Origin of the sequence: Exiguobacterium sp. s78, from assembly GCF_018618985.1 — a bacterium.
Taxonomy (GTDB): Bacteria; Bacillota; Bacilli; order Exiguobacteriales; family Exiguobacteriaceae; genus Exiguobacterium_A; species Exiguobacterium_A abrahamii.
Window position 1 is genome coordinate 1,769,991 of the sequence record NZ_JACSNB010000001.1, and the last position, 115,343, is coordinate 1,885,333.

The 115,343-nt window shown below is 48.7% G+C and carries 117 protein-coding genes and 1 other annotated feature (2 of these 118 cut by a window edge); of the genes, 26 read left to right on the plus strand and 91 right to left on the minus strand.

The window, feature by feature from the left end; translation table 11 throughout:
- Nucleotides 1-645, minus strand: partial view of a dihydroxyacetone kinase subunit DhaK gene (dhaK, locus tag KNQ18_RS09235; RefSeq protein WP_023467763.1) — the 5' portion only. It extends 324 nt beyond the left edge of the window; the window shows 645 of its 969 coding nt (coding positions 1-645); it begins with the start codon at nt 643-645; its stop codon lies off the left edge, out of view.
- 154 nt (nt 646-799) lie between these two features.
- On the opposite strand from dhaK, the gene KNQ18_RS09240 reads away from it, so the two are divergent.
- From KNQ18_RS09240 to KNQ18_RS09250, 3 genes are all read left to right on the plus strand, one after another.
- Nucleotides 800-1,501, plus strand: a complete 702-nt coding sequence (locus KNQ18_RS09240) for an AzlC family ABC transporter permease (protein ID WP_214804478.1) — start codon at nt 800-802, stop codon at nt 1,499-1,501.
- The gene (locus tag KNQ18_RS09245; protein WP_064300204.1) at nt 1,480-1,806 is read left to right on the plus strand and encodes an AzlD domain-containing protein; all 327 of its coding nucleotides are present in this window, start codon (nt 1,480-1,482) and stop codon (nt 1,804-1,806) included. The genes KNQ18_RS09240 and KNQ18_RS09245 overlap by 22 nt, the downstream gene beginning before the upstream one ends.
- Nucleotides 1,807-1,893: 87 nt before the next feature.
- The gene (locus KNQ18_RS09250; protein ID WP_215084613.1) at nt 1,894-2,070 is read left to right on the plus strand and encodes a hypothetical protein; all 177 of its coding nucleotides are present in this window, start codon (nt 1,894-1,896) and stop codon (nt 2,068-2,070) included.
- Between the two features lie 49 nt (nt 2,071-2,119).
- Here KNQ18_RS09250 and KNQ18_RS09255 read toward each other — a convergent pair whose 3' ends face one another.
- The 6 genes from KNQ18_RS09255 to hflX form a co-directional block, all read right to left on the minus strand.
- A complete protein-coding gene (locus KNQ18_RS09255; RefSeq protein WP_149427043.1) occupies nt 2,120-2,395 on the minus strand; it encodes a GNAT family N-acetyltransferase in 276 nt (91 codons plus the stop codon).
- A complete protein-coding gene (locus tag KNQ18_RS09260; protein ID WP_058713286.1) occupies nt 2,370-2,606 on the minus strand; it encodes a (4Fe-4S)-binding protein in 237 nt (78 codons plus the stop codon). Before KNQ18_RS09260 ends, KNQ18_RS09255 begins: the two co-directional genes overlap by 26 nt.
- Nucleotides 2,607-2,722: 116 nt before the next feature.
- On the minus strand, nt 2,723-4,069 hold the full coding sequence (gene glnA, locus KNQ18_RS09265) for a type I glutamate--ammonia ligase (protein WP_023467759.1): 1,347 nt from the start codon (nt 4,067-4,069) through the stop codon (nt 2,723-2,725).
- A gap of 45 nt (nt 4,070-4,114) precedes the next feature.
- Nucleotides 4,115-4,513: a MerR family transcriptional regulator gene (locus tag KNQ18_RS09270; protein WP_023467758.1), complete on the minus strand. Its 399-nt coding sequence runs from the start codon at nt 4,511-4,513 to the stop codon at nt 4,115-4,117.
- 140 nt (nt 4,514-4,653) lie between these two features.
- Nucleotides 4,654-5,931 carry a methionine gamma-lyase family protein gene (locus KNQ18_RS09275; protein WP_029341241.1) on the minus strand — a complete coding sequence of 426 codons (1,278 nt, stop codon included), beginning with the start codon at nt 5,929-5,931 and terminating at the stop codon, nt 4,654-4,656.
- 2 nt (nt 5,932-5,933) lie between these two features.
- Nucleotides 5,934-7,175, minus strand: a complete 1,242-nt coding sequence (gene hflX / locus KNQ18_RS09280; RefSeq protein ID WP_034785946.1) for a GTPase HflX — start codon at nt 7,173-7,175, stop codon at nt 5,934-5,936.
- 138 nt (nt 7,176-7,313) lie between these two features.
- Here hflX and KNQ18_RS09285 point away from each other — a divergent pair, with 138 nt between their 5' ends.
- Both KNQ18_RS09285 and KNQ18_RS09290 read left to right on the plus strand, forming a co-directional pair.
- Nucleotides 7,314-8,285 (plus strand): site-specific integrase, encoded by a 972-nt coding sequence (locus KNQ18_RS09285; RefSeq protein ID WP_047391156.1) that lies wholly within the window; start codon nt 7,314-7,316, stop codon nt 8,283-8,285.
- A 29-nt stretch (nt 8,286-8,314) separates the two neighbouring features.
- On the plus strand, nt 8,315-8,719 hold the full coding sequence (locus tag KNQ18_RS09290) for a DUF2283 domain-containing protein (protein WP_149427041.1): 405 nt from the start codon (nt 8,315-8,317) through the stop codon (nt 8,717-8,719).
- A 43-nt stretch (nt 8,720-8,762) separates the two neighbouring features.
- Here KNQ18_RS09290 and hfq read toward each other — a convergent pair whose 3' ends face one another.
- On the minus strand, nt 8,763-9,011 hold the full coding sequence (hfq, locus tag KNQ18_RS09295) for an RNA chaperone Hfq (RefSeq protein ID WP_023467753.1): 249 nt from the start codon (nt 9,009-9,011) through the stop codon (nt 8,763-8,765).
- Between the two features lie 48 nt (nt 9,012-9,059).
- Entirely contained in the window at nt 9,060-9,986 is a 927-nt protein-coding gene (gene miaA / locus KNQ18_RS09300) for a tRNA (adenosine(37)-N6)-dimethylallyltransferase MiaA (protein WP_029341237.1), read from the minus strand.
- Nucleotides 9,987-10,492: 506 nt separating this feature from the next.
- On the opposite strand from miaA, the gene KNQ18_RS09305 reads away from it, so the two are divergent.
- Nucleotides 10,493-11,014, plus strand: coding sequence for a P-loop NTPase family protein (locus KNQ18_RS09305; protein WP_149427040.1), 522 nt, complete (start codon nt 10,493-10,495; stop codon nt 11,012-11,014).
- Between the two features lie 188 nt (nt 11,015-11,202).
- Here the strand turns inward: KNQ18_RS09305 and KNQ18_RS09310 are convergent, their stop codons facing one another.
- The 3 genes from KNQ18_RS09310 to KNQ18_RS09320 all read right to left on the minus strand — a co-directional run bounded on the left by KNQ18_RS09310 (nt 11,203) and on the right by KNQ18_RS09320 (nt 14,173).
- A complete protein-coding gene (locus KNQ18_RS09310) occupies nt 11,203-11,898 on the minus strand; it encodes a MerR family transcriptional regulator (protein ID WP_214769211.1) in 696 nt (231 codons plus the stop codon).
- A gap of 363 nt (nt 11,899-12,261) precedes the next feature.
- On the minus strand, nt 12,262-13,260 hold the full coding sequence (locus tag KNQ18_RS09315) for an ABC transporter permease (RefSeq protein WP_023467749.1): 999 nt from the start codon (nt 13,258-13,260) through the stop codon (nt 12,262-12,264).
- Complete coding sequence (locus KNQ18_RS09320; protein ID WP_029341234.1) at nt 13,253-14,173, minus strand: ABC transporter ATP-binding protein; 921 nt, start codon at nt 14,171-14,173, stop codon at nt 13,253-13,255. Before KNQ18_RS09320 ends, KNQ18_RS09315 begins: the two co-directional genes overlap by 8 nt.
- Before the next feature lie 126 nt (nt 14,174-14,299).
- Between KNQ18_RS09320 and KNQ18_RS09325 the strand changes: the two genes are divergently transcribed.
- The gene (locus KNQ18_RS09325; RefSeq protein ID WP_023467747.1) at nt 14,300-15,064 is read left to right on the plus strand and encodes an SGNH/GDSL hydrolase family protein; all 765 of its coding nucleotides are present in this window, start codon (nt 14,300-14,302) and stop codon (nt 15,062-15,064) included.
- A 38-nt stretch (nt 15,065-15,102) separates the two neighbouring features.
- Here KNQ18_RS09325 and KNQ18_RS09330 read toward each other — a convergent pair whose 3' ends face one another.
- On the minus strand, nt 15,103-15,453 hold the full coding sequence (locus KNQ18_RS09330; protein ID WP_029341233.1) for a DoxX family protein: 351 nt from the start codon (nt 15,451-15,453) through the stop codon (nt 15,103-15,105).
- Nucleotides 15,454-15,660: 207 nt separating this feature from the next.
- Here KNQ18_RS09330 and KNQ18_RS09335 point away from each other — a divergent pair, with 207 nt between their 5' ends.
- Both KNQ18_RS09335 and KNQ18_RS09340 read left to right on the plus strand, forming a co-directional pair.
- Nucleotides 15,661-16,791 (plus strand): S1C family serine protease, encoded by a 1,131-nt coding sequence (locus tag KNQ18_RS09335; RefSeq protein ID WP_214724554.1) that lies wholly within the window; start codon nt 15,661-15,663, stop codon nt 16,789-16,791.
- A 77-nt stretch (nt 16,792-16,868) separates the two neighbouring features.
- Nucleotides 16,869-18,116, plus strand: coding sequence for a lysine N(6)-hydroxylase/L-ornithine N(5)-oxygenase family protein (locus tag KNQ18_RS09340; protein WP_047391148.1), 1,248 nt, complete (start codon nt 16,869-16,871; stop codon nt 18,114-18,116).
- A gap of 57 nt (nt 18,117-18,173) precedes the next feature.
- On the opposite strand, the gene KNQ18_RS09345 is transcribed toward KNQ18_RS09340, so the two are convergent.
- Together KNQ18_RS09345 and KNQ18_RS09350 are read right to left on the minus strand one after the other, a co-directional pair.
- Complete coding sequence (locus KNQ18_RS09345; protein ID WP_064300209.1) at nt 18,174-19,034, minus strand: DUF4003 family protein; 861 nt, start codon at nt 19,032-19,034, stop codon at nt 18,174-18,176.
- A 124-nt stretch (nt 19,035-19,158) separates the two neighbouring features.
- Nucleotides 19,159-20,871, minus strand: a complete 1,713-nt coding sequence (locus KNQ18_RS09350; RefSeq protein WP_215084615.1) for an ABC transporter ATP-binding protein — start codon at nt 20,869-20,871, stop codon at nt 19,159-19,161.
- 195 nt (nt 20,872-21,066) lie between these two features.
- On the opposite strand from KNQ18_RS09350, the gene KNQ18_RS09355 reads away from it, so the two are divergent.
- Nucleotides 21,067-22,500 (plus strand): C40 family peptidase, encoded by a 1,434-nt coding sequence (locus KNQ18_RS09355; RefSeq protein WP_215084617.1) that lies wholly within the window; start codon nt 21,067-21,069, stop codon nt 22,498-22,500.
- 89 nt (nt 22,501-22,589) lie between these two features.
- The gene (locus KNQ18_RS09360) at nt 22,590-22,769 is read left to right on the plus strand and encodes a hypothetical protein (RefSeq protein ID WP_214769206.1); all 180 of its coding nucleotides are present in this window, start codon (nt 22,590-22,592) and stop codon (nt 22,767-22,769) included.
- Between the two features lie 29 nt (nt 22,770-22,798).
- Here the strand turns inward: KNQ18_RS09360 and KNQ18_RS09365 are convergent, their stop codons facing one another.
- On the minus strand, nt 22,799-23,989 hold the full coding sequence (locus KNQ18_RS09365) for a helix-turn-helix domain-containing protein (protein ID WP_215084619.1): 1,191 nt from the start codon (nt 23,987-23,989) through the stop codon (nt 22,799-22,801).
- A gap of 120 nt (nt 23,990-24,109) precedes the next feature.
- On the opposite strand from KNQ18_RS09365, the gene KNQ18_RS09370 reads away from it, so the two are divergent.
- Nucleotides 24,110-25,378: an MFS transporter gene (locus KNQ18_RS09370; RefSeq protein WP_149427037.1), complete on the plus strand. Its 1,269-nt coding sequence runs from the start codon at nt 24,110-24,112 to the stop codon at nt 25,376-25,378.
- 19 nt (nt 25,379-25,397) lie between these two features.
- Here the strand turns inward: KNQ18_RS09370 and KNQ18_RS09375 are convergent, their stop codons facing one another.
- Nucleotides 25,398-26,408, minus strand: a complete 1,011-nt coding sequence (locus KNQ18_RS09375; RefSeq protein ID WP_023467737.1) for an LLM class flavin-dependent oxidoreductase — start codon at nt 26,406-26,408, stop codon at nt 25,398-25,400.
- 163 nt (nt 26,409-26,571) lie between these two features.
- Here KNQ18_RS09375 and KNQ18_RS09380 point away from each other — a divergent pair, with 163 nt between their 5' ends.
- From KNQ18_RS09380 to KNQ18_RS09390, 3 genes are all read left to right on the plus strand, one after another.
- Entirely contained in the window at nt 26,572-27,057 is a 486-nt protein-coding gene (locus KNQ18_RS09380) for a pyridoxamine 5'-phosphate oxidase family protein (protein ID WP_058265183.1), read from the plus strand.
- Nucleotides 27,058-27,174: 117 nt separating this feature from the next.
- Nucleotides 27,175-28,143 (plus strand): cation diffusion facilitator family transporter, encoded by a 969-nt coding sequence (locus KNQ18_RS09385; RefSeq protein WP_149427035.1) that lies wholly within the window; start codon nt 27,175-27,177, stop codon nt 28,141-28,143.
- A complete protein-coding gene (locus KNQ18_RS09390; protein WP_149427034.1) occupies nt 28,140-28,436 on the plus strand; it encodes an MGMT family protein in 297 nt (98 codons plus the stop codon). Before KNQ18_RS09385 ends, KNQ18_RS09390 begins: the two co-directional genes overlap by 4 nt.
- A 63-nt stretch (nt 28,437-28,499) precedes the next feature.
- On the opposite strand, the gene KNQ18_RS09395 is transcribed toward KNQ18_RS09390, so the two are convergent.
- From KNQ18_RS09395 to KNQ18_RS09435, 9 genes are all read right to left on the minus strand, one after another.
- A complete protein-coding gene (locus tag KNQ18_RS09395; RefSeq protein WP_064300216.1) occupies nt 28,500-29,021 on the minus strand; it encodes a pyrophosphohydrolase domain-containing protein in 522 nt (173 codons plus the stop codon).
- Nucleotides 29,022-29,082: 61 nt separating this feature from the next.
- Nucleotides 29,083-30,732 (minus strand): aromatic amino acid hydroxylase, encoded by a 1,650-nt coding sequence (locus KNQ18_RS09400; protein WP_214724546.1) that lies wholly within the window; start codon nt 30,730-30,732, stop codon nt 29,083-29,085.
- 60 nt (nt 30,733-30,792) lie between these two features.
- Nucleotides 30,793-30,997 (minus strand) — a binding site (T-box leader).
- Nucleotides 30,998-31,067: 70 nt separating this feature from the next.
- Nucleotides 31,068-32,213, minus strand: a complete 1,146-nt coding sequence (locus KNQ18_RS09405) for an FUSC family protein (RefSeq protein WP_023467731.1) — start codon at nt 32,211-32,213, stop codon at nt 31,068-31,070.
- 105 nt (nt 32,214-32,318) lie between these two features.
- Nucleotides 32,319-34,253, minus strand: a complete 1,935-nt coding sequence (locus tag KNQ18_RS09410) for a PTS fructose transporter subunit IIABC (RefSeq protein WP_215084621.1) — start codon at nt 34,251-34,253, stop codon at nt 32,319-32,321.
- A gap of 17 nt (nt 34,254-34,270) precedes the next feature.
- The gene (gene pfkB, locus KNQ18_RS09415; RefSeq protein ID WP_035408794.1) at nt 34,271-35,191 is read right to left on the minus strand and encodes a 1-phosphofructokinase; all 921 of its coding nucleotides are present in this window, start codon (nt 35,189-35,191) and stop codon (nt 34,271-34,273) included.
- The gene (locus KNQ18_RS09420) at nt 35,188-35,934 is read right to left on the minus strand and encodes a DeoR/GlpR family DNA-binding transcription regulator (protein WP_023467728.1); all 747 of its coding nucleotides are present in this window, start codon (nt 35,932-35,934) and stop codon (nt 35,188-35,190) included. Before KNQ18_RS09420 ends, pfkB begins: the two co-directional genes overlap by 4 nt.
- A gap of 287 nt (nt 35,935-36,221) precedes the next feature.
- Entirely contained in the window at nt 36,222-37,046 is an 825-nt protein-coding gene (locus KNQ18_RS09425; RefSeq protein WP_215084623.1) for a fumarylacetoacetate hydrolase family protein, read from the minus strand.
- Nucleotides 37,047-37,178: 132 nt separating this feature from the next.
- Nucleotides 37,179-38,621 carry a SulP family inorganic anion transporter gene (locus KNQ18_RS09430; RefSeq protein WP_214769192.1) on the minus strand — a complete coding sequence of 481 codons (1,443 nt, stop codon included), beginning with the start codon at nt 38,619-38,621 and terminating at the stop codon, nt 37,179-37,181.
- 72 nt (nt 38,622-38,693) lie between these two features.
- Nucleotides 38,694-39,602: a TetR/AcrR family transcriptional regulator gene (locus KNQ18_RS09435; RefSeq protein WP_035398167.1), complete on the minus strand. Its 909-nt coding sequence runs from the start codon at nt 39,600-39,602 to the stop codon at nt 38,694-38,696.
- A 169-nt stretch (nt 39,603-39,771) separates the two neighbouring features.
- On the opposite strand from KNQ18_RS09435, the gene KNQ18_RS09440 reads away from it, so the two are divergent.
- On the plus strand, nt 39,772-41,244 hold the full coding sequence (locus tag KNQ18_RS09440) for a DHA2 family efflux MFS transporter permease subunit (RefSeq protein ID WP_029341214.1): 1,473 nt from the start codon (nt 39,772-39,774) through the stop codon (nt 41,242-41,244).
- On the opposite strand, the gene KNQ18_RS09445 is transcribed toward KNQ18_RS09440, so the two are convergent.
- The 38 genes from KNQ18_RS09445 to KNQ18_RS09630 all read right to left on the minus strand — a co-directional run bounded on the left by KNQ18_RS09445 (nt 41,223) and on the right by KNQ18_RS09630 (nt 83,601).
- The gene (locus KNQ18_RS09445) at nt 41,223-41,753 is read right to left on the minus strand and encodes a 4Fe-4S single cluster domain-containing protein (RefSeq protein ID WP_064300221.1); all 531 of its coding nucleotides are present in this window, start codon (nt 41,751-41,753) and stop codon (nt 41,223-41,225) included. The genes KNQ18_RS09440 and KNQ18_RS09445 overlap by 22 nt on opposite strands.
- On the minus strand, nt 41,725-43,554 hold the full coding sequence (locus tag KNQ18_RS09450) for an anaerobic ribonucleoside triphosphate reductase (protein WP_215084625.1): 1,830 nt from the start codon (nt 43,552-43,554) through the stop codon (nt 41,725-41,727). Before KNQ18_RS09450 ends, KNQ18_RS09445 begins: the two co-directional genes overlap by 29 nt.
- 240 nt (nt 43,555-43,794) lie before the next feature.
- On the minus strand, nt 43,795-45,834 hold the full coding sequence (locus tag KNQ18_RS09455; RefSeq protein ID WP_215084627.1) for an ATP-binding protein: 2,040 nt from the start codon (nt 45,832-45,834) through the stop codon (nt 43,795-43,797).
- Nucleotides 45,835-45,935: 101 nt separating this feature from the next.
- A complete protein-coding gene (locus KNQ18_RS09460) occupies nt 45,936-46,460 on the minus strand; it encodes an AAA family ATPase (protein ID WP_215084629.1) in 525 nt (174 codons plus the stop codon).
- Between the two features lie 101 nt (nt 46,461-46,561).
- A complete protein-coding gene (locus tag KNQ18_RS09465; protein WP_214769186.1) occupies nt 46,562-47,245 on the minus strand; it encodes an LrgB family protein in 684 nt (227 codons plus the stop codon).
- Complete coding sequence (locus tag KNQ18_RS09470) at nt 47,238-47,627, minus strand: CidA/LrgA family protein (RefSeq protein WP_052017178.1); 390 nt, start codon at nt 47,625-47,627, stop codon at nt 47,238-47,240. Before KNQ18_RS09470 ends, KNQ18_RS09465 begins: the two co-directional genes overlap by 8 nt.
- A gap of 260 nt (nt 47,628-47,887) precedes the next feature.
- The gene (gene mutL, locus KNQ18_RS09475; RefSeq protein WP_214769184.1) at nt 47,888-49,720 is read right to left on the minus strand and encodes a DNA mismatch repair endonuclease MutL; all 1,833 of its coding nucleotides are present in this window, start codon (nt 49,718-49,720) and stop codon (nt 47,888-47,890) included.
- 10 nt (nt 49,721-49,730) lie between these two features.
- The gene (gene mutS, locus KNQ18_RS09480) at nt 49,731-52,262 is read right to left on the minus strand and encodes a DNA mismatch repair protein MutS (RefSeq protein WP_215084631.1); all 2,532 of its coding nucleotides are present in this window, start codon (nt 52,260-52,262) and stop codon (nt 49,731-49,733) included.
- A 62-nt stretch (nt 52,263-52,324) separates the two neighbouring features.
- Complete coding sequence (locus KNQ18_RS09485) at nt 52,325-52,762, minus strand: YlbF/YmcA family competence regulator (protein ID WP_023467714.1); 438 nt, start codon at nt 52,760-52,762, stop codon at nt 52,325-52,327.
- 111 nt (nt 52,763-52,873) lie between these two features.
- Entirely contained in the window at nt 52,874-53,701 is an 828-nt protein-coding gene (locus KNQ18_RS09490; RefSeq protein WP_215084633.1) for a DNA-3-methyladenine glycosylase family protein, read from the minus strand.
- A complete protein-coding gene (locus KNQ18_RS09495; protein ID WP_353049770.1) occupies nt 53,698-54,966 on the minus strand; it encodes a DUF445 domain-containing protein in 1,269 nt (422 codons plus the stop codon). The genes KNQ18_RS09490 and KNQ18_RS09495 overlap by 4 nt, the downstream gene beginning before the upstream one ends.
- A 105-nt stretch (nt 54,967-55,071) precedes the next feature.
- A complete protein-coding gene (locus KNQ18_RS09500; protein ID WP_029341204.1) occupies nt 55,072-55,359 on the minus strand; it encodes a hypothetical protein in 288 nt (95 codons plus the stop codon).
- A 124-nt stretch (nt 55,360-55,483) separates the two neighbouring features.
- Entirely contained in the window at nt 55,484-56,938 is a 1,455-nt protein-coding gene (locus KNQ18_RS09505; RefSeq protein ID WP_215084635.1) for a phytoene desaturase family protein, read from the minus strand.
- Nucleotides 56,935-58,551: an alpha/beta hydrolase gene (locus tag KNQ18_RS09510; RefSeq protein ID WP_215084851.1), complete on the minus strand. Its 1,617-nt coding sequence runs from the start codon at nt 58,549-58,551 to the stop codon at nt 56,935-56,937. Before KNQ18_RS09510 ends, KNQ18_RS09505 begins: the two co-directional genes overlap by 4 nt.
- Before the next feature lie 145 nt (nt 58,552-58,696).
- Entirely contained in the window at nt 58,697-59,872 is a 1,176-nt protein-coding gene (locus tag KNQ18_RS09515; protein WP_215084638.1) for a glycine C-acetyltransferase, read from the minus strand.
- Nucleotides 59,872-60,960 (minus strand): L-threonine 3-dehydrogenase, encoded by a 1,089-nt coding sequence (gene tdh / locus KNQ18_RS09520; protein WP_215084640.1) that lies wholly within the window; start codon nt 60,958-60,960, stop codon nt 59,872-59,874. The genes KNQ18_RS09515 and tdh overlap by 1 nt, the downstream gene beginning before the upstream one ends.
- Nucleotides 60,961-61,060: 100 nt before the next feature.
- Nucleotides 61,061-61,927 (minus strand): 2-oxoacid:ferredoxin oxidoreductase subunit beta, encoded by an 867-nt coding sequence (locus tag KNQ18_RS09525; protein ID WP_023467707.1) that lies wholly within the window; start codon nt 61,925-61,927, stop codon nt 61,061-61,063.
- Nucleotides 61,914-63,662, minus strand: a complete 1,749-nt coding sequence (locus KNQ18_RS09530; RefSeq protein WP_035398188.1) for a 2-oxoacid:acceptor oxidoreductase subunit alpha — start codon at nt 63,660-63,662, stop codon at nt 61,914-61,916. The genes KNQ18_RS09525 and KNQ18_RS09530 overlap by 14 nt, the downstream gene beginning before the upstream one ends.
- A 189-nt stretch (nt 63,663-63,851) precedes the next feature.
- Complete coding sequence (locus KNQ18_RS09535) at nt 63,852-64,112, minus strand: stage V sporulation protein S (protein ID WP_023467705.1); 261 nt, start codon at nt 64,110-64,112, stop codon at nt 63,852-63,854.
- Between the two features lie 29 nt (nt 64,113-64,141).
- Complete coding sequence (locus KNQ18_RS09540; protein WP_023467704.1) at nt 64,142-64,936, minus strand: TIGR00282 family metallophosphoesterase; 795 nt, start codon at nt 64,934-64,936, stop codon at nt 64,142-64,144.
- A gap of 49 nt (nt 64,937-64,985) precedes the next feature.
- Nucleotides 64,986-66,548: a ribonuclease Y gene (gene rny, locus KNQ18_RS09545; RefSeq protein WP_023467703.1), complete on the minus strand. Its 1,563-nt coding sequence runs from the start codon at nt 66,546-66,548 to the stop codon at nt 64,986-64,988.
- Nucleotides 66,549-66,742: 194 nt separating this feature from the next.
- On the minus strand, nt 66,743-67,786 hold the full coding sequence (gene recA, locus KNQ18_RS09550; protein WP_023467702.1) for a recombinase RecA: 1,044 nt from the start codon (nt 67,784-67,786) through the stop codon (nt 66,743-66,745).
- A 111-nt stretch (nt 67,787-67,897) separates the two neighbouring features.
- Nucleotides 67,898-69,130 (minus strand): competence/damage-inducible protein A, encoded by a 1,233-nt coding sequence (locus KNQ18_RS09555; protein WP_215084642.1) that lies wholly within the window; start codon nt 69,128-69,130, stop codon nt 67,898-67,900.
- 71 nt (nt 69,131-69,201) lie between these two features.
- The gene (gene pgsA / locus KNQ18_RS09560) at nt 69,202-69,780 is read right to left on the minus strand and encodes a CDP-diacylglycerol--glycerol-3-phosphate 3-phosphatidyltransferase (RefSeq protein ID WP_023467700.1); all 579 of its coding nucleotides are present in this window, start codon (nt 69,778-69,780) and stop codon (nt 69,202-69,204) included.
- Between the two features lie 63 nt (nt 69,781-69,843).
- Nucleotides 69,844-70,743, minus strand: a complete 900-nt coding sequence (locus tag KNQ18_RS09565; protein WP_050678534.1) for a helix-turn-helix domain-containing protein — start codon at nt 70,741-70,743, stop codon at nt 69,844-69,846.
- Between the two features lie 27 nt (nt 70,744-70,770).
- Nucleotides 70,771-71,553: a DUF3388 domain-containing protein gene (locus KNQ18_RS09570; protein WP_023467698.1), complete on the minus strand. Its 783-nt coding sequence runs from the start codon at nt 71,551-71,553 to the stop codon at nt 70,771-70,773.
- A gap of 94 nt (nt 71,554-71,647) precedes the next feature.
- Complete coding sequence (gene ymfI / locus KNQ18_RS09575) at nt 71,648-72,352, minus strand: elongation factor P 5-aminopentanone reductase (RefSeq protein ID WP_215084644.1); 705 nt, start codon at nt 72,350-72,352, stop codon at nt 71,648-71,650.
- Nucleotides 72,352-73,623: an EF-P 5-aminopentanol modification-associated protein YfmH gene (gene yfmH, locus KNQ18_RS09580; protein WP_235147631.1), complete on the minus strand. Its 1,272-nt coding sequence runs from the start codon at nt 73,621-73,623 to the stop codon at nt 72,352-72,354. The genes ymfI and yfmH overlap by 1 nt, the downstream gene beginning before the upstream one ends.
- Complete coding sequence (gene yfmF / locus KNQ18_RS09585) at nt 73,620-74,873, minus strand: EF-P 5-aminopentanol modification-associated protein YfmF (protein WP_023467695.1); 1,254 nt, start codon at nt 74,871-74,873, stop codon at nt 73,620-73,622. Before yfmF ends, yfmH begins: the two co-directional genes overlap by 4 nt.
- Nucleotides 74,870-75,421: a cob(I)yrinic acid a,c-diamide adenosyltransferase gene (locus tag KNQ18_RS09590; RefSeq protein ID WP_029341191.1), complete on the minus strand. Its 552-nt coding sequence runs from the start codon at nt 75,419-75,421 to the stop codon at nt 74,870-74,872. The genes yfmF and KNQ18_RS09590 overlap by 4 nt, the downstream gene beginning before the upstream one ends.
- Before the next feature lie 33 nt (nt 75,422-75,454).
- Entirely contained in the window at nt 75,455-77,182 is a 1,728-nt protein-coding gene (locus tag KNQ18_RS09595; protein WP_023467693.1) for an ATP-binding protein, read from the minus strand.
- A gap of 2 nt (nt 77,183-77,184) precedes the next feature.
- Nucleotides 77,185-77,901, minus strand: coding sequence for a response regulator transcription factor (locus KNQ18_RS09600; RefSeq protein ID WP_023467692.1), 717 nt, complete (start codon nt 77,899-77,901; stop codon nt 77,185-77,187).
- A gap of 171 nt (nt 77,902-78,072) precedes the next feature.
- The gene (gene ccsB, locus KNQ18_RS09605; RefSeq protein WP_029341189.1) at nt 78,073-79,239 is read right to left on the minus strand and encodes a c-type cytochrome biogenesis protein CcsB; all 1,167 of its coding nucleotides are present in this window, start codon (nt 79,237-79,239) and stop codon (nt 78,073-78,075) included.
- The gene (gene resB, locus KNQ18_RS09610) at nt 79,236-80,783 is read right to left on the minus strand and encodes a cytochrome c biogenesis protein ResB (RefSeq protein WP_149427015.1); all 1,548 of its coding nucleotides are present in this window, start codon (nt 80,781-80,783) and stop codon (nt 79,236-79,238) included. The genes ccsB and resB overlap by 4 nt, the downstream gene beginning before the upstream one ends.
- A 22-nt stretch (nt 80,784-80,805) precedes the next feature.
- Nucleotides 80,806-81,396 carry a thiol-disulfide oxidoreductase ResA gene (gene resA, locus KNQ18_RS09615; protein WP_023467689.1) on the minus strand — a complete coding sequence of 197 codons (591 nt, stop codon included), beginning with the start codon at nt 81,394-81,396 and terminating at the stop codon, nt 80,806-80,808.
- 126 nt (nt 81,397-81,522) lie between these two features.
- Nucleotides 81,523-82,284, minus strand: coding sequence for a pseudouridine synthase (locus KNQ18_RS09620; RefSeq protein ID WP_023467688.1), 762 nt, complete (start codon nt 82,282-82,284; stop codon nt 81,523-81,525).
- Nucleotides 82,284-82,856 (minus strand): SMC-Scp complex subunit ScpB, encoded by a 573-nt coding sequence (gene scpB / locus KNQ18_RS09625; RefSeq protein WP_023467687.1) that lies wholly within the window; start codon nt 82,854-82,856, stop codon nt 82,284-82,286. Before scpB ends, KNQ18_RS09620 begins: the two co-directional genes overlap by 1 nt.
- Nucleotides 82,846-83,601, minus strand: coding sequence for a segregation/condensation protein A (locus tag KNQ18_RS09630; protein ID WP_023467686.1), 756 nt, complete (start codon nt 83,599-83,601; stop codon nt 82,846-82,848). Before KNQ18_RS09630 ends, scpB begins: the two co-directional genes overlap by 11 nt.
- 92 nt (nt 83,602-83,693) lie before the next feature.
- Here KNQ18_RS09630 and KNQ18_RS09635 point away from each other — a divergent pair, with 92 nt between their 5' ends.
- Nucleotides 83,694-84,158: a DUF309 domain-containing protein gene (locus tag KNQ18_RS09635; RefSeq protein ID WP_133208018.1), complete on the plus strand. Its 465-nt coding sequence runs from the start codon at nt 83,694-83,696 to the stop codon at nt 84,156-84,158.
- Between the two features lie 17 nt (nt 84,159-84,175).
- Here KNQ18_RS09635 and KNQ18_RS09640 read toward each other — a convergent pair whose 3' ends face one another.
- From KNQ18_RS09640 to KNQ18_RS09690, 11 genes are all read right to left on the minus strand, one after another.
- On the minus strand, nt 84,176-84,523 hold the full coding sequence (locus KNQ18_RS09640) for a GNAT family N-acetyltransferase (RefSeq protein ID WP_023467684.1): 348 nt from the start codon (nt 84,521-84,523) through the stop codon (nt 84,176-84,178).
- 151 nt (nt 84,524-84,674) lie between these two features.
- The gene (locus KNQ18_RS09645; protein ID WP_035398198.1) at nt 84,675-85,202 is read right to left on the minus strand and encodes a type 1 glutamine amidotransferase domain-containing protein; all 528 of its coding nucleotides are present in this window, start codon (nt 85,200-85,202) and stop codon (nt 84,675-84,677) included.
- 97 nt (nt 85,203-85,299) lie between these two features.
- A complete protein-coding gene (locus KNQ18_RS09650) occupies nt 85,300-85,737 on the minus strand; it encodes a peptidylprolyl isomerase (protein ID WP_149427014.1) in 438 nt (145 codons plus the stop codon).
- Nucleotides 85,738-85,840: 103 nt separating this feature from the next.
- The gene (locus tag KNQ18_RS09655; protein ID WP_149427013.1) at nt 85,841-86,845 is read right to left on the minus strand and encodes a S66 family peptidase; all 1,005 of its coding nucleotides are present in this window, start codon (nt 86,843-86,845) and stop codon (nt 85,841-85,843) included.
- Between the two features lie 83 nt (nt 86,846-86,928).
- The gene (locus KNQ18_RS09660; protein WP_215084645.1) at nt 86,929-87,573 is read right to left on the minus strand and encodes a hypothetical protein; all 645 of its coding nucleotides are present in this window, start codon (nt 87,571-87,573) and stop codon (nt 86,929-86,931) included.
- 93 nt (nt 87,574-87,666) lie between these two features.
- Nucleotides 87,667-88,968 (minus strand): pyrimidine-nucleoside phosphorylase, encoded by a 1,302-nt coding sequence (locus KNQ18_RS09665; RefSeq protein WP_055967087.1) that lies wholly within the window; start codon nt 88,966-88,968, stop codon nt 87,667-87,669.
- Nucleotides 88,969-89,015: 47 nt separating this feature from the next.
- The gene (locus KNQ18_RS09670) at nt 89,016-89,828 is read right to left on the minus strand and encodes a purine-nucleoside phosphorylase (protein WP_029341181.1); all 813 of its coding nucleotides are present in this window, start codon (nt 89,826-89,828) and stop codon (nt 89,016-89,018) included.
- A gap of 18 nt (nt 89,829-89,846) precedes the next feature.
- Nucleotides 89,847-91,019, minus strand: a complete 1,173-nt coding sequence (gene deoB / locus KNQ18_RS09675; RefSeq protein WP_055967084.1) for a phosphopentomutase — start codon at nt 91,017-91,019, stop codon at nt 89,847-89,849.
- Between the two features lie 118 nt (nt 91,020-91,137).
- A complete protein-coding gene (gene xerD / locus KNQ18_RS09680) occupies nt 91,138-92,022 on the minus strand; it encodes a site-specific tyrosine recombinase XerD (protein ID WP_149427012.1) in 885 nt (294 codons plus the stop codon).
- A 125-nt stretch (nt 92,023-92,147) separates the two neighbouring features.
- The gene (fur, locus tag KNQ18_RS09685; protein WP_023467675.1) at nt 92,148-92,630 is read right to left on the minus strand and encodes a ferric iron uptake transcriptional regulator; all 483 of its coding nucleotides are present in this window, start codon (nt 92,628-92,630) and stop codon (nt 92,148-92,150) included.
- Nucleotides 92,631-92,731: 101 nt separating this feature from the next.
- Complete coding sequence (locus KNQ18_RS09690; protein WP_149427011.1) at nt 92,732-93,262, minus strand: NUDIX domain-containing protein; 531 nt, start codon at nt 93,260-93,262, stop codon at nt 92,732-92,734.
- Between the two features lie 168 nt (nt 93,263-93,430).
- Here KNQ18_RS09690 and KNQ18_RS09695 point away from each other — a divergent pair, with 168 nt between their 5' ends.
- Nucleotides 93,431-94,285 carry an aldo/keto reductase gene (locus KNQ18_RS09695; RefSeq protein ID WP_023467673.1) on the plus strand — a complete coding sequence of 285 codons (855 nt, stop codon included), beginning with the start codon at nt 93,431-93,433 and terminating at the stop codon, nt 94,283-94,285.
- A gap of 67 nt (nt 94,286-94,352) precedes the next feature.
- Nucleotides 94,353-95,012, plus strand: a complete 660-nt coding sequence (locus KNQ18_RS09700) for a type 1 glutamine amidotransferase domain-containing protein (protein ID WP_023467672.1) — start codon at nt 94,353-94,355, stop codon at nt 95,010-95,012.
- Between the two features lie 66 nt (nt 95,013-95,078).
- Here the strand turns inward: KNQ18_RS09700 and KNQ18_RS09705 are convergent, their stop codons facing one another.
- The 11 genes from KNQ18_RS09705 to KNQ18_RS09755 form a co-directional block, all read right to left on the minus strand.
- Nucleotides 95,079-95,696: a hypothetical protein gene (locus KNQ18_RS09705; RefSeq protein WP_050678495.1), complete on the minus strand. Its 618-nt coding sequence runs from the start codon at nt 95,694-95,696 to the stop codon at nt 95,079-95,081.
- 80 nt (nt 95,697-95,776) lie between these two features.
- Entirely contained in the window at nt 95,777-96,313 is a 537-nt protein-coding gene (locus KNQ18_RS09710) for a PadR family transcriptional regulator (RefSeq protein WP_023467670.1), read from the minus strand.
- 163 nt (nt 96,314-96,476) lie between these two features.
- A complete protein-coding gene (locus KNQ18_RS09715; RefSeq protein ID WP_251133335.1) occupies nt 96,477-97,046 on the minus strand; it encodes an NUDIX hydrolase in 570 nt (189 codons plus the stop codon).
- Between the two features lie 11 nt (nt 97,047-97,057).
- Nucleotides 97,058-97,639, minus strand: a complete 582-nt coding sequence (locus tag KNQ18_RS09720; RefSeq protein ID WP_023467668.1) for a CDP-alcohol phosphatidyltransferase family protein — start codon at nt 97,637-97,639, stop codon at nt 97,058-97,060.
- Nucleotide 97,640: 1 nt separating this feature from the next.
- Nucleotides 97,641-98,528 (minus strand): ABC transporter ATP-binding protein, encoded by an 888-nt coding sequence (locus KNQ18_RS09725; RefSeq protein WP_064300242.1) that lies wholly within the window; start codon nt 98,526-98,528, stop codon nt 97,641-97,643.
- A complete protein-coding gene (locus KNQ18_RS09730) occupies nt 98,500-99,249 on the minus strand; it encodes an ABC transporter permease subunit (RefSeq protein ID WP_251133336.1) in 750 nt (249 codons plus the stop codon). The genes KNQ18_RS09725 and KNQ18_RS09730 overlap by 29 nt, the downstream gene beginning before the upstream one ends.
- Nucleotides 99,246-100,004, minus strand: coding sequence for an ABC transporter permease (locus tag KNQ18_RS09735; protein WP_215084647.1), 759 nt, complete (start codon nt 100,002-100,004; stop codon nt 99,246-99,248). Before KNQ18_RS09735 ends, KNQ18_RS09730 begins: the two co-directional genes overlap by 4 nt.
- Complete coding sequence (locus KNQ18_RS09740; protein ID WP_215084648.1) at nt 99,991-101,187, minus strand: ABC transporter substrate-binding protein; 1,197 nt, start codon at nt 101,185-101,187, stop codon at nt 99,991-99,993. Before KNQ18_RS09740 ends, KNQ18_RS09735 begins: the two co-directional genes overlap by 14 nt.
- Before the next feature lie 19 nt (nt 101,188-101,206).
- Nucleotides 101,207-101,965 carry an SDR family NAD(P)-dependent oxidoreductase gene (locus KNQ18_RS09745; protein ID WP_075642049.1) on the minus strand — a complete coding sequence of 253 codons (759 nt, stop codon included), beginning with the start codon at nt 101,963-101,965 and terminating at the stop codon, nt 101,207-101,209.
- Nucleotides 101,965-102,936: an MBL fold metallo-hydrolase gene (locus tag KNQ18_RS09750; RefSeq protein WP_149427006.1), complete on the minus strand. Its 972-nt coding sequence runs from the start codon at nt 102,934-102,936 to the stop codon at nt 101,965-101,967. The genes KNQ18_RS09745 and KNQ18_RS09750 overlap by 1 nt, the downstream gene beginning before the upstream one ends.
- A gap of 173 nt (nt 102,937-103,109) precedes the next feature.
- Nucleotides 103,110-104,549, minus strand: coding sequence for an NADP-dependent glyceraldehyde-3-phosphate dehydrogenase (locus tag KNQ18_RS09755; RefSeq protein ID WP_050678501.1), 1,440 nt, complete (start codon nt 104,547-104,549; stop codon nt 103,110-103,112).
- 218 nt (nt 104,550-104,767) lie between these two features.
- On the opposite strand from KNQ18_RS09755, the gene KNQ18_RS09760 reads away from it, so the two are divergent.
- Entirely contained in the window at nt 104,768-105,646 is an 879-nt protein-coding gene (locus KNQ18_RS09760; RefSeq protein WP_023467660.1) for a chemotaxis protein CheV, read from the plus strand.
- A 46-nt stretch (nt 105,647-105,692) separates the two neighbouring features.
- On the opposite strand, the gene KNQ18_RS09765 is transcribed toward KNQ18_RS09760, so the two are convergent.
- On the minus strand, nt 105,693-106,061 hold the full coding sequence (locus KNQ18_RS09765) for an Hpt domain-containing protein (RefSeq protein ID WP_023467659.1): 369 nt from the start codon (nt 106,059-106,061) through the stop codon (nt 105,693-105,695).
- Nucleotides 106,062-106,183: 122 nt separating this feature from the next.
- Between KNQ18_RS09765 and KNQ18_RS09770 the strand changes: the two genes are divergently transcribed.
- Nucleotides 106,184-107,119 (plus strand): magnesium transporter CorA family protein, encoded by a 936-nt coding sequence (locus KNQ18_RS09770; protein WP_023467658.1) that lies wholly within the window; start codon nt 106,184-106,186, stop codon nt 107,117-107,119.
- Between the two features lie 80 nt (nt 107,120-107,199).
- Here the strand turns inward: KNQ18_RS09770 and KNQ18_RS09775 are convergent, their stop codons facing one another.
- The gene (locus KNQ18_RS09775; protein ID WP_035408959.1) at nt 107,200-108,303 is read right to left on the minus strand and encodes a PP2C family protein-serine/threonine phosphatase; all 1,104 of its coding nucleotides are present in this window, start codon (nt 108,301-108,303) and stop codon (nt 107,200-107,202) included.
- Between the two features lie 126 nt (nt 108,304-108,429).
- Here KNQ18_RS09775 and ytzI point away from each other — a divergent pair, with 126 nt between their 5' ends.
- A complete protein-coding gene (ytzI, locus tag KNQ18_RS09780) occupies nt 108,430-108,603 on the plus strand; it encodes a YtzI protein (protein WP_023467656.1) in 174 nt (57 codons plus the stop codon).
- A 134-nt stretch (nt 108,604-108,737) separates the two neighbouring features.
- A complete protein-coding gene (locus KNQ18_RS09785; RefSeq protein ID WP_023467655.1) occupies nt 108,738-109,289 on the plus strand; it encodes a hypothetical protein in 552 nt (183 codons plus the stop codon).
- Nucleotides 109,290-109,341: 52 nt separating this feature from the next.
- Here the strand turns inward: KNQ18_RS09785 and KNQ18_RS09790 are convergent, their stop codons facing one another.
- Together KNQ18_RS09790 and KNQ18_RS09795 are read right to left on the minus strand one after the other, a co-directional pair.
- Complete coding sequence (locus tag KNQ18_RS09790) at nt 109,342-109,926, minus strand: YdcF family protein (protein ID WP_023467654.1); 585 nt, start codon at nt 109,924-109,926, stop codon at nt 109,342-109,344.
- A gap of 360 nt (nt 109,927-110,286) precedes the next feature.
- The gene (locus KNQ18_RS09795) at nt 110,287-111,111 is read right to left on the minus strand and encodes an endonuclease I family protein (RefSeq protein WP_215084650.1); all 825 of its coding nucleotides are present in this window, start codon (nt 111,109-111,111) and stop codon (nt 110,287-110,289) included.
- A gap of 337 nt (nt 111,112-111,448) precedes the next feature.
- Here KNQ18_RS09795 and amyS point away from each other — a divergent pair, with 337 nt between their 5' ends.
- Complete coding sequence (amyS, locus tag KNQ18_RS09800; protein ID WP_058712913.1) at nt 111,449-112,990, plus strand: alpha-amylase; 1,542 nt, start codon at nt 111,449-111,451, stop codon at nt 112,988-112,990.
- 260 nt (nt 112,991-113,250) lie between these two features.
- On the opposite strand, the gene KNQ18_RS09805 is transcribed toward amyS, so the two are convergent.
- The gene (locus KNQ18_RS09805) at nt 113,251-113,865 is read right to left on the minus strand and encodes an NAD(P)-dependent oxidoreductase (RefSeq protein WP_215084652.1); all 615 of its coding nucleotides are present in this window, start codon (nt 113,863-113,865) and stop codon (nt 113,251-113,253) included.
- A 181-nt stretch (nt 113,866-114,046) separates the two neighbouring features.
- Here KNQ18_RS09805 and KNQ18_RS09810 point away from each other — a divergent pair, with 181 nt between their 5' ends.
- Nucleotides 114,047-114,742, plus strand: coding sequence for a hypothetical protein (locus KNQ18_RS09810; RefSeq protein WP_214769148.1), 696 nt, complete (start codon nt 114,047-114,049; stop codon nt 114,740-114,742).
- Between the two features lie 17 nt (nt 114,743-114,759).
- On the plus strand, nt 114,760-115,343 hold the 5' portion of the coding sequence (locus KNQ18_RS09815; protein ID WP_029341157.1) for an AAA family ATPase. The gene runs 340 nt beyond the window's last position; 584 of the gene's 924 nt are visible here — the first part of the coding sequence; its start codon is at nt 114,760-114,762; its stop codon lies beyond the right edge, outside the window.

The following is a 115,343-nucleotide window of genomic DNA, read 5'->3' on the forward strand; positions in this document are numbered from 1 at the left end:
ATGGATGCCGATTCCGATTTCCATCTCGTCGTCATGCAACTCAAAGCCTGGTTTGCCACTCTCTGGCATGTAACATGGTGAGAGTGCCATTCCGATCGAACGAACGCCCTGGATGACTTTTTCCGCAACTGCTTTGACTTCACTCAGTGATTTCCCTTCTGCAGCCGCAGCTCCGGCAATCTTATGGACGAAGACCGTTCCCGCAACCCCACGACGATCCTCTTCCTTTTTGATCGCGATGTCATCATTGACGACGACCGTGTCGACTTCGATGTCCTCGAGTTCAGCGAGTTCCTTTGCCATATCGAAGTTCATGACATCACCCGAGTAGTTCTTGACGACGAGTAAGACACCTTTTCCACCATGAGCTGCCTTGATGCCTTCGAGCACCATGTCCGGTGTCGGTGACGTGAAGACTTCCCCACAAACAGCCGCAGCAAGCATACCATCCCCAACGAATCCAGCATGTGCGGGTTCATGCCCACTTCCCCCACCAGAAACGAGTCCGACTTTTCCATCAAGCGGCACTTTCCGTGCGACGACATTAACACCTTCGACCTTTTTATACAAATCAGGGTGAGCTAGTACGAGTCCGTCGACCATGTCTGAAACGAACCGGTTTGAATCTTTCATTAATTTGTGCATGAAAAACGCTCCTTTACCTAACTGATTTTGCCGTACCACTTAGTCTTTACCACCAAATCAAGTCGAATATGTCGAAAAAAATGATGAAAATATTGACCAGTTGGTGACGTTATTCCGCATGAGTGCTATGCTCTTAAAAAAGAGGAGGAATCGAATGTCATCAGCCTTTCAAGCAGGTGTCCGTGCCTGTCTACCCACTGTCCTCGGATATATCGGCATCGGCTTCTCAGCTGGGATCGTCGGTCGTGCCTCCGGCTTATCCCCTCTTGAAGTCGGATTCATGTCCGTCTTCATCTATGCCGGCGCCGCTCAGTTTATCATCACGAGTCTCTTACTATTAAATAGTCCTGCTTCTGCCATCATTCTGACGACGTTCATCGTCAATCTCAGGCACTTGTTAATGAGTCTGACGCTTGCGCCACATGTTGAGACACGTCATCTCCGCGACCGCCTCGGTACCGGAACGCTACTAACGGATGAGTCGTTCGCTGTCGCGATGAACACTGCGCAAAAAGGGAAGCTCTCCCCGTCCTTCATGCATGGCTTGAATCTGACTGCTTACTTCAGCTGGATCGTCGCAACCGTTCTCGGCGCCCTTGTCGGCAGCTGGTTTCCTGATCCTGAGCGCTTCGGTCTCGATTTTGCCCTGACAGCGATGTTCATCGGCTTATTGTACTTACAGTTTGAAGGGGAACGTTCCCGTATTGCCGTGAATAGTTGCCTTTTACTGATTGTCTTACTATTGCTTTACATAACCATGCGCTACTTTTCTCCAGAAGTCGCCGTTCTTTGCGCGACGCTCGGTGGCGCAAGTATAGGAGTCGTGATCACACGATGGAAATCCGCCCAGAATTAATTGCTCTTTTTTTAGCTTGTGGACTCGTCACATGGATTCCACGCGTCTTACCGTTTCTCGTCCTTCATGGACTGACGTTACCGCGCCTCGTAACAGAATGGCTCTCGTTCATTCCGGTCTGCCTGCTTGGAGCCCTCTTTTTTCAGAATCTCCTCATCGCTCAAGATGAGGCGTTTCCGACGGTTTCGACGCTTCATGTCTTCGCTGCCCTCCCGACCATGGCGGTCGCGATTTTCAGTAAAAGTTTATCCTGGACGGTCGTGACTGGTGTTATCACGATGGCGTTTCTACGATTGTATCTATAAGCAAGTCATTCATCTTTAGCCTATTTCGATGCATCTCTTGTGTTATCCTTATAATAGAAATAAATGGATAGTGAAGGAGGTCCTGATATGCCAAATAAGCAGTTCATACCCTATTTGATATTGCTGTGCGCCATTTTTCTAATCGCGAGTCAAATGGATCTACCTTATATGCTAAAACAAGGACTGGTCGTGCTGTACGTCGTCGCCTATTTCGGTACGATGATTGTTTCTCGCAAAATGAAGGTCAGGGATCATAAACAATGACTCGAAAAAATCCCCTCTGGTCTTAAGAGACTAGAGGAGATTTTTGTGTTCACGTATTTGCTTGTACGTCCTGATAATCCGATTGATGTTCAAACTCTTTTTTCGCAAACGGACATAACGGTAACAGCTTGACGTTTGCTTCTCGTGCCCAGTTGACGATCTCGGCAACGAGTTGTTCCCCAATCTGTTGATTGCGGTGCGCGGGATCGACGTATGTGTGATCAATGATCCACATGCCGTTGTTCGTGTCGCTATAAGTGATTTCCCCAATCACTTCACCTTCCTGATGGACTTCGATTTTACGTTCCGCTCGTTTCAGCTCCATTTGCTTCCCTCCGTTCGTAAGATAAGGCGCCGCTCGGACAACCGTCGACGACCCGCATGACGTCTTCGACCGGCGCCCCGTCCGCTTCAATCCACGGACGCCGCTTGACATCAAAGACAGTTGGTAGACTTTGTACACAATGACCAGAGTGAATGCAGACTTCCGAATCAAAATAGACCGTAATCTCTTTGCCTTCATATCCTTTTTTCATGATGTATCGTCTCCCTTTCTTTGTACTCTTGTATCTTTCCACATCCTTGACTCAATCCCTGTCGACGCTATGAAAAAAGCACTTCCGGACAGAAGTCCAGAAGTGCTTGAGTTGGATTAGAACAAGACCATGTACTGATCGCGTTCCCATTCCGTGACTTGCGTCCGGAACATATCCCATTCGATTTCTTTCAATTCAACGAAGTGTTCTGCGATGTGATCGCCGAGAGCGTGCATGACGACGTCATCCGCTTTCAAGACTTCGAGTGCGTGGCTGAGTGTTGATGGAAGATCATCAATTCCGTTTGCAACACGTTCCGGTTTGTCCATGACGTAGATGTTACGGTCGATTGGAGCCGGTGCTTTCAAGTTGTTCTTGATTCCGTCAAGACCTGAAGCGAGCAATGTCGCAAGCGCAAGGTACGGGTTCGCTGCTGGGTCGACTGAACGAACTTCGATCCGAGTCGAGAGTCCACGTGCTGCAGGAACACGGACGAGTGGTGAACGGTTACGTGCTGACCATGCGACGTAGCAAGGTGCTTCGTAGCCAGGAACAAGACGTTTGTATGAGTTGACTGTCGGGTTACAAACCGCCGTGAACGCACGAGCGTGTTTGAGGATACCTGCCGTGAAGGCACGTGCATCATCCGACAATTGCATGTCTTCGTTGCCTTCATCGAAGAAGACATTCTCGTTGCCTTTGAAGAGCGACATGTTCGCGTGCATTCCTGATCCATTGACACCGAAGAGTGGTTTTGGCATGAATGTCGCGTGCAAGTTGTGCTTCGCAGCGATCGTCTTGACGACGAGTTTGAACGTTTGGATGTTATCCGCTGTCGTGATCGCATCCGCATATTTGAAGTCGATTTCGTGTTGACCTGGAGCAACTTCATGGTGTGATGCTTCGATTTCAAAGCCCATGTTCTCGAGCTCGATGACGATCTCTTTACGGCAGTTTTCGCCGAGGTCGACTGGTGCGAGGTCGAAGTATCCACCTTGGTCGTTCAATTCAAGTGTCGGACGACCTTTTTCATCTTTCTTGAAGAGGAAGAATTCTGGCTCTGGTCCAACGTTGAATGATGAGAAACCGAGCTCTTCCATCTCTTTAAGTACCCGTTTGAGCTGACCACGTGGGTCTCCTGCGAACGGCGTGCCATCCGGATTGTGGATGTCACAGATTAAACGTGCAACTTTCCCTGTTCCATCTTCTGTCCATGGGAAGACGACCCATGTGTTCAAGTCTGGGAAGAGATACATATCTGATTCTTCGATCCGGACGAATCCTTCGATCGATGAACCATCGAACATCATTTTGTTATCAAGTGCTTTTTCCAATTGGCTTACTGGAATCTCAACGTTCTTGATCGTTCCGAGGATATCTGTGAACTGTAAGCGAATAAAGCGTACATCCTCAGCTTTAGCGATTTTCAAAATGTCTTCTCGTGTAATGTTGCGACGTGTCATGTGACAAATCCCCTCTCCGATTCGTTTTTATATGGTTACAGGTCCTTACTTGAAGAAACGCCCGAGCTCACCTTGGATGAGCGACGTCTTTCCATGTCGTCCTGCTTCCTTCAATTCATTTTTCAGGAGTTTATACAATTCGCCGTCAGATAGTTCCGGGCGCGTCTCGACGACGCTCTCCGCAACGCGTTCGCGTTTGACGAGATCGTTTTCAAAAATCAATTTGATCCCTGCGATATTCAGTCCCTGATCCAGGTATTCCTTGATCGACAACAAGCGATCGACATCGTTGAACGAATAGAGGCGACGCTTCGTCTCTGTCCGCTCCGGTTTGATCAGTCCTTGTTCTTCGTAGTATCGGATCTGGCGGGCAGATAACGCGGTCAACTCTTGAACGACTCCGATGGGAAATAGTGGCTTGGACTGGCGTGATGAGTCTGCCATGTGGTTCCTCCTTTTTCCTTACTCCATGAGAATAAACCTCTGTCAGGCAACTTGTCAAGCGATGTAAGAAAAGTTAACACAACTTTTTTAATCACTTTACATGAAGTCGTTCAGAGGTCTTTTCACGAGATATTCTAGTATTAAACGTTTTTTTCTGGAATTAATTGTTTTTCCATCAAGTGATTGACGGCTGAGATGATGGCAATCTTAACGTGGCTATACGTCAAACCACCTTGGACGTACGCGGTATAGGGCGCACGGATCGGACCATCCGCTGACAACTCAATCGATGATCCTTGTACGAATGTTCCTGCTGCCATGATGACATCGTCCGCATATCCCGGCATATAATCCGGAATCGGTAACGCATGTGCATTGACGGGTGAAGCAGCTTGAATCGCTTGACAGAAGGCAATCATCGGCTCCGGCGCATGGAACGAAACCGATTGAATCAAATCCGTCCGTTCTGCCGTATGATGCGGTGCCGTATCAAAGCCGAACTGACCGAGCATGCTCGACGTGAACATCGCGCCCATCAACGCTTGGCTCACCGTATGTGGTGCCATATAGAAACCTTGATACATATCCGGAAGTGCCGATAACGATGGACCGGCTTCGGCGCCAATCCCTGGCGTCGTCATCCGGAACGATGCCCGTTCGATCAAGTCCGTTCGACCGACGAGATAACCGCCAGTCTTCGCAAGACCACCACCCGGATTCTTAATCAACGACCCTGCCATCAAGTCTGCCCCGACGTGCGTCGGTTCGATTGTCTCGACGAATTCACCGTAGCAGTTATCGACGAAGATCAGTACGTGCGGATGGACAGCTTTGATGGTGGCGATCGCTTCTCCGATCTCGTTGACCGGCAGACTACGTCGCGTCGCATAGCCTTTTGAACGCTGAATCCCGACGACCTTCGTCTGCGGTGTGATCCGTTCGAGAACGGCCGGTACGTCGATCGTCTCGGCGTTTTTCATCTCGACGACATCATACTGGACGCCCAGTTCCTTTAATGAACCGCGTCCGTCACCACGAATTCCGACGATCTCTTCAAGCGTATCGTATGGTTTTCCTGTGATATAGAGCAATTCGTCTCCTGGCAATAACAAACCGAACAACGCGATACCGATCGCATGGGTTCCGCTAATGATTTGCGGACGACAAAGACCGGCTTCCGCACCGAAGACATCGGCATAGATCCGTTCGAGCGTATCGCGTCCTTCATCGTTGTAGCCGTAACCTGTTGACGGCATGAAGTGAAAATCACTGACCTTGTGACGTCGGAACGCATCGAGGACACGGAATTGATTGTATTCCGCGACCTCTTGCGCTTTCTTGACGTACGGGGCGATTTGTTCCTCCGCCCGGTCAATGAGCGGACGGAGCGTTTCGTAATGGGTTAATTCTGAAAACATGTTTACACCTCGTATTGTTTCAATGTCGCGTATAGACGCGTATCTTTACGCAAGTAACCTTTTAGAATGACGGAACCATCTTCTTCGAACGATTCCTTCAAATTCATCATGACTTCTTTCGCCGGATTGTAATGGGCAAATCCGTCAACTGGAATGCGAATCTCGAGATACTCGAGGATTTCGCTGATCGAACGTTCGATCTCTTCGATCAAGCGCTCGATATCCTGCGGGTCAAGCGCAGAAATCAGCAGTTTTCCACCTGTGAACAAGCGGTTCAATTGATCCTTCTTGTTGTAGACTTCCAGTTGCGGAATGTCACCGGCACCGAGTTCATCGAGGACATCGTTCGTCGTCTGCATCTGATTCAAGTAATGCTCACTCGACGCATCAACGACATGGAGGATCAAGTCGGCTTCCAGCACTTCCTCGAGTGTCGAACGAAACGCCGCGATCAACTTCGTCGGGAGATCTTGAATGAAACCGACCGTATCCGTCAGGAGGATTTGACCACCTTCCGGCAAATCGACTTGACGTGTCAACGGATCAAGCGTCGCGAACAACTCATCCTTCTCGTATGTGTCGGCTTGTGTCAACCGGTTGAAGATCGTTGATTTGCCGGCATTCGTATAACCGACGAGCGCGATTTGGAATGTCTGGTTCTCTTTGCGACGTTCCCGGTAACGGGCACGGTGCGCGACGGATGTCTCGAGTTGTTTCGAGATCTCATCGACCCGACGCCGGATATGACGGCGGTCCGTCTCGAGTTTCGATTCACCTGGTCCACGCGTCCCGATTCCGCCACCAAGACGTGACAGTTGTGTTCCCTGCCCGGCAAGACGTGGTAAGAGATAACTCATCTGTGCCAGTTCGACCTGCAATTTCCCTTCGCGTGACTGGGCTCGACCAGCGAAGATATCGAGGATCAACTGCGTCCGGTCAATCAATTTGATGGCTTCCGGGTCCGACAAGGCGATCCGGATATTCTTCATCTGACCGGGCGTGACCTCGGCATTGAATATGATTAAATCAGGTTCAAGTTCGTCTGCTAAAGCAACGAGTTCTTCAACCTTTCCTTTTCCGATGAACGTACGGCGATCAATCGCTTGTCGTTTTTGATCCAGACGACCGACGACGACACCATGCGCAGTCGTTACGAGTGCTTCGAGCTCCGCGACCGATTCTTCATAGACATGGTCCGGGACACCGGGGAGCTGGCAACCAACGACGATGACGCGTTCTGACATAATATCATTCCTTTCACGAGTAAAGACGTACTGCGCCCTTTATCATACCACAGGCACCGGTTCGTCTGAACTTTTTTGGACAGGAAACATCCGTTCGGTTTATGATGGAAGAAAGATTACGATAAGGGGAGGAAAACCATGGCACGCGAACAGTCGTATACGCTTCCAGAGTTCATTGAACGCTATTTGTTTTATCTAACGACAAGTGGACGGCAACTTTCGACCGTCCGCCGCTATCGCTATGATTTAATCGAAGTCCATCGCTACATGACCGATGTCGACCAACCACTCGAGACGATCGACGATTTCAAGGCGATTTCGATCGAGACGTGGAAGACGTTCATCAATGAATACTTGATCGAAGAGAAACTCTACCAGCAAGCAACGGTTGCCCGGATCGTCACCGTCATCAATCAAGTCAATTATCAGATTCGACAAACGAAGGCGAAGCTGATTGAATACGCACAACCGACGCACGAATTGACGGCAAAACACGTCGCTTCCTTCAAGGAATATGAACAATTGGTCCGGACGAATCAATCCGATCGCGGCTTGACGGAACATCAATTGAAGGCACGTCCGTATTTGATCGATCGAAACGAATTGATTCTCCGTCTGTTTTATCGTTACGGTCTACGTGTCCATCACATCATTGGTTTGAAGATGCACGATCTCAATTTCGCTCAGCAAGAGATGACCGTTCATGACCGACTCGGCAACCGTTACCTGCTTCACCTCGAGCGGGAAGATCAAGACATCATGTTGCGTTACTTGAAGACGATTCCGGAGCCGGTCCGCCCCCGTTATAACAGTACCGACCCCTTTTTCGTCGCCTTCGACTTCGCTCGGATGACATTCCGCTGGGTCTACAGCAAAAATGCACCGAAGCAACTATCGATCGTCATGATCACGAAGATGATGCGTCAGCTGAATGAACGGTCCGATAACAAGCGGATCTTGACGCCGTCGATGTTACGCAACAGTTTCATCTTAAAAACGTATCAGGACGAGATGACGAAGGAAGAACGTCTGCAGAAGACATGCCTCTATAAGGATGTCTCGCTCCGACGTTATGAAGAGGCGGTCGAGGAACTGACACCGTTGTTGTAAAAAAATCATTAGGCTTGGATGTGACATAGATGACGATTCGAATGACTTATGATCAAGAAGCAGAAATGGGATATCTATATCTCTTCCCAGAAACATTTACTCCCGCGATTGAAGAAACTGACGAGCTAGAAGAAAATGAATTCCTCAACGTAGACGTTGATCAAGAGGGACGCATCGTCGGAATCGAATTTTTCAATGAAGAAGCGAATGTGATCCGCGCCGTCCATTCACAAGCATTCTTATACGCAGAACATACAGATCGTTTCTCGCTCCGATTGCAAAACACGATTCCGAAAAGTTCGTGTCACCTCCAAGGAGTTACGTTCTACTTTGCTGAAACCGATCATACCGGATTCATCGGACTTGATATCCTTGACTTAGAACGATATCTTGTCGACGTTCTTCGTACGCTTGCTCAGCCAGCGTATAAATAATGAAGTGAACAAAAAAAGACGACCCCCCGGTCGTCTTTTTTACTTAGCGAGAGACTTCTTGTGTCTCTTCTTGCTCATATAACGTCACGTTGCGCGCTGGTGCGAACGTCGAGATCGCGTGCTTGTAGATCAACTGCTGTTTGCCTTCGGACTCCAAGATGACCGTGAAGTTATCGAATGACTTGATCAGCCCCCGTAATTGATACCCGCTGATTAAGAAAACCGTTGTCGGGACTGCATCTTTCCGTAATTGATTTAAAAAGACGTCCTGAATGTTGTATGTCGCTTTCATGATTCCCCGTGCCCCCTCTTTTTATCTGTTTCTGTCTTCGGGCAACTCTTATTTAACCGCTTTCAGAAACTCTACAGTTCTATCATAGATAATTTTGAACGTTTCTTCAAATGAAAACTTTCCCATATCCACCCAAACGCCATCAAATTGGTGACGGAACCACGTCAATTGACGTTTAGCGAAGCGTCGCGTGTTCCGTTTCAGCATATCGACGGCAGGATCGAGTGGTGCCCCGTCAAGGACCGGTAACATCTCTTTATAACCAATCGCTTGCAACGCCTTCGTCTGACGGTACCCGGCAGCATCAAGACGCGCCACTTCCTCAAGAAGCCCACTTTCGACCATCATATCTACTCGCTGATCGATCCGATCATACAAGCGATCCCGGTCTTCCATGTGTAGGACGAACAGTAGACTCTCGTAAAGTGCAGGCTTACTACCGGTCGTTTGTGTCTGACCCGTCCGCGCGACCTCGATTGCCCGCACGACCCGCTGAATGTTATTCGGATGAATCGCTTCGGCACGCACCGGATCAAGTTCCTTCAACTGATCATGTAGCGCGTTCGCTCCATGTGTCGCTGCATACGCTTCGAGTTCAGCTCGTAAGGCTGGATCTTCTGCCTGCTCGGTGAACTGATAATCATATAAAATCGAACGGATATAAAGCCCTGTTCCACCGACGATGATCGGTAACTTCCCCCGACTTGCGATCTCATCGATCGTCGCTCGGGCAACCGTCTGGAAACGCGCTACACTCATCTCATCATCCGGTGTAACGAGATCAAGCAGATGATGCGGCACTCCTTCCATCTCTTCGGTCGTCACTTTTGCCGATCCGATATCCATCCCTTGATAGACTTGGACCGAATCTCCGGATAACACCTCTCCGTTTAGTCGTTTGGCTAGTTCAATGCCCGTCTTCGTTTTTCCGACTGCCGTCGGTCCGACGATGACGATGACTGGTTGTTTCTTCATTTTTCTTCACCCATTCTCTATCTTTTCATTCTGATTCGAGTGTACCACAGCCACTTACTCGGATTAAAAAAATCAACAAAAAAACCGCCCTCCTTGGACGGTTCATGTTTGCTCGTCTTATACGCGACGGATGAAATCGTCATAGATGGCACTAAAGATGCACCACCCACAAATGACGACGCCTGTCAGCATGATGCCCCAATCTGCCATGGTCGTTCCTCCTCTAGTCATCGTTATTCTCTCTTTTGACGGTTTGAACGGTTTGTAAACCCTTTCGAGCAGGTTTGACACCAATTCTTGGAATCAGTATGATAAAAGTACGATTGGTACGTAGCGCGGAGGCTGACCTGCATCGGCTTCCTATTAGAGGCACTGCCTCTCGATTCCATGTCTTGTGCTTGCACGAGACGACATAGGGAGAATTCGTTCTTCCAAGCGACAGGTCCGGCATCATGCCCGGGCCTGTTCTGCGTACCAGTATATTATTTCGAAAGGAGCCGATTGTCGTGCGTATTCAAATCATTGGTGGATCAGGCACCGGAAAAAGTACACTGGGCGCCTTCATCGGGCAAGCTGAACAGATTCCCTGGATTGATACAGACCATTATCTTTGGAAAGATACGACGTTCACTGAAAAGCGAGACGTCTCCGAGCGATTTTCCATGTATGAAGCAGATCTTATGTCTTACAACGATTACATCGTCTCCGGTTCTGTCTTCGCCTGGCATCCGGACGGTTTCATCAATCGGGACTTGCTTGTCTTCCTGTCGCTCGACGAATCGGTTCGGATGGAACGTCTCATCGCACGCGAAGCAGCACGATACCCAGATTTTACAGGCTCCAATGAATTCCTTGACTGGTGCCGGACGTATCACACGGCGACGGATCCCACGATGATCGGTACATTTGCGGAACACCAGTATCAGATGGATCAATCGATTTCCCCGATTCTCATAGTAGATGCTTCGTTGCCGACACAATTTCAGTATCAAAAAATAATCGAGACATACGATCGATTGTCGCTTTAGAAAAAAACAGCCTCATCTGTTCAAGCGAGCTAATTGTTTCTCGATACTGAGGTATCCATTTTTTAAATTTAAGGCAGTACACGTAAGCATTACTTACATTAAAAAAATCTCCCAGTCCATGAGATCGGAGGCGAGGAACAAAAGATTACCCGAAGTTCAATCACTTGTGTATGAATGAGAACTTTTGTCTATTCGATGGGCATCCATATTTCGATAAGATCATCCGCTCCGCCCTGCCCATGGATATAGCGTTCAAAGTCGACCGCATCCCGTAGCGTTACACCTGGAACACGTACCAACTGTTCATACGTAGATGAAATCATCGAGATCCCTCCATCGACTATGGCAACGATATAATTCCCTTTCGTTAGTTCGACACGGCACGTATCTTCCTCCGCTAACAAATCCGTCATCCCAGCGACATAACCGTTTTCCTGTGTGAGACAGACGCCATAGGACTCATCCGTCGTCAGATTTGGTTGAAGCTTCGTCCACAAATGTGGAATTTCTTCTAAAGTTCCTGCATATCCGTAGACTGGAATTGCTTCATTCAATGTTTCATATCGAACTTTCATGTCGTTCCCTCCTGATTGCATTAGTCTAATCTGTTTCTCGATTCGATGAAGCTGTTCAATTTCTGATTGAACTTCATCTAATCTTGTTTCAAGTAACATTTCGACCGGTAGACCGGACTGAATTTGTTCTAAACTGAGTCCAATCTGACGCAAGCGTTTGATTTCGCTCAAACGTCGGATATCTTCCATCCCGTACATCCGATATTGATTACCGGACCGTATGGGGTGGACCAACCCACGTTCTTCATAAAATTTGATCGCTTTTACCGACAAACCGGTTACATGTGCGACTCTTCCAATTGGAATCATCTTTTCCCCACCTCCTCCTTTCACTGTACAGTCGTACCTGAGAGGCAGGTCAAGCCTTACTTTTCTGGAACTTGAATACCGACATATATAGTGGTTGTCGTCTTGCATCGATCCCCCTCTACTTCATAGAGAACAATACCCGGTTTAACTCTGCCGAAATAAGTTCCGTAATTTTTAGCTCGATGAACCGCTCGACGTCGTTTGTTCTACATCACGGACCACGTCAATTCGGTCTTTTGGTTTGACAAAGATCCGTTGAAGATCATTTACTTCCGGTAGTTCAAAATAGGCACATCTCTTTTGACTGCCTCTCCTCATGTCAATTTTCATAAAAAAAGACCCACTTTCGTGAGTCTTAGAGTCTTAATACATATCTTTTTGTGTGAAGTTCCAGAACGCAACGATTAGCGCTGCGACTGTCCAACAGCCAAGGACAGCGAGTGAGAACGGAAGCGTCATCCCCTCGATTGGTGGCGCTTGTCCATCGAGGTAATTGATCAGTCCGAAGTTGACGTTGACGAGATATTTCGAGCTCGTCCAACTTGAACCGAGCGTCGTCAGTAACGTACCGGAAATCAAGACTGCCATCATGATCCCGATCCCTGTCGCTGTGTTTTTAACGAGAACAGAGACCATCAAGGCGATCGTTCCGACGACAGCTGTGACGATCCACGCTAGACCGACTGCCATCAAGAGGTACTCCCACATCGGTAACGTATGCACGAACTCGGTCGAGAACGTACCGCTCGGTGAGGCTTGGAACCCGGTCAAGATCGGTGCGGTCCATCCGTCATAGCCGAGGACGATCCCGGATATCGCATAACAGACGGCGACGGTCAATGCCATCAGCATCGACGTATAGAGTAACACCGTCAACCATTTCGCCATCAGGATCTTCCAGCGCCGGACTGGTCGCGACAGTAATGTCTTGATCGTTCCGTCATTTTGCTCCCCACTGACGATATCCGCCATGATGACAATGATGAACAGCGGTAAGATCAGCGTCAATCCTTGCGAGAAGAAGATTCGGATGAACGTCGGGGCTCCCGGATAGTTCGGGTTGATGTCATTATCAAGATAGTATTGATTCTGTTTTAGGTCAAACTCAAGGAACTGACGGAACTCATCTTGAATACTGCTAGAAGCAAGACGGTTCTGCGTGTCGACGATGTCTTGTTGTAACTCAACCCGCCAATCGAGCGTTCCCTGCTTTTTGATTTGTTCCTGGATGTCTCGGTACTGTGCGTACGTAAACATCGAGACGAGGACGACGAGAATGATCGCAACGACAGCAAAACGACGTTTTGAAGCAATTTTCGTCACTTCATTTCGTACGAGACCGATCATGTTCGGATTACGCAATGTGATCGCCTCCCGTTAACGTGATAAACAGATCTTCGAGCGTTTGGACTTTCCGTTCAATCGTCCAGACTTCGACACCTGCTTCGAGCAGCTGCTTATTGAGCGCTGGTGTCTTGCTTGCATCCATCAAAGTATGAACCGTATTGGCATCGACGACTTCGGACACTTGGACTTGATCCGATGCTGATAAAATCTCATTTGCTTTAAAGGCATCATCGACACGCCAGTCAACGCCTGGTGCGAGCGACTCGACCAGTTCCTTGACCGTTCCGACTTGAACGATTTTGCCATAACTCATGATCGCAACTCGATCGGCAAGCATTTCGATCTCAGCCAAGATATGACTCGAGACGAGGACCGACAGTCCCGTTTCCTCGACGAGCCGGCGGATGAATTGACGTAAATCCCGAATCCCCATCGGATCGAGACCATTCGTCGGTTCGTCGAGAATCAAGACGCTTGGTCGTCCGAGTAATGCTTGTGCGATGCCGAGACGCTGCCGCATCCCGAGCGAGTATGTCCGGACTTGATCATCAACACGCGCCGTCAAATCGACGAGATCGATGACTTCCTGAATCCGGGCATCATCGACATTCGGTAACATCCGGGCAAAGACTTGTAGATTTTCGCGACCCGTCAAATACTTATACAACTCTGGATTTTCAACGATCGAGCCAATCCGCTCCATCGCTTGGACGAACTGTTTGCGGACGTCGAAGTCACAGACCGTGATTTTACCGGACGTCGGTTTGATCAAGCCGACAAGCATCCGGATCGTCGTCGTTTTTCCTGCCCCGTTCGGTCCAAGGAAGCCAAAGACTTCACCTGGTTGGATCTCAAACGAGATATTATCAATGATCGTCTTTTTTCCGATCACCTTTGTTACACCTTCTAATTTCACTGTTGGTTTCACGTCTCTCACCTCTTATTGTCTATTCTAGCGGAATAATGAATCATTTGACTTGTCAGAACACTTCATTTCCGCACATTCTTTCAACTTTTGCTACAATCAGGTTAGAACCTAGAAGGAGGAACGTTCATGAAGCGATTACGCTGGCCCCTGTTTTTAACCGTCTCACTCGTTTTGACGGCAATCTTTGGATACGGCTTCGTCAGTGCCTATAGTGACGTCGTCAACCCACCAAAACGTGCCGTCCTGACACCTACGAAGGAAGAGCCTGTCAAAAAAGGCGGGACGTACGTCGCGCTTGGTGATTCCTTGACACGTGGTGTCGGAGCATCAAACGGCAATAGTTACGCCGCGATCGTCGGACGCGATCTTGTCAAAGATAACACTGTCGAGCGCTTCCAGAATCTTGCCGTCAGTGGTGCCCGGACGGAAGATTTACTGAAACAACTAGAACAAAAAGAAGTCTTACGTTCAATCAAACAAGCAAAAGTCATCTCGGTGACGATTGGCGGAAATGACTTATTCAACCGTGGTGAAGGCGTCGCGAACTTCAATGCGAAGAAGACAGCCGAAACCGTCACGACGGCACAAGCGAACTTGAAAAAGACGTTCAGTATCCTACGAGAACAAAATCCGGATGCTGTCATTTTCTACGTCGGGCTCTATAATCCTTTCCGCGCGACGGAAAACGGTGAAGCATTCGATGCCATCGTACAAGATTGGAACGCAAAATCACGGACGCTCGGTATCGAGTACGACGTCGAGATCATCGACACATTCAATCTCGTGCGTGACGTCAAACGCGATTTGTCGAGTGACCAATTCCACCCGAACGATTCTACCTACGAAGAGATTGCAAAAGCTTCCTTACTTGCTGTCAACAAACGTTTCTAACAATAAAAGCCGCCATTTAGGCGGCTTTTTGTTCCGATTCATTTCAGACGTTTCGCAAGAGAGACGAGCCCCCATTGGAGCGGCAACCGTGTCCAAAGCAACCAAGACGGAAGACGTTTCCCATTAATCGGCTTTGGATTGACTGCCATGTTGACGTTTGCGGGTAAGACAGCATATAAGAAGGCAGGAAGAGTCTTACGAACGAGGTGCACCCCTTTTCCTGTCAACAACATGACACCGTAAGCGATTTCGATGACCCCTGTCACTTGGACAAAGAAGCGCTTGAACGGAATGAACGACGGCATGATGCTGACGAACCCTTTTTCATTGCGGAAATGACCAACTCCCGCAAACAGTAATCCTGCTCCATAGACTAGACGCAATAGCATTATGTTCCACACTCTCTTTCTGTTAATGAAATATATGTTCGAGACAGCTTCAGTGTATCGAAATGACCTGATTATCTCAACTTTTAGAAATTGTCGTCGAATTATGGGGAATGATGAGTCATTTCGGAATGTCTCCCGTAATCAGAGAAGAGGTTGCTTCATTTGCTATGATGAAGTCAGAAATCATACAGAGAGGAATGATGACTTATGGCTGGAAAAACGAAAGCACTTTTACCTGGATTGACTGGAGGCATCATCGGCGCGGTCTTGACGGCTACGGTTGCCTTTCCGATCCTACTCGATCAAGAACAACAGGTCGCTGATACACCACTTTCAAATGGTATGCCAAAACAAGTCTCAACGACGACGAATGATCCGGTGACGAACGCAGTCGCCACGGCTCAAAAATCAGTCGTGACCGTAACGAACTATCAAACGGGCAACTCAATGTCGCAACAAGAAGCAGCGGCTGGTTCAGGGTCCGGTGTCATCTATAAGAAAGAGGACGGCAAAGCATACATCATTACGAACCATCACGTCGTCGACGGGGCATCAAAACTCGATGTAACGTTGAATGACGGCAAGACGCTCTCGGCTAAACTGCTTGGTAGCGACGAAACCTATGACTTAGCAGTGCTTGAAGTTGACGCAAGCGATGTTCCGGGCGTCATCACACTTGGGAAATCAGCGGACTTAAAAGCCGGACAAACGGTCCTTGCAATCGGTAACCCGCTCGGTGAGTTCCAAAACTCCGTCACACGCGGAATCGTCAGTTCGAAAGACCGGACCGTACCGGTCGATACGAACAGTGATGGACAAGACGATTTCAATACGACAGTCATTCAAACGGACGCTGCCATCAACCCAGGGAACTCGGGTGGTGCCTTGATCAATGAACAAGGACAACTCGTCGGAATCAACTCGATGAAAATCGCTGAGTCTGGTGTCGAAGGTGTCGGCTTCAGTATCCCGATCGATGATGCATTACCAATCCTCAAACAGCTTGAAACAAACGGTAAAGTCGAGCATCCGACGCTCGGTGTGTCCTTACAAGACGTCGCGGCGTTCCCTGCCGGTTATCTTAAAGATCAAGTCAAACTACCAGACAGTCAAAAAACAGGTGTCGTCGTCATGTCAGTCGAACCGAACAGTCCAGCTGCTGCGGCTAAACTGAAAACAGGTGATGTCATCACGAAAATCAATGACTCCGAAATCAAAGCATTCGTTGACATCAAAACGGCACTGATCAAATCAGATGGACCGCTCTCCTTGACGATCATCCGTGATGGGAAAACGATGACGGTCGAAACCAAAACAACGACGACCGACCAGCTGTAAAGCTTCAGCCTGACGTTTCGTCCGCCTTCCTTTTCGGGTATTGTTTTAGAACAATATCGAATTGGGAGGCTTTTTCTATGTATGACTTAATCGGCATTGGCATTGGTCCGATGAATTTAGGATTGAGCGCACTTGCGCATCCGACAGATTTAAAGACGTTATTTTTTGACGAAAGCGAACAATTTTCCTGGCATCCCGGCATGATGATCCAGGACTCGATGATGCAGACGAGCTTCATCTCCGATCTCGTCACACTCGCCGATCCGACAAGTTCGTTTTCCTATCTCAATTACTTACGATCGATTCACCGTCTCCACACGTTTTACTTCTATGAAAAACTTCTGATTTCAAGACAAGGTTACAACGATTACTTACGTTGGGTCGCAACACAACTTGAAGATCTCCGCTTTTCGACACGTGTCATCGACGTGCAAGACACCGGTGATAGTTTTGAAGTCCTCGTCGAAGATGTCTCGACCGGTAAACGCGAAACGTTCGAAGCACGAAACGTCGTCATCGGCACTGGTTCAAAACCCGCCATCCCAGATACGTTTGACGAACGCGTCATCCACAATACGCAATATGTCATGAACAAGGCAGATTTACTTCAGCGCAACAAAATCAGCATCGTCGGCTCCGGTCAAAGTGCCGCCGAGATTTTCCTTGATCTCTTGACGACGCCTGCTCCAGAGCGTCCTGAACTCGAGTGGATCGCGCGTTCGACACTGTTTGAGACACTTGAGACCGGCAAACTCGGAGAAGAAATTTTTTCACCGAGCTACGTCACGTATTTCAACCAACTTCCACTCGAAGTACGACAAGAGTCGGTCAAGAAGTTTGCCCGCTCTCAGAACGGTATCAGTCCGGAGACACTTCAATCAATCTATGCCCATCTCTATGATTTGACGGAAGAGGAACAACGACAGGTCGCGATCCGCGCGAATCTCGAAGTAAAAGAAATCACCTATGATGAGCGGTTCACGATTGCGATGCAACATCAAGAACTTGAGGACGAGCGCTCGTCTGTAACAGATGCCGTCATTGCGGCAACTGGTTTTTCGCCATCCCTTCCGAGCTTCATCGACCGACTTGATATTGTATTCGAAGCACCGAATGCCTGGAAAGTCGATGCCGACTACCAAATCGTGCGTTCGGTCGAGACAGCCCATCATCTTTACGCAACTGCTAATTTAGAGCTGTCACACGGTCCGGCTGCGGATAATCTCGGGATGTCCGTCTCGCGGAACCAGTTGATCTTGAACGCTGTCGCCGGTACGGAACTGTATCCGGTCGAACGACATGCGACGTTTACGACGTTCGATTGAGTCACTAAACCAAACGAACGAGGAATGGCGCGCGCCACTCCTCGTTCGTTTTTCGTTTTACGGTTTTTTCGTCAACTCTAGTGCAGCCAGCAATAGCAACGTGGCTTGAACTCGTGTCACACCTGTTTTAGCGAGCAACAAATGAAAGGCAATCAACCAGTTGACCTCGTCTGAAAATCGATTCCGTGCCCGCTCCCGGTCGACGATCCGGGTCACGTAAATCCAGTCGACACGTTCCATTGTAGGCAGTAACGCAAGAATCGGCATTAAACGATCCCAGATGATGATTTCTCTTCGCTCTAACAGTTCCCGCCACGCAATGATTCGTTCCTGTTGCGCTGAAGGATCTGGATGCGCCGCTAAGATTTGCGCCGTAATGACACGTTCACTCGTCCGTTCCATATATTGCGCGAGCCATTCTTCCGATGTATCGACACGCTCTAAAAATTCCTCTGGTAATGGCTGCTGTTCAAGCAAGGTCGATGTCACGACGTACTGTTTCGCGGCATTCAAATGAGGTCGTGTCGCATGTAATCGTTCCATATAAGGGAACGCATCAATTCCTTGTCGACGGTTCAGCACTTCGTTGAGTGCAAAAAATGGGCGAACTCCTTTATCACGAATCAAGCGATGTTTAATCTTCTTTTCCGCAACGATGATTTCTTCGATGAGAACATCGGGATCTGTGCTATTTAATTGAACATGGGCAACGAGCAACGGTGTATAGCGGCTCCGAAGTGCTGAAAAACGCGACGTCTTATGTTTGATCGTCCGCATCAGCCGTTCGTAGACAGTTTGTTCAAAAACGGTATCATGAATCGTGTAGGACAGTGCAAAAAAACGATGGAAATCATGTGACGATTCCTCCCGCAAGACGGGATAACTCTCATCATAGTTCTCACAGAATTGACCGTACATCCTTCCACCTCGCCTTCTTTTCTATAAATCGTTTTCCCTAAAATTGGCTTGTACAACCTTATTTTTAGACGAACAAAAAAAGGCGACAGAACATGTCCGTCGCCTCTCATTCTTTCAATTCGATTCAAACTCGTTGTCTCTCTAACAGACGGGAGAAGTAACCACCTTGATCCATTAGTTCATCATGTGAGCCTTCTTCGACGATGCCGTCCTTCGTGACGACAAAAATCTTATCGGCATTTCGAATCGTTGCTAAACGGTGGGCGATAACGAGCGTCGTCCGGTTCTCAGACAGCTCGGCAAGCGACTCTTGAATCAGTGCTTCCGTTTCTGTATCAAGCGCAGACGTCGCTTCATCAAGAATCAGAATCGGCGGGTTCTTGAGGAACATCCGCGCAATCGCGAGTCGTTGCTTTTGCCCACCCGACAATTTGAGTCCCCGTTCGCCGATTTGTGTCGCGTAGCCATCAGGTAGATCCGCGACCATCGGACCGAGATGGGCACGTTCTGCCGCTTGCACGATGTCTTCTTGCGTCGCATTCAGATCACCGTAGGCGATGTTTTCAGCAATCGTTCCTGAGAATAAAAAGACATCCTGCTGGACGATCCCGATTTGTTGTCGCAGAGACTCCTTCGTCATCTGCCGAATATCGATTCCGTCAATCGTGATTGCGCCATCTAGAACATCGTAAAAACGTGGAATCAATGAACAGATCGTCGTCTTCCCTGCCCCTGATGTTCCGACGAACGCAACGGTCTGACCCGGTTCGACCGTCAGATTGATATTCTCTAGAATGAGACGATCGGCTTCATAACCGAACGCGACATCCTTGAATGTGATGCCACCGTTCAACCGATCAACGACGAGTGCGTCTGGCGCATCCGGAATTGATGCATCCTCATCAATCATCGAGAGGAAGCGTTTGAAGCCAGCCATCCCTTTTGGATACATCTCAAGTAATGCGGTGATTTTGTCGATCGGCTTCAGCAGGATGTTCATATAAAGAATGAATCCAACGAGCTCTCCGGCCGTTAAAGCTTCGCGATACGTCAAGTACGCACCGACGACTAAGACGGCGAGCGTCATCAAACGGGTCGTCAAGTAAATGCCGGATAGACTCTTACTCATGACCTTGTACGCATTGATTTTCGACTGCCGGAACGTCGCGTTGTCTTTTTCAAAACGCTTGATTTCGTAAGCTTCGTTTGTGAATGACTGAACGACACGGACACCAGAGACACTGTCCTCGACGCGTGAATTGACTTCCGCGATGTTACCATACATCCGGTCCCACGATTTATTCATCCGGACGTTCGCATAGCTGATCAGCCAGATCAGGAATGGTACAGCGATGATTGTCACGAGCGCGAGTGGTACGTTGATCGTCAACATGATCGAGAATGCACCAAGCAATGTCATGACGGCAATGAAGGCATCTTCCGGACCGTGATGGGCAAGTTCCCCGATATCAAACAAATCATTCGTGATCCGACTCATGATATGCCCCGTCTTCGTATTGTCGAAGAAACGGAACGACTGTTTCTGCACATGGCTGAACAGTTGACGACGCATATCGGTCTCGATATTGATCCCGAGCTTATGCCCAAAATAGTTGACGACGAACTGCATCAACGTACTGATGATGTAGAGCGCTAATAGTCCGACGCTGACGAGGATGATCCAGTTCATCTCACCGTTTGGCAACAAGGAGTCGATGAACCACTGGACAGCGAGTGGAAAAGCAAGTTCTAAAACCCCGACGAATAAAGCAGATATGAAATCGAGCCAGAATAATCGTTTGTGCGGGATATAATACTGATAAAAACGGCGTAACATGTGTAGCCTCCTTCCGAGTACTTCTAGTGTACTTGAACTTTTTTGAAAATACTCATTCTACCTATTCGTTTTTTTGAAAAACGGTATTACAGTTTTCCAGACAAAAATTATATTTTTAAATCAGGGGAATCAGCGCTTTTTATGACAAAATGGTAACAACGATTTTTACCTATCTATTGGAAGGAGCTATGTCACGTGAAAAAGACTGTTCTCGCCCTCACGACGCTCGCTTTGATCGGTACCACGGTTCCGGTTTCAGCCGCGTCAACGACACTGACTTTGACGGATAACGTCAACATTCGCACGGCTGCCTCGACTTCCGCGAAGGTCATCACGACGCTAAAAAAAGGTACGAAGCTGACAGCTGTCAAGAAAGTCAACAGCTGGTATGAAATCCGCTATCAGTCGAAACCAGCATTCATCACTTCAGCATATGTCAAAGCGACGACGGAAAAGGCTCCAACAACTACGACTTACATAACGAACACCGATGCCGTCAACATTCGCCAAAAAGCAACAACGAGTTCGAAATCACTCGGAAAACTGGCAAAGAACACAATCGTATCTGTTAAGAAAAAAACAGGAGATTGGTACCAAATCACGTATAAAAAGCAAACGGCTTATGTCCATGCGACGTTAGTCAGCAAAAAGACCTCGAACGTCACGACGGATTCAAAACCACCCGCAACGACTCCCGTCAAAAAAGTCGTTAAAGCGGTTGATCGATCGAAAGTCTACACGGTCAATGCGAAGGAAGGCTTGAACGCACGGACTGCTGCAGCGACGAACGCAAAAATCTACAAGACATTACCGCATCAGACGGTGCTCGATGTCACAGGTGCGGTTGATTCGTGGTACCAAGTCAAGCTTGACGGAAAAGAAGCATATGTCGCTTCGACCTATGTCAAAGCTTCAACAAAAGCATCACCACCAACAACACCAACGACGCCCGGAGTCTCTTTGACGCCAGTTGATGCCTCGAAGACGTATCGCGTCAATGCCCCAACCGGTCTGAATGTCCGTACGTTGCCTTCGACGTCGTCTAAAGTCTTCACACAAGTCGGACACGGTTCGACAGTCAATGTCACAGGTGAAACGACAGGTAAAGATAGCGGCTGGTACCAGATCAAGATCGGAACGGGTCTCTACTATGTCGCGAAGAGTTACATCACGACGGGATCCGTCACGACGACGCCTCCGGTCACTCCAACAACACCTCCTGTGACAACCGTTCCTGGTTCAACATTGATGGAACGTGCGATCTCGATTGGTCAACAATATCTCGGTACACCATACGTCTGGGGATCAAGCAGCCCCGTTAATGGTGGATTCGACTGCTCTGGATTCGTTAACTATACGTTGAATGCCGCTGGCTATGCAGTCGGACGAACGAACGTCAACGGCTACTGGAACGATGATCGGTACCTCGGAGCGAAGTTATCAAAATTACGTCAACCGAAGCGCGGCGATATCATCTTCTTCGAAAACACATATGCTGCTGGTCCGACGCATATCGGGATCATGCTGAACAACGATCAGTTCATTCATGCCAACACACCGGCACTCGGCATCAGCCGTGTATCGGAACGTTACTGGACACAAAAACTATTAGGATTTAAATCACTTTAATCATCTCCTTATCCATCCCTCGGGGTGGATATTTTTTTGTCTTAACACCTCTCTTTAGGATATACTGGATATGGAAAGGATGTGTCCGCATGTCTTACAAAACACTTTATGTCCGACTTCTCTTTCTTGCCTTATTGATTTTTGGTGGCTCGATGCTCTTGCATTATATCCAGACGGGAGACGTCTATATCGGTCACTTGATCGTTTCCGTCCTTGCATGCGTCTTATTGATTTTCAGAAGAACGACATCCTCACACGAACAGGCATGAAGCGCACTCGCTTCATGCCTGTTTTTTCGTCATTGAACATTAATCAATGCTTTTATCTCTCGCTCAAGATCGTCTTTGAGTCGTTCACTTTGAAGGTCATCCTTCAATCGCAAGACATCCTCCAGTCGTTCCTGACCAACCCCGTGCCGCATCGCCAGTACGAGCGTCTGTAACATCATCGCTTGGTCGAACCCACTCGCCGCAAGCCAGGCATCTTGCATCTCCCATATCTTATCGACGCTCTGCTGAAGCGTCTGATTCGGTAATTCGATGCCATTGACAAGGAGATGGACTTCGAGTTGTCCGATGTAATGCTTCGCGTCATCGATCGCCACAGTGACGAGTTTTTCCCACGCCATTTGCATGCCGTCCGTATCGTTTTCAAAAATCGCGATGAGTCCTTTCGTCAAATCGACTTCGATTCGTCCGACGGCAGTCGTTTCACTAAATGCAAAAAACTGCTCCAGTCGATCAAACTCTTGTCGTGATTGTTCGATTTCCCCTTCTAGATATAAAAACAATCCGAGGAAACGTTGAAACGAAATGACATGATAATAGACATCTTGCTCCCGCATATACTGAACCCCTTCACGCAATAAGGCGATCGCTTCTGTGTAGTGATCATCGAACAAACTTGCTCGGAGCGCACGCAGGATTTGAAGCTTTAAATAGGTTTTCGGTGCAAGTGGAATCTCACGAGGTATATCCATTGCTTCGATCAGTTCATACGCTTCCTTCGTCCGTTTAAGATTAAATAAGAAATAGACTTTTGCGATCTGAACGAGCAACTGTTCATCTTGACGACCGAGCTGTTGAAAAACCCGCTCTGCTTTCTCGAAATAAATCAAACCGAGCTCTGGATCTGTCATTCGAAGGGCATCCCCATATTCCTGAAAGGTCTGTCCTTGCCAGTAAGAGTTTGTCTCTGGCACTAAATACGGGCGCAGAATTTCCTGAACTTTTTCATCCGAATGATACGGGGTATCCCGCGAACGGATTGTTTCGAGGAGTTCCCGCATCTGAACATCCCGCGGATCGAGCATTAATTCTTCGACTGTCACCTGTAATCGCCTAGCAATCGCCTGTAATGCGGGTACAGACGGTGTCGCTTTCCCGTTCTCGACCATACTGAGCATTGACTTCGTGATGATACCAGTCGCAACATCCGTTTGCGTCATTTTTTTCTGTTTTCGGATCTGTTTGATACGTTCCCCTAACACACTGGTCACTCCTTTTATCACAAAAGTTAAATTTTATTGAACTTTACCTTTACATTTTTCTTCCACTCCTTTATTCTACACTAAAGTTCAATAAAATTTAACTATGAAGGAGTGAACAGGATGTCATTTAATTTAAAGCGTGTCTTATTCGGAAAGTTTTGTTCATTATTCGCAGCTAGTCTCTTTACGTTCGTCGCCGGATTAACCGTCTTACGGGAAACATCGTCTGGTTTTCAGTTTGCGCTCGTCCTGCTTGCAGGATCAGTGCCACGGATTTTGCTCTCACCGGTTGCTGGTGTCCTCGCTGATCGTTGGAACCGGAAACGAATCATCGTCATGACCGAAAGCTTAAGTGCACTCGTCTTGTTTGGACTTTTGTTCTATTCGCTACTAGCCCCTCTACATACCGTTCATTACATCGTTGCTAGTGTCCTCTTGACGAGCCTGTCGACGTTCCTGTCCGTTACCTTATCAAGCTCGTTACCGCGACTCGTAGAAGAAGAGGAGTTACAACGCGGGAACGCACTCTTCTCGACGATTCAATCGACCTCAACGATCACTGCTCCACTCGTTGCGGGATTGCTCATCGCCACTGTCTCCATCACGCAATTCTTGATCTTACCGTTTCTCTTGTTTGCCTCTGCTGCCTGGTGGAATAGCCGCCTCCGATTTCTTGCAGTGGATACCTCTCCTCTGGCTACTACAGATACTCCGTCTTTCGTCTCGGCGTTTAAAGAAGGCTACCGCTATCTGTTCCGTCAACCAGTCTTGACGACACTCGTCCTGATGGCGATCGTCCTGAACTTCTTTTTTGTCGCTTTCGAAATCTTGTTACCGATCATCTTGCTCGATCGACTGCAATTCACACCATTTCGGTTTGGAATGGTCGAGTCCGCACTAGGTGCCGGTCTTCTTGTCGCTTCGTTGCTTCTTGCTTTACCTCGCTTTACGGTGAAACGTTCGTTACGCACGATATTCGAGTCGCTCTTTTTAATCGCCTCTTGTTATGCGCTTCCTGCACTTGCTCTACTCGGCTATGTTCCATCTGCTCTACTACTACCTTTTTTCATGATTCTATTATTCATCGACGGCATGCTCGTCTTACGGATGAACATTCCACTACAGCTCATCGTTCAAAAACAGACCGATCCGGCTTACCTCGGACGTGTCATCGGTGTGCTGGAATCGATTGCAATGGCGATGATGCCGATCGGTACCCTATTGTTTGGTTTACTCAGTGATCATGTATCTATCATCGTGCTACTTGGAGTCGGTACAGTCGGCTTATTCGGTGCAGCATCATTCGGATTCCTCCGACTTCGTAAAGACATCTTATCCGAGAGCATTCCTGTAGCAGAAGCAAAAAACACGTCCTCCCTCACTTCGTGAGAAAGGACGTGCGTATCGGTCAGACCGTCGCTTTGACGGCATCCATGATTAATTTCAATGATTGTTGTTTTGCTTCCTTGTCAGCGATCATCGAAGCGATCATTACTTCGTCTGTGCCATAGGAATCAGCGAGCTCTTGCAATTGTTTTGCAACGGATTCCGGGTTACCAACGATCATCCGCTTCCGGTTTTCAGCGATCCGGAATTGGTCTTGGAACGTATACGGATACGCCGCTGCCTCTTCTGGAGTTGGCGTTCCTGTCGACGAGACCCCTTTTTCAAGTAGGAGGAGTGACAGATCCAGGCTTGAAGCTAACCGTTCTGCTTCTTCCGTCGTTTCAGCACACGTCACGAAGATCGAGACGAGCGTTTGTGGTGTCTCATTGAACGACGTCGCCATGAAGTTATGACGGTAGTAGTCCATCACTTCTTGTCCACCTTGTCCATTGATGAAGTGAGCAAAGGCAAATCCGAATCCGCGTTGTGCGGCGTTCAAGGCACTACCACCACTTGATCCAAGCAACCAGCCTTCTGGTGTCGTATCGACTTCTGGTGTTGCGACGAGTCCCGCGAACCGGTGTCCGGCAGGCGCTCCGTCTTTCAAGTAATCGACGAGATCATCGAGTTGTTCGCCGTAATCGGCTCCACCAAAACGTGGCGACGATCCTTCTTGCAACGCACGTGTAGCAAGCGGCATACCGCCCGGTGCCCGACCGAGGCCAAGGTCGATCCGGTTTGGTGCAAGCCCTTCAAGGACACGGAAGTTCTCTGCGACTTTATAGGCACTGTAATGCGGCAACATAACACCCCCTGAACCGAGGCGAATCTGTTTCGTCACTGCCGCCATGTAGGCGATCAAGACTTCCGGGCTTGAACCAGCCAGTGTTTTAGCGAAGTGGTGCTCAGATACCCACAAGCGATGATAGCCGAGTTCGTCCGCGATTTTCGCGAGCTCGACCGTTTCGTGTAAGGCATCAGATGGGGATTGTCCTTTAGAGACCGGGGATTGGTCTAAAATACTAAGTTTCATGTATGTCTCTCCTTTTTCTTTCGAATGCGTACCTACACTGTACGCCTCCTCGTTGTACGGTGCAACGAAACTGCTTCTTTCTGTCATGGGGACGTTTTCATTTTGAAATTCAGGGAACAATGCCTAAGTGAGCATAAAAATCTAACGAATGAGGTGGAGTTACATGTCAACCCATACTACAAATCAAGAAGCAGTCGAAACGGTCAAGAAACTGATTGATAAAATCGAAACAGCGATGCTGACGACGATTTCAACAGAAGGGCTCGTATCGCGTCCGATGCAAACGCAGGATATCGAATTTGATGGCGACCTCTGGTTCCTCACTTCAAAAGAAACAGACAAGTATCAAGAACTACTTAAGAATCCGAGTGTTAACGTCGCGTACGTCGACAAATCATACGTCTCGATCCGTGGGACAGCAGAACTCGTCGAAGACATCGAACGAAAAAAAGAGCTCTGGAGCCCACGCTACGAAGCATACCTTGGAACGACATACGAAGATCCGAAAGTCGTCTTGATCAAGGTCAACACGGAAGCTGCTGAATACTGGGAAACGGGAAACACGACGAAGTCCGTCAAACAAGTCTTGAAGAAAGTCGTCGGCAAAGACGATGAGAACGAAATCAATAAAACAGTCGACTTGTCTTGACGAGTTAAACCCGCGCAGCTTGCGTGGGTTTTTTCGTATGAAGATAGTCGTTTTTCTCAAAATGATGTAACATAATAAAGTGAACTAATACGTAACTTAACTAAAAGGAGTACAATCATGGGAGAATTTTTTACATTATTACGCCGGGGAAACCGGTCGGCGCTGACGGCAGGCATCGTTAACTCCGTCATCGCTATCATCAAGGCAATTGCCTACGTCCTGACGGGAAATGTCGCGATGTTCGCGGAGATGATGCATACGCTCGGGGACGCTGCCAACCAATTTTTTGTCTTCATCGGTTCTGCCCTCAGTAAAAAGGCACCGACGAAACGATTCCCGAACGGCTTCGGTCGTCTCGTCAATCTCGTCTTGCTCGGTGCCATCCTCTTCGTCGGTATCATGGCGTACGAGACAATTCATGAAGGGATCGCACACATCATCGAACCGACGGAATCAACTGGCTTTTGGATCACGTTGTCTGTCTTGTTCGTCGGTGTCGTCTTAGAGAGTGGCGTTTTCGTGAAAGCGATGCAAGAGATCGCACACGATGCGAAGTTAGACTCGAAAGGACCACGCTTGATTCTTGACAGCTTCCGCTCACTCAAACAAGCAAAACCCGCCACACGCCTTGTGTTTCTGGAAGATTTGGTCGCAACGGCCGGTGGCATCGTCGCAATGATTGCCGTCATCATCTCGCATGTAACACCGTTTCATCAGGCAGAAGGAATTGCTTCGATCCTCATCGGACTGATGATGTTTTACGTCGTCGGGAATGTCTTCCTGCAAAACGCAGCTGGTGCACTAGGTGAAGCCGATGAGACGATGGCAGCACGTCTCGGTGGACTAATCATGAAGGACCCTGACGTCAAGGACATCAGTAAACTCGAAGTCATTAAGGAAGGCGATCATTTCCACGTCGAAGTCGAGATTGAAGTCGACCCGACGTTGACAATCGCACAAGCGGACGACATCAAGGACCGTCTCGAACTCCAGATTCGCCTGCAACAAGGTATCATCGATGTGACGATTGGATTTGATGAAGACGATAAGATTCAACAGTATGTCGTTGCTACGGACGAAACATGACACCATTCACGCAAGATGTCCTGATTATCATTCGTTCGATCCCTGCTGGTCGGGTCATGACGTACGGGCAAGTCGCTCGACTCGCCGGTCATCCGCGTAGCGCCCGACAAGTAGCGCGGATTCTTCACAGTATGAGTAAGACGGAACGTCTACCGTGGCACCGCGTGCTTGCTGCTGGCGGAAAACTATCGCTTGAAGGCGATGAACAGCGACTGGCACTTGAAGCAGAGGGGGTCGAGTTCCTGACCGCCCGTCAACTCGATTTATCGCGTTATCAAGTCAAAAGTGAATAGATACAACAAGAGAGGGATGACCGGTTCGCAGACCAGTCATCCCTCTCTTTTTATCGTCATGAATCACGCTTTCGACGTACTCGAAGCTACAGCGATTTGCCGACGTACTTCTGCTTCTAATTGTGGTTCCGGTGGTTGCCAGCCTTCCGGTTTCATGACCTTTTGGTCCGATTCCCGGAAGATTGGTTTTCCGTCCGGTCCAAGCTTCGCCATGTTCGCACGCTGGACGATCTCGAACAATGGAGCCGGATCAAGCCCGATCTCAACGAAGCTTCCCATGATGAAGTAGAGGGCGTCCGTCAAGGCATCCCCTTGTCCGACGAGCCGTTCGACATCTGTTTCGGGTTGTTTCATCTGAAGCGATTTTTCGACCGCTGTATCAAGTCCTGACTTGAAACGTTCGATCGCTTCGAGAAATTCTGCTTCACTCGTCGCCGATTGATGTAGGAACTCAACGACCGCTTCTTCTGCCGTCCAGGTCGAGCGTTTGATTCCACGATCGACCGTCATAGGTGTTGGCGTCGTTGCGCCAGGGTGTGAAAACACACGGTGGAATTCCTTTACGTCTTGATAATAATTTGTCATAACCGATCATCCCCTTTTACCGAATGTCTCCATTCTAACAGGTTCAGAACCGGAGTTCGACTCATTGATGAACGACGTCGAGTAAGGCCATCCCACGCGTGATCAATTCATCTCGCTGCTCAGATGTCGCTTTTAAGCGCTCGAGATCTGCAATCAGACGTGGTTGATCGACTTCATCCGCTAACTCAAGTAATTCAAGACGGAGTAACCAAGCGTCCGGTAACTGGACGAGTGTCTGATCGATCAGTTGCGGTAACCGTTCTCGTCCGGCACGACCTTCGCGAATCTCGCGGACGACTTCGAAGATCGGATCAGCCGCTGTCAACGGACGTTCGATTCGTTCGAACTCGACCGTTTCCGGAATCGGCTTCAGTGCTTCAACTTCCGTTCCCGGGAATGCTGACGTGATGTCACCGACGATCAATTCCATCCGGTCCATCGTCATCGTTTTCCCGTCGTTTGCAAGCGTCGCTGCTTCTAAGACGACGAGCGCCCGATTTCCATTGACGTTTTGAATCGCTGTGATGTCTCCTGTGACATGAACATTTCCTTCCGCCCAGTCGAGACGTTCACCGACTTTGACTTGCATCAATACTTCGTTCAATTCCTTGCCGTGAAGGAGTGTAAAGCCTTCCGGATGATCTGCAAGTCCTTGACCTGTCAACACTTCACCGTTCGCAGCAAGCGCTGTCGGTCCAGTTAGTTTGACGAGATGCAGCGAATCGTGAATCTCTTGCGTTTCAGGAACACCGACAAGCGAGAGACCACTGTCGAAGACGAGCGTCGATAGGTTACCTGATTCGACCGCTTTCGTCAGTCCGTGGATACCACCGCGGATGTAAGACATCGACTGTGCGAATTCTTCGAGTGCATCGCGGAGCTGTTCGAACGATTCACAGACGAAGAGTTCTTTTTGCATGCTCGTCACGTCATGTTTCGTCGCAAGTGCTTTCTCAAGCGAGAATGGATGTTTAACGACCGCGTCCGTCAAACAGTGGCGACTTTCACCGACGGATGATAAAAGACCTGCCCCGTAGATTTGTGGGTTGTCGATATCACCAATCAGACCGAATTCAACCGTCCACCAGAACAGACGTGAGATTTCGTTCGCTTCCGAAATCCCTTTGACGTGTGTCCGTGTCTCCGCGAGTTCGACTTCAGCTTGCTCGATATCGGCTGGCGTCGAGAACGGGCTCTCTTTGACGATCGTCAATTTCTTTAGTGCCTTGAACACGTCATGCTCGGCTTTATGGTTAAAGGCATGTGCTCCGATCTCACCGAAGCGTCGAACGAATTCCGCGTAGACCGGATTCATCAAGATTGGCGCATGCCCTGCTGCTTCATGCAAGATATCTGGCGCTGGTGTGTAAAGGATGTTATCGACCTTCCGAATGTCGGTCGCAATCGGCAAGAGACCGTGCCCTTGAAAATCGAAGAAGGCGACACCAGGAATGAGACCATCAACAGCGACTGTTCCCCAGCCACCACGGCTTAGGTTCGCTGTCATTTCACGTACATCTGGAATCCGTTCCGGGCTGATGCCCGATGCAGCAAGCCCTTCGAGGTATGCCGGATGTGCTGTATCTTGTAATGTATTTAAATTCAGTCGCATGACGTATCTCCAAACGGCATGATCCGTTGGTGTGTAGTCTTCGTAGTGCTGTGGTGCGACGTGTGGACGTAAATGACTTGGAATGATTGGTGTAGACATATGAGTTCCCCCTTGAATGAATGATAGATAACAAAAAAGCCCCTGCCGAACATATTGTTCGACAGGGGCGACGAAAGCCGCGGTACCACCCTGATTACCCAGTCATCGACTGAGTCACTCATGATCGGGATAACGGTTTGCTCCGCTCGCTTACGCAAGAAGCTCAGAAACTGTAATTCAACACCATCTGTGTACACGTTCGCAGCGCCACGTGCTCTCTGAAACAGGGAGATGGTCTTTACTTCGGTTTCATCATCGCTTAATCTTTCGTTCTGTTATGCTGTTATACTGTTATGCTTTTAGCAAGTAAAGTATCGTTAATGAGGACTATACGCTTACTTTTTACTTTCGTCAATGGCTTTTTTACGTTTAAATCGATTAAATGTTTTATCGCGGACTGATTTTTGTTCGATCGTCAGTGATGTGATATGACGACGAAGCGCACCGTTGAGCCGTTTTTCGAATGCTTCAAGCTCTTGGATCCACTCATTCATCGAGACGACGATCGGTAAGATTTCCATGATGACTTCTTCCTCGAGTTCATCGCGGTCAAGGAAAGAGTGCTTGACGAAGGCGATGTTCTCTTTGACGAGATCCTCCATCGCGAGTGGTTCTTCCGTCAACAAGAGATCATATGTCAGCAAGACCTTCTCTTGTCGCTGTGCGATATGCATCAAGTGATAAAACAATTCACTCCGAAGATCGTCCGCAATCGAGTCAAGGGCCTTCTCTCGCTCTCTGAATCGCTCTGCCGTCGCGACACCACGTTCGAGGCACGATTGCATATGTTTGAGAATCAACAGGTTCCGTAAGAGCGAGGCGTGCTTCTGACGCGTTCCTCGAATCTCTTCCTTGTGTAGGTTGAACAAGTTTTGTGTCTCAAGGAGCGAATTTGACATTTTATCAATCGCTGCCCGGTATGGAGCAACTTTTCCTTCGAAGGCAATCGCTCGCGTGACGACGAGCAGCTTTTCGAAGAGTTTCGTCGCTTTTTGATAGTAGACATTGCCATAGCGCGGCGGGAAGATCAGCGCATTGATGCCAAGCGCACAGCCGATCCCGAGCATGACGAGCAAGTAACGGATCAAGACGACTTGCCAAAGTGGCTCGGTCGCTGTCGCCACACTTTCGAGAATGACGATGATCATCAAAACGACGTGTGGAATCGTCCGCCCGAAACCAAAGGCTAGCAAGATCGAGATCGCTGCCATGATGACGATTCCGATCGCGAGCGGATTCGCTGGATTATCCCCTAAAATCCAAAGTGCGAGTAAAGTCAAAAAGGCACCAATCAAGTTGGCTTCTGCTTCCTCGAGAAATTGTTTCCATGTCTGATAGACCGAAGGCAGGAGTGTCGTCGCTGCCGAGATTGCAGGCAGGATCGGGCTGAGGTTGAACAGATTACTGATCAACAGCGCCAAGATGACCGCAAGACCTGTCTTGATGGTCCGTGGTCCGATTTGTAAGGATTGTCCACCCATGTCCATCCCTCCTTCTTATTCAGTATGCCCTCTATTCTTCACCGTTAGCCGTCAAAATTCAACAAAAAATCCCCTCCGCTTGAAAACGGAGAGGATTTAGATGAATTATGATGCTTTCGTACCTGTTCCTTCTGTCATTTCCGCTTTCGCGACCGATTGGTCAACAAGCGGTTTTTTAAGGAAGGATAGGATTGCCGCACCGACGAGTGAACCGATGAGGATCGCACCCGCGTAACCGACGATCGCCATGACCGTACCTGATGGACCATCAAGTAACGGGAAGACGAAGATACCGCCGTGTGGTGCCGGGAGCAAGACGCCGAAGACGATCGTCAACGCACCAGCGATCGCTGAACCAATGACACTTGACGGAATGACACGGAGTGGATCGGCTGCTGCGAATGGAATCGCACCTTCTGTGACGAACGATGCACCCATTGCGTAAGCAGCGATACCTGCTTCACGTTCTTGCGGCGTGAATTTCTTACGTGCGAACAATGTTGATGAGAAGGCCACGATGAGTGGTGGAACCATCCCACCTGCCATGACGGCTGCCATGACTTCCGTGTTACCTGCTGTAAGAGCAGCTGTACCGAATACATACGCTGTTTTGTTGATTGGACCACCCATGTCGATTGCCATCATACCTGCGACGAGCATACCGAGGAGGATTGCGTTCCCACCACTGAGTCCGTTCAGTGAATCCGTGAGCCATGTCATGAACTTCGCGATCGGCTCATTGATGACGAGTAACATGATCATCCCTGTGATGAATGAACCAAACAGTGGATAGAGCAAGACTGGTTTGATTCCTTCAAGAGCTGCCGGGAGACCTTTGAAGACTTTAACGAGTAAGAGCACAACGTAACCAGCAAGGAAACCGGCAATCAATCCACCGAGGAAACCAGCATTACCGTTGCTTGCAAGGAAACCAGCGATCAGACCAGGAGCAAGACCTGGTTTATCAGCGATCGACATCGCGATGAATCCGGCGAGAATCGGAATCAAGAGACCAAACGCTGCTTTCCCGATTGTCATCAACTGAGCTGCAAACTCATTGTATGACGGATCTTTCGGGTCAGCGGAGTTGATTCCCCAGAAGAAGCTGATCGCAATCAAGAGACCACCAGCGACGACGAGTGGCAACATCGCGGATACCCCACTCATCAAGTGTTTGTAGAATCCACCACGCGCTGGTTTTGAGCTTTCGCTTGAACCGCTCGCTTTATAGACAGGTGCGTCTTGTTTGACGGCACGGTTGATCAATTCTTGTGGTTTACGAATCCCTTGCGCTACCGGTACTTCAACGACGTGTTTCCCGTTGAAGCGATCCATCTCAACTGCTTTATCCGCAGCGACGATGATCGCTGTCGCATCGTTGATGTCTTGTTGTGTCAAACCGTTCTTGACACCTGTCGATCCGTTCGTTTCGACTTTAATACGAACACCCATCTCTTCCGCTTTTTGACGAAGCGCATCAGCTGCCATATACGTGTGCGCGATTCCTGTTGGACAAGCTGTGACAGCGAGGATGTACGGTGCGTCTTGGTCAACGTTGTCGCTTGAGACGTCAACTGGACCTTCTTCTTCACGTTCCTTCGCTTCGATTGCTGCGATGACTTCGTCTTTCGTTTTAGCCGCAAGGATCGTATCGCGGAAGTTCATATCCATCAAATAAACGGATAGTTTCGAAAGTGTTTCAAGGTGCGCATTATCAGCGTTCTCACCCGCTGCGATCATGAAGAACAACCGACTTGGTTGACCATCGAGTGCTTCGTAGTCAACACCTGCCGAACGACCGAAAGCGATCGCTGGTGTTTTGACTGCTGCTGTTTTTGCGTGTGGAATGGCAATGCCTTCCCCTAAACCTGTCGTACTTTGCGCTTCCCGTGCGAGAATCGCTTCTTTATATGCCGAGCGATCGTTCAGTTTTCCTGCCCGATCGAGGACGTTGACGAGTTCGTCGATGACAGCGGCTTTAGATGACGCTTGTAAATCGAGCTGAATCGTATCACGTGTCAAGAGATCAGTAATTTTCATGAGTAGTCACACTCCTTTTAGGATTGAATGAGTTCAACGACGTTGACGTCTACGAGGAGACGATCGATATCTTCCTTTGTACAAAGACCAAAGGAATAAGCAGACGCGCTACCAGTCGTCACCGCATAACGGAACGCTTCTTCTGGTGATTTACCGAGCGCGTGGCTGGCGACGAATCCAGCGACGAGTGAATCTCCGGCACCGACGGAATTGACGAGCTTCCCTGCCGGTGTGTTTGCCGTATAGGCACCTTGACGATTGACAAGTAGTGCTCCGTCTCCTGCAAATGAGATGACGACGTTCTCGGCACCACGCTCGACGAGCTGCTGGGCGTATGGAACGGCCATCTCCTTCGACGTAATCTCGACGTCGAAGATTTCACCGAGTTCATGGTGATTCGGCTTGATTAAAAATGGACCGAGCGGTAAGACTTCAAGCATCGCTTCCTTCGTCGTATCGACAGCGAAGCGGACGTTCCGTTCATTCAGGATCGTCGCGATATGACGATAGAGATCATGCGGCAGACTGCTTGGGATACTACCTGCGAAGACGACGATGTCACCGGCTTGCATCGTCTTGAATCGGGATAATAAATGCTCCAGCTCTTCCGGTTGAATCTTCGGTCCCGCTGCATTCAACTCAGATTCTTGATCGGCGCGAATCTTTACGTTGATCCGCGTCTCATCTTGAATCGGTGTGAAGTCCGTCAACACGCCTCGTTTCTCGAGTTCCGTCCGGATGAATTGTCCGGTACTTCCTCCAAGGAATCCGAGTGCTTGTGTTTCCACCTCATAGTTTTTTAGGACGAGAGAGACGTTGATCCCTTTCCCTCCGGCCACTTTTTCCGCCTGTTCGACACGATTGACTTGTCCTGCCTCAAATACCGGTAACGTGACATAATAGTCGATTGATGGGTTGAGTGTCAGTGTATAAATCATTTCGCGTTCACCACCTCTGTGTATTGACTGTATTTCGCTTCTTGCTCACTGGATGTCGTCGTGATGATCGTCGCCGCTTGCAAGGACGCCACACGACTGAAACTGATCGCATCCAGCTTCGTCTCATCGACGAGTACATACGATTGTTTTGCTAATTCGATCGCTGTCTTCTTTACGAGTGCCTCTTCCGGATCTGGTGTCGTGAAGCCTTGTGCCGGATGAACACCGTTCATCCCAAGGAACGCGACATCAAAATGGTAAATCAACATTCCTTCACGTGCGTTGTAACCGACGAGTGCTTGCGTTGAATGCTTGAGTTGCCCTCCGACGACGAACGTCGGGATACGGTGATAGAGTAACGTGTTCGCTAGAGGAAGACTGTTCGTTACGACCGTAATCGCCTTCTCTTCGAGATACGGAACGATGGCAAGCGTCGTCGTTCCGGCATCGAGATAGACATACATCCCGTCTTCGATCAGATCGGCAGCCGCTCGCGCGATCCGTTCCTTCTCTTCGACGTGTTGGTCACTCTTCTCGAAATAACTCGGTTCTTCAATTTGCAAATGGTTCGCTGTCGCGCCCCCGTGCACCCGACGCAGATGACCTGCTGTCTCGAGTTGTGATAAATCCCGACGAATCGTGGATTCACTCGCACCGGTTTGTTCGACGATCTTTTGCATCTTGACGACTTCTTCTCGGGCTAAAAGCTCAAGGATGAGTTGATGGCGTTTTTTGGTTAACATAAGGTTTCCCTCCGCATCTTTAATATAAAGCGTTTACATCTAAAAATCAATCAAAAACGTTCAAAATTTATATAAATTCTTTATAAAACGTTCAAAATACGACTTTTTTCGACATGAAACCGTTCTTATAGTTTCATTATACATCAAAAACGGTCATTTTATGACTGTTTTATTGGTTAGAATCAATCATTTTTTAAATTTTTGATGATTTTCACAAAATAAAAAACCACTTTCCAAAGCAACTTGGAAAGTGGTGAATGAAAATCGGTCATTTCAGTCATCTTCGTTCACTGGACTTCATTTTGCAAGCGACCGATTCCTTCAATCGATACTTCGACGACATCCCCTGTCTGAAGGTAGACCGGTGGTTTCATGCCGTGACCCACACCAGCCGGAGTGCCTGTCGCAATGATGTCCCCTGCTTCAAGTGTCATCCCGCGTGACACTTCAACTAAAATCGTTACGACATCACGCAACATCAAGGCCGTTGATCCCGATTGACGGAGTTCCCCGTTCACACGCGTCTCGACGAGGGCGTCACGCGGATCAAAGCTGTCCGCTGAGACGATGACCGGTCCGAACGGACAGAACCCATCGAGTGATTTGCCACGGAAGAACTGGACGTGTTCTTTTTGTAAGTCCCGCGCTGTCACATCATTGACGATACTGTAGCCAAACACGTGATCAAGTGCATTCTCAGGTGTCAGATCACGCCCCGTCGTGCCGATGATGATGGCGAGTTCACCTTCATAATCCAGTTGCTGTGTCAAATCCGCATGCCGCTCAATCGATTCGAACGGACCAACGATCGATGTCGGTGCTTTCGTGAACAAGACGAATTTCCCCGCTCCCGCCGTATCCATCTCCTTGATATGATCGGCGTAGTTCTTGCCGACACAGATGACGTTTCGTGCCGGAATATACGGTGCCAGTTTTCGAACATCCCCTTTAAGTTGTTGCGCGATATCTAAATCAAGATCAACATCGAACTCACGTGAAATCACTTCAAACAATGAATCCGTATAGACTTGTGCCGTCACATCATATGTAGAGCCATCCCGTTCAACCCCGATCCCTACTTTTCCTTCTTGCTCAAATCGAAACCATTTCATCTTAACTGCCCCCTTTTGTTTTTAGTATAGCGAAACCAATCAACGGACGCACTTCTCATCGTCAATCTGAAGGAAACAAAAAAAGCGGTCGACATCGTGTCGACCGCTTCTTCCTATCCTCTTCCTTTTTCCTCATGCGATTCGCTGCGCTAATCGATCGACGAGCGCTTGCGACTCTTCGTTCAATCCAACGAGTTCAACTTTTTTGCCAAGTCGTTCGTATTTCAAGACGACGTTTTCGATTGCTTCGATAGCGGAATCATCAAACAAGTGACACGCTGAGAAATCGAGCGTGATGACAGACGATGGATCAGTTTCGAGCTGGAACTGTTCTGCAAATGCTGTCGTCGATGCGAAGAACAACGGTCCACGAATCGTATAACGGACTCGATCTGTTTGCTCCTTGCGCTCGACTTGAATACGAGAAATTTTTGACGCAAATAATAACGCAGCAAGCAAGATTCCGACAAGAACGCCCATTGATAAATCGTTCGTCAATACGGTGACGAGAACGGTTGCGAGCATGACAGCAGAATCACTCTTCGGTGACGTCTTGAGCATCTTGAATGATCCCCAGTCAAACGTCGCATACGAGACGAAGAACATGACGCCGACGAGTGCTCCCATTGGAATCGTCATCAATAGATCGTTCATCGTAAACATCAACAGCATCAGGAACACACCCGCTGTCAACGTCGACAATCGACCACGCCCACCGGACGTGACATTGATGACCGATTGACCGATCATCGCACAGCCCGGCATGCCACCGAACATACCAGCGATGATGTTCGCAATTCCTTGTCCGCGTGATTCTATTGCTTTGTTTGACGTCGTATCCGTCATCTCATCGACGATTCGTGCTGTCAGCAACGATTCGATCAACCCGACGAATGCAAGTGACAATGCATACGGGAAGATGATTTGGAGCGTCTCAAGCGAGAACGGAACATCCGGCAAGAAGAAGCTTGGTAACGCCGCTTCGATTTGCCCCATGTCCCCGATGACTCGTGTATCGAGTGAGAAGACGACCGTCAACACTGTCATGATCGTGATCGCAACGAGTGGTGCCGGGATCGCTTTCGTCACGCGTGGGAATAACAAGATGATGGCGAGTGATGCGGCGACCATTGCGTACATGATCCAGTTCTGTCCTTCGAATTGCGGCAGTTGTGCCGAGAAAATCAAAATCGCTAAAGCATTGACGAATCCGACCATGACGGATCGAGGAATGAACCGTAATAACTTAGCAATTCCTAAAAATCCGAACGCGATTTGTAGAATTCCGGCAAGGATACCGGCAGCTAGTAAATAATCGACACCATGGTCCTTGACGAGCTGGACGACGACGAGTGCCATCGCACCGGTCGCAGCTGAAATCATTCCGGGACGACCGCCGGCAATCGAGATGACGATCGCAATGATGACGGAAGCGTATAAACCGACCATCGGATTAACGCCAGCGATCAGCGAAAACGCGATTGCTTCCGGAACGAGTGCCAAGGCAACGACGATTCCGGATAGCAAATCCGCTTTTGGTTGCAGGAACCACTCTTTTTTCCATTGAGTAAACATATGATGATTGAGACCCCTTTTCTAACATGAATGGTCTCAGTGTAATCCGATTAGTTTCAAAAAGCAACCTTTTTAGGAAGTTTTGGTCCGCACACGGGCAATCTCATCGACCATCGCCTTATAGGTCGCCATGATTTCCTGACCCGCAAAGACCGGATCTTCGTCCATCGTCTCGAGTGCACGGCGTAGAAGATGAATTTTCGGTTTCTTCCGTTCGAGTAGTTCTTCATAGATGAAATCAAGAACCTCTTCATGGGCTTCCTTCGATTCATCGGAAATCGATGACAAGGTAATCAAGCGCTTCATATGCGCACTCGTCTTCTCGAACAAATCCTTCCGAATGACGACTTCATCTTGTGGACGATCGAGCCAAACGGATAGGAAACGCGGGGGAATCAACTGTTCTTCTGTCCGACTGACGTCTTCGACGAGATGCGTCAATCGATTGAATACGTAACGGACGACCCGTTCCGGTTGTGTGTTCGGTTCGGATTGACGGAAGAAGTACATCGCATATTGCAACATCCCTGTATAAATGACCGCTAAATCTAGAAGATACGGTTCCTTCGTCTGACCGAATAAATCACGTAATCGTTCGAACGTCCATTCGATCTCGAGAAGACGGTTATTCTCCATGAACGTCTTCAGTTCTTTTTCATTCGAAGCAATCGCCTCTTCGAACAACGTATACAATTTATATTTTTGCATCAGTTCCAAGTAACAGTTACCTTGTTGGATGAACGTCTCATAATCCGAAACATCTCGTCCGACGAGAATTTCTTTGCGTGCCGTCCGCATCTTTTCAAAGACGGTATTAAATACATCAATGAATAATTCATTTTTAGAGGAGAAGTAGTTATAGAACGTTCCCTTGGAAACGTTACTGTGCTCAAGAATGTCCTGGATGGACGTCGATTGATAACCTTTTTCGACGAATAGCTGATAGGCAGCATCTAGTAGTTGTTTCTTTTTTGGATTCATGGTCTTGTCCTTTTCTGTTCAAATGATTGCAATGGTTTAACAATCACTTATTTTAGTGTATGAAGCAAATAATTTGAATTCATTCGACTTAGCCTGGTAAGATAGCCAAGTTAGTCATAGAATTCAAGTCTAACATTTTAGACTCGTAGTACAAAAGGAGCATAACGAAATGCAATCAAGCAAGCAATCATCACGACTTTATTTAATTTTAACTGTCCTTATGGCAGGTGCGTTCGTTGCGGTCCTGAACTCAACGTTACTTAATATCGCCTTACCGTCGATCATGGGATCCTTCGGTATTCAGGCAAGCACCGCCCAGTGGTTGACGACGGGCTATATGCTCGTCAACGGAATCATGATTCCGACGTCAGCCTTCCTTGTCCAGAAGTTCTCGACACGTCAACTGTTCTTGACGGCGATGACGCTGTTCTCACTCGGTACAATCATCGCTGGACAAGCACACGTCTTCCCGCTTCTACTCGGTGCGCGGATGATGCAGGCATCTGGTTCTGCGATCATGATGCCACTATTAATGAACGTTCTTTTGACCGGTTTCCCGATCGAGAAACGCGGACAAGCAATGGGCATCTTCGGACTTGTCATCACGTTCGCCCCAGCCATCGGACCTACATTGTCCGGCTGGATTCTTGAACATTATGAATGGCGGATGTTGTTCCATCTCGTTACACCGATCGCATTACTCGTACTGTTCACGGGTGCCTTCTTATTGAAGAAAGAGACGGTTCGTAGCACACTCAAACTCGATTTATTTTCACTCGTTCTCTCAAGCTTTGGTTTCGGTGGTTTGCTGTATGGATTTAGTTCCGCTGGTTCTGCCGGATGGGGATCTTGGACGGTCATCGGATCATTGATCATCGGTGTGATTAGTCTGACTTCCTTTATTATACGTCAATTCATGCTCGAAGAACCGATGCTTGAGTTCGGGATTTTCCGTTATCCGATGTTCGCCTTATCGCAAGGAATTTCGATGGTCTTGAACATGTCGATGTTCTCCGCAATGATCTTGATGCCGATCTATATCCAGACGATTCGCGGTATCTCACCGTTTCACTCCGGTCTCTTGATGTTACCGGGTGCGATCGTCATGGCGATCATGTCACCAATCACAGGTCGTCTGTTCGATCGATTCGGTGCTCGGATCCTTGCGATCATCGGCTTATCACTGACGGTCTTAACGACGTTCTCGTTTAGTCAGCTAGCTGCGGATACGTCATACGCGTTCCTCGTCATCATGTATACGCTACGTTTCCTTGGAATCTCGATGGTCATGATGCCCGTCATGACGAACGGATTGAACCATATTCCGCAACACTTGACGCCACACGGTACGGCATTGAACAATACGTTGTCACAAGTATCGGGTGCGATCGGTTCAGGTCTGCTCGTGACGATCATGACGTCGCGGACGAAACATCACGTTCCGGAACTCGCTTCACAACCTGAAGCCGCTAATCCGGAATGGTTGCAAATGCAGGCGATGATCGAAGGAATCAACGATACGTTCTTCATCGCAACGTTACTTGCACTCGCGGCACTGATTTTATCGTTTTTCATCAAAAAACGACGGACGACGACACTCGCAGTCGTCGAATCCGTCGATCAAGAACAAAAATATGCATGATCTGATTCTCCCCTGTCTGATGAGACGGGGGAGTTTTTGTTTTTGTGTAACACTCTTTTTTGCAGTTGCTGTCGATCATAAATTCGTTGATTCGTGCTGCCCCGAAAACGTGTCGTTCGGTCGAGTTTCGACAGGATGAACGGACCATCGATGAGTCCGTCTAGTCGCAGTATTAGTGGATGCCACCGTCGACGCTGTAAGATTTCCTCTAGTACATAGCCAGTATATAAAATGACGTCATAATCTGGTCCAAGTTGTTCGAGAAGTTGCACAAGTGCTGCCGCTTGAAGCATCGGCTCGCCGCCGGATAATGTCAAACGACGATTTCCGATCGCCTGAATCCGTTCCACTGTTTCTTTAATCGTCCAATCCACTCCACCTGCCGGATCCCAGGAGGACGGATTATGACAGCCGACACAGTGGTGTGGACAACCGGCAAGAAACAGGACCGTTCGCAAACCGGGTCCATCAACGACAGAATCAGGATGAAGGGAAAGAACGCGTAACATCGTGCTTCACCCGATTCTGCTCTTCAGCCCGTTTGGCTTCATTCCAGCGGTCCAGCGTACCGACGAGATATCCTGTAATCCGTCGAATCCGTTCGATGGACTTACTCCCGCAAACCGGACACTGATCCTCAATCGTCTGCTCCGTTCGACAATCAAGACAACGATCGACGGGATGATTGATTGACCCATAGCCGATTCCAGCTTCCGCCATCAAACGAACGATGTCTTCAATCGCTTGTGGATTTCCGGCAAGGGCGCCATCTGTCTCGACATAGGTGATATGTCCACCATTACATAATGCATGAAACGGTGCTTCGAGTTGAATCTTTTCACGGATCGTTACGGGCGCATCGACAGGGATATGAAAGGAATTCGTGTAATACGGCTGATCGGTCACTCCTTTGATTTCACCGAAGTCACTAGCATCACGACGTGTGAACTTACCCGACAACCCTTCAGCTGGAGTTGCCAGCAAACTAAAGTTCAATCCCGTCATCTCGCCATAGTTGTCGACGACCGTTCGCATCGCTTGAATCAAGGCAAGACCAATCCGGTGCGCCAGTTCGGAATACCCATGATGACTCCCCGTCAGGACGGTCAAACATTCCGCGAGACCGATGAAGCCGATCGCTAACGTCCCATGCTTGAGGACTGGACCCACCTGATCCGTACTTTTTAGCGTCTCACCGTCTTTCCAGACATGTTGATATAAAAATGGAAACGCGTCAGCCGTTCGACTTGCCTGGAACTCATAACGCGCGATGAGTTGCCGGCATGCAAGTCTTGTCGTCTCTTGGACAGCTTCGAACATTTGATCGACGGTTTTACTTTGGAGTGCCAAACGGACGAGATTGATGCTCGTAAACGATAAGTTCCCTCGTCCTGTGACGGACGGGATATCTCCACGATCTTCAAACACACGGGTCCGGCATCCCATGTACGCGACTTCGGCTCCCCCCGGTTGCTCCTGACGGTTGAATGATGCATCAAGAAACGCAAAGTTCGGAAACAGTCGTTTTCCTGTCACGCGGGTGGCAAGTTGAAACAAATCGTAGTTCGGGTCTGTCGGTGACAGGTTGATGCCTTGTTTGACTTTAAAGATTTGAATTGGAAAGATCGGCGTCTCCCCTCTTCCTAATCCACGTTCCGTCGCCGTCAGCAAGGCGCGCTGGAAGAGCCGACCTGCCTGCGTCGTATTCGTTCCATAATTGACGGATAAAAACGGTACCTGTCCCCCACCGCGTGAATGCATCGAATTCGTATTATGGATGAACGCTTCGCACGCCTGAAACGTCTTTTCATACGTCTCCTGCCATGCGCGCCGCTCCCGCTTGCGTCGCTTCCAATGCGGCACGAGGTCATTTAGTTTGGTCCATTCGCGTTGGTAGGTCTTTTCGACGAATGGTGCTACATCATCGTCAAAGGTTGCGAAGGCTTGTCCGCCATGCTGCATGTTTTGATTCGCCTGGACGATGATTGCTGCAAGGGCGAGGGCGGAACGGATATCTTGCGCTGGTCGGATTGAACCGTGTGTCGTCTGAAATCCGTTTGAGAGTAGCTGACCGAGCGGAATCTGGGCACAAGTCGTCGTACCCGTCACGTAGTAATCGGCGTCGTGGATATACAAGATGTTGTCGTCAAGCGCCTGCAAGACATCTGCTTCGAGGTGTTGTCGCATCATCTGTCGCGCTGCTTCTCCAGCAATCCGCTGTAATTTCGCAAGCGGTGTTTTGCCATCAATGTTTGCATTCTCTTGTTCGATATCTTGCGGTGGTGTGAGTAACGCTTCTAAGCTCTCCATGATTCTTCTTCCTCTCACGCTTTTTTGTAATCACTATAGCGAGAGTACAGAAACGTTCGCAATCCCTGCACAATTTACGATTTTTTCAACTGTTTCAGCCGTTCTGTCATCAATCTGTCCGATTTATCGTTCAAATGTCTGCATCTTACTCGTTTTAGCCAAACGCATGAATTTGGACGAATCTCACACGTGAAACGACAAAAAAGAAGAGGCGCATGATATCGCCTCTTCTTCGTCTCTTCATTCTGCTTCGAGTAACGCGTCTGTCGCACTCGGCAATTTGACCCGGAAGACCGTTCCTTCTCCAAGGATCGATTCGACTTCGATATTGCCATCATGTGCGCGAACGATTTCCTTACAGATCGATAATCCAAGACCTGTCCCGCCAATCTTTCGGCTGTCTGAGTTGTCGACCCGGTAAAACTTACTGAATAAATGCGGCATCGAATGGCTTGGAATCCCGATCCCGAAATCACGAACGCTGAGTTCGATCTGATTGTGCTGGTGGGTCATCGTCACGACGACATCCCCGCCGTCCGGTGAGTACTTCACCGCGTTATTCAAGAGATTACCGAGTAACTGTTTCATGCTGTTCGCATCTGCCTCGACCATGAAGTCCTGTTCATCATTCAAATCAAGCTGCAGACTGTGTTGCTCCGTCGCTGCTTGATAGAACTGAATTTGTTCCTTGACGATTTCTTTCAGGTCAAAGATTTGTTTGTCATACTCTTGCTTTCCTGACTCCATCCGCTGAACGTTCAAGAAGTCACTGACGAGATCGGTCAGACGTTTTGATTCATCGTGAATCGTCTGCAAGTATCGCTTGTTCCGCTCAGGATCCAAATCCCGTTTCAACATGAGCTCTGTAAAGCCATAAATTGAAGAGAGCGGTGTTCGAAGTTCATGAGAGACCGTTGAGACGAGTTCCGACTTCACGCGGTCGACTTCTGTCTCAGCCGTGACGTCACGAAAGACGAGAATCGTTCCTTTTGAATGTCCCCCGTGCGCAATGGCTTCGGCATAGACTTGAATGAAGTATTCCCCTTGGTCGATCGACAAGGAGAACATGCCCTCCGGAATCTCACCCGATAAGACTTCTTCGAAGTATGCTTCAAACGCTTCCTTTTGGTCCATCTGCTCGAACATCGTTTCCGGTCGGACTTCGAGGAAGGTCATCGAATCGTTGTCTTCTTCGACTTGTAACGACTGGAAGATATCGAATAACGCCTGATTTCCTAAGATCGTCTTCTCTTCGTGTTTGATGTAGAGAATCGCTTCCCGAACGGAATTCAACAGTTGTGCCGTCTCTTTTCGTTCGTATTCCATCTGTTCGTAGAGTGACATTCGCATCAATGAGATCGCGATTTGTTTCGAGAACGATTCCAGTTCCGCTAGATCCTGTTGGTTGAATGGTGCGTCAAACCGTGCTAGATAGAGACAGGCAATCAATTCTTCTTTTGCCGGATCCATGATTGGAATGACACCTTCATAGACGTGATACGGATACTTGATGAGATCGTCGTTCGCGACCTTTTTTGAAGAATGTGCGGTTTCCTTTGAAATCATGACTCGCTTTAGTAGTAACGACTCCGTCTTCAGACTCTCTTGTTGTTCTTCTGTCATTTCTTTTGGAACGACTTGCGCGATTTCATTATTCTTGATCAATAACAATGCCCCGAACTCTGTCTTCGTCAACCGGACAATCGTACTGATGACAGACGAGTAATCGAATAAACTCTCCTTTGAAGCAAGCGTTTCGATCAGTTCATTCCGATCCTGCAAATGGAGTTCATTCGTCCGCGTCACTTCAAGAGCACGCTCAAGCTCATTCTGTTTTTGCTTCAATACTTCCTGATTGTGTTCCATTTCTTGATTCTTTGTTGACAATTCCGCATGTTGGGATGAGATCGACCGTGCCATCTGGTAAAACGATGCCGTCAATTGACCGACTTCATTATGGCTGTCGACATCATGTTCGAGCGAAATCGACTTGCCTTCTGCAAGGCGACGACTCTTGACGTTTAATTCGCGGAGTTGTGACGTCACCCGATGTATCAACGGACGGACGATGAACAATAGACAAAATAAAAAAATCATCAAGTTCAAGAACCAGAACCATTGTGTCTTTTGTAACTGGTCAAGTACTTGCTCCTTCGTCCGACCGTCTGCATTATCCACGTATAAATAACTGGCAACCGATGTGATGACACTTAGTGCAAAGACACTATAAAAAATCGCCATCAACTGTCTGCCCAATTTCTCAGTCATCCAGTGTTTCATGTTCATAAATCCTCCTAGCAGTAAGTTGCCCTTCGTTCAAGATTGTTTCCTCCTCATCTATTATCATCTAATGATTCCCGGAAACATCTCTCTTGAATCCTTTACGGTCGGGCAGGCGAGAGTCCGATCCCGGTCACGAGAGCAATCGCATCAATGACTTGCCCTTTCGTCAGATCATCCGTCTCGATCTGTTGACTGAACAGCGGATCGGATAATTGCCGTAGTCGTTGTTCCGCTTGTTGACCGCCCCACGAGTTTGGACGCTCAAAGCGGCTGATCAGGCGGCGTTTGACAGTCGTCTCCTTCGCCATCAGGGCGATATGACGGACATCATGTCCAGTCTCGCGTAACGTTCCGATAATTTCCTGAAAGTACGCTGGATTCGTCAAGGTCATCGGTACGATGATCCGCGCATCTTCCGTATCGAGCTGTTCGAGGAGCTGTCGATTAAACGTGCGCCACAACGGCTCATCCTGAAAATCGTCTTTGTTTTCCGGCAGTTGTGCCCGTAAGAAATAGCCTGTCTCTTCCGGGTCAAAAATGTATGATCCGCTCCAACGCTTTTGTAACCCTTTTGCTGCTGTCGTCTTCCCGACGCCAAACGTACCGTTAATCCAAATGATCATCCTCTTCTCCTCCACCCTGTTTTCTGTTGTACTATACTGCAAAAGTGGTCGACAAGTTTCAATCGGTTACAAAAAAACACTCCGTTGAAAAAACAGAGTGTTTAGCCATATAACCATGTGATTAAAAACGGTGCGAGAATGCTGGCACAGACAGCCGTCAAGACCATCGTCAACAGACCTACCGCCCCTTCGCGCTGATCAAGACTCATCGATTTCGTCGCGCCCATGACGTGGGCAATCGATGCCAAGCCTACTCCACGGCTGACGAAGTGCCGAATTTTCAAGCCCGTCATTAATTTTGGTCCGACGATTGATCCCGTCAATCCGGTCAATAAAACGAAGGCAGCCGTCAACGTCGTCGTCCCGCCTGCTTTTTGTGAGATCGCTAAGGCAACGGGTAACGTGACCGATTTCGGTAACAAGGCAAGGTTCGTCGTCCGCTCGAGATGAAGCAGCAGACCGAGTAACAAATCTGAACTCATCGCAATACAGGTTCCAAGCAACACACCGAGTCCGATTTCCGGTAAAAAACGGCGGACGTGATGCCGGACCCGATAGAGTGGAATCGCAAATGCCGTGATCGCTGGACCGAGCATCTTCGACAAGTATTGTCCCCCTTGCATGTATTCTGCATGTGAGACGCCGCTATAGACGAGAATCACGATCAGGCCAGCCGTCACCGTCAGGATCGGTAACGTCCAGACACGAGGATGACGTTGATAAAGGAACATCGCGCCACTGAATAAAAGAATGGTTAGGATGATCCAGAACAGTGTCTCACTCATGTGGGTTCACCGCCTCTTTCCGGTGTGCCAAGCGATCGACGATATACGCTGATCCGACTAACGTCAGCAGGCTGCTGACGACAACGATCAACACGACTTGAAGACCAGATGTTCGAAGGAATGCCGTATAATCCATGATTCCGGACAGTGCTGGGACAAAAAATAACGGCATGACGAACAGTAGAAAGGTTCCGCCCCGTTCAACAGCGACGAGAGGAAGCAGTCGACTTTTTAACGTCACGTACAGCAGAATCAAGCCGATGATGTTACCAGGTAATGGTAACTGGAAAGTTTCGCTCACCCAGTCCCCACTGAGTGAAAAACAAAAAATAAGTGCGATTTGAGCAATGATTTGAATGATACGCATAACGCGTGACAACATGATAAAGGTCCCCTTGTTAACAGTTTCGGGTCTTATTATCCGCCTCTTTCCTTCAACAATCAATGAAATCTAGTTAATCAACTGAAGTAACCGTTCTCATGAAAATTCTCACCTTTTTTTGTATTAGCACAAACAAAAACCAGTCAGTCGTGTATCAGTACAAAAAATGATTCGAGACGAACAAAAAGGAAACTGACTTTTGAATCAGCTCCCTTTTTAATCTGAGACGACACCTGAATGGAATCGTCTCCTCATCTTGATCACATGACCCGTTTGAATAACTTCTCAAGTTCATACGTCGTCCATTCGATGATGACCGGACGTCCGTGCGGACACGTGAACGGCATTTCCGTTTTCGCTAGATCGTCAATCAACCGGCGCATCATCTCATCGTTCAACGGATGATTCGCCTTGATCGATTTCTTACACGCCATCATGATGGCGGCATCTTCCCGATACGTCTCGAGATCGATTTTTCGCTTCATCAATGCTTCATCGAGTAATTCCTGAATCGTCTCTTCCTGCCGATGTGACGGGAACCACGTCGGAACTTCTCGGACGATGAAGCTTTGTGGACCGAATGCTTCGAACTCGATGCCAACGTCTTTTAGCAACGGAAGGACTTCCTCCATCCGTTTCATGTCATCCGACGAGATTTCAAACGTATACGGTAAGAGCAATTGCTGTCGTTGTTCCGGTGGTCGACCGAACATGACCTTATACGTCTCGTATTTGATCCGTTCCTGTGCTGCATGTTGATCAATCATATACATCCCGTCTTCCCCGGCACAGACGATATAGGATGAATGGAGTTGACCGATGACGTCGAGATGCGGAAAGCGCGGACGCGCGGGTGGCTCCTCAATCGGTTCAGTAAACTCCTGCTTGACTGGTGCGATGGGCTCGAACAGATCATCCTCGTTGCTAAACGGTAATGATTGCACTTCAGATGGTCGATCGTCCTCTTGCGGCTTTTTCGGAATCGGATAATTCCAGACCGCTCGCGATGACGTCTCTTCGACTGGTTCCGCGACGTAAGAAAAATCGAGTTTTTCTTGGCTACTCGGATCTTTTTTTGGTTTCGGTGGCGTCACTTTCGGAATCAGTGTCTCCCGGCTGAGCGTCATCTTGATCGTCTCCTGAATCAACTGGCAGAGCTCCATCTCTTTTGAAAGACGGACTTCTCGTTTCGCCGGGTGAACGTTGACATCGATCAGGAGTGGATCCATCGTCACCTCGATGACTGCAATCGGATACCGCCCGATCGGCAAGAGTGTATGGTAACCGTTCAAGACCGCTTGCGTCAGGGCGAAGTTTTTGACCGAACGTCCATTGAGAATCAACGTAATGTAATTCTTCGAGGCACGGGTCACTTCCGGTTTGACGAGATGACACGTCAATTGATAATCGGCATTCGCGCCCTTGGCGACCAACGTTCCTTGAATCGTTTGATGACCGTAGACACTCGCCAGCGCTTGCCGGACGTCTCCTGATCCGTTCGTCTGGATCAACGTCTTTCCTTCATGGGTAGCCCGAAGTTTGACGTCTGGATGAGCAAACGCCATCCGGTTCAGCACGTCCGTGATCGCAGCTAGTTCCGTATGCGTCGTCTTCAAATACTTCAGCCGTGCTGGTGTGTTGAAGAAGAGATGCTCGACCGTCAATTCCGTTCCCCGGTTCATTGCTGCTGGTGTCCGTTCAACGACCGTCCCGTACTCAAGCGTCACTTGAATCCCTTCCGCGTCCTCACGTTTCGTCTTCAACGTCACTTTACTGACGGACGCGATCGAGGCAAGTGCCTCTCCGCGAAAACCAAGTGTCTTGATTCGGAATAAGTCATGCTCATCCTTAATCTTACTCGTCGCGTGACGGACGAAAGCCAGTTCAGCGTCATCCGGGTAAAACCCGTGTCCGTTGTCGCGGATCGTCATCCGTTTCATTCCAGCTTCTTCGAGTTCGACATCGATTTGTGTCGCACCGGCATCAAGTGCGTTCTCGACCAGTTCCTTGACGACCGATGCTGGTCGTTCGACGACTTCTCCCGCCGCGATCCGGTTCGCTAAACTATCGGATAATTCACGAATGATTCCCACTGCATTCTCCTCACTTTCTCGCTTCGGCTTGTAGGCGGTACAGCGTATTCAATGCCTCGAGTGGCGTCATGTTGATCAAATCAAGACTCGCCATCGTCTCACGCAGCGGATCCGCTTCTGAGAACAGACTGAGTTGATCAACCGGCTCCTCCTGAACAGGAGCTTTGACAGGTGCTGCGACCGGAACAGGCTCTGCCTGCTCGAACTCAGACAAGAGGACTTGCGCCCGCTCAATCAAGCTGTCTGGTAAATCAGCTAACCGCGCGACGTGGATCCCGTACGATTGGTCGGCTTTTCCGTCGCGTACTTCATGCAAGAAGACGACACGCCCATCTTGTTCAACGGCACGGACGTGAACGTTCGCTAATCGATCAATCGATTCTTCGAGCACCGTCAGTTCATGATAATGGGTCGAAAATAGCGTCTTCGCCCCAACGTGCCGGGCGATGTGTTCAACGATCGCTTGTGCGAGTGCCATCCCGTCGTACGTCGAGGTCCCGCGACCGATTTCATCTAGCAGGATCAACGACCGGTCCGTTGCACGCGTCAACGCTTCTTGTGTCTCGACCATCTCGACCATGAATGTCGACTGTCCACTGACGAGGTCATCTGCCGCCCCGATTCGCGTGAAGATTTGATCGAAGATCGGCAGTTCCGCTTGAGCAGCTGGTACGAACGAGCCGATTTGATGCAATAAGGCGATCAAGGCGAACTGTCGCATATAGGTCGATTTACCGGACATGTTCGGTCCAGTGATCAACAGCATCTCGCGTCCTTCGTTTAAGGTGATCCCATTCGCGACGTATTCACCGCGCGGTAAGACTGTTTCGATGACCGGGTGACGTCCTTGCTGAATATCAACCGTTCGCCCCGTCGTCGTGATTGGTCGGACATAGTCGTGCGTCTCGGCAATCTCAGCCAGTGCGACGAGGACGTCGAGCTCCGCGATCCGGCGACTGACCCGTTGTAAGCTTTCGATGTGTCCTTTGACTTCATCGCGCACTCCACAGAAGAGATCGTACTCGAGCGTGACACTCTTCTCTTCCGCACCAAGGATCAAAGCTTCTTTTTCCTTCAGTTCCGGTGTGATATAACGCTCAGCATTGGCAAGTGTCTGCTTCCGTTCATACCGTCCTTCCGGCAACAGCTTGGCATTGGCACGTGAGACCTCGATGTAATAACCGAAGACGCGATTGTAGCCGATCTTCAACGTCTTGATACCGGTTGCTGCCCGTTCACTGGCTTCAAGTGTCGCAAGCCATGTCTTGCCGTCTTTTGAGGCGACGAGTAACTCGTCGAGGTCTGGGGAATAACCAGCCTTAATCATTCCGCCCTCTTTCGTTGAGATCGGTGGGGCTTCGACGAAAGCACGATCGAGTAGATCGCTCAACTCATCGTGCGGATCAAGTCCGAGACTGAGTTGACCGAGACGTTCACTCATCATCTCCTCAAGCGCTGATTGAATGCGGGGAATCAATCGCAACGTCGACTTCAATTGAACGAGGTCGCGCGCAGACGCTGTTCCATACCCGACTTTCGCGACAAGTCGCTCGAGATCATAGACTTCGCGTAACGTATCTTTTAGTTGTTGACGCTCGAAATAGTGTTGCAACAATTCCTCGACAGCGTCGAGCCGTTCCGTGATGACACGTTCCGATAACAACGGTTTTTCTAACCAGCGTTTCAGCATCCGTCCGCCCATCGCTGTACCTGTCACGTCAAGTAAACCAAGCAACGAACCTTTCTTGTCTCCTGTCCGTGCCGACCGGACGAGCTCAAGATTCTTGACCGTATTCGGTTCAAGTTGCATGAAATCGCTCGCCTCATAAACGACAGCGGGTTGTAGATGTGTCAACGCTCGTTTTTGTGTATCGTGCATGTAGGCATAGAGGACCGCAAAGGCTTCCGCTTGAGCTGTATCAATCGCACGATCACCGTGCGGATGCGTCTCGCGCCGTGAACTGCGTGTCAGCGGAATCCGTAAGTGTGCGAGCGCCGTCTCATGTTCCTCTGTCGTGACGATGATTTCCCGTGGCAAAATGATGCTCAGTTCTTTGACTACACCGTCGAGTGTCGCAACGCTTGTCAAGGCACTCTCACCTGTTGAGACATCACCGCGAGCAATCCCAAAACGACCGTCCTGTTCGACGACCGCGACTAAGTACCGATTCTCTTTTTCCGTCAACGCGGACATCAACGTTCCCGGTGTGATGACTTGGATGACTTCGCGTTTGACGAGTCCTTTCGTCAACTTCGGATCCTCGACTTGATCACAAAGCGCCACTTTATAACCACGCTCGATCAACTGTTCGATGTAGCCGTTCGCTGCGTGATGGGGCACGCCACACATCGGAATCGGATGTTCCGCGTTCTTGCCGTTTTTCGCCGTCAGCGTCAACTCCAGCTCATGGGCGACTTTCTTGGCATCCTCAAAGAATAATTCGTAAAAATCACCGAGTCGATAAAACAAAAAGGCATCCGGATAATCCGCCTTGATTGAGAAGTATTGTTTCATCATCGGAGTGTTGTGTACTGCTTCCATTCTTCCACCTCATTCGTAGAAAAAGCCGACGGATGTCCGTCGGCTTTTCGTTCATTTCGTGATTAGTAGCCGCAACCGCCGCTTTTGTTTTCTGCTTCCATGCCGCTACCTGTCTTACCAGCGAGAACATCTCCGTCCGTCGCTTCGATGATTTGATCCGTAATCCCGTTCGAAATCGTCACCGTGATGTATTGGAGAAGTCCGTTGACTTCTTCTTGTGTTTCTTGGAACTGTTGGACGACAGGCATCTCATCGAGCTCAGCGAACAATTTATCGAGCTTCGCTTCGACACGTGCGAGTGCTTCTGTTTTGCCGTAATGTTGGCAGTTGACTGCCTCTTTTTGAAGGAACTTGATTTGTTTCATCATCTTTTGGACTTTTTCATTTCCATTGATGTTGGCTTCTGCCGCTTTAAATCGTTCTACTTCCGGTGTCTCTGAAATCATTTTAGCGATTTCATTGGCTTTTTCGATGATTTGTTCATCTGTATACATCCACATTCGTCCCCTCTATCGTTAGCGAACACGTCGCTTCCCTTAGCATTCTGAACGATTCCTCGTTCTGTCGCATTCATTATACCGTTCTCGCGATAGAGTGACAAGAATAGTTCCTTATTCAATCGAACGCCATAATAGATAGGCGGCGTGACTGCGGACAGGGGCAAATTCCTCTGCCAGTCGCGTCGCTTCTTCCACCGTCGGTCGGTAACCGAGTAACCGTTCGAAAGCCCGTAATATCCCGATGTCTGATGCCGGAAAAAGGTCCGGACGACCGTACCCGAACATCAGGACGTTTTGGACCGTCCATGGTCCGACGCCTTTCAGTGCAATCAACGTCTCGGCGATTTCTGCATCGTCGGCTGACGTCAATGCATCATAATCAATCGCTGCTGTCGCTACACCAAGCAGATAATCGACTTTACGTCCTGATAGTTGCAGAGCAAGCAAGTCCTCGCGACGCGCCGTTGCTAATTGACGCGGTGTCGGCGGAAGAATGATTCCGTCCTTGACCGTTCCGAATGTTCGAAAGACACGTTCCGTCAACGTATGGGCAAATGACAGATTGATTTGTTGATGAATGATCGAGCGAATCAAGGCCGTGAACGGTGAATGATCAAGCACGAGTCGTTCGTCACCGAACTGTTCGACGATCGCGTGTAACGACGTCGCCTTGAGACGCTGCGCAGGATTCGGCTCATTGAGTCGAAAGCGTCGATTGAGTTGCGTCAGCACCGCTGTTTGCGGTCCTGAACCGTCAATCCGTAACGTGTAACCATCGATGGCTTCCATCGTCGTGATGTATGCCTGATCGTTGATGAAGATCGGAACGACGAGTCGCCCATCCTGTTCGATTTGTAACGGGTCTCCCGTCAAACGAGACACGACTCCTTTAAAATCAAATGCTTCCGACAACGTCACATCATATGTCCACCGGCTCATCCGACGAACACCTTGATTGCACCGAGAATCAAACCGATGATGAATCCACACAATGCCCCGTTGACCCGAATCCATTGCAAGTCACTGCCGACCTTATCCTCGATCATATGAATCAGTGTCTCCGTATCGAACCGGTTTAAGTTCTCGCGGACGAGTCCACCGATTTTTTGATGATTTTGTTCGACGAAACGAACGAGTTGCTCCTTCATCCATTGATCACTGCTATCTTTGAACGTCGGATGCTGTTCCCAGTCGTCTAAAGCGCGCGAAAGCATTGGCATCGCCCGTTCCGTCCAGAAGGCATCTGACGTCAAGTAGCGTTCGAGTTCGATCAAACCAGCATCATACGCGCGTTCAATGACCGGAACGAAGTCAAACCGGTCGACCTCGCTTGCCTTCCAAGCATCGATTTTCGCTAGACGCTCTTCATCAATCGATAACTGTGCCAGATTACGACGCAAATGATCAAGAATCGCTAAACGATTCGGGTGATGGACGTGTCGCATATCTTGAATGACCGTCAACAAGACACCTTGAATGACTAGACTGAGTTTTTCTTCTGAATAGACTTTTTGGACGGTTCGCGCCGTCACCCGCAAGAACGTATTCTTTTCTTGATCGATCATCGCCGTATAAGCAAGGCGCCCAATCTGATCGCGGATGACGGGGTCTTCGAGCAGACGTTGCCCATAATCGAGTAACTGGTCCATCAGCCACTCGTCGAGACGACGTTCATCGTTCAATTGCATCGCTCGGACAGCTAGCCGTTTTGACGGATACGCTTTGATCGTCTCCGTCACCCGTGTATTCGCAAACTCAAGAATCGCCTCTTTCGGTAGTTTCCGAATTAAACCAATCAACAGCTCGGTGACGGTCGCTCGAAAAGCAGGTAGAACGAGAATCGAACGTAAGATTTTGATGACACGATCTGCGAGCGTCATATGCTGGAGTTTCGCGACGATACTCTCTTTATTGAGCAAGTCCGTCTCGAGCATATGAACGATTGATTCGATGACCCGTTCCCGATTTTTCGGCAACAGGTTCGTATGGGGAATCTTTAAGCCGAGCGGATGGCGAAACAATGCCGTGATCGCGAACCAGTCGGCAATCCCACCGACGAGTCCGGCTTCAAAACCACTCTGGAGCCAAAAGACCCACGCATTTTCTTTAAATGGCAATGAGACGACGAATCCGACCGCCATGAAAATCAACGAGACGGTCGCAAGCCGCCGTGTCGATGTTTTAGGTTGTTCAAGTGATGACACATCGTTTCCTCCTTCAACTGAGTCACTTATCTACCTTACGAACGGGACAAGGATTAGGTTTCGACACGAAAGAGCCCCAGTCATCGACTGGGACTCCCTATGTACTTAAAACGTGTATTCACCAAAACGGTCGCCATCCCATGTCGCGGTTGCCGTTGAGACAAAATAGACCAGTCCGTTGCCGAATGTATTTTCCATTAATGAAACGAGTTGTTGACCATTCGTCTGCTCGACGAACGCTAATCGGACTTCTTCTTTCCCTTGATAAATCCGTTCGTAGACACTTAAACCGCGTGCATTGAGAAACGTACGCGCCGACTCGAATTGAATCGGACCGACTTCAGGTCGTCGTTCCTGAATGAACGACTGACATTTTTGTTCGAATGTCTCCATGGTTCTTCACTCCTTCTCTCTTTCTGTTCATGGATATCATGTTCCCGACTCTTCCTCATCATAATCCTCAAATGTGAAAAAAGCGACAGATGCGTCGCTTCTTTCATCATTTTACGACGATTTCTCATAATCTGACGTCAAACTGTCGGGCAACATGAATCGCAGACGTCGTCGCCCCAATCGTCCCGGCACCCGGAAAGATCGTGTCCCCGATTGCAAAGAAGTGATCGATGCCCGTACGGAACGGCGCTGCGAACAAGAGACTTGTACTCGGACGTTGCGGATATCCCCCGACTCCACCATCCGGACGGAACGTATAGCGTACCCACGCACCGGGTCCACCCGGATGGCGTTCGATCGCCTGTTGCACGAAGCCAGGAAACTGTTGTTCAAGAATAGCTTCGAAGATCGCCGACATCACCTCGACCTGTTCGTCGTAGCGTTTCCGGTCCGTCTTATCAAACGTACCAATCGGAACATGACATGACATCGTCAGCGTCCGCTGACCGGCTGGTGCACGTAACCGGTCGTCCGGACGGGAGAGGGAGATGAAGGCATGACCTGAAGGTAAGGACGGATCATGAACTTGCCGGAATGCTTCGTCAGACAAAATGATCGACTCCGGAATCGCCGCATAATACGTAAACGTCGCCCATTGCTGTAGCTTTTCTTGTCGCTGATACGTCCGTCGTAACGTTCGTCGCATATCCGAACTGACGACTTCCCTGATGCCTTCAAGCGGAACTGCGCAGATGACAGCATCAGCAAGCATCAAGCGTCCGCGACGATCCTCGATCAAGAAACCATCCGGTGTCTTTCGAATCGACGTGACTTTTCGCCCAAGGAGACAGGTTGCCCCGCTCGCCTCGGCTATCTCTTTCAATTGCTCGGCCAGTCGGTATAATCCACCCGGGACATAATAAGCACCTTCATGGTAAATCGATAAGGCGACGGCTCCTAGTAAAGCTGACGCCTCCTGTCCTGTCTGCATGCTGTCGAGTAAGATCCCGTCGATCACTTGTGCGAACAGCGTATCCGCTAGTCGATGTTTGCGTAACAGATGACCAATCGTCAGCGGAAAATATGGTAAGAGGACGACACTTCTCGTGTGACGGACTAACCGCCGGACGTCGGCTAAATCTTGAAGTGGCAATGCCGGCAGTTCTGCCATCAGTGGTCGAATCGCCTCGTGTATCTGCTCGATTTCAGCAAAGAATGCCCGAATCGACGATGCTTGCTCCGGAAAATGTGACGTCAATTCGGTTAGAAACACATCGCGATTTTGATAATAATGAATCAATCGTCCTTCGATGCGAATCGTCATGACGACGTCGAGTGGCTTGACCTGGTGCGTCACTCCGAGATGATCGAGCACACGGGCATGAATGCCACCCGGTTCAAATCCCATCCCAAGGGTCGCTCCAACTGGATACGTCAAGTCCCGGCGCGTGAACTTCCCGGCTGATCCTCCCCATTCACGGCTTCCCTCAAGTACCGTGACGGCATGTCCTTCTTGTGCAATCAATGCCGCAGCCGTTAGACCGGCAATTCCTCCGCCGACGATGACGACCTGTTTCATGATGGTTCCTCCTCCGTGACTCGATTTTCTTTAAACAGGAAATTGCGGATTTCGCGGAAGACCGGCTCCCGGCGATGAATCGTGAAGTGATCATACTTATAGGATTTCGTCTGGATGTTATCCGTGTAGTTCTCGAGTGCAAACGAACTCTTCAACGAAATCAGATTGAAGTCGCCTCCTTTGGCACCAAACGAATAGACGAGTACGTCGCGTGGCCACGTCTCAAGCCGTTGGGTCAGATTGTTCATCGCTGGAGAACCTTTCGCAAGATCACGTATGGCAGGACTGTTCGTATTCGTGCCGAGTGGCGCAAGTGTCAAGCCGAGCTTCGCGTAATCCGAACCAGCGATCGGTGAGTCGAGCGTCACGACTTTTCGGACGTGATACGGCATCTCCTCTTGGACCGTGTAGGCGACGACATCGACACCACCCATGCTGTGCCCAACGAGCTGAATATCGGCAAAGGTCGCTTTTTGTTTCGCATCGTAAGCTGCAATCGCCGCATTCAACCACTTTTGCTGATCGACAAGGCTTGCCTCATCATCTGCGAAGACGATTCGGACAAGTGGGTAGCCGGTCGATGATGGTTTGACGCTACAGGTCGCTTTCCCGGAACGGGTCACGTCACATCGACCGCCATCATCGGCGACTTTTTTATTCGTGAAGTTTTGAATCATCGGCACGAACGTCCGCTCCGTCCCGAATAACCCGTGGACGAGGAACGTCGGCACGATTTCACTCTTCCCTTGTGTGACGATTTGACGCGTTGGTGGCGGCGCACTCGACGTATCTTCCGCGAACACCCACCACGCGCCTCCCCCGACAATCAAACAGACGAGGAGCGAGATACTGATCGTCTTCAACTGTTGCCGGCGCAAGCGACGGACACGGTGAAAGACCCAGTAAAGGAATAATCCGACACCGATTAATAACACGATACCGGTAATGATCCAACCTGTCGGATTCGGTACATACGCAATCAACTGTAGCTGGTTGGCTTTCGTTCCGTATAATTTCCATGACACATCATGGTAATTCGACCAGTCGATCTTTTCTCCATTTTGGAGACCAATGACTTTTGGACCGTGGAGCTTGATCTCAATATCGGCTTGACGGATATACCGATCGGCGAGTTTCTTGACTTGTCCTGTCGGTTGATAGCCTTTGATATTCAAACGATCGATACTGAGATCGATGTTCGTATCAAGTCGATACGTATCAAACCAAAAACCATCCGATTTTTTCATGTCGAACTTCGTATCGGGTGGAATGAGAATTCCGCCAATCCCAGTCTTCCATTCGTCCTTGATCGATGTCATGTCCTTGAAGTTCGCGAATGTCTTCTGCATCCGAATCCCTTCGTAGTCATCCTTCGTCTTGAACGCCTTCGCTGCATAGCCGTTCTTTTCTGCCTGTTTGACATAACTATTCCAATTCGGATTTAGGTTCAGTAAACGCGCAACCGGATGTTCCTTCGCGGCATATGTCGTCTTTAAGGTAATACTCTGATCGGTATGGATCGTCGCATCGTACTGGATGCGAATACAACCCCCAAGGAGCAGCGTCAGCATCAAAAATGAGAGCAAAATCCCTTTCTTCTTCGTACTCATCAGGTCACATCCTTTCCTCATCTGTTATTCCCTATCTCGCAAAAGTAAAAACGGTCGACGTTGATTCTTTCGTCATGACGCACTTCAGGCAGCGGATCGCTGATCCGCTGCCTGAAAGTATGCGGACGCATTTCGTCCGTGATCGATATCAACCGATCAAGTTTAATTCACGACCGACTTTTTCGAAAGCTGCAAGCGCCGTCGTTAAATCTTCACGCGTATGTTCCGCCGTCACGATCGTCCGGACACGTGCTTTTCCTTTTGCAACCGTCGGGAAGGCGATGCCTTGAGCAAAGACACCTTCTTGACGTAAGCGGTCCGACAACTCGTGGCAACGTGCTTCATCCCCAACGATGACAGGTGTGATCGGCGTCGTCGACGTTCCGATGTCGAATCCAAGATCCCGGAGTCCTTGTTTAAAGAATTCCGTGTTTTCCCACAGACGATCGAAGAGTTCCGTCTCTTCCTCCATGACACGGAGCGCTTCCCGGTTCGCTTCGACGACTGCTGGTGGATGTGATGTCGAGAACAAGAACGGACGTCCTTTATGGATCAGGTAATCTTTGACGTGCTGTTCACACGCGACGTATCCCCCGAGGACACCGATGGCTTTTGAGAGCGTACCGACTTGCAGGGCAACACGTCCGTCAAGACCGAAGTGATTGACCGTACCGCGTCCCGCTCTCCCAAGCACACCTGACGCATGGGCATCATCGACCATGACGAGTGCGTCATATCGCTCGGCTAATTCAACGATTTCCGGAAGTGGTGCGATGTTTCCGTCCATCGAGAAGACACCGTCCGTGACGATAAGGCGCGTCCGCGCGTCTTGCGTTTCTTGTAAGGCCGCTTCAAGATCCGCCAAGTCGACGTGTTTATAGATCCGGCGTTTCGCTTTCGTCAGACGAATCCCATCGATGATCGAAGCGTGGTTCAACTCATCCGAAATGACGACGTCTTCCGGACCGAGCAGTGCCGATAAGACACCGAGATTCGTTGCGAATCCCGACTGGAAGACGAGTGCTGCTTCCGTATGTTTGAATGTCGCAAGTTCCCGTTCGAATGCTTGGTGCATCTCGAGTGTTCCGGCAATCGTCCGAACGGATCCTGTTCCAGCACCGAACGTGCGCGCTGCTTCCGCAGCTTGTTCAGCGAGACGTGGATGTGCTGCGAGTCCGAGGTAGTTGTTCGACGACAGTTGAATGAGTTCCTTCCCGTCGATCGTCACGCGGTTATGTTGCGCGCTCTCAAGTGCTACGAGGTTGCGGAACGTGCCCGCCTGTTTCATCTCTTCTAGTTCTGTCCGTAAGTGTTCAAATCCCATTAATTCGTCCCCCTTGGTTGTAATACGACTTTCCCGCATTTCCCTTGACGCATCAATTCAAATCCTTCTTCGAACCGCTCAAGCGGCAACGTGTGTGTGATCAACGGTCGGACATCGACTTTTCCGCTCGATAAGAAAGCAGAAACCTGGCTCCATGTCTCGTACATCTTCCGACCGGTGATCCCTTGGACCCGGACACCTTTAAAGACGACGTGGTTCGTCAAATCGATTTCGACCGGTTTGATCGGCAGACTGAGGATGTTGACGTCTCCACCTGCTGTCACCATCTCGAATGCTTGACGAATCGCAACCGGATGACCACTCATCTCACAGACGACATCAATCCCGTCGCCGTCCGTCATGCGTTCAATTCGCTCTAACACATCGTCATGACGTGAATCAATGACGACATCCGCCCCCATCGTACGCGCGAGTTCAAGACGATACGGATTGACGTCGATTGCGACGACTTCCGCCGCACCAGCTGCTTTAGCGACGGAGACCGCCATCAGACCGATCGGACCACAACCGACGATCGCGACCGTTTTCGCACTGACATCACTCGCAAGAACCGTATGGACAGCATTGCCCATCGGCTCTTGGATCGAGGCAATCCCTGCTGGCATATCTTCCGGGTTGACCCAGAGGTTTTCTTCCGGCATGACGACGTATTCTGCAAAACAGCCTTGTGTATCGACACCGATGATCTTCGTATTCTTACAGATGTGATATTGCCCACGAAGACACTGTTTACATTGATGACAGACGATATGTGTCTCCGCCGAGACACGGTCACCGAGTTTCAAGCGTTTCGTGCCTTCTCCGAGCTCGACGACTTCGCCCGAGAACTCGTGACCGAAGACATACGGCGGATTGACACGCGAGGCTGCCCACGCGTCCCACTCATAGATATGCACGTCCGTCCCACAGATCGATGTTGCCTCGACTCGAATCAAGACTTCTCCACGACTCGGTACGGGTACCGGTACTTCTTTGAGTGCCGCACCGAACCCGCGCTCTTCTTTGACGAGTGCACGCATCGTTTTCGTCGTTGTCGTCTCTTCTACCGTCGTTACTAATTTCGTCATCTTTCCCCGACTCCTTCGCGGAAGTTCACGTTTATTTATATGTGGCGAACTTCCAAATGTTTAGCATCCCCAAAAAAACCAAACACATCTTTCCTCTATCTTACATGAATTCCGCTGCCAGTTTACCGAATGTTTCTTCGTTTAGCTCAAGATCCGCGTACGCGAGACCAGATTCTTGATACCCATCGATTTGTGACTGGTAATCAGGACGTGTTTCATCCTGATAGATCAATCCCATGACGAGTCCGTCGTGAGCATGAACGGTCTGTTTCGCAAGATCCAAGTTCGACGGATCGTATCCTTCGATATCGGACAGCTTCGTCAAGTTCTGTTTGAACCAATCGTACGTATTGACCTTGTTGAACGTGACACATGGACTGAAGACGTTGATGAAGGCAAATCCTTTATGTGCCGTCGCTTGCTCGATCAATTGCGTCAAGCCCTTCAAATCATTCGAGAAGCTTTGAGCAACGAACGTCGCACCAGCCGTCAAGGCGAGTTCAACGGGTGAAACACTCTTTTCGATCGACCCTTTTGGCGTCGATTTCGTCTTGAATCCAGGTGCAGAAGTGGGTGATGTCTGTCCCTTCGTCAAGCCGTAAATCTGATTGTCCATGACGATGTACGTCATGTCGACATTGCGCTTGAATGCATGGATCGTATGTCCCATGCCGATTGCAAATCCATCACCGTCGCCACCAGACGCGATGACCGTCAATTCGCGGTTCGCCATCTTGACACCTTGGGCGATCGGAAGGGACCGTCCATGAACGCCGTGGAAGCCATACGTATTGATATAACCGGAAATCCGACCAGAACAGCCAATCCCGGAAATCAATGCCAACTCTTCTGGTTCGAGACCGACGTTCGCGACAGCACGCTGAATCGCTGCTTGAATCGAGAAGTCTCCACACCCTGGACACCAGTTTGGTTTGACATCGTTTCTAAAATCTTTAAAGGTTGCCATGATATACCCCTCCTACGACCTGCTCGACGACCTCTGCTGGGTAGAACGGGTCGCCATTGAATTTCAGGATATGCTCGATCTTCGATGCATGTCCACAGTTCATCTGGATCAGCTTCGCTAGTTGTCCCGTTGCATTGTACTCGACGACGATGACTCGTTTTGCCCGCTCTAAGTGCGGCGTGACGAGCTCACTTGGGAACGGATGGACTTGACGGATATGCAAGTGATCAACCTTGATTCCTTGTGCTTCGAGTCGTGGCATGATCTCTTCGATCGTTCCACGTGTCGAGTTGAAACCGACGAATAAGATATCCGGTTCTGCATGATGCTCCGTTACGAGAACGGCATCCTGTAAGCGGAACGTGTTCAGCTTCCGAAGTCGCTTCGTCATCTGATCGACTCGGTTCTTCGTCGCTTCCGACGGACGCCCTTCCTCATTGTGTTCAACACCCGTTACATGATGAATCCCGTGCTTGACGCCTGGAATGACACGTGGGCTGATCCCATCTTCCGTCACTTCGTAGCGTTTGAAGTACGCTTTTCCTTCAAGTTCCGGTAAGTCTTCCTGAATCAACTTCCCGCGACGGATCTCAACGCGTGACATATCCGGTGGCTCAACCGATTGTTTTCCGAGCGACAGCATCAAATCCGTCAATAGAATGACAGGACATTGGTATTCCTCTGCGATATTGAATGCCTCTGCTGCATCGTAGAACGCTTCCTCGACCGTTGACGGTGCCAAAACGACCTTCGGAATTTCACCATGCGTGCTGTAGATCATCGCCATCAAGTCAGACTGTTCCTGTTTCGTCGGTAGACCGGTTGACGGACCACCTCGTTGTGTATCGACGATGACGAGCGGTGTTTCCGTCATCCCGGATAACCCGATCGCTTCCGCCATCAATGACAATCCTGGACCAGCAGATGCTGTCAAAGCACGGACACCTGCGTAGTTCGCCCCGATCGCCATCGTGACTGCCGCCAATTCGTCTTCCGTCTGGACGACCGTTCCGCCGAACTGCGGCAGTTTCTTGATTAAGTATTCCATGATCTCAGATGATGGTGTGATCGGGTAAGCTGCCATCAGACGCGCTCCACCGGCGATTGCACCAAGCGCGATCGCATCGTTTCCGATCATGAACATCCGTTGTTTTCCGTCAGCCGGTTCCAAGACGAACCGCTCGCCCTCTCCTGCAAGTGCTTCGAACGCTGCTGCACCCTCACGAATCGCCGCTAAGTTTTTCTCGACCATGTCTGGACCTTTTCGACCGAAAATCTGTTCGACGACGGCTTGGAAACGCTCTGGTGCAATGCCGAGAATCGCACTCGATGCACCGATCGCGACCATATTCTTCATCAATGCCGTACCGAGATCAGCTGCGATTTCCGTAAATGGAATCGCATACAAGGAAGCGCGTGCTTCGTCTGGATTCGTCGGATTGAATTTCGCATCCGCGATGATGATGGCACCTTGACGCAATTCATGGAAGTTAACATCGATCGTCTCTTGATCGAATGCGACTAAAATATCGAGATCATCGGAAATCGTCCGGACTTCCTGTGTCGCGACACGAATCTTATTGTTCGTATGTCCTCCCTTGATACGTGACGAAAAGTGACGGTAACCATACAGGTAATAGCCGAGTCGATTCAAGGCAATCGCAAAGATTTCGCCTGTTGATTCGATCCCTTCTCCCTGCTGACCGCCAACTTTCCATGATAACTGATTATACATCGACGTTCGCTCCTTCTCTGTCCCCTGAAATGATAGTTCTCTCTATCCTCCCTCATGATACCGATTTACCGGAAGTAGTACAATGCTCCCTCGGTGGAAAGGTGAGAAAATTTCGCGGACGTAGCAAAAAGACCATCTACTCCAGTCGAGTAAATGGTCTACTTGCAAATAGGACCTATGTCCAATTCGTCATCGTGGTTCGATGATGAGTTTGATGGCGGTTCTCTCTTCCCCATCAATCAAAATGTCTGTGAAGGCTGGGATACAAATCAAGTCGATGCCAGAAGGCGCCACGAATCCGCGTGCGATGGCGACGGCTTTGACAGACTGATTGAGCGCTCCCGCACCAATGGCCTGAATCTCGACGGAACCTCTCTCTCGAATGACACCCGCGAGTGCACCTGCTACCGCGTTTGGATTCGACTTAGCTGATACTTTCAGGACGTCCATGCGTGTACCTCCCCATCCAGAAATGGCAATCAGTCGAAGAATACTGACTGATCCGTCAGATGAATCCGTTCAATCTTCGTTGCTTTTTTGGTTGTGTCATCGATATGAATCAAGACTCCATTAAGTTGTTCCCGTCCTTCGGCAACTTCAAACCGTGTTGGGAGCTGTGTCTTGAATTTTCGTAGGACATCTTCCTGGCGCATTCCGAGTACGCCGTTCAGCGGTCCTGTCATCCCGACATCCGTGATGTAAGCCGTTCCTCCGTCAAGGACACGCTCATCTGCTGTCTGGACGTGCGTATGTGTGCCGACGACAGCTTGTACTCGACCGTCGAGGTGATAGCCCATCGCAATTTTCTCACTCGTTGCTTCCGCATGAACATCAACGAAGATGGCATCGACTTTTCCTTCGACTTCCGCAATCAGTGCATCGACGGTACGGAACGGGTCACCGAGTGGTGGTAAGAAGACCGTTCCCTGGACGTTGATGACGGCAATCTTTTTATTACCTGCTTTGACAATCATCATCCCACGACCTGGCGTCCCTTCCGGATAGTTTGCCGGACGGACGATTCGATCCGCGTCGTCGATCCAGTCAAAGATGTCGCGGTTATCAAACGTATGGTTCCCCATCGTGATCCCGTGGAATCCGAGTTCAAGGAATTGATGATAGATCGACTTCGTGATGCCGCGTCCGTGTGCTGCGTTTTCGCCGTTGACGAGCATGACGTTCGGGTTGTACTTCGCTTTCAAGCGTGCTGTGAATTGTTGTAGGATATGTCGACCGGGTGCACCGACGACGTCTCCGATGAATAAAATCTTCATTGCTGTTCCTCCGTTCATTAAAAAAAGTGGCGGTCGCCCGCCACTCCACTTATTTCGCGTATTCGACTGCTCGTGTTTCCCGAATGACCGTGACCTTGATGTGTCCCGGATAATCGAGTTCTTCTTCGATTTTTTTCCGGATGTCACTCGCCATCTTGTGAGCCAGTACGTCATCGACGACGTCAGGTCGAACGATGATACGGACTTCACGACCCGCTTGGATCGCAAATGATTTTTCGACACCGTCGAACGATTCCGAGATTTCCTCGAGGCGTTCGAGACGGCGGATATAACTTTCGAGTGTCTCTTGACGTGCACCTGGGCGAGCAGCAGATAATGCATCCGCAGCTGCGACCAAGACGGAAATGACAGATGTCGCTTCCGTATCTCCGTGGTGGGATGCGATCGCGTTGATGACAGTTGGATGCTCTTTGTACTTCGTACCGAGCTCGACACCAATCTCAACGTGACTGCCTTCGACTTCGTGGTCGATCGCTTTCCCGATATCATGCAGAAGACCCGCACGCTTCGCAAGCGTGACATCTTCTCCAAGTTCAGCTGCCATCATACCTGCAAGGTGAGCAACCTCAAGTGAGTGATACAGGACGTTCTGTCCGTAACTCGTACGGTACTTCAAGCGACCGAGAATTTTGACAAGGTCCGGATGAATGCCGTGGATCCCGACATCATACGTCGCTTCTTCCCCGATTTCTCGAATCCGCTCGTCGACTTCACGACGGGATTTGTCGACCATCTCTTCAATACGGGCCGGGTGAATCCGACCATCCTGAACCAATTTCTCGAGCGCCATTTTAGCGACTTCGCGACGAATTGGGTCAAAACCAGACAAAATGACGGCTTCCGGCGTATCATCGATGATCAAGTCGATCCCAGTCAAGGTCTCGAGCGTACGGATGTTGCGGCCTTCCCGTCCGATGATCCGACCTTTCATCTCATCGTTCGGTAAGTTGACGACCGATACAGTCGTCTCTGCGATATGTTCAGCGGCGAACCGTTGAATCGCAAGTGACAAGATGTTACGTGCTTTCTTGTCGGCTTCTTCTTTTGCTTTTTGTTCGATTTCTTTTTGAAGAATGGCTGCGTCATGTAAAGCAGCCTGTTTCGTCTCATCCATGATGATCGTTCTTGCCTCGTCTTGCGATAAATTCGCGACGCGGACAAGCTCTTGACGTCCCTGTTCATACAGGTCCTCTACTTTGCGCTCTAGTTCTTCAGCTTGATGCTTCCGTTTCGCGATCTCTGCATCACGTGTATTGATTTGATCTTCCTTACGGTCGATAGCGTCAACACGGCGATCGAGTGTCTCTTCTTTCTGGAGCAACCGGGCTTCTTGTTTCGCTAGCTCTTGGCGACGTTCACGCAATTCTTTTTCCACTTCGTTACGAAGTTTGAATGCTTCATCTTTCGCTTCGAGTACTGCTTCTTTTTTCGTTGCCTCAGCCGATTCACGCGCACGTTCGACGATTTTGTTCGCTTCCGTTTCTGCGCCTTGAATTTTCGCTTCTGCAATCGATTTCCGCAAGAAGTAGCCTACGATGAATGCGATCAGCAAAGTGAGGAGAAGTATGACAATCCAAGTCAGTGTACTCATGGGTTCACCTCCCCTTTGCAAGGTGTTTCTTAGTTCATTTCGGTATTTCATCGAAGCTGTCTAAAAAACGTACATCTATATTGTAAGGATAGCACTCGTTCATTGTCAACGAACGGACAGGAAAGAATTCCACTGTTTTCCTCTTTTACACTAAAAAAAGAGAGGATTCGCATGCGAATCCTCTCTAAAACGATTTATTCAGCAAATAGATCTTCTGGTTGTTCTGCTTCAAAATCAACTGGCTCTTCGCGATCGACGAGACCGTGGTGTTCACGAATCAAACGTTCGACCTCTGCTGCGACTTCCGGATGCTCGACCATGTATTGCTTCGCGTTCTCACGTCCTTGACCGAGACGCTCTGAGTTGTACGAGTACCATGCACCACTTTTTTGAACGATATCGAGGTCTGTTCCGATGTCGATCAACTCACCGACTTTCGAAATCCCGAGACCATACATGATGTCGACTTCCGCTTGTTTGAACGGAGGCGCGATCTTGTTTTTGACGACCTTAATCTTCGTTTTGTTACCGACGACGTCCGTACCGTTTTTCAACGCTTCCGCACGACGCACTTCTAAACGAACAGACGAGTAGAATTTGAGTGCGCGACCACCTGGAGTTGTTTCCGGGTTACCGAACATGACACCGATTTTTTCACGGATTTGGTTGATGAAGATGACGATCGTCTTCGATTTATTCGTTGCACCAGACAACTTACGAAGCGCTTGGCTCATCAAACGTGCTTGAAGACCGACGTGTGAGTCACCCATCTCGCCTTCGATCTCTGCTTTTGGTACGAGTGCCGCAACGGAGTCGACGACAAGAATATCGACCGCACCAGAACGAACGAGTGCTTCCGCGATTTCAAGTGCTTGTTCCCCAGTGTCCGGTTGTGACAAGAGGAGCTCATCGATATTGACACCGAGTTTGTTTGCATATGCTGGATCAAGCGCGTGCTCCGCATCGATGAACGCTGCTTGTCCGCCTTGTTTCTGAACTTCTGCGATTGCATGAAGCGCAACCGTCGTTTTACCTGACGATTCAGGTCCGTATACTTCGATGACCCGTCCACGTGGGTATCCACCTGCACCTAGGGCAATATCTAATGTAATCGATCCAGAAGAGATTACTGATACCTTCTGATCCGCATTTTCTCCGAGTTTCATGATAGAACCTTTACCGAACTGTTTCTCTATCTGGCGTAGCGCCATCTCAAGTGCTGCTTTACGATCACTCACGTAGCAGGCCTCCTTTTAATTATCTTACTGAGATTATTGTACTTCTTTTGAGACCGAATGACAAGCATTTTGCGAACATTTATTCGCATACTTGCACTTTGATCATTTTTCTCACTCTGATGCTTTTTCGAGATGTTTCAGTAGAAGGAAATAGGTATCCTTGACGGCGCGCAGTCGAATCATTCCTCTGTCGAACGATGGATATTGCCATTCGACGATCCGTGTTCCATGTGCGTCCGCAACAGCACAATAGACCGTTCCGACCGCTTTTCCGCTGTTGCTCGTCGGACCTGCTTCCCCCGTTAAGGCGACGGCGATATCGGATTGATACAGTTCCCGTGCCCCTTCAGCCATCGCGATCGCAACCTCTTTACTGACAGCAGTATGCTCTTGTAATAAATCCTCTGGTACCGATAACACGGCTTGCTTCGCTGCATCATCATAAACGACGGCGCTCCCACGCAACACTTGACTCGCACCGCTGACATCAACGAGACCACTCGCGACGGCTCCTCCCGTCAGTGATTCGGCGAGCGAAAGTGTCAATCCTGCTTCTTGATACCGTTTTAGAACGACTTCCGGCAGACTCGTCTCGCCATATCCATAAAAGTACATGCCGACTTCAGCAAGGACGTGTTGTTCGAGTTCATCGAGCATACGATCGGCTTCCTGTTGATCGAGAGCTTTAGCCGTCAAGCGCAACCGAACTTCAGCGAGCTCCGCATACGGTGCGACCGATGGATTTGTTGCTTCCTTGATCAACGTTTCAAGACGGTCGTTTAAAGCCGACTCCCCGATTCCGAAGAATCGTAATGTCCGAGAACGGATCGTTTCTTGACCGAACAGATGACTGAAGTGATCTTTGAGGATTTGCTTCATCTCGCGTGGCACACCGGGTAAGACGATATATTGGTGATGCTCCGTCTGAACCGACATACCAGGAGCAAGTCCTGCATCATTGCGTAAAACCGTCGCACCATCGATGATTAATGCTTGTTTCCGTTCGTTAATCGTCATCTCTCGTTGACGTGTCTTTAAAAACCCTTCGATACGCTCGTACGCCGCTTGATCGAGAACGAGATCACGTCCGAGGAGATCAGCGAGCACCTCTTTCGTCAAATCGTCTTCCGTCGGTCCAAGACCTCCTGTGATGACAAGGAGATCTGCCCGCTGTTGTGCCTGACGGAATGTTTCTTGCATCCGTTCGCGATTGTCACCGACGACTGTATGATAATGAACGTCAATTCCGGCACTCGCTAACCATTCGGAAAGGTACTGTGCATTCGTGTTCGCGATTTCCCCAAGGAGGAGTTCGCTTCCGACTGCGATGATTTCTGCTTTCATGTTGATTCCTCACCTTCTTGAAGTATAAGAAAAGACTGTTCGGTATGACGAACAGTCTAAATTGATCCATCTTACATGGATTTCGTAATTAACTTAATGTTTTTCGAGAAATATTCAACGCCTGAGTAGATCGTCAAGATCAAAGCAAGCCACATCGTAATATCTGCGAACGGAATGTTCCACATCGCAAAGATGATATCGTGCAACAAGTATGCCGTAATTGATGTCAGCTGGACCCATGTCTTGGCTTTGCCAGAGTTTCCGGCAGCAAGGACGATCCCTTCGTCAGATGCGACGAGACGAAGACCCGTGACTGCGAACTCTCGACAGAGAATGATGACGACGATCCATGCTGCGACGAATCCAAGTTCCACCAAGTAGACGAGAGCAGCTGCAACTAACATCTTGTCGGCAAGTGGATCCATGAATTTTCCAAAGTTCGTCACTAATTTTTGTTTGCGAGCGATATAACCATCGAGCCAGTCCGTCAGTGAAGCAACAAGGAAGATGATAGCTGCAACGAAGTGTGAGACGGGAAGCTCAGCTCCCAGTACATCCCACTGTCCCCAGTTCGGATCAATCGCAAGTACGATGACGAACACGGGAATTAATAAAACGCGTAATACTGTCAATTGATTCGGTAAGTTCATGTAACGCCCTCCTCCTTCATTTCGTATGTAAATGACATGCCATCTAAAAGAAGGCACGCCGAATTACGGCGTGGCTACTTTCTTTAGATAGATGTTTTGGACGAGAAGCGAACGGTTCAGTTTCAGTTCTTGGTCATTGACGACGATTTTATCAATCCCTTTAATCGAACCGATCCGGATGCGGATCAAGTCCGTCTTCGCGTCCTTCACGACGATCGGATTCGGATCCGATGCGTTGATGTGGTCTGGCGCGAGTGCTTCTCCTTCAAGTGATGTATCACGTACACCAACGAATGGCGACGGAGAGGCATCTTTCTTGATTTGAATCGAGACACTCATCGTATCTTTCGTTGCGACTTCATACGTGACATCTTGACCAGATGTCGACTTCGCAGCAAGTGCCTCTTTTTTAGGTTCTTCTTTTGTTTCTTCCTGTTTCGCCGGTTCTTCTTTCGGCTCTTCTTCCGTCTTCGCAGGCGCATCCGTCTCTTTACTTGGTGCATCCCCTTGATCGATCGTGACATCATTTTGCTTCGGTGCGGACGTCTTCGCCTCTTCGTTACCGTCAAGGAACGTCTGCAGACCATAATACAAGGCAGCGCCGATCGCAAAGATTAGAACGATGATGATGATGTTCGGAATCCAGCGTTTTGCAACGCTTTTCTTCGGAGCACTGGATTTCGAATACGTCGCGCGCCGTGACAGTTCAACGACCGGTTGTGCTTCCGGTTCCGGAAGATCACGTTTATAGGTCGTAAACACTTCATCGACGTCAAGACCGAGTGCTTCCGCATATGTCTTGATGAAGGCCCGGGCGTAAAAGGCTCCCGGCAATTGATCATAATTACCTTCTTCGATCGCGACGATGTAACGCTTTTGAATCTTCGTCGTCGTTTGAATTTGTTCGAGAGAGACACCAAGTGCCTCCCGTTGTTCTTTTAAGTAGGTTCCGAGCTCGGTCATCGGTAACACACCTTCCATTTTTCATACTTATTCAAAGTTGAACCAATCATTTCCACCATGGGAACGAGGCAGTTCAGTCACAATGATTTCTTCAGTCGTGTTGCGTAATTCAATGATGTAATCAAAATCATCCCACGTATACTCACTTGATTTGACGAACGCATCCGGATGTTCGACGATTTTCGTCGCCGGTAGACGCATGACTTCACGCAGGATTTGCCAGTGTCGTTCATCGAAATTTCGTTGTGACACTAACGCATCGATGATGTAGACATAATCACCCGTCCGCTCGTCGTCGAACAACGATGTTCGAACCGTCTGTTTAATCAACGTCGACGATAGGAACAGCCATTTCTTATTCGCACTGACGCTCGCTGCGACGATTGACTCCGTCTTGCCGACTCGTGGCATGCCGCGGACACCAATCAACAAGTGCCCATCCTGTTTACATAGCTCTGCCATGAAATCGACGAGAATCCCTAAGTCTTCCCGGACGAAACGGAACGTCTTTCGTTCATCACTGCTTTGATCGATATAGCGCCCGTGACGAATCGCGATTCGGTCACGTAGTTTTGGTTTTCGTAGTTTGATGACCTCTATGGTTGACATCGTCTTGAGAATAGCGGCGAGTCGTGGAATTTGATCCGGTTGTTTCGTTTGGAGCAACATACCGCGTCGTTGATGATCGACACCATTGATCGTCACGATCGAAATATGTAACATTCCCATCAACGAAGCAATGTCCCCGAGTATACCGGGACGGTTGACCTTTAATTCATATTCGAGATACCATTGCTCGAACTCACTCACGCGCCCATCCTCCTCTATCAATACGATTATCCATTCCTCATGTTAAATGATTTTTTGAAAAATGAAAAGCATTCCTGAACTGAAATTCCATCACCTACATCCACGCGCCATCTATTTTAAGGATGGCTCCGGACACATAACTTGATTCAGGTTGTACTAAGTAACGGATGGCAGAAGCCACTTCTTCTACTTTCCCGAATCGACCGGCTGGGATTTCAGCGATCGCTTGTTCCTTTTCATCTTCCGAGAAAATCGCGTTCATCGGCGTATCGATCCACCCCGGCGTGATCGCGTTGATGCGTCCGTGCATCGGTCCAAGTTCCTTACTGTATGCCTTGACGAATCCGAGCTGTGCCGCCTTGCACGTCGAATAGACGACCTCACCCGCGACACCTTGTTCCCCTAATACACTACTGATGACGACGATCGCAAGCTTCGACGTGAACGGTTTCGTCCGTGTTACGGTTTGGCTGATACGCATCAACGCCTCGACATGGATTTTCCAAAGTTCGTGCATTGATGTTGCCGATTGATCGAGCAACAGACCGCTATAACTCGTTCCGGCACAATGGACGAAGGCATCAACGACAGGTAATGCCGCACAAAATGCCTGCAAGTCCTCCTCGTCTGCTAAGTTCGCAGTCAGGATGTGGTGCTCGCCTTGCCACTCCTCTATCATCCGTTCTAAAACCGCTTGCTGTCGATACGTCTGAAGCACCAATTCATGTCCGGCGGCAGCGAGTTGTTTTGCTGCCGCAAGACCAATGGCGCCACTCGCACCGGTGATGAGGATTCGCATCACGCGTACGGTTTGACGATTGAGATCGCCCGGTTTTCAATGGCGAACAACTCGTCGAAACGGGCTTCAATCTCTTCTTTCGTAATCGAAGCAATCAACGTTGGAAGCGTGAACAGATTCGTACCGGCAAGTGCGTGACGCGAGAACTGATTCGCGATGAATTCCGGTGAATTCAAGGCACGGAGGAACTTCCCTTGCATCATGTTCCGCTTGCGTGTGACTTCGTCTTCCGTAAAGTCAGGACGTGTTTGCAGGAGCGTCTCATACGCTTGGATGAACTTGTCTGGATCTTCTGTCTCCATTCCAAACGTCGCAAAGGCGAACTCTTCCTCACTCGAGTAATCAAAGCTGAACGTATCGTCAATCAGACCGTCTTCATACAGTTCCAAATACGTCGATGATGTCTGATCGAACAAGAGATGTAACAGCAGTTCACTCGTTAACTCACGGCGGACTTGTGCCTCACCGCGAAGCGATTCGTCCTTGTAACCGATCAATACCTTAGGTGTCTTAACGTCGAGCTCGAGTTCAAAGCGTGGACGATGTACGCCATGCGGCTCTTGACCGTAATCTCGTTCGATTGCCGGGCGATCCGTATAGTCCTTCTTCGCCTGGTTCGCCTTGATCAATGCCAGTGTCTCTTCCGGGTCGATGTTTCCGACGACGAACAACACCATGTTCGATGGATGATAGAACGTACGGTAGCACGTGTACAAATCATCGGCTGTGATTTGATTGATCGATTCCGGTGTTCCCGCGATATCGATCCGGACTGGATGCGATGCATACATCGATTCGATCAGACCGAAGAACAGACGCCATCCCGGATTATCTTGGTACATCTGGATTTCTTGCGTGATGATCCCCTTCTCTTTTTCAACACTCTCCGGCGTGAAGTAGGGATCTTGTACGAAATCGATCAATGTCTCAAGGTTTTGTTCGATCAGCGACGTCGCTGAGAACAAGTACGCTGTCCGCGAGAACGAGGTAAAGGCATTCGCAGAGGCACCGAGACGACCAAACTCTTGGAAGACGTCCCCTTTTTCGGATTCGAACATCTTATGCTCGAGGAAATGGGCGATGCCGTCCGGTACCGTGATCCATTCCTCCCCTTTTTTGAATCGTTGATCAATCGAACCATAACGTGTCGTAAACGTCGCATACGTCTTTTCGTATCCTTTTTTTTGCAACAAATAGACGGATAAGCCGTTATCAAGCTGCTCGTGGTATACCGTTTCGTCTGTATCGTGATAAGTCAGTTGTTCCATCATGCTTCACCTCGCAATAGATATACGGCATCAAGATCGATTGCCGCTGCTAATCGAACGACGTCTTCACGTGTCGCCGTTTCAATGATATGAATCTCATCCTCCAGTGTCAGTCCACGCATCTTCGAACCATTCAACCAACCAATCAATTGACCTGGCTGATCAAGGATTTGACGGCGCGCATTGATCAACATCGCCTTCGTCTGTGTCAATTCTTCATCCGTGAACTGTCCTGCTTTCAAATCAACGAGTTGTTCCAAGATGATTTTCTCAGCACGTTCCGCTTCTTTCGTGTCGACCCCTGCATAAACATAGAGTGCACTGTTCAATGCCGCGTATCGTGAAGCCGCATAATACGCGAGACTCTCTTTTTCACGGACATTCATGAACAGTTTTGAATGCGGGAAGCCACCGAACAGACCATTGACGATTTGCATCCGAATCGAGTCAGCAGATGTCGGATCGACCGCTACCCGGTAACCAAGGTGCAATTTACCTTGTTTGATCGGTTGCGTTTCACTCGACCGTTTCACGCCATTGACTGCTTTTTGTGCCGGAATGTAATGACTGATTTTTTCAGAATGCGATGGCAAGAATGATAGAGCGTCTTCCATTTCCTCCTTCGTTACATGTCCGACGACGAAGACATCAATCCGGTCGTCTTCAATCATCGAACGGTATGTATCACGCAAGGATGACGGGGTGATCTGTTCGAGTTCTTCGAGTGTTCCAAGAGATGGCAACGCGACGGCTTCACCTGGTGCCATCAATTCGAGAAGACGTTGCTGTGCGTAGCGCATTTTATCGTCATATAGTGAACTGATCCGTAAGGCATGCAATCGTTTTTCTTGTTTGACGAACTGTTCACGGAAGCCACCTTCCGTCAAATCTGGATACAGCACCATTTGCTCGAGCAATTCGAGTGCTTCTTTTAACAACGACGGATGATGGACGAGTTCTCCCCGGACGACATCGAGTTGGAATGAGATGACATGCTCTTCTCCGAACTTCGACGCGTCCGCATAAAGTCCCGCATCATATAGTGTTTCAAGCGGCTCACGTAAAGCTTTCATCGACGGATAAGCGGCTGTCGATTTTTCCATGATGTACGGTAGGATTGCACGGCTTGTCAGCGTCTTCGCTTCTAACGGTGCTGAAAATGTGACGAGAATCGTCGTCGTCTTGAATTTGTCGGTCGGAACGAGATGGTAGCTCGTTCCTTCCTTTTTCCATGTGCTAAATGACTGACTCATTGCTCTCCATCCTTTCGTTTGAATACATGCGCACTGCGGACATATTCAATATCTGCTTTTTGTTTGACGGCATTCTCGTAACGGGCTGCTGTAAAGAAGAAGTCACTGAGTCGGTTGATGAACGGTAACAAATGAGCCGCTTGAGGAACATCGATCATCGAACGTTCAACGCGACGACAGACCGTCCGTGCCACGTGTAACGTTGCAGCTGCTTCCGTTCCACCAGGCAAGATGAACTTATCGAGCGGCGGTGATAACTCCGTTAACGTGTCAATCCAACTTTCTAAATCAACCGTCGCTTCTTGACTCAAACGTGACGGACGCGGTTCGACATACATTAAGTCACTACCACAATCGAATAAGGCGTGCTGGATCACTGTCAGTTGTTCCCGCACCTCGATTGATGATGCTTTCGTCCGGGCAAGTCCGACGAAACTGTTCAATTCGTCGAGTTCTCCCATCAAGCTGATCAAACGATCATTTTTTTTGACTCTCCCACCAACGAGAGATGTTTCTCCTTCATCACCAGACTTCGTGTAAATTTTCATTTTTCATTCACTCCTATAGCGAAAGGAAGCGACTCATAATGTTCGCTTCCCTTGTTTTTTCGGTAATCGGATCCGGAAGGTCGCTCCCTCTCCCAAGCGGCTGTCGACTTCGACTTCACCACCATGAGCTCGGACGACATTCGCCACGATCGCAAGACCGATTCCTGTACCCGTCTTGCCACGTGTCCGCGCTTTATCCGCTTTATAAAAACGGTCAAAGACGAACGGTAGATCTTCTTCTGGGATTCCGTCACCCGAATCAATGACGGATAATGTAATGTTTTCCCTATCTTCATCAATCTTAATCTTGATTTCACCGTTCTCCGTATAACGCAGGGCGTTACCGAGGAGGTTCGTCAAGACTTGCTCCATCTGATCAGGGTCTGCTTCAAACGCGATGTTCGGACCAGAAACCGAGAACGTGACCTGTTTATCGCGTCCCATCTGTTTGAACTTCTTGATCACCCGCTTTGCAAAAGGTATTGCTTCGACGGATTCAATCCGTAACTCCTGATATCCCGCCTCCATTCGCGCAAGATCAAGAAGATCGTTAACAAGTCTCGACAGTCTTTGGGACTCGTCGTAGATGATCGATGCGAATTCCTTCGTCGCCTCGTCACTTTCGGTCATGCCATCGACAATCGCTTCTGAGTACCCTTGCAACATGACGAGTGGTGTCCGCAGTTCATGACTGACGTTCGCGACGAAATCAGCGCGCATCTTCTCGAGCTGCTGCGCTTCCGTCATATCACGCAGGACGGCGACCGCTCCGATCTGTTCTTCTTGTTCGAGTAACGGACTGACGATGATGATGTAGAAGCGTCCCTCTCGTTCAAAGGAGACCGTCATCTCCGTCTCTTCACGCATGACCGTCTGGAATAACTCAATCAGTTCATCCGGTACGGGAGAACCCGCCAAAAAGGCTTCAGCCGGTGGATTCGTTGCAAGGAGCTCACCTGATTTCGAGAACGTCAACACGCCGTCTGCCATACAGCGCAGAATCGAGGAGAGTAAATGCCGCTCCTTATCGAGATCCGTGACGTATTGATTGAGCTGACTACTCATTTCATTGAACGCAAGCGCTAAGTCACCGATTTCATCCCGTGAACGTTGCGTCAGGCTCTGATCGAACTTTCCTTCACCTGCCTCAACGACAGCTTGACGAATCGTTCGCAGTGGTGCCGTGATTCGTGTCGAGAGGAAGAAGGCAAAGACGGTCGTTCCGATGATCGCTAGCAGGACACAGAGTTGAATGATTTGACGTGCACCCTCATTCGCCTGTTCGATGTTCGTCAATTGCTCGATCAAGTAGATCGTTCCGTTGCCACTATCCGTAATGAGCGGTGCCCGATACGCGAGTGCTGCTTTTCCATCGAAGGTCTCATAGTTGCCGATCGCCGTCTCGCCTTCTTCACCATCAATTGCTTTCCAGTTCTGACGTTCGAGTTCCTTGATGATCCGGTTCGCCTTCGCTTGTGAGATATTCGCTTCGACGGAATCATCCTGCGTCTTTGCGATCAGTGTCGCGCCATAGATATCCGTGATTTCGACCGCAGTACTCGACCCTTCCTCGATGCCGGAGTGCGCCTGAAAGACGGTCTCGACTTGTTGACCGAGCTTTGCTAGGTGCCCCCGTTCCTGTTCGATATGGAACGAGTTGAAAAATTCAAGTAACAAGATCGTCAAGGCGATCAAGACGACCGAAACGAGTAACAGAATCGTTCCCCATAGTTTGATGACAACGCTTTGCAACCATTTCATCGTCAGGTCGGACTATTCTCGAACTTGTATCCGACACCCCAGACCGTCGTGATCATTTGAGCGGCGTTCGGAGACAAACGATTCAGCTTTTCACGAAGACGTTTGACGTGTGTATCGACCGTCCGTAGATCTCCGAAAAATTCATAGTTCCAGACTTCCTTGAGTAATTGTTCCCGCGAGAATACCTTGTCCGTTTGTTTTGCTAAGAAATACAGAAGTTCGTATTCTTTTGGTGTTAAATTAACTTCTTGCGATTCGACCGTCACGCGGTGCGCATCATTGTCGATCGTCAAGTGTGGGAAGACGATGACATCTTTTGTTTTCGCATCCGTGTGGAGGAATTTCGTCGCACTTGCCCGGCGAAGGATCGCTTTGACACGCAAGACGACTTCGCGTGGACTGAATGGTTTGACGATATAATCATCTGCCCCCATCTCAAACCCATGGACGCGGTTCGTCTCTTCGCCTTTTGCCGTCAACATGACGATCGGCGTCGCTTTCGTTTTCCGCAGTTCTTCACAGACTTGCATCCCGTCCATCTTCGGCATCATCAAGTCGAGGAGAATGACATCGTATTCTGTCTCAAGCGCCATTTCAAGCGCCGTCTCTCCATTGTCTGCTTCCTCGATCGTGAAATTTTCCCGCTCCAGATACATCTTCAACAGGCGACGAATCCGTTCTTCATCGTCGACGACTAAAATACGTGCTTCTTCTGACATGCTGTCTCCTCCTATGAACTAAACTCTACTCCTCTATCCTACTACTCTTTTAGTATACTATGAAACGAAAAGAATGGCTTGCTCTGGCTGATTTCTCCGAAAAGGCACACTTCGGTCAGACGCACACGAAAAAGCAGCGGACCGTTTCCAGGTCCGCTGCTTGCTTTTTTCTTATGCGTACGAGTGTAATCCTGCTACGACAAGGTTAACGAAGACAAGATTGAACATGATGACGGCAAATCCGCCGACACATAACCAAGCTGATTTTTTACCAATCCAACCACGCTGGATGCGCATATGGAGATAAAAGACGTAAAAGAGCATCGTAATGAGTGCCCACACCTCTTTTGGATCCCAGCCCCAGTATCGGCTCCATGCCATTTGCGCCCAGATCATCGCGAAGATCAGACCGCCCAGGATGAAGATTGGAAGACCAATCGCAACAGAACGATAGCTGATCTCATCTGCTGTCTCAAGATCAATCTTACGCGCAATCGGCTTCAAGCTCTCAGCAAGACGCTTGCGAAGAATGACGAAGCGAAGCAAGACGTATAAGACGACGCCACCAATGATCGACCATAAGACCGTATTGACTTTGTTCGCGTTCAAGAAGTTCGGTAATTCGATGACGGCACCTGAACCCGATAAGACTTTTCCGCCTTCAGGACCTGTCAAGACTGGCATGGCATAGTCATGCGTCATCGTTGCACCGTTTTTCGCAACGTATTCGATCGTCGACGCAGAACCTGTTGCTTTGAACAACAGCCCAACTAAGATGTAACCGACGACACATGCGAGTGAGAACATGACGACTTCGAGCCACGTCCGTGTTTTCGATTCCTTACTGAAATCCGTCGCGTGAATCAGATACAGTAATCCCGTCGCGAAGCTGACGGCAAGAATCCCTTCGCCGAGCGCTGCCGTCGTGACGTGGATTTTGAGCCAAACACTTTGTAGTGCTGGGATCAACGGTTGGACTTCATCCGGGAACATCGACGCATAGGCGATGACGAGCAATGCAACTGGCATCGCAACCAAACCGAGGACATTGTTTTTGTAGATGGCATAAACGATCAAGAAACCAAGTACCATCATCATGCCGAAGAATGTCGTGTATTCATATAAGTTCGAAACTGGAACGTGCCCAGCTCCAGCCCAGCGCGTGAAGAAATACCCGAGCTGCGCGAGGAAACCGATGATCGCGAGCGTAAAGGCGATTTTACCAGAACGCGTCGGTCCTTTTTTACCACTCGTCGCTACAGCGAAGAATCCTGTACTGACGAGGTAGACGATGAACGATGTAAGGAGCAGGTTACTGCTCAACTGAAGCAAATTCATTTAGCTTCCCCCTCTTCCCGCAACTTTTGTCGATCCTCAAGTTCTGGTAGACCGACTTCCGTCAACGCGAGATTAGCTTCTTTTTGAAGCCCCAATGCATTTTTGTTCGTAAATCCAGCAATCTGGATCCGACCGTTCTTCTCTTTGAGCCAGAGACGACGGTGTGGCCAGTACATTCCGATCAATAGACCTGCCATGAAGATGATACCACCTGCAAACAGGAACGGTAGCGTCAGATCTTTTTTAATCCGGACACCCGAGATGTTCGAGAGTTCTGTACCCGCGAATGCCATTTTGTACTGGTTCTCATCTCCACCGACGTTAAGTTTGATCCCAATCAAACTCCGTTCACCTTTCGGATGTTCCGGTGACTTGATACTAAAGACGAAGGCTGGATTGACCGGACGTCCCGAGTTCGTCGTTGGCTGACCATCTTTGACGACGAAGTCCGGAAGGAAGTCCTTCAGTTCGACTTCATACCCATCTTTTAAAGCATATGTTTCTTTCGGATCACGCAAGTCGACTTTGATCGTATCGACGACTTTGTCCGTCTTCTGGTTGACGATATTAAACGACATCGTCTTGAATTCCGGATCTGCCGCGTACTGTTCCTGGAAGACTTGATAATCATCGAATTCGAATGGGCGGTTGACTGCCGTCTCACCTGACTTGATTTCTTCAAGATCCGGTTTGAAATCGGACGTTTCGCCGACTTTCTTGTACAGCGTCATCTTCGTATCATAGTTCTTCGGTACGTTTCCGCCTGCTGCTTCAAGTGATTTCTTGAACTTCTCATCGACCTTCTCAGGATCATAGAACTCGATGTTGAACGCTTCATTTTTCAAGTAGTACTGATTGTCCGTCGCCTCGATCGGCAACGTCTCCCCTTCGCGGAGCCAAAGCAATTCATCTTCGTGCATCCCTGGTACGACTCGAAGCATCGCACCACCGAAGAATAAGACGAGTCCGATATGATTGATGTATGGACCCCATCGTCCGAAACGTTGCTTTTCCGCTAAGAGTGCCCCGTCTTGTCGACGGACTTTATAGCCTTTTTTCTCAAGCAACGGTGCGATCGCATCGATTTTTTTAACATCGCCAGTCGCTTCCGCGCCAAATCGCTGACCGTTCATGAAACGGTCCGACTGGATGACCGGTTGTTTCTTCAGTGCTCTGTAGAGCGGGAAGAATCGGTCAATCGACACGATGATGATCGAGAGTAATAAAAGCGTGATCAATCCGATATACCACCATGATTCAAATAGATTGTGGAATCCTAACGTATAGTAGATGTCACCTGCCGTGCCGTATTCTTTTTGATAAAACTCTTCCGGTGGTGTTGCCTGTGGAATATACATCTCTTGCGGGAAGATCGTTCCGACCCCACTCGCGATGATGATCAAGGCAATCAACCATAACCCGACCTTGACGGACGAGAAGAACGTCCATGCCCGGTCGATCCAAGATGGATTCTTACGTTTCGATCGAAGCTCCGCTTCTTCGTAACGCATGTCCAGTTGTTTGAAATCTTCTTGCTCCTGCATCCTTAAATCCCCCTTCGATGCGTTACTCGTTCGCCTTCTTCACCATCTCTTCGAGCTTCGCTTGATCAATCTCACCTTCGTATTTCTCGACGACTTCACCTTTTTTATTGATGATGAACGTCACAGGTAAGTTGTAGATCCCGTAAGCCTTCTCGACCGAACTGTTCGTATCCATAAGAATCGGATAGTCCGTTCCGCCAATATCCTTGATGAAGCTTGAGACACGAACTGGTGTTTCACCGACATTGACCGCTACGAAATTGACGCCTTGGTCTTGCATCATCTGATAGTTGTCATTGATCAATGGCATCTCTTTCTTACATGGTTCACAGAATGTTCCCCAGAAATTGAGTAAAAGTCCTTTTCCTTTGTACTCGTCCATCGAGTGCTGTTTCTCACCATATAAATCGACGAGTGCGAAACCAGGGGCATCATCGCCTGCCATGACACGACCGTTTTTATCACGTGTCGCTTGATCGACGAATTGCATGATGACGACTGCTCCGGCGAACAAGACAATCGTCATGATCATCAGACGCCAGAAGGAGCGTTTCTTCTTTTTTTGCTGGGCCGCCGCTAAGCGTTCTTCCGGATTTTGTTTCGTTTTTTTCATATTTTACCGCCTCCACCCATATTGTACTTGAAATCGCTTTACCGTTGACAAAATGTGAAATTCGTTAATCGTTTTGTCACAAAAAAAGAAAACTCAACCCGGAGGATGAGCTTCTCGCTTTACAAATTAACGTTTTTTTGTGTTCTTACGTCTTTTCGTAGGTGGAGCGGCTGGATCCGCTAGCTCACGCAATTGATTGACTTCTTTTTTTGAAAGTTCACGCCACTCGCCAGAAGTAAGACCTGCCAGTGTCAAGAAACCGAACTGTTCACGTTTTAACTTCAAGACTTCCGAACCGAGTGTCTCGACCATTTGACGGACTTGGCGGTTATGTCCCTCGTAGATGACCATTTCAAGAATCGCTGTGTTTTTCTTCTTATCGATATCGCGCATCTCGACACGTGCTTTACCTGTCTTGAAACCATCCGGTAAGACGACACCTTTTTCAAGACCTTTGACGTGGAAGTATTCTGGTACACCTTTGATTTTGACGATGTAGCGCTTCGGTACCTTATATTTCGGGTGAAGCAAGAGGTTCGAGAATTCACCGTCATTCGTCATTAAAAGAAGACCGCTCGTATTGTAGTCGAGTCGACCGACTGGGAAGACACGGTGTCCGGGTGGTACGAGATCAACGACCGTCTTACGTCCTTTATCGTCCTCAACCGTCGAGACGACACCTGTTGGTTTATAGAGCATGTAGTAGACGTGTTCTTCCCGCTCGAGCTTCACGCCGTCTACTTCGACTTCGGCACGTGCTCCGACTTTCGTCCCAAGCTCCGTAATGACTTTTCCATTGACCTTGACGCGACCTGCTGTGATCAATTCCTCTGCTTTACGCCGCGAAGCGACACCTGCTTGTGCGATGATTTTTTGTAACCGTTCCATTAATTCACTCTCTCCTCTAATGAAGGATCATTCCGGAAGAAGAGATCTCCATCCGATTCGAACGTTTCTTCGAACTCGAGTGGCGGCAACTCTTCAATACTGTTCAGACCAAAATGGTCCAGGAAATGATCCGTCGTTTTATACAATTTTGCGCGACCGACGCCTTTAGCGCGTCCCGCCTCTTCAATCAAACCTTTTGCACTTAACGTATGGATGACACGCTCCGTCTTCACACCACGAACGACTTCGATGTCAGCACGTGTGACGGGTTGCTTGTATGCGATGATGACGAGTGTCTCCATCGCTGCTCGAGACAAGGAATCTTCTGCGAGCGAACCGGCATATGCCTGAATATATGGCGACATCTCTTTTCGTGTCACCATCTTAAAGACACCACCCGACTCCACGATTTGCAACACACGCTGCTCTGCTTCGAATGTCGTTTGAAGAGCCAGCAACTGTTCACGTGCTGCCGCTTCACTGATCTCTAGCGCTTGACTGAGACCACGCGGATCGATCCCATCGTCTCCGACGACGAATAACAGGCTCTCAATGATTTGTTCATACGCCAATCTGACTCTCCTCCTTCACCATGCTCCGCAATAGGATATCATCGGTCATCTGTTCACAATCAATGACCCGTTGCTTCACGAGCTCAAGAACAGCGAGGAAGCTGACGACTAGTTCTTCGACCGTCGGTTGCTCCGCAAAAAAACCGAAGAATGTCGTACGCTCACGGGTCGCGACGTACCGGGCAACAGACTCCATCTGTTGCTCGAGTGAACGTTCTTCCCGTTTGACCGTCTTCGAACGGCGTACCTTCCAGGCTTCCCGTTGGCGCATTTTTTCGTAAGCACGTAATAAATCACTCAGTGATAACGTACCGTTATACTCTTGTGCATCCGTGTCGAGATAACGCATCAAATCCTCTGGTTGTTTCGAGAACAGCTCAAGGCGTGCCTCTTCCTTTTCTTTCAGGACGAGTGCTGCTTCCTTGTACGCTTTATACTCGATCAACTGTTGAATCAGACCTTCTCGCGTCGGTTCTTCCTCGAAATCGGGAATCTCATCGTATTCCGTCTGTTCGATCGGCAAGAGTTGTTTGCTTTTCAGTTGCAACAGCGTCGCTGCCATGACAAGATATTCACTAGCAACATCTAGTTCAAGATGCTGCATCGCACGGATATAGGACACATATTGATCCGTCACCATGGAAACGGATATATCATAAATATCGATTTCTAATTTACCAACCAAGTGTAACAGCAAGTCCAGCGGGCCTTCAAACGCATCCATCTTTACACTGTATGATTCCATGATTCTCCCTGCCCATCAACGTTTTTTGCCCCTTAGTATACCATACAACTGGTGGGTTCGACTATGTTATATTCCAAGGAAGAGGTGATTCCATGAATCCGATTGAACGATTCGTATTTGAATTCAACATCCGGCACGATTACTTCGAGTGCCATGAAATCTTAGAGGAAGTCTGGCAAGAAGGACAACGCCAGGACGAGGCGCTTGTCGGTCTGATCCAGCTGGCCGTCGCCCGCTATCATCACCGCCGCGGCAATACGACTGGGGCACAGCGGACATATGCGAAAGCATTCGATAAAATCGAACGCCACCGGGCAACACTGATTGCGTCCGGGATCGACGTCTCATATTTGCTCGATCATCGCGACCATTTTACGGATAAAGTCTATCGGCACATCCCGTTACCTGTCTTCCCGGACGTCATCCGAACCGTCGCACTTGAAGCGACAGCACCTGATCTCGACTATGTGACGCATAAACACCGTTTGCGCGATCGTACGGATGTCGTCACGGCACGACAAGAAGCGCTACAAAACCGAAGAGACCGGTCCATCTAAGCCATGGACCGGTCTTTTTATTGATTTTTCCATTTGTCGACGAGGCGTTGCGTCTCTTCGGTCGCACCCGTAATATCCGTTCGAAGAAGTTTGGCTGCTTCATCGAGTAGGAGATACGACATCCGTTCTCCACGGAACGATGGTGATAATGCGATATGTTTCAATTCAGCATGGCCATCCATTAATTGAAACCCGATGACACCAACGAAATCCTCATCTTGTTTGTACAAATACAAGCGTTGGTCTTCTTCCTGTTCATAGGCTTGAACCGTTTCAAGCAAATACTTCGGATCCTTCACTTCGCACGAAAAGGCGATCAGCCCCATCGCGGTCCGTTCATTCAACTTCTTATATTTTACTAGCATGTGATTCTACACCTTCCTAATTTCAACAACTCTCAGGAGTATGAACGACTGAGACTCATTCATTCTACACCTTCTCACACAGAATTACTGCATTTTTTTCATAATCCATGAAAATGCAGGAGTCCGTCTCGTGACGTCCCCTGCATCTGAATCACGCTTGTTCTTCCATCACTTGGATGAAGGCACGCATGTAGTCCGGTAGATCGGGCGGACGACGACTCGAGACGATATGTCCGTCGACGACGACTGCTTCATCATGCCAAATTGCACCCGCATTCGTCATGTCATCCTTGATTCCTGGCGTACTCGTGACGTTGACACCTTTTAAGATGCCGGCAGAGATCAGCACCCAACCAGCGTGGCAGATTTGACCGATCGGTTGTTTGTTCTGGTCAAAATGACGCACCATGTTCAGAACAGAGTCAAAGCGGCGTAATAGATCGGGCGACCAACCACCTGGAACAAGAATCGCATCGTATTCTGCTGGATTGATCTCATCGAACGTCTTATTCGATTTGATTGGGACACCGTACTTCCCGATATATGTTTCATCCGCTTTCTCACCGACGATGTCGACGATTGCGCCTTCTTCACGTAAGCGATGGACTGGATACCATAATTCTAAATCCTCGAAGTCATTGCTGACGACTTGGATGATTCGTTTTCCTTCTAAACGCATGACAAACACTCCTTTTCGAGTTGAGTTCCCTTACTGATTGTACCCGGTTCTGAAAAAAGAAAAACTCCTCTTCGAACGTTCGAAGAGGAGCAAGAACTTATGCTTCGACGCGGATTTCTTTGATGCCAGCGCCTTGCTTCATTTTTTGTGCATGTTCGAGACCTGAAGTCACTTGTCCGAAGACCGTGTGTACGCCGTCGAGGTGCGGTTGTGGCTCGTGTACGATGAAGAATTGGCTTGATCCTGTGTTACGACCAGCGTGTGCCATCGAGAGTGAACCCGCCTTGTGTTTGTGTGGGTATGATGTTGACGTTTCACAAGGAATCGTTTTTCCTGAACCGCCTGTACCGTTTCCGATTGGGCATCCGCCTTGTGAGACGAAGCCTGGGATGACACGGTGGAAGTTCAATCCATCGTAGAAGTTCGAGTTCGCAAGGTTTTCGAAGTTTTCAGTCGTGATCGGTGCTTCATTGTTGAACAATTCGAATTCGATTTTATTTCCATCTTCTAATAAGATATGACCAGTTTTTTGCATGTTTGACCAACCTTTCGTGCTTTTCAGCAGGAGATTCGTCACGATTCAAGATCGTGATTCCATGGTACAGTGTACCAAATTTCAAGGCGTCGTGCAGACCTTTTTACTCGACGGCTGCCTCTAACACATCGAGTGTCACCGAATCCGTGGCTTCGACACGAATCCGCACCCCATTCGCGAGTGTCGTGACGGGATCAGTATGCCCGAAGTCCGCATCGAGAATGATCGGGAAATCATAGCCCCGCGTCGCGCGCAGAATGATGTCCTTGAGCGGGAAGTCCGGGTCAAAATCGACTTTGCGCGGGAAACGTCCGACGACGAGTGCCGCAATCTTGTCATACGCACCCATGTGTCGCAATTGCGTGAAATACCGGTCAATCGTTTCTGGTGTCTCACTTTCGTCATCCTCAAGCATCAAAACGACACCGTCAAACGATGGCAAGTATGGAGTTCCAGCAAGCAGTAAAAGTGTTCCCGTGTTCCCCGTCAGAATCGGACCTTCTGCGACACCGGTCTTAACGATTGTGTACCCTGCGTTCACTTGATGTTCTCGTCTTCGGTCGTCCGCGACATCCCAGCGTAAAACCTCATCTGTCCACTCCTCAGACGCTTCGATCCGACCGATCGGCTCCGTCTGCATGAACGTACGTTTGAACGATTCTTCTGTATACGGATCAAGACCATCGAATTGACCGAACTGCGTCAGCAGTGCGGGTCCGACGAACGTCGTCAATCCTGTCTGCTGATAGATCCCAGCAAACAGTGCCGTGATATCGCTGTAACCTACGAAGATCTTCGGATTGTTCCGGATCAATTCATAATCGAGTTCGTCGAGTAGCTGGTGTGAATTAAACCCACCGATGGTCGAGATGATTGCCTTGATTGACGGATCTGCGAACGCCATATGTAAATCTTGCAGCCGTTCCCCGATCGTTCCTGCCGTATGACTATGAACAGCCGTTGCGTTCGGCATTAAGACGACCTCGAAGCCCATTTTTTCAAGTGTTGCGATACCGCGGGCGAGACGACGCGGTACGTATGCTGCGACAGCAGACGCCGGCGAGACGATGGCAATCTTATCCCCTTTTTGTAAGCGTGGTGGTTTCATGAGAGTTCCCCCTTTTTCATTACAAGTATTTCCAGTATAACAAATCGAAGAGGAACCGCGTACTCTCATTTTTTCCATCCATCTTACAGCTTCACGAAGAGCGAATCTCCGTTCTCAAGCAATTCTCCTTTTTCCGAAACATAATAGACCTTGACTGTCATATGTTGAAGAATCTTTTGTTCGCGCAACGACTTTGCCCACGCTGTGACCTGCGCTTTATCCTGTTCGTGTCGCTTGCGTGGAACGTCCACTAAGAGCGTCGGAGCGACTTCCTTCCGTAAATAAGCCTTTGAATCAAAACGCGCGTCACCTAGCTGCTGTATTTTATCGTTGTCATAAAGTACGGTCACGCTCAATTGATTGTTCAGTTGTTCGAGAGTCGGCGACGAGATCCGTCGCTCTAACCGATCTTCCCAAAGTGACGCATGATACGAGTCAACGAACCTCCCCGACTCCTCTTGTTGATAGACGAAAAACTCAGTATTCGTTTTTTCGTCTATCGCGCGTGCGGCATATTCAAATGGAAAATTGCCCATGTTGTCGTAAAGACTACCGGTCACCTTCGCTTCCGGAAGATGCTGTTCTAAGTAAGTTTTTGCTTTCCGCTGTACTTCAGTCTCTTTCGTTCCATCCGAGTTCATATCCTGTGTAAAAGCGAAAGTCATCAATAAGGCACTACCTCCGATGACTCCAACTAGACTGGCAATCCCGATTATCCAACGTTTCATATGCTCCCCTCCCATATTTTTACACTTACAATTTTATCATAAAAAAAGAGTAGCGGACGACGTCCACTACTCAAGTATTGCTGATTGGATTGCTTACTGGATAACAGCGTGAACGAGCGGGCGTTCTGCCGGTTTCGTTTCACTGATATGGTACGCGTGATCCATTTTTTCGATTGCTTGATCGAGTGTTTCTTTGTTTGAACGAAGTGTTGCGATGACATCGCCGACTTCGACACGGTCGCCGACTTTCTTGTGCAACGTAACGCTTGCTGCGTGATCGATCTCATCTGCTTTCGTCGCGCGTCCTGCACCGAGGATCATTGCTGCAACACCGACTTCGTCAGCGATGATTTCAGAGACATAACCTGCTTTTGAAGCGACGAATGTTTTTTCGTATTTCGTTTCAAGTGCTTTTGTCATGTCGTCAACGAGAGACGCGTCGCCACCTTGAGCTGCGATGAACTTTTTAAAGACGTCAAGTGCTGCTCCGTTACCGAGACGTGTTTCGAGATCCGCATATGCTTCGTCAAACGTCGGGTAGAAATCACCGAGGACTGCCATGTGTGATGCAATCGTTAAGGCGATGACTTTCAAGTCACGGACATCTTTCCCTTGAAGGACTTCAATCGCTTCCTTGACTTCGTTTGCGTTTCCGATTTCAAAGCCGAGCGGCTGATCCATGTCCGTAATGACAGCAACCGTCTTACGGTTGACACTCTTACCGATCGAAACCATCTCTGTCGCAAGTGCTTTTGCATCTTCGAATGATTTCATGAAGGCACCAGAACCCGTCTTGACGTCGAGTACGATGCTGTCTGCTCCTGCTGCAATCTTCTTCGACATGATCGAACTTGCGATCAATGGGATCGAGTTGACCGTCGCCGTGACGTCACGAAGGGCGTAGAGTTTTTTGTCTGCAGGAGTTAGGTTACCCGTTTGACCGATGATTGCCATCTTAATGTCGTTGACTTGTGAGACGAACGCTTCTTCTGAAAGCTCGACGTCAAAACCAGGGAACGCTTCGAGTTTGTCGATAGTTCCACCTGTATGACCGAGTCCACGACCGCTCATCTTCGCAACCGGAATACCGATTGACGCAACGAGTGGTGCGACGATCAGACTGATCTTGTCACCAACACCGCCTGTCGAGTGTTTATCGACTTTTTTCCCGTGGATACGTGAAAGGTCGATCACGTCGCCCGAGTTGACCATCGCCATCGTCAAATCAGCGATTTCACGATCTGACATTCCTTGATAGAAAATCGCCATCGACATCGCTGACATTTGGTAATCTGGAATCTCACCATTCGTGAATCCTTCTACCATTGCTTGAATATCAGCTGTTGCGAGTTCGCCACCGTCTCGTTTTGTTGCAATCAAATCTACCATACGCATAATCTAGTTCCTCCTCAGGAGTGGTTTGTGAGTTTTATAAACAGTCGTTACATTTTTTTGATCGAACCGCGAACGAGTGATAGGAAGTGTGCCCGGACACGTTCTGTCGTTTCGATGACTTCATCATGATGTAACGGTTGGTCGAGAATACCTGCTGCCATGTTCGAGACACATGAGATCCCAAGGACTCGCATATCGGAATGACGGGCAACGATGACTTCTGGGACCGTCGACATACCGACGACGTCGCCACCGAGCATCCGTGCCATCTTGACTTCTGCTGGCGTCTCATACGTTGGACCAGTGTTTCCGAAGTAGACACCTTGACGGACACGAATTCCGAGTTCATCTGCTGTTTCTTGTGCAAGACGAAGTAATTCCGCATCATACGGCTTCGACATATCCGGGAAACGTGGTCCCATCTCATCGACGTTCTTCCCGATCAATGGGTTCGTACCGAAGAAGTTGATGTGATCTGTGATCAACATCAAATCACCTGGTTCGAACGCTTCGTTACAAGCACCCGCTGCGTTCGTGACGATCAATGTCTCAACACCGATCGCTTTCATGACACGGACTGGGAATGTGACCATGTCCATCGAGTATCCTTCGTAGAAGTGGAATCGTCCTTGCATCGCAACGACTTGTTTCCCTTCAAGTGTTCCGAAGACAAGTTGTCCTGCGTGTCCTTCGACCGTTGATACCGGGAAGTTCGGGATTTCATGATATGGAATCGCGATCGGGTTTTCGATCTCATCCGCGAGGACACCCAGTCCTGAACCGAGAATCAATCCGATCTCCGGTTTTGCCTGCATCTTGCTTTCTAAAAACGAACGTGTTTCATTCCAGTTGACTGTCATCTGAATCGCTCCCTCGAATTATAGTTCTGTTAAAAAGCTTGTTCCATGTGCCGGCATCTTGACGGCGAAGTTTTCTGCGACCGTCGCTCCAAGATCAGCGAACGTTTCACGGATACCGAGCGGTTTTGCAACACCATTTTTATGGTAGGCAAGCAATGGTACGTATTCCCGTGTATGGTCAGTCCCAGCATGAACCGGATCGTTTCCGTGGTCAGCCGTGATGATCAAGAGATCGTCTTCGTTTAAGCGAGCAAACACTTCCGGAAGACGCGCATCGAACTCTTCGAGTGCTTGTCCGTAGCCTTGCGGATCACGACGGTGTCCGAACAACGCATCGAAATCGACAAGGTTTAAGAAGCAAAGTCCGTTGAAATCACGATCGAGTTGTTTCACGAGCTGATCCATCCCGTCCATGTTCGACTTCGTCCGGATTGCATCCGTGACGCCTTCTCCATCGTAGATATCAGCAATCTTACCGAGCGAGATGACATCGAGTCCTGCCGTCTCGAGTTCGTTCATGACCGTCCGGTCGAATGGTTTAAGCGCATAGTCGTGACGGTTCGCTGTCCGGACCCACGCTCCTGCTTCACCAAGGAATGGACGTGCGATGATACGACCGAGCATGTACGGGTCATCCCGTGTGATATCACGTGCGTATTCACAAATCCGGTACAATTCTTCTAATGGCACGACTTCTTCGTGTGCTGCGATTTGAAGGACAGAGTCTGCCGACGTATAGACGATCAAGGCGCCTGTCTCGACATGTTCTTGTCCGAGTTCGTCGAGAATTTCCGTACCAGAAGCCGGTTTGTTCCCAATGATCTTCCGACCCGAGAACTCTTCTAGGCGATGAATCAAATCATCCGGGAATTTTTCGAAGACACGGAATGGTGTATCGATCCGGAGTCCCATGATCTCCCAATGCCCTGTCATCGTATCTTTCCCTGCAGATACTTCTTGCATTTTTCCATATGCTGCAAGCGGTGCTTCTTCAGCTGAGATACCTTCGATCGGTTCGATATGCGAGAGACCGAGTTTTGCCATGTTCGGCATGTTGAGTCCGTTGCGTTCACGCGCGATGTGACCGAGCGTATGCGAACCAAGATCTCCGAACTGTTCAGCGTCCGGTGCTTCTCCGATTCCTACGGAGTCCATGACGATCAAAAATACACGTTTAAATGATTGTGCCATTTGCTGTTCCTCCTATATACGAGCTGTAGTTGTGCGATTCCCGTTACGATTTTTCCCGGAAAGGGACTAGACAAAACGCATCATTTGTCTGAAGTCAGACCTTTAAAAGATAGAACCATCATGCCCGTGGATGATGTTTCTTATACACGTCGTGGAGTCGTGCTTTGTTAACGTGTGTATACATTTGTGTCGTCGACAAATCAGCGTGTCCTAGCATTTCTTGTACGACGCGTAAATCGGCACCATTTTCAAGTAGATGGGTCGCGAACGAATGGCGCAGGACGTGCGGTGTGATCTCTTTTTCAATACCCGCTTCCTTTGCCCGTCGCTTGATCATCTTCCAAAACCCTTGCCGTGACAAACGATCACCGCGACTGTTCAAGAAGACATCGTCCGTCTGTTGACCGCCGAGACTATTGCGCGCGAGGTCAAGATATGTCCTGACACTTTCAATCGATGTCGTACTCATCGGGATGATCCGGGATTTGTTCCCTTTCCCAAGACACGACAGATACCCGAGTTCGAGTTGCAAATCGTTCAACTTCAGTTGGAGCAGTTCGCTGACGCGCATGCCTGTTCCATAGAGAAGCTCAAGCATTGCTGCATCTCGTCGTGTAAGCGGATCGACACCGACGACCGAATCAAGCAAGCGTTCGACGTCCGTTTGACTCCAGACGACGGGCAACTTTTTCTCCGGTTTCGGTAAATCAAGATGACGAGACGGATCATGTGTTACCAGTCTCTCTTCGACCAAATATTGATGGAACGAACGGATCGAGCTCGTCGCCCGGCGAACCGTCGATCGTGACTTTCGTGCTTCAAGCAATCGTTCAATATGGTCGACGATATGATGTCGGTGAACCTGTTCGAACGAGGAAACTTCCGCTGTTTCAAGCGTCTGTAAGTATTGATTTAAATCATTTCGATACGCAGCTGCCGTATTCGCGGACATTTGCCGTTCAATCACTAAATAATTGATAAATGCTTCCAGTTGTTCACGCACTGAACTCATCCTCTTCGTTTACGAAATCGCTTACTTTCCCATCATATCAAAGGTGTAAACCGTTGTGAAGAGGTCTGACCTATAAAAATTGAAAAAGAAAAACCATCCGAAATTTCGTCGGACGGTCAGACTGTTTGTGTTTGCGATTGTTCCAACGCTTCCCGAGCATGACGCTCTTGGCAGACACGGCAGACGCCATGGAATGTCAGGCGGTGATCCTTGATTTTAAAGTGGAATCGGGACACGATTTCTTTCTCTACTTCTTCTAGCATATCGTCTAAAATCTCTTCGACGGATCCGCATTCGATACAGACGAGATGGTGATGCGAATGACTCGCACCTTCTTGTCGTAAATCAAACCGGGATACGCCATCTCCGAAGTTGACCTTATCGACGACTTCAAGCTCCGTCAATAATTCGAGCGTCCGGTAAACCGTCGCAAGTCCGATGTCGGAGTTCTTTTCTTTTACAAGGAGAAAGACATTTTCGGCACTGAGGTGATCCGACTCGTGTTCGAGCAGGACACGCACAGTCGCTTCACGTTGGGGAGTCAGCTTATATCCTTTACCGCTTAGCTGTTTTTTGATGCGTTCTACACGACTTTCCATCATAACGCCCCCTTTGTTCGAACTGATGCTATTATCATAGCTGATAATCAGTCTTTTTTCAAATTAAAATGATTATCAACTGAAAATCATTTAAATGAGAATCATTTTAAAGTACGAATTTGCCAATGCTGGATCGCCATGATCGTTTTCGCGTCAACGATCGTTCCGTTTGCAACGAGTTCGAGTGCTTCTTCGAGCTTCAATGTCTTATTCTCAAGGAACTCATCCTCATCGAGTTGACGATCACCGGCAGTCAGACCGACTGCTTCATAAATATGTACACGCTCGCTACAGAAACCAGGCGCACCGTAAAAATCAAAGACATGTCGTAACTCTTTCGCGACGTATCCTGTTTCTTCCTTTAACTCGCGTCCGGCACAATCGAGTGGATCTTCACCCTTCTCGAGTTTTCCTGCTGGGATCTCGATTGATAGACTCTCGAACGCCTTCCGGTACTGTTCCACGACGATCAAATCACCTTGTTCATCAAAAGCAATGATCGCGACGGCACCATTATGATAGACCAATTCACGGACCGAGGTATTGCCGTTCGGTAACGTGACGACATGTTTCTCGACGTCAAAGACTTTTCCTTCATAGATCACTTCACGTTCAATCGTTTTTTCTTCCATCGGATGTGTTCCCCTCTTCTATCTTAGTTTACGTTCTCTGTCATGATTAGTATGCCGTTTCCGACGTATTGCCGCAAGACTTCGAAATCGTCTTTTTCATCAGATATGATACACTAGAATGCAGAAGTTCCAAACTTATAGTTCATCTAAGAAAAGAGGGAATTGAACATGTCATTAGGATTAGGTACGATGACGATCTTAAAGCGCGGCCAGGAGGAAGCAACAGCAATCCTGCGGACGGCACTTGATGCTGGAATCACGCACTTCGATACAGCGGACGTCTATGCGAACGGAGCGGTCGAATCCATCATCGGTCAAACCTTCTCACAAGAGGATCGCAGTCGATTGTTCCTCGCCTCAAAAGGTGGGAATCGGATGAACGCGACCGGAACCGGTTGGACATGGGATCCGAGTTATGACTATCTGAAGCAAGCTTGTCTTGAAAGTTTGAATCGTCTTGAAACACCTTATCTCGACCTGTATTACGTCCACGGCGGCACGATCGATGATGACATCGATGCGTCGATCCGCGCAATGGAAGATTTAAAAGCAGAGGGGAAGATCAAGGAATATGGTCTGTCGTCACTGCGCCCGAATGTCATCGAATATTGGCTCGAGCATAGTAATTTCTCTTACTTGATGACGCCTTATTCGTTGCTCGATCGCCGCATCGAAGAGTTGTTGCCACGCTTAAAAGAGAAAAACATCCAAGTCGTTGCCCGTGGTCCACTGGCAAAAGGACTCTTGACACATGAGAGTGCTTCACGCCTGCAGTCGGTTGATCGGTTCGAACAATTCGATAAGGAAACGCTTGAGGCGAGTCTACAAAAACTTCAAGATTTCCCGCTTCCTGCGCTTGCGTTGCAAGCCATCGATCAACAGGTCGACATCGTCCTTCCTGGTGCGTCGAGCGTGTCACAGCTTCAGGCAAACGTCCAAGCGATGAAAGAGTCGATCTCACAAGCTCAAATCGACCAGGCACTTGCTACACTACCGGTTCATCACTATACGGAACACCGGTGAGGTTTAACTCTTCATATCTCCGGGAAACTCCTTCTTTGTAACGTTCATACAGAGGAGGAGTTTTATTATGGCTCGTATTTTAATCGTATCAACAAGTGCAGATGACATGAATGGTCACAAAACAGGATTATGGTTCGAAGAGTTCGCAGCACCATACAACCTGTTTAAGGATGCAGGACATGACGTGACGGTCACTTCGATCAAAGGTGGCGACGTCCCGATCGATAAAGCATCGATCGTCAAAGAAATCTTGCCGAAATTCCAAGATGCACGCCGTGCGTTGCACGACACGAAAGCACTCTCGGAAGTCGATCCAGCATCATTTGATGCCGTTTACTTCCCAGGTGGTCACGGTGCAGTCGTCGACTTCCCGAATAACCCACAAGTGGCTGGTGCCATTGAAGCTGTCATCAAAAAAGATGGCGTCGTCGCATCAGTCTGTCACGGTCCAGCGGCCTTCGCGCACGTCATGATCGATGGCAAACCTTTCGTTTCAGGTCGTCAAATCAACGGCTTCACAGACGAAGAAGAAAAATCGACAGGTCTCGAAGATAAAGTACCATTCTTGCTTGAGACGACACTTCGTGGCGAAGGCGCTACTTTCCTCACATCGGATGCCGGTAAGGAATTCGCCGTCATCGATGGCAACGTCGTTACAGGACAAAACCCGGCTTCAAGTGAAGCGGTCGCAAAACTAGTTCTTGCGAAACTTGCGACACAAGCTTAATACGATATCTTTATACAAAATGGAGCAAACGACATAACGTCGTCTGCTCCATTTTTTTGGCGTGAATTACAATCGGTGAAGTGAATCCAATCGTTCGAGATCAGCTTCTGTCTCACGTGTTTTTTGTTCGAGTCGCTTTAACTCGTCCTCGAGTTGTTGCTGTTGTGCCTGTAGCGCAGATCGTTCTTCCTCCGTATAGGAACGTGCTACTTCTTTTTCTTTGAGATACCACCATTTTTTGACCTTTTTAGGTGGTGGTCCGAGTTCAATCTGTTGCTCGTGTTGTTTGACCTCATCTATTTGTTCAGCATGCGCCAATTGAAGCTGCTTCAATTCCGCCTCATAAGTGGCTTGTCTCGCTTCAAGAATTGGTGTGAGGTACGCGAGGATATGCGCAGTAAAGTCTCGCTTGACGACCCGTCGTAACACATCTCGCCGAAGGGAAGCTTCCGAATGACCTGAGGCATTCTCCCAAACGATTGAATCCGCTCGTTCTAGAATCTCCTCTTCTTCTGCTTCTCCGAGCCAACGTAATTTCAGCAATAATGGTTCAAGGAGTGCCTCTTCTACATACGCCGTAAATTGCGAATACGAGATCGCTTCTCGTATCAGCGGTTCTTCATGTAAGCGAAATAATGCTTCCGCCTCTTCCTCAATCCAGTCTTCATAGTCATTAAAGTACATCGATTCTCTCCTTACTAAATCCTATTACAAAATAAAACTGGCTCGAATCCGCCATCTACATGACAGTCGAGCCAATATTGTTAGACGTTCGCTTCGTTCTTTTTGATTTCAGCGATTGCCCAGTCACACCAATCCAAGTAATTCAACATCATACGCAAGCCGTACTCACTCGTCAAGGTCTCCCCTAGTGTCGCACCGTTCTCAAGGTGGTCGTGACGCCAACTATGCATCATCTCGACGGCAAATTGATGGTGCCGCTTCGACTCTTCCAAATAAGCAACGGCTTCCTCTGGTGGGAGCAGATGCAAGAGCGACACCCGCATCAAGTTCTCATCCTTCATCTTCGGTTTGAATTCATTCGGTGTCCGTAACCATTCAACGAGCTCTGTCCGTCCTTTATCGGTGATGGAATAGACTTTCTTGTCCGGCAAGTCTTCTTGGACGATATGGACACTCGTCACGAGCTCTGCCTCTTCCATTTTCAACAACTCTCGGTATATTTGAGTATGATGTGCGGTCCAGAAGTGGATCATCTGTTTTTTGAAAGTCGCGCTTAAATCGTAACCGGTCGCTTCCCCTTGGGTCAGCAGCCCGAGTAGTGCAAATCGTAATGCCACTGGCTGCACCTTCTTTCCTTCTTTTGTATATATACTTAATTATCTCAAATATATCTTAATTTCGCTACTCTTGCGTCGAACGAATGTACGATTAAAAAAAAGACCTGCGAGCGAAATCACATTCGATCGTAGGTCTTCATGCGTTATTGCTTTTCCATTCGTTCTATTTACGTAATTGCTCGATTCCTTGTCGGACATGTTTCCAGTAAGAAGAAGGATGCGGAACGAATTGACGACGATCGAACCATTCGCCTGTCGTGTCCTGAATGCGCTCGATGGACATGTCCGCGATTCTTTCAAACTGCTCGATTGAAAAAGCAATCAATCGCTTCACTTCTGTTTCCTGGAGGACGTATGCGTCTATCGCTTGATCACTTCGAGCAAGAAAGACATGGCATCGCTCACAGTCCCAGAGCGACGCATCCCGAAACTCCTCTTCCTGGATGCCAAGCGGTATCAATTGATCAAAGGTACATGTCAAACCAATCTCTTCCTCGAGTTCCCGGACACCATCCTCGACTGTCTCATCCGCAAGCAAGTGACCCGCTGCCGTGATATCAAGCATTCCTGGAAAGTCCTTCTTTTGTTCAGACCGTTGCTGGAGCAACACGACGTCCCGCTTTGGATCATAGACGAAACAATGAAACGTTTCATGCCACAAGCCGTTTGCGTGGACTTCTGATCGTGGACGAGGTCCGAGCAGGTTGCCCGCTCGATCCACGGTCATAATCATCTCTTGTTCACTCATCGCAACACCTTCGAAGCTTGATGGAATCGCTCCCCGACCGTATAGAGTTCAGCAATCAAGAAAACAATTGCGATCCAAATGATGGCGCTTGGGAACAGGATCATCGCTGTTAGGAATAAGAACCCTTCCGTCCGCTCGACGAGTCCCGGTTGATATTGAAAAGACTTGTAGCCGTAATTTTCACTGACTGCTCCGATTGCAAGGAACATCGTCATCCCAATGACGAATGATGCGACGAGCAACAGAATAACGACCTGTGTTTCCGGAAACCGAAGCGCAAGACCAATCAATACTGACAGCTCGACGATCCGGTCGAGAACAAGGTCAAGAATCGTGCCGATTGGAGTCGTCTTTTCTTTTCGTGCCATCGTTCCATCGATGACATCAAGCATGCCCGAGATCCACAACAAGACAATCGCCGTTCCCATCATGTCGTTATAGACGAAAAAGCCCGTCGCACCACCGATGATGCCGGAGATAATCGTCACCTGTGTCGCCGATAATCCAATTTTCTTAAATAAGGTCGCCCCTTGATCAAATAGGGGTTGAACGATTTTACGCGCACGCGTATCTAACATGTCACCCCTCCTTTCTAACGATATAGCCTTCTTTCTCATGAATCGTCTCGTCTGAAGAGAGCACGAGTCGTTCTCCGGATGCTCGTTCGACTTCGTAGAATCGAACACCGTATTGAATGAGTTCTTTCGTAATCGTAACACGTTCATCCGTTTCCTTCGTCGGTCTTGAGACCAAGTTGACTGCCGTCAACGGATGCCATGTTTCTTCAATTTGAATGCCTTCGCCAAAAAACGGGCTGGTCTGGCTCAGCGTAATCGGTGTACCATGATCGACGATTCGCCCCTGTTCTAAGACATAGACGATATCCGCCATCGCCATTGCCTCTTCCCGATCGTGTGTGACAAGGAGTGTCGTGACACCTTGTTCCTCGGTCAACTTCCGAATCAATGTCCGTAGTTCCCGTCGTCTCGGTACATCTAGACTCGAGAACGGTTCATCGAGCAACAAGAAGTCCGGTTGACTTGCCAGCGCACGAGCTAAACTCGCCCGCTGCTGTTCGCCCCCTGACAATTCGTGAACAGCACTTTTTCCTCTTCCCTCGAGTCCGACGCGATGTAACCAGGATTCGAGCTCGATCGGTGTTAATTGTTTGGCGCCGAGACGGATGTTCTGTTCGACGTTCAAATGTGGGAACAACAGCGACCGTTGAAACATCATCGTCACACCTCGCTGATTTGGTGAAAGGACAGTCACATCTCGGTCGCCGAACTGAATCACTCCACTCGTCACACGTTCGAGACCTGCAATCAGGCGGAGAAGCGTCGTTTTCCCACTACCACTCGGTCCGACTAAAGCCACACATTGTCCAGATGCGATATTTAAATCGATATCAGACAATACATGCTTCGTTCCAAATCGTTTATTGACTTGTTGTATCGTGACTTCCATTTAAACGCCTCCGTACGATTCGTATCCAACTAGAAAAAATAACGGCTTGTCCAGCATAAAAGAGAATGGGCAACCCGATCAACCACAGCGTCGCTAGACGCGCCGCCCCTTGCGAATTACCAGAATACGCCGGGAATACTTCGAGTGATATCATGCGGACGATCCCACCACCAATCAACGCAACTAGTGCATACTGACTGATCGTGATCACCGTGACGAGTAGCGTCACGGATTGTAACGTCGACCGAAGCATCGGTCCCGTCAAATAGAACCAACGCTTGAACCGGTTCCCCTCAATCAAGACCATCTGTTCAAGCATCCGTTCTCCGAGCGCCTGAAATCCGTTCGTGTACAAGCGAACTGTATACGGCAAGGTCGGCAGAAGCAACACGAGCAGGACACCGAAAAATCGATCTGCCAAACCAAGACGGATCCATGTCAAATAGAGACCGAATGATAGCAATAACACGGGAACGAACAGCGGCAAACTAATCAAGAACTCTGCTATACGAATCCGTTTCCCCGTTTGAAAGGCAATCGCTTTTCCTGCCATGTACCCGAAGAGATGATTTAACAATACGACGGCACAAATCATCGCGACGGTCGTGCCGAGCGTCGCTTCTAGGCGCGGATTCCAACTCCACTCTCCTGGAATCAAACCGATTAAAGGAACGATGAACAGGAGTACAACGAATACAGTCACACTGATTTTTTTCATCATTCGCTTCGCCCCCTACTGATCTTCGTTGCCAGTGGGCGTGTCAAACCAGTCATAAGCAATAGCAGGAGGAAGAGTCCTCCCGTCAAGACGACACTCATTGCAAAAGCGAGTGGTTGCTCCGATAAATCGCCTTGTGTATACAAATCGAATGCATAGACGCCAAGTAATTTTGGATAGGTCACGCCGAGCAGTGCTGGAATCTCATATGCGAACAGGATGAAGGCAAGCAAGATAAATGCTGCCTCAAGCATCGGAACGAGCAGGAAAACACCCCGCGCATGCCAGAATCGGCGCACTGGTGATAAACCGAGCATCATACCGAGTTCTTGATAACGCGAATCAAGGCGCCGGACCACCGGTAAGAGATAAAAAAACACGAACGGAATTTCTTTATACAGATACGTCAAGATGACACTAAAATAATTCCCTTCATGCGGTCCGATGACAGGCACATCACTCAAATAGAGAATCGCGAGGTATGCTGCTCCTAGATGAGGGATGAATAAAGGAATCGCAAGTAACGCAGCTAGTCGTGTTCTGCTCAAGAGCCTTGCGAGCACCACACCAATGATCAGCGCGAGCACCGTACTGACGATGGCCACGTAACTGCTGACGGCTAGACTCTCTAAAAAGACCTCATCCGTCAGTAGCTCGCGGTAATCAGCAGATGTCGTCATCGAGATACTGACCCATAACCCGTATAAGACCATCCCTGCCATCAAGAGTGCAGCATGATACGCGTTACCGCGCCACACGAGACGGCCATTCCTTACGGATCATCTCGAAAATGGATGGGTCGAGCTCCGTCCGGACCTTTCCTTTGAAGACGCTTGGCTTTGGTGTCGACGGCGCAGCCGGTACATCAGCGAATTGCTTTTGTTCTGACGAATTCAGTGTCGATAAATCAAGACTCGTTCCGTCACCCCAATACGTCGCATCGTATTTTTTCAACTGTGCTTCTGGTGATAACAACGTATTGATCGCAACGAGTGCGCCCTTCGGATTCGGTGCGTTGAACGGTACGGAAAGGAAATGCGTTGACGCGATTGATCCATCCTTCAAGACGATCGGACGTGTTTGTTTCGGAAACGTTCCTGACGTTACTTCTTGTTCAGCCCGTCGTTCGTTGAAGCCCATCGTGAAATCAACGTCTCCCTTCGCGTATAACTGATCGAGTTGGGCAAGTGTCTTTGGATAGGTCTTCCCTTTTTTCCAGAGATACGGTTTGATGTCGTTCAAATAAGCCCATGTCTTCTTGAAGTCTGCTTTCGGGTCTTTTAAGGTTTCATTCGATTCGACACCATACATGACATGGCGGACGAAGGCATTCCCCGTAAAGTCCGTCACTTCCGGATAAGTGAAACGTCCTGGATTTTCCTTGACCCATGACTTCAGTGCTTTCAAGTCGGTCGGTAGCGACTTCACGTCAGCTGCGTCATAGTGCAACGTATATTGAACTTTCCCCCATGCGGCTTCAAGTCCGTCTGTTTTCGTACCACTATCTGAACTCTGTGCGGCAGCATCAACATATTTCATGTTCGGGAGGACTTTTGTGATTTCTCCATACAGTAAATCATCTTTTTTAGCATTTAAAAAATTATCGCCATTGATCCAGACGACATCGATGACACCTTTTTCCTTACCTGCCTGTTTCTCAGCACGCAGTTTTTGAATGATATCCGCCGTCTCGATCGGGACCCGTTCTAACGTGATGTTGTGTTCCTTCTTCAGACGCGGTGCTACGTATTCATCGATGTAGGCATTGATGCCGTCATCGCCGCCCCACATATACATCCGAACCGTTGACTTTTCCGCTTCTTTTTCGATCGTCTGATAAGAAGTCCCTAAGACATTCTTCGGTTCCGGTGTCGCATCCGGTGTTCCACAGCCTGCGAGCAGCGTACCTAGGGCAAGAAAGCTGATTACCTTTGTTTTCATTTGTCGTTCTCCTCCGTCATCACTTTTTATCGAAGCCCGGTTTTCCTAACCACTCGATCAACCGTGGCATCACGCCGTACCCTTTTGCCGATAGCTCCATCCACCATGGTGCATTGACTTCACGTTTACGCCGCTCTATTGCTCGGACGACAGTCGAAGCTAGTCGTTCTTTCGATAGGACGATAGAAGCGACATTTTGCTCATACTTCCGGTCGACATCCGCACGGACAAAAAATTCTGTCGCGATCGGTCCTGGATTGACCGTCATGACGTGGATGCCTTTTGGACGTAACTCCAGACGTAACGCGTTCGAAAACTGCAACATCGCTGCTTTCGTCATGCAATAGATCGTTGATTTCGGTGTCGGCAACTTCCCCGCCTGACTGGCCACGTTGACGATCATGCCACCTTCTTTGAGTAATGGCAGACATGCCTTCGTTAAGCGAACGGGACTTAAGACGTTGATTCGGTGCATCGACTCAATCGTTTCAATCGAGGTATCGTCTAAGAAGCTGAATTCCCCGAAACCTGCGTTATTAATCAAAATATCAATCCGTCCATAACGATTTGCGAGTGTTTTTGCAAGAATTTCAGGCGCCTTTTCCAAATCGTAGACCAGGTAGTCTGCCTGGAGTTCAGATGCTAACGTTTGTAATCGATCCTCGCGTCGTGCAATTAAAATCAAGTTTGCGCCTTCTTTATGCAGAGTGCGCGCCAGTGCTTCCCCGAGTCCACTTGAAGCACCCGTGATGACAATCGTCCGGTTGATGAGCTGCATTAGACTTCCTCCGCTTTTGAATAGTAGAGGATACCTGATCGTTTCTCGACCGTGATCGCACCGCGGGCGACGAGTGTATCGAGGCGTGCTTTCATCTCACTCATGACAAGAGGGAATGATTTTTTTAATCGGTTTCCATACGTCACTTGTGCTAATTCGAATAACGTATGTTCTCCCGTAAAATACTTCAAGAGCTGATCACCACGTGCTTTGCGTTGCATCAATCGTTCTTCGACGAGTACCGCAACATCTCGAATCGGAGCACCATGTCCAGTGTAGGCGATTCGAATCTGCTCACTTTGTAATTTTTCTAAGGAGTCAAGATACGCAAGAACAGGACGTTTTACGAGCACATCATCACCTGGTTGCGGTTGTTCGAGCAATGGATTCGGCTCGACCCGGTCGAGCAGGTGATCGGCCGCGAACAATACACCATCGTCACTTAGAATTCCGATTTGGTCACTTGCATGCCCCGGTAGTTCGATGACACGGTATCGCCCAGACGGCGTAATCGCGTCGCCTTCTTTTAATGTGAAATCAAGTTGACCTTTTCCAAGCCATTTCAAGGCAGATTGATAGCTTGGTAACATCTCTTGAATCGCTACCGGAACGCCAAACGATGTCGCCAATCGACGCAAGAATGCGTCCCCGTTGTTCAAGAAGGTCTCGTCCTGTTCCAAGTATGGGCGTAATCGCGCATGTCCATAGACGGGAATGCCTTTCTCTGAAAAGCGATGTGCCATCCCAGCATGATCCGCATGGTGATGTGTCACGATGACACGATCTAAATCCTCGACCTGAAGTTCATGTCGTGCAAGCGTCCGTTGCATCGTTTGCCATGCTTCAAGCGTATCCGGTCCACAATCAATGAGGATGTTTTCCCCTTCCGTTCGTAGTACATAGCAGTTCACGTCTCCAACCGGAAATGGTGTCGGAATCGGAATCGGGATGATTTCGTCTGATACAGTCATACCTACACGCCTCTTTTCTCTCGTCCATTTTCTTTCATTATAGAGAGAATGAAGCTATAGCGCCAAACTTTGTGCGTCAAAGGATGACATTTGTTTTCTAGCTTACGTTACGGCGTGAGAAATGGATGCACAAAAAACCGACCTTTCCGCAGATTGAAAGGTCGGTCAGAAACTTATTTTAAGTTGAGGACTGTTAATTTGTCGCGTGTCATCGAAGCTAAGCTACGTCCGACGCCTTGAACGCCGAGACCCGATGATTTCACACCGATGAATGGGAAGTGGTCAGGACCACGTTCCGTCCGACCATTGATTTGAACAGAACCTGTTTCAAGCGCATCCGCTACTGCAAACGCAGCATCGATATTCTCTGTGAAGACACTTGCTTGAAGACCGTATTCTGATTCGTTTGAGTATGCGATCATTTCGTCGACTGAGTTGACACGGATGATTGGAAGAACTGGTCCGAACGGCTCTTCCCAAGCAACGCGCATGTCGCGTGTCACGTTGTCAAGAAGTGTTGGTTCGATCAAGTTCGCCGTACGTCCGCCACCTGAGACGAGCGTTGCGCCTTTGTCTGTTGCGTCCGTGATCAAGCCTTCGACGAAGTCCGCTGATTTCGTGTCGATGAGCGGCACGACGACACTGTCTTGTTCAGGTGAACCGACTGTCAATTTCGCGATTCGTGTCTTGAGTTCTTCAATGAGTGCATCCGCTTGATGATCAAGAACGAAAACGCGTTTGATTGCTGTACAACGTTGACCTGAGTAAGAGAACGCCCCACTGATGATATGGTCTGCCGCAAGTGACAGATTCGCATCTTCAAGAACGAGCGCTGGGTCTTTTCCACCAAGTTCAAGGACAAGTGGAATCATTGCCGATTGACGCGACAAATGTTGTCCTGTGCCTGTACCACCAGTAAATGTGATCATGTTGATACCCGGGTGAGCCGTCAAGTAATCACCGATGACCGATCCACGACCTGTGACGATGTTGACGAGTCCAGCTGGAAGACCTGCTGCGACAAGTGCCTCGACCATCAAGATACCGCTGATCGAACCTTGTGTTGCCGGTTTGAAGACGACGGCGTTTCCTGTCATGAGGGCAGGTGCAAGTTTTGCTGCTGCCAAGTTGACTGGGTAGTTGAACGGTGAAATCGCAAGCACGACGCCGAGTGGTGCTTTTTTGATGACCGCGATTTTTTTCGCGCTACCACCAGGGAATGAATCCCCTTGCATCATCTGACCGTCGAAACGGAGACCTTCTTCCGCTGTGTATCGAATGATTTCAGCTGTTCGTTTGACCTCTTTGACGCCATCTGCACGTCCTTTACCGACTTCGCGCATAATGACTTCACCGATTTCGTCCGCACGTTTTTCGAGTTCCGTTGCCCAAGCGTGAAGCAATTCAGCCCGTTTGTTCGCTGGTTGTTTTGCCCACTCTGCTTGTGCCGCTTTCGCTGAAGCGATGGCACGATCGACTTCCGGTTTTGTCATCGCTTGGACGCGACCGACAAGATCCTCTTTATATGGTGAAGAGATTTCAATCGTCTCTTTTGATTCACTTTCATGCCATTGTCCATCTAGTAAAAATGTGTAGGTTGTTGCTGTAGTCATTCCACTCTACCTCCATTTATTTTTATCTCTCTCATTTCAGTGTGTGGCTGCATAGCTTATTGTAATCAATTGGTCTGACAAATGCCAAACTTTTTGCTTAACATATTATGAAAGCGATTACAACACTTTTTTTGTCAATTCAGAACTAGAATTTTTAGCGTAGCATGCCGATAACTAGTCAGAAGTGAAGTGAAGGTAATGGAAAGGGGCACAACCATATGTATAATCAGCACGATATTTTATTAGAAGCCGGCACGAACGAACTCGAGATCGTCATCTTCCATTGCGGACCATACACGTTTGGAATCAACGTCATGAAGGTTCGGGAAATCATCGTTCCGCTCCCGATGACACCACTCCCAGGTACACCGGACGCTGTTAAAGGATTGATTGAACTGCGTGGCGAAGTCATGACAGTCATCGATTTGCCGACGGTCATTGGTGTTCCACACGATGAAGCAACCGAGGATCGATTGATCATCTGTGAATTTAATGGGGAAAAAAGCGTCCTGCGTGTCGATTCCGTGACGGAAATCCGTCGTATCTCATGGGAACAGATCGATACACCAAACGAACTCGCTCGTGGCATTGAGGGATTAACGAACGGTGTCGTCAAAACGGGCGACAAAATGATCATCTTGCTCGACTACGAAAAAATCGCACTTGAGCTCTCACGCAAGGATATCTTCGCCCGCGAAGAAGGGCGTCGCGTCCAGTCCCGTGACCGGTCCGACAAAGTCATCTGGATCGCCGAAGACTCGGAAATGCTCCGGACGTTGATCATCGAAACACTCGAGGAAGCCGGTTACCATGGTCTGAAATGGTTCATCAATGGTAAGGAAGCTTTTGATGCGTTTGAGAACGGAAGCAACTGTGACCTCCTGATCACCGATATCGAGATGCCGAAGATGGATGGACTACACTTGACGAAACGACTCCGTGAAGATGATCGTTATGCGGAATTGCCAATCATCGTCTTCTCTTCCTTGATTTCCGACGATTTACGCCATAAAGGTGAGTCGGTTGGTGTCAATGCACAAATCACGAAACCGGAAATCGGTCGTTTGATCGAAACGGTCGATTCATACGTCTTATAAGAAAAAAAGCCGACAGCATGTCGGCTTTTTTGATCTATTCGATTGCTCAACGCAGCGCGTCAAGATTTTTTCCAGTAAACACATCGAGCCAGACGACACGGAATTCCACCATGCATTGCTCAATCCGATCGACGATTTCTTGTGTTCCGGTCATTGAACCAGATTCTGCTTCTTTTTCAAGCAGTTCGAAATCATCAGCTAAATCATCAGCGGCAACGGAATAGGAAGCACCTTTTAGCAAGTGAGCGAGCTTTTCAGTTTGCTCAGCATCTTGCTTGGCGACGGCATCTTTTAGTTCAGGAAACTTTCGATCGAACTGCGCGATATACGTTTCTCCGATTTTTTGAAGGAACGCGTGATCCCCACCCGCGATCGATTGAAGTTCTTCGAGCTTCTTAGCATTAAAAAAAGGCATGTCTTCCCCTCCTCTGTTTTCATCTTATCACTAATCTTCGTAAAAAAAAATCGGAGAATCATTTACACGCCATCGTTTCTATTTCTATAATGAGACAGTGAAGAGCAGGAGGGATAGACAATATGTTGACGATTTATCGAAGCGATGTCACCGGGGCAGTCAACGAGATACAGGAGTTCACGAAGGGTTCCTGGATCCATCTTGTCAATCCGACAAAGGACGAAGCCGACCAAGTCATCGCTGCTACGAATATTCCAGAGGATTTCATTTATGACCCTTTGGACGTGGAAGAAAAACCACGTTTTGAAAAAGATGAAGAAGGTCTACTGATGATCGTCGACGTTCCCTACATCGAAGAAGAATCATCAGGACGCCGTTATAATACGATTCCGCTCGGTATCATCGTGACATCCCGTCATTTCATTACCGTTTGTTCGCAACAGCTCGATGTCCTGACGTTATTCTCGAGTGGTAAGTTGCGAGGATTCCGGACGAATTACCGATCGCGCTTCGTATTCCAGATTCTCTATAAAGTCAGTTCCTCGTATTTACGTTTCTTGCGTCAAATCGATCGTCGTATGGACGAACTTGAGGAAGAACTTCAACGTTCGATGCGAAATCAAGAAATCTTTCAATTGATGAACCTTCAAAAATCATTGGTCTATTTCATGACGTCCTTGAAATCGAACGATGGTGTGCTCGACCGAATCATTAAGACTCCGAGTCTTGAGAAACATGAAGATGATGAAGATTTACTGGAAGACGTCTTCGTCGAACACCGACAAGCGATGGAGATGGCTCAAATCTATAAAGACATCATCAGTTCGACGATGGATACGTTTGGTTCTGTCATCTCGAACAACGTCAACTTCGTCATGAAGTTCCTTGCCTCGATTACGATTGTCATCTCGATTCCGACGATGATTTCCGGGATGTTCGGGATGAACGTCCACGTTCCATGGGAAGGAGAAGTCATCGGATTCTGGATTGTTTTCGGTATGATGATCTTCTTCTCTGGTCTTGCCGCCTTCATCTTATGGCGGAGAAGGTTCTTTTAGTTCAAGTAGATTCAGAGCTTGTATGACTCAAAAAAGACTCAGCGACGGTGCTTCCTTCGCTGAGTCTTTTCATTTACAGGTTAATTGATTTCGACCGTCACGAGACATAAGTCATCCGCTTCATCGCTCTGATCCGGTTGAATCAACTGATGGATGTTCGGTCCTTGTTGTTCGATCAGATTCTGGATGGCGTGGATTCCTTCATCAATGCCTTTACTGTAGAGTTCCATGAAACCATCCGTGTACAAGTAAACACATCCTGGTGAGACGATGTCGATCGTCTTGCTCGAATACGTCGAGTCTTCGAACATACCGACAGGAAGTCCCGTATTCTCAAGCGGAATGATTTGATCATTCATGCGTAACAAACCAGGTGGGTGCCCTGCGTTCGCATAGCTGAGCTTCATCTCATCTAGGTCGATGTAGAGGTAAACGGCAGTGAAATAGATTTCTGTCTCGTCTCCCGGGAACAATCGACTCATCTGCTGATTCAATTCTTCAAGTACTTGTGCTGGATCACCAATCCGGTGCACGAGTTCGAACAAAATCGAACTCATTCCCATCGTGATCAGCGCAGAAGAGACACCGTGTCCCATGACGTCAAACAAGATGATGCCGTATTTATTTTGAGAGATGCGGTACCAGGCGTACATATCTCCTGCTAATTTCTTAGAAGGGATATACGTCGCCATGATGCGGATCTCATCGTCTTCGATATTCGCACTGAGCACACTCTGTTGCAGTTTTTGCGCCAAATCAAAGTCTTCCTGTAATACTTTTTCATATCGTTTTCGCGCATCGATTGCTTGCTTCAGACCAATCGCGTTACGAACTCGCGCGAGCAATTCCGTTTTACGGATCGGTTTCGTCGTATAATCCGATGCTCCTGCATTCAGTCCATCAACGATATCTTCTTCGTTTGATCGCCCGGAAACGATCAGAATCGGTAATTCATCAAGACCAAACCGTTTTCGAATCAAACGTGTCGCCTCGATTCCGCTGATTCCTGGCATTTCGACGTCGAGGAGAACGACGTCCAACTGTTCGATGAATAACGGATCCTCCATCAATTCGATTGCTTCTTCCCCACTCATCGCCTTGACGACGTCATAGCCTTCATTTTCTAACAATCGCTCTAGGAGCATTAAATTCGTTAACTCATCATCTACGACCAAAATACTCATACGCCGTCACCTCGTTCCGTTTAACATGTTTATCTGACATCAGTTTAGCACACAACCTACAATTTCGTTTAGACGGAAGCTGCGTTTTCCGTCATACTAGAAAGTGAACGAAAGGAGGAGTGGACTATGTGGTTATATGTCGTCTCCATTCTCATCATCGTATTCGTCTTGGTCGCCTCGATCATCGTCATTTCGAAAGGATATGGCTACAAAGGCAACAAAGATGATATCGAAATCGATTATGATGAAATCAACCGAAAACTTCGTCACGAAAATGATGATGATTCATCCAACAAATGAACCTCTTAGACCATCATATCACGATGGTCTTTTTTATATTCATTTCAAATACATGTTATTTTTAAATGTTTTTTATTCACTCACAAGGGTATATCCATATCATGGTTAAATATTATCTCAAGGGAGTGTTCATCATGGAACCGAAGCTTCAACATGATCCACACGCAGCACACGCAGAACATCCGAATCGCCAGTTCGATCAGGAAGAATCATCAGGTCGTCAAATCAATCTCGTCACAGGGATGTTGCTCGGTGCCCTTGTCGGCGGTCTATTGACGCTACTTAGTTCTTCGTCTCGCCAAAATACGAAACAGAGTTTACGGGGAGCGAAAGATTCCGTCTCTACCCTCGCTTCTTCTATTAAGGAAGACCCGTCAGGTAAAGCATCACAAGTCATCAATCAAGTGAAGAGTGCTTCAAGCATCATTCAAGAAGTCGCATCTGACGTTCAAAATGTCTATGACAAAGTGAACACAGAGCTTGAAACGGTGAAATCAGATGCCTCGACGGTGAAAGAGACAGTAAATGAGACGAAAGGTGACTTGAATGCAATCAGCAATAAAGTCGTCGAAGCGAAGGATGTCGCACTCGGCAAAGAAGAACCACCTGCTGAGCATGATGCTTCCGACAAACAAGCAAATGATTCTCAATCTTCTGAGGAAAAACATAAAGGTGAAGGCATCTAATCATTCAATGCACTTCTTCTTTCTCCCCGACATGTTCAGCATGTCGGGGTTTTTAGCGTAGGAATTGAACAACGATCGCAACGCGTTCGCGCATTCCAAATCGAAGGACTCCTGAAAGTGGCGTTTCAGCCGGAATCGCATCCGTCTGTAAACCAAGTTGTTTCGCCTCTTGTCGCGCACGGTACAGATGAAAGTCTGACGTGACGATCGAGACGCGACGAACGTCCTTTGGCAACAACGCTTTTGAAAATTGTAGATTTTCCGTCGTTGATGTCGAGTCGGCTTCAAGGATCAACCGCTCTTCAGCAATCCCAGATGCCACCATCCCGCGACGCATCGCCTCTGCTTCTGAAATATCTTCATCTGGACCTTGTCCACCGCTCAAGATGAAGCGGACTTCTGAATGTTGTTTCCCATATGCCGCAGCTGCCTGAATCCGGTTATGTAGGATTTGCGACGGTTTTTCTCCTTTGACACCCGCACCGAGGACGATGACATACGGTGACGTCCCATCAGCGAGTGGCCGTTCCCCTTTATTGACGAAAATACCGACACTGTACCAGAAGGCGACACAAGCGACTAGTCCCCCACCGACCATCCATTTGATGTTTCGTTTGTTAAACGTGCGTTTGATCATACCGTACGACCTCTCTACTAAAAAATGGCTTACTGTAGGCAATACGAATGGTTCTCCAAAAAAGTTTCAGCATAACAGGTTCGGACTCAATGAAAAAAGGCTGACTCAAAAAAGAATGACGCGTCTTTTCACGCCCTTTCCTCAGGCGAGACACAAGCCCGTTTTCCTGCTTTATTCAAGCAGGAAAGCGGGTCTTATTTGTCTCTGTCAGCGCAAAGATGCGCTTTTCCTTGTAGGAGTTGCGTGAAACGCGTCATTCTTTTTGTTACAAGATAGGGGTGGCAGATCATCATTCTGCCACCCCTATCTTTGTAGAGACTGACTGTTGAGTCAGCCCCTTTCCTATTCACTGACTCGTCATCAATTCCCCCAAATTGATGTTACGTATTCCGGATGATCGATGAATGGATTCCGGTTTTTTTGCCACTTCTCGAAGATGACATCGTTGCGACGTTTCTCGAAGCTATCAACTGGGTCGAGCTTATTCCATGCTTTCAGCGTCGACAATTTGCCATGTAACGGGTTCGTACCATTATTGACGTTTTCAGAAGCTTCGAGATCGATTTCTCCGCCACCTTCATAACGAACCGCCATGTAGAAGATCATCCGCGCGATGTCACCTTTGACACGGTTCGGTGGTTCCCACGAATCACTATCGCGGTAGCAATCACATCCACTGTACTTCGTACCACCATTGTCGAAGTCAAGATTCCCACGTGCGCTGTTGACGACGACATCTTCCGGACGCAAGTGATGCAAGTCTGTTCCAGGACCGTTCGTCGTGCCAAAGTCACCGTGCGACTTTGCCCAGACATGTTCACGATTCCACTGACCGACATTCCCACCGTTACTGCTCTTTGAAATCGATTTCCCCGTGTATAACTCGATGACGTTATTCGCATTGTTTGGATCTTGATCCGTTTCTTTCAGTGCTGTCCATACCGTGTCGTATGACACTTGTGTATGATTATCGATGATATCGTGCAGCGATGCCTTCAACGCTGCCCCTGTCTTCCCCGCTGCTGGTAAATAGTACGCATCGATCGTCGATTGTGACGTGACCATCTGCGGACCAGCTGAAACTTGTTTTGGATCAACTGTTTTTGCTGTGACCGGTGTAAAGACGATTGACCCGAGCGCAAGTGTTGCAGCAAGCGCACCTGTGACCTTTGACTTCCAGTTCATGTGTGTTCCCCCTTAAATGGTATGTATGAGAGCGGATGTTACACGCTCATTTTCACACCGAATCCATTCCTGGTGGAAGATGGACGATAGACCTGCTTTTTTGAAGATGAGTCGTCGTTCAGAATATTCATTGAAAGGCAACGGTTAGATGGTCCTGATTTTTTTCATTCATGACGTCAATCTCATCAAAATAGTTCTTCAGAAGAAATATTCTAGGGTCAAAAGTCACGAACAAAAGAGACATACAAATAAGAATCCGGGACGATATTCCTCCTGTCTGAAGCTTCCCTATAATAAATAATGCAAGCGCTTTCGCAAATCATAAGGAGGTCTTTACGTGAAACAAAAAAGATGGATTTTAGCAACCGTCGCATCCGCTGCTTTTTTAGCGCCACTTGCGCAACCGATTGCAGTCGGCGCAACGGCAGACAACGGAACGATGATGCAGTATTTCGAATGGTATGTGCCAAATGACGGTAACCACTGGAACCGTCTCGGGAGTGACGCAACAAAGCTCGATCAGCTCGGGATCACATCGGTCTGGATTCCCCCTGCTTACAAAGGTACCTCGCAAAATGATGTCGGGTACGGCGCCTATGATTTGTACGATTTAGGTGAGTTCAACCAAAAAGGAACGGTCCGTACGAAATACGGCACAAAGGCGCAATTAAAAACGGCGATCGGACAATTGCATACCGCCGGAATCGATGTCTATGGTGATGTCGTCATGAACCATAAAGGTGGCGCCGATTTCACGGAAGCCGTCACGGCAGTCGAAGTCAACCCGGGTAACCGTAATCAAGAAGTCTCTGGCGATTATCAAATCCAGGCATGGACGGGTTTCAATTTTGCAGCACGAAATAACCTCTACTCGAACTTCAAGTGGAAATGGTACCACTTCGACGGCACGGACTGGGATCAATCACGTTCTAAGAGTGCCATCTACAAGTTCCGCGGTACCGGTAAAGCGTGGGATACGGATGTCTCAACTGAAAATGGCAACTACGATTACTTGATGTATGCGGATCTCGACTTCGATCATCCAGAAGTCCAGCAAGAAATGAAGAACTGGGGTAAATGGTACGTCAACGAACTTGGTCTTGATGGGTTCCGTCTCGATGCCGTCAAGCATATCAAACACGGTTACTTAGCGGACTGGCTCGCGAACGTTCGTCAGACGACGGGCAAACCCTTGTTTACAGTCGCAGAGTACTGGCAGAACGATCTCGGCACGTTGCAAAACTACTTAAGTCGGACAAATTATCAACAATCCGTCTTTGATGCACCGCTTCATTATAAGTTCGAACAGGCAAGTAAAGGCGGCGGGTACTATGACATGCGGACGATCTTTGACGGTACTCTCGTCAAGAGCAATCCAGTCCAAGCCGTCACACTCGTAGAGAACCATGATTCGCAGCCTGGACAATCGCTTGAATCAACGGTTCAGTCATGGTTCAAACCGCTTGCTTACGCGATGATTCTGACACGTGAACAAGGCTATCCGTCGGTCTTCTATGGTGACTACTATGGTACAAAAGGTACGTCGAATCGCGAAATTCCAGCACTCGCTTCGAAGATTGATCCGTTACTTAAAGCACGAAAGGACTTCGCGTTCGGGAAACAAAATGATTACCTCGATAACCAAGACATCATCGGTTGGACACGTGAAGGTGTCTCAGACCGTGCGAAATCAGGTCTTGCGACGATTCTGTCAGATGGTCCTGGCGGTAGCAAGTGGATGTACGTCGGGCTTCAGAACAAAGGAGAAGTTTGGACAGACATCACTGGAAACAACACGAAGTCGGTCACGATCAATCAAGATGGCTACGGTCAATTCTTCGTCAACGGTGGTTCGGTCTCCGTCTATCGTCAACAATAAGCAATCAAAAGAGGCTGACTCAAAAAAAGAATGACGCGTCTTTTCACGCCCTTTCCTCAGGCGAGACACAAGCCAGTTTTCCTGCTTCATTTAAGCAGGAAAGCGGGTCTTGTTCGTCTCTGACAGCGCATAAATGCGCTTGTTCCTGTAGGAGTGGCGTGTGACGCGTCATTCTTTTTGTTACGAGATAAGGATGGCAGATTATCATTCTGCCACCCTTATCTTTGTAGAGACTGACTTTTGAGTCAGCCCCTTCTTCATCATTCAGCGAGACCGACACTCGATTTGATATGATCTTCTGTCTCGATTGCCTGTAAGAGGAAATGCGCCACATCTGCGCGATTGATCTGTTTCGCATCTTCCGGTACACCTGTATCTGCTTGACGATAAAGTCCCGTCAACGGACCGTTCAGTAAACGGAGTGGTCGAGCTACCGTATAGTTCAAATCCGCTTGTTGCAAAAGCGCGATCGCTTGGCGGTGATCCTTCAGTGGATTTTTCAGAATCCGCTGAGCGAGCATCCCTTGTACACCCGGTAATTCATCATCAACACCGGCAGACGCAACATAACCGATCCGGTCTACCCCCTGTTTTTTCATCGCTGTCACGATCCGGACGATACTCCGTTCTAAAAAGCCGCTGTATGCAAGACTTTCTGTGCCAAGAGCCGTCAGGACAGCCTCTTGCCCGGCAACAGCAGTCGTCACCGCTTCTTGATCGAGCACGTCGCCTTTAACGACGTGTAACCGTTCGTCACGTAGTGTCAGTTTTTCCGGACTGCGGACAAATGCTGTGACCTCATGCCCGTGATCAATCGCTTGCTTGACCAGTTCTTGCCCCGTTTGACCCGTCGCTCCAAAAATAATCAATTTCATACAAAACACCCTTTCTCTTTCAAGAACCACTGATTCCATCATACCCTCACCACTTGAAAATGAATCGTCTCACCTTGTCTTTATTTTCAGAAAATTGTTTTTATTTGTTAAGCGTGTATGCTAAAATCTTCCTAAGTACATATGGATATTTTTTCCTTAAAAACAGGAAGGAGGATCGCTTGTGTTACGGCAACGCTTTATCATGTCGCTTGGTGTCATTCTGATTGGTCTGTTCTTGTTTCAAACCGTCACGACGTACGTTTATACACATTACATCATGCCGGATCCTTTTAAGAAGCCTTCGATCTCACAAAGTGAAGCAAACGGTGAAATTACTTTTAAAGAAGGTCATTTACATTCTAACAAAAAAGGCAAAATGCCTTTTGAACCGATCGATCCACGACCTGGTCCAAAAGAGCTCTGGAAATCTTTTAAAGCGGATGTATCTAACTCTGACTCCCCCCTTTCTTATCTGCAATACATCATTTTAATCAGCTTGTTTAGTTTCATGGTCTGGAAACTCGTTCAGTCGCGCCGCGTGAAAAAACGGCGCATTCCTACAGGAGACGTAACGGATGACGTTCCATTCGCTCAATCGATCTTTCATCCTACTTCTTTAAGAAAATCGCCTTACCTGTATGCATCGTATTCGTCTTCACGTGTCCGTGATCTTGTCATTCGTTTTGAGCAACATTTACCACGCAGTCAGCAACGTCGTCCGAACGAAACGCTTGAAGACTGGTTACGTCGGATTGAGGTCTCTGTCGATTTTCAGTTGTATCGGAATATTCGCTACGGTGATATGTCGGAAACAATCGTCACGAACGATGAGATTCTACGTTTCGAACAACAATTAGCACGCTACTCAACCATTTGACCTTGGAGGGATTTCCTATGAAACTACAACAATTAAAAGACCAACTCAATTCCATCTATCTCGGTAAACCGGACGTCATCGACCTTTGTCTGACAGCACTCATCGCAGAAGGACATATTCTACTAGAAGACGTACCGGGAACAGGGAAAACGATGCTCGCCAAGGCGCTCGCTCAAAGCTTTGAAAGTGCCTTCTCGCGGATTCAGTTTACGGCGGACCTTCTCCCGTCAGACGTCATCGGTTCGGACTTCTTCAACTTAAAGACGCAGGAGTTCGAGAATAAACGCGGTCCATTGTTTGCGAACGTCGTCTTGATCGATGAGATCAACCGTGCCGTTCCGCGGACACAATCGGCCTTGCTCGAAGCGATGGAGGAACGTCAAGTCTCGATTGGTGGAACGACCTATCAGATGCCAGCCCCGTTCTTCGTCATCGCGACACAAAATCCGATCGAATCAGCAGGAACGTTCCCGCTACCAGACGCACAACTCGACCGGTTCATGGTCGCGATCGAAGTCGGTTATCCGGATTTCGAGAACGAACGCCGCTTATTGTCTGAGATTCTGACGAATGTCCGCCGGTCAGCTGTCGGCATCGCGTC

Excerpts from the sequence above, each read along its gene's own strand:
- KNQ18_RS09535 (WP_023467705.1), bottom strand. The coding sequence starts at position 64,112 with ATGGACGTCCTGAAAGTATCAGCTAAGTCGAATCCAAACGCGGTAGCA.
- KNQ18_RS09275 (WP_029341241.1), bottom strand. The coding sequence starts at position 5,931 with ATGTTTTCAGAATTAACCCATTACGAAACGCTCCGTCCGCTCATTGAC.
- KNQ18_RS09390 (WP_149427034.1), top strand. The coding sequence starts at position 28,140 with ATGACACCATTCACGCAAGATGTCCTGATTATCATTCGTTCGATCCCT.
- KNQ18_RS09765 (WP_023467659.1), bottom strand. The coding sequence starts at position 106,061 with ATGCCTTTTTTTAATGCTAAGAAGCTCGAAGAACTTCAATCGATCGCG.
- KNQ18_RS09450 (WP_215084625.1), bottom strand. The coding sequence starts at position 43,554 with ATGGAGAGCTTAGAAGCGTTACTCACACCACCGCAAGATATCGAACAA.
- KNQ18_RS09290 (WP_149427041.1), top strand. The coding sequence starts at position 8,315 with ATGACGATTCGAATGACTTATGATCAAGAAGCAGAAATGGGATATCTA.
- KNQ18_RS09400 (WP_214724546.1), bottom strand. The coding sequence starts at position 30,732 with ATGTCTACACCAATCATTCCAAGTCATTTACGTCCACACGTCGCACCA.
- KNQ18_RS09465 (WP_214769186.1), bottom strand. The coding sequence starts at position 47,245 with ATGAGTGAGACACTGTTCTGGATCATCCTAACCATTCTTTTATTCAGT.
- pfkB (WP_035408794.1), bottom strand. The coding sequence starts at position 35,191 with ATGATTTATACACTGACACTCAACCCATCAATCGACTATTATGTCACG.
- KNQ18_RS09660 (WP_215084645.1), bottom strand. The coding sequence starts at position 87,573 with ATGAAACGTTGGATAATCGGGATTGCCAGTCTAGTTGGAGTCATCGGA.
- KNQ18_RS09700 (WP_023467672.1), top strand. The coding sequence starts at position 94,353 with ATGGCTCGTATTTTAATCGTATCAACAAGTGCAGATGACATGAATGGT.
- KNQ18_RS09530 (WP_035398188.1), bottom strand. The coding sequence starts at position 63,662 with ATGTATAATCAGTTATCATGGAAAGTTGGCGGTCAGCAGGGAGAAGGG.
- KNQ18_RS09325 (WP_023467747.1), top strand. The coding sequence starts at position 14,300 with ATGAAGCGATTACGCTGGCCCCTGTTTTTAACCGTCTCACTCGTTTTG.
- KNQ18_RS09650 (WP_149427014.1), bottom strand. The coding sequence starts at position 85,737 with ATGCAAAAAACTGGTCATATCTTATTAGAAGATGGAAATAAAATCGAA.
- KNQ18_RS09345 (WP_064300209.1), bottom strand. The coding sequence starts at position 19,034 with ATGTACGGTCAATTCTGTGAGAACTATGATGAGAGTTATCCCGTCTTG.
- KNQ18_RS09250 (WP_215084613.1), top strand. The coding sequence starts at position 1,894 with ATGCCAAATAAGCAGTTCATACCCTATTTGATATTGCTGTGCGCCATT.
- KNQ18_RS09405 (WP_023467731.1), bottom strand. The coding sequence starts at position 32,213 with ATGGGTGGACAATCCTTACAAATCGGACCACGGACCATCAAGACAGGT.
- KNQ18_RS09490 (WP_215084633.1), bottom strand. The coding sequence starts at position 53,701 with ATGAGCCGGTGGACATATGATGTGACGTTGTCGGAAGCATTTGATTTT.
- KNQ18_RS09430 (WP_214769192.1), bottom strand. The coding sequence starts at position 38,621 with ATGTTTACTCAATGGAAAAAAGAGTGGTTCCTGCAACCAAAAGCGGAT.
- deoB (WP_055967084.1), bottom strand. The coding sequence starts at position 91,019 with ATGGCACAATCATTTAAACGTGTATTTTTGATCGTCATGGACTCCGTA.
- KNQ18_RS09455 (WP_215084627.1), bottom strand. The coding sequence starts at position 45,834 with ATGAAACACTGGATGACTGAGAAATTGGGCAGACAGTTGATGGCGATT.
- KNQ18_RS09695 (WP_023467673.1), top strand. The coding sequence starts at position 93,431 with ATGTCATTAGGATTAGGTACGATGACGATCTTAAAGCGCGGCCAGGAG.
- KNQ18_RS09645 (WP_035398198.1), bottom strand. The coding sequence starts at position 85,202 with ATGCGTTTAGAAGGAAAACGAATCATCCAAGTCGTCAGCAATGACTTC.
- KNQ18_RS09505 (WP_215084635.1), bottom strand. The coding sequence starts at position 56,938 with ATGAAACAGGTCGTCATCGTCGGCGGAGGAATTGCCGGTCTAACGGCT.
- KNQ18_RS09555 (WP_215084642.1), bottom strand. The coding sequence starts at position 69,130 with ATGAAAGCAGAAATCATCGCAGTCGGAAGCGAACTCCTCCTTGGGGAA.
- KNQ18_RS09640 (WP_023467684.1), bottom strand. The coding sequence starts at position 84,523 with ATGCTAGTAAAATATAAGAAGTTGAATGAACGGACCGCGATGGGGCTG.
- KNQ18_RS09705 (WP_050678495.1), bottom strand. The coding sequence starts at position 95,696 with ATGTACTTTAATGACTATGAAGACTGGATTGAGGAAGAGGCGGAAGCA.
- KNQ18_RS09350 (WP_215084615.1), bottom strand. The coding sequence starts at position 20,871 with ATGTTACGCCGTTTTTATCAGTATTATATCCCGCACAAACGATTATTC.
- KNQ18_RS09665 (WP_055967087.1), bottom strand. The coding sequence starts at position 88,968 with ATGCGTATGGTAGATTTGATTGCAACAAAACGAGACGGTGGCGAACTC.
- hfq (WP_023467753.1), bottom strand. The coding sequence starts at position 9,011 with ATGAAAGCGACATACAACATTCAGGACGTCTTTTTAAATCAATTACGG.
- resB (WP_149427015.1), bottom strand. The coding sequence starts at position 80,783 with ATGCAGGAGCAAGAAGATTTCAAACAACTGGACATGCGTTACGAAGAA.
- KNQ18_RS09785 (WP_023467655.1), top strand. The coding sequence starts at position 108,738 with ATGGAACCGAAGCTTCAACATGATCCACACGCAGCACACGCAGAACAT.
- KNQ18_RS09635 (WP_133208018.1), top strand. The coding sequence starts at position 83,694 with ATGAATCCGATTGAACGATTCGTATTTGAATTCAACATCCGGCACGAT.
- KNQ18_RS09260 (WP_058713286.1), bottom strand. The coding sequence starts at position 2,606 with ATGAAAAAAGGATATGAAGGCAAAGAGATTACGGTCTATTTTGATTCG.
- tdh (WP_215084640.1), bottom strand. The coding sequence starts at position 60,960 with ATGACGAAATTAGTAACGACGGTAGAAGAGACGACAACGACGAAAACG.
- KNQ18_RS09730 (WP_251133336.1), bottom strand. The coding sequence starts at position 99,249 with ATGATGAAAAAAATCAGTGTGACTGTATTCGTTGTACTCCTGTTCATC.
- KNQ18_RS09750 (WP_149427006.1), bottom strand. The coding sequence starts at position 102,936 with ATGACTGTATCAGACGAAATCATCCCGATTCCGATTCCGACACCATTT.
- ytzI (WP_023467656.1), top strand. The coding sequence starts at position 108,430 with ATGTGGTTATATGTCGTCTCCATTCTCATCATCGTATTCGTCTTGGTC.
- KNQ18_RS09285 (WP_047391156.1), top strand. The coding sequence starts at position 7,314 with ATGGCACGCGAACAGTCGTATACGCTTCCAGAGTTCATTGAACGCTAT.
- KNQ18_RS09795 (WP_215084650.1), bottom strand. The coding sequence starts at position 111,111 with ATGAACTGGAAGTCAAAGGTCACAGGTGCGCTTGCTGCAACACTTGCG.
- KNQ18_RS09715 (WP_251133335.1), bottom strand. The coding sequence starts at position 97,046 with ATGATTATGACCGTGGATCGAGCGGGCAACCTGCTCGGACCTCGTCCA.
- KNQ18_RS09775 (WP_035408959.1), bottom strand. The coding sequence starts at position 108,303 with ATGAGTATTTTGGTCGTAGATGATGAGTTAACGAATTTAATGCTCCTA.
- KNQ18_RS09360 (WP_214769206.1), top strand. The coding sequence starts at position 22,590 with ATGTCTTACAAAACACTTTATGTCCGACTTCTCTTTCTTGCCTTATTG.
- KNQ18_RS09340 (WP_047391148.1), top strand. The coding sequence starts at position 16,869 with ATGTATGACTTAATCGGCATTGGCATTGGTCCGATGAATTTAGGATTG.
- miaA (WP_029341237.1), bottom strand. The coding sequence starts at position 9,986 with ATGAAGAAACAACCAGTCATCGTCATCGTCGGACCGACGGCAGTCGGA.
- KNQ18_RS09565 (WP_050678534.1), bottom strand. The coding sequence starts at position 70,743 with ATGACCGAGCTCGGAACCTACTTAAAAGAACAACGGGAGGCACTTGGT.
- KNQ18_RS09540 (WP_023467704.1), bottom strand. The coding sequence starts at position 64,936 with ATGAAGATTTTATTCATCGGAGACGTCGTCGGTGCACCCGGTCGACAT.
- KNQ18_RS09590 (WP_029341191.1), bottom strand. The coding sequence starts at position 75,421 with ATGAAAATTTACACGAAGTCTGGTGATGAAGGAGAAACATCTCTCGTT.
- KNQ18_RS09240 (WP_214804478.1), top strand. The coding sequence starts at position 800 with ATGTCATCAGCCTTTCAAGCAGGTGTCCGTGCCTGTCTACCCACTGTC.
- KNQ18_RS09370 (WP_149427037.1), top strand. The coding sequence starts at position 24,110 with ATGTCATTTAATTTAAAGCGTGTCTTATTCGGAAAGTTTTGTTCATTA.
- KNQ18_RS09330 (WP_029341233.1), bottom strand. The coding sequence starts at position 15,453 with ATGCTATTGCGTCTAGTCTATGGAGCAGGATTACTGTTTGCGGGAGTT.
- yfmH (WP_235147631.1), bottom strand. The coding sequence starts at position 73,623 with ATGATGGAACAACTGACTTATCACGATACAGACGAAACGGTATACCAC.
- KNQ18_RS09600 (WP_023467692.1), bottom strand. The coding sequence starts at position 77,901 with ATGTCAGAAGAAGCACGTATTTTAGTCGTCGACGATGAAGAACGGATT.
- ymfI (WP_215084644.1), bottom strand. The coding sequence starts at position 72,352 with ATGCGAATCCTCATCACCGGTGCGAGTGGCGCCATTGGTCTTGCGGCA.
- KNQ18_RS09440 (WP_029341214.1), top strand. The coding sequence starts at position 39,772 with ATGCAATCAAGCAAGCAATCATCACGACTTTATTTAATTTTAACTGTC.
- rny (WP_023467703.1), bottom strand. The coding sequence starts at position 66,548 with ATGAGTACACTGACTTGGATTGTCATACTTCTCCTCACTTTGCTGATC.
- fur (WP_023467675.1), bottom strand. The coding sequence starts at position 92,630 with ATGGAAAGTCGTGTAGAACGCATCAAAAAACAGCTAAGCGGTAAAGGA.
- KNQ18_RS09655 (WP_149427013.1), bottom strand. The coding sequence starts at position 86,845 with ATGAAACCACCACGCTTACAAAAAGGGGATAAGATTGCCATCGTCTCG.
- KNQ18_RS09270 (WP_023467758.1), bottom strand. The coding sequence starts at position 4,513 with ATGGCAGACTCATCACGCCAGTCCAAGCCACTATTTCCCATCGGAGTC.
- KNQ18_RS09310 (WP_214769211.1), bottom strand. The coding sequence starts at position 11,898 with ATGATTCCAATTGGAAGAGTCGCACATGTAACCGGTTTGTCGGTAAAA.
- KNQ18_RS09500 (WP_029341204.1), bottom strand. The coding sequence starts at position 55,359 with ATGGAGACATTCGAACAAAAATGTCAGTCGTTCATTCAGGAACGACGA.
- KNQ18_RS09760 (WP_023467660.1), top strand. The coding sequence starts at position 104,768 with ATGTATAATCAGCACGATATTTTATTAGAAGCCGGCACGAACGAACTC.
- KNQ18_RS09690 (WP_149427011.1), bottom strand. The coding sequence starts at position 93,262 with ATGGAAGAAAAAACGATTGAACGTGAAGTGATCTATGAAGGAAAAGTC.
- KNQ18_RS09395 (WP_064300216.1), bottom strand. The coding sequence starts at position 29,021 with ATGACAAATTATTATCAAGACGTAAAGGAATTCCACCGTGTGTTTTCA.
- KNQ18_RS09335 (WP_214724554.1), top strand. The coding sequence starts at position 15,661 with ATGGCTGGAAAAACGAAAGCACTTTTACCTGGATTGACTGGAGGCATC.
- KNQ18_RS09410 (WP_215084621.1), bottom strand. The coding sequence starts at position 34,253 with ATGAAAATTACTGATCTCTTGACACGTGATACGATTCAGCTCGATTTA.
- KNQ18_RS09485 (WP_023467714.1), bottom strand. The coding sequence starts at position 52,762 with ATGTGGATGTATACAGATGAACAAATCATCGAAAAAGCCAATGAAATC.
- KNQ18_RS09380 (WP_058265183.1), top strand. The coding sequence starts at position 26,572 with ATGTCAACCCATACTACAAATCAAGAAGCAGTCGAAACGGTCAAGAAA.
- KNQ18_RS09745 (WP_075642049.1), bottom strand. The coding sequence starts at position 101,965 with ATGCAGCTCATCAACCGGACGATTGTCATCACGGGTGCTTCAAGTGGA.
- KNQ18_RS09515 (WP_215084638.1), bottom strand. The coding sequence starts at position 59,872 with ATGGGATTTGAACACTTACGGACAGAACTAGAAGAGATGAAACAGGCG.
- KNQ18_RS09755 (WP_050678501.1), bottom strand. The coding sequence starts at position 104,549 with ATGACTACAGCAACAACCTACACATTTTTACTAGATGGACAATGGCAT.
- KNQ18_RS09670 (WP_029341181.1), bottom strand. The coding sequence starts at position 89,828 with ATGACAGTCAACTGGAATGAAACACGTTCGTTTTTAGAAAGCAAGATG.
- KNQ18_RS09720 (WP_023467668.1), bottom strand. The coding sequence starts at position 97,639 with ATGTTAGATACGCGTGCGCGTAAAATCGTTCAACCCCTATTTGATCAA.
- KNQ18_RS09725 (WP_064300242.1), bottom strand. The coding sequence starts at position 98,528 with ATGGAAGTCACGATACAACAAGTCAATAAACGATTTGGAACGAAGCAT.
- KNQ18_RS09420 (WP_023467728.1), bottom strand. The coding sequence starts at position 35,934 with ATGTTAACCAAAAAACGCCATCAACTCATCCTTGAGCTTTTAGCCCGA.
- KNQ18_RS09740 (WP_215084648.1), bottom strand. The coding sequence starts at position 101,187 with ATGAAAACAAAGGTAATCAGCTTTCTTGCCCTAGGTACGCTGCTCGCA.
- KNQ18_RS09460 (WP_215084629.1), bottom strand. The coding sequence starts at position 46,460 with ATGATCATTTGGATTAACGGTACGTTTGGCGTCGGGAAGACGACAGCA.
- KNQ18_RS09620 (WP_023467688.1), bottom strand. The coding sequence starts at position 82,284 with ATGGAACGGTTACAAAAAATCATCGCACAAGCAGGTGTCGCTTCGCGG.
- KNQ18_RS09425 (WP_215084623.1), bottom strand. The coding sequence starts at position 37,046 with ATGAAATGGTTTCGATTTGAGCAAGAAGGAAAAGTAGGGATCGGGGTT.
- hflX (WP_034785946.1), bottom strand. The coding sequence starts at position 7,175 with ATGTCAGAACGCGTCATCGTCGTTGGTTGCCAGCTCCCCGGTGTCCCG.
- glnA (WP_023467759.1), bottom strand. The coding sequence starts at position 4,069 with ATGACACGTCGCAACATTACACGAGAAGACATTTTGAAAATCGCTAAA.
- KNQ18_RS09445 (WP_064300221.1), bottom strand. The coding sequence starts at position 41,753 with ATGTTACGCGTTCTTTCCCTTCATCCTGATTCTGTCGTTGATGGACCC.
- KNQ18_RS09385 (WP_149427035.1), top strand. The coding sequence starts at position 27,175 with ATGGGAGAATTTTTTACATTATTACGCCGGGGAAACCGGTCGGCGCTG.
- KNQ18_RS09790 (WP_023467654.1), bottom strand. The coding sequence starts at position 109,926 with ATGATCAAACGCACGTTTAACAAACGAAACATCAAATGGATGGTCGGT.
- KNQ18_RS09435 (WP_035398167.1), bottom strand. The coding sequence starts at position 39,602 with ATGAATCCAAAAAAGAAACAACTACTAGATGCTGCCTATCAGCTATTC.
- pgsA (WP_023467700.1), bottom strand. The coding sequence starts at position 69,780 with ATGAACTTACCGAATCAATTGACAGTATTACGCGTTTTATTAATTCCC.
- KNQ18_RS09470 (WP_052017178.1), bottom strand. The coding sequence starts at position 47,627 with ATGTTGTCACGCGTTATGCGTATCATTCAAATCATTGCTCAAATCGCA.
- KNQ18_RS09595 (WP_023467693.1), bottom strand. The coding sequence starts at position 77,182 with ATGAAATGGTTGCAAAGCGTTGTCATCAAACTATGGGGAACGATTCTG.
- resA (WP_023467689.1), bottom strand. The coding sequence starts at position 81,396 with ATGAAAAAAACGAAACAAAATCCGGAAGAACGCTTAGCGGCGGCCCAG.
- KNQ18_RS09525 (WP_023467707.1), bottom strand. The coding sequence starts at position 61,927 with ATGGCAACCTTTAAAGATTTTAGAAACGATGTCAAACCAAACTGGTGT.
- KNQ18_RS09375 (WP_023467737.1), bottom strand. The coding sequence starts at position 26,408 with ATGAAACTTAGTATTTTAGACCAATCCCCGGTCTCTAAAGGACAATCC.
- KNQ18_RS09255 (WP_149427043.1), bottom strand. The coding sequence starts at position 2,395 with ATGGAGCTGAAACGAGCGGAACGTAAAATCGAAGTCCATCAGGAAGGT.
- KNQ18_RS09630 (WP_023467686.1), bottom strand. The coding sequence starts at position 83,601 with ATGGAATCATACAGTGTAAAGATGGATGCGTTTGAAGGCCCGCTGGAC.
- KNQ18_RS09770 (WP_023467658.1), top strand. The coding sequence starts at position 106,184 with ATGTTGACGATTTATCGAAGCGATGTCACCGGGGCAGTCAACGAGATA.
- KNQ18_RS09805 (WP_215084652.1), bottom strand. The coding sequence starts at position 113,865 with ATGAAATTGATTATTTTTGGAGCGACGGGTCAAACGGGGCAAGAACTG.
- ccsB (WP_029341189.1), bottom strand. The coding sequence starts at position 79,239 with ATGAATTTGCTTCAGTTGAGCAGTAACCTGCTCCTTACATCGTTCATC.
- mutS (WP_215084631.1), bottom strand. The coding sequence starts at position 52,262 with ATGGAAGCAGTACACAACACTCCGATGATGAAACAATACTTCTCAATC.
- KNQ18_RS09245 (WP_064300204.1), top strand. The coding sequence starts at position 1,480 with ATGGAAATCCGCCCAGAATTAATTGCTCTTTTTTTAGCTTGTGGACTC.
- yfmF (WP_023467695.1), bottom strand. The coding sequence starts at position 74,873 with ATGAGTCAGTCATTTAGCACATGGAAAAAGGAAGGAACGAGCTACCAT.